Annotated in this window: 112 protein-coding genes and 2 tRNA genes (2 of these 114 cut by a window edge); 44 read left to right on the forward strand and 70 right to left on the reverse strand. The window is 70.3% G+C overall.

Going from position 1 to position 112053, the window contains the following annotated elements:
- Positions 1-1535, reverse strand: the 5' portion of a protein-coding gene (locus ASD56_RS16195) for a carboxyl transferase domain-containing protein (RefSeq protein ID WP_055965156.1). Its footprint begins 70 nt before the window's first position; the window shows 1535 of its 1605 coding nt (coding positions 1-1535); the start codon lies at positions 1533-1535; its stop codon lies beyond the left edge, outside the window.
- A gap of 119 nt (positions 1536-1654) precedes the next feature.
- On the opposite strand from ASD56_RS16195, the gene ASD56_RS10215 reads away from it, so the two are divergent.
- The gene (locus ASD56_RS10215; RefSeq protein ID WP_055965159.1) at positions 1655-2251 is read left to right on the forward strand and encodes an SACE_7040 family transcriptional regulator; all 597 of its coding nucleotides are present in this window, start codon (positions 1655-1657) and stop codon (positions 2249-2251) included.
- 65 nt (positions 2252-2316) lie between these two features.
- Here the strand turns inward: ASD56_RS10215 and ASD56_RS10220 are convergent, their stop codons facing one another.
- Genes ASD56_RS10220 through pdhA form a run of 3 tightly spaced genes read right to left on the reverse strand, consistent with a single transcriptional unit; the run spans position 2317 to position 5839 of the window.
- Positions 2317-3696 (reverse strand): dihydrolipoamide acetyltransferase family protein, encoded by a 1380-nt coding sequence (locus ASD56_RS10220; RefSeq protein WP_055965162.1) that lies wholly within the window; start codon positions 3694-3696, stop codon positions 2317-2319.
- The gene (locus ASD56_RS10225; RefSeq protein WP_055965164.1) at positions 3696-4706 is read right to left on the reverse strand and encodes an alpha-ketoacid dehydrogenase subunit beta; all 1011 of its coding nucleotides are present in this window, start codon (positions 4704-4706) and stop codon (positions 3696-3698) included. The genes ASD56_RS10220 and ASD56_RS10225 overlap by 1 nt, the downstream gene beginning before the upstream one ends.
- Positions 4703-5839 (reverse strand): pyruvate dehydrogenase (acetyl-transferring) E1 component subunit alpha, encoded by a 1137-nt coding sequence (gene pdhA / locus ASD56_RS10230; RefSeq protein WP_082541411.1) that lies wholly within the window; start codon positions 5837-5839, stop codon positions 4703-4705. The genes ASD56_RS10225 and pdhA overlap by 4 nt, the downstream gene beginning before the upstream one ends.
- 165 nt (positions 5840-6004) lie before the next feature.
- Between pdhA and ASD56_RS10235 the strand changes: the two genes are divergently transcribed.
- Positions 6005-6478, forward strand: coding sequence for an Lrp/AsnC family transcriptional regulator (locus ASD56_RS10235; protein ID WP_055965166.1), 474 nt, complete (start codon positions 6005-6007; stop codon positions 6476-6478).
- 4 nt (positions 6479-6482) lie between these two features.
- On the opposite strand, the gene ASD56_RS10240 is transcribed toward ASD56_RS10235, so the two are convergent.
- Positions 6483-7478: a DMT family transporter gene (locus tag ASD56_RS10240; RefSeq protein WP_055965171.1), complete on the reverse strand. Its 996-nt coding sequence runs from the start codon at positions 7476-7478 to the stop codon at positions 6483-6485.
- Between the two features lie 74 nt (positions 7479-7552).
- Between ASD56_RS10240 and ASD56_RS10245 the strand changes: the two genes are divergently transcribed.
- Positions 7553-8107, forward strand: coding sequence for a CGNR zinc finger domain-containing protein (locus tag ASD56_RS10245; protein ID WP_055965174.1), 555 nt, complete (start codon positions 7553-7555; stop codon positions 8105-8107).
- On the opposite strand, the gene ASD56_RS10250 is transcribed toward ASD56_RS10245, so the two are convergent.
- Positions 8067-8966 (reverse strand): alpha/beta fold hydrolase, encoded by a 900-nt coding sequence (locus ASD56_RS10250; protein ID WP_055965177.1) that lies wholly within the window; start codon positions 8964-8966, stop codon positions 8067-8069. The two genes, ASD56_RS10245 and ASD56_RS10250, sit on opposite strands and share 41 nt — an antisense overlap.
- A gap of 74 nt (positions 8967-9040) precedes the next feature.
- Here ASD56_RS10250 and ASD56_RS10255 point away from each other — a divergent pair, with 74 nt between their 5' ends.
- Positions 9041-9772, forward strand: coding sequence for an exonuclease domain-containing protein (locus ASD56_RS10255; RefSeq protein WP_235565646.1), 732 nt, complete (start codon positions 9041-9043; stop codon positions 9770-9772).
- A gap of 69 nt (positions 9773-9841) precedes the next feature.
- On the opposite strand, the gene ASD56_RS10260 is transcribed toward ASD56_RS10255, so the two are convergent.
- The 3 genes from ASD56_RS10260 to glgA all read right to left on the reverse strand — a co-directional run bounded on the left by ASD56_RS10260 (position 9842) and on the right by glgA (position 12207).
- Positions 9842-10093 carry a type B 50S ribosomal protein L31 gene (locus ASD56_RS10260; protein ID WP_055965180.1) on the reverse strand — a complete coding sequence of 84 codons (252 nt, stop codon included), beginning with the start codon at positions 10091-10093 and terminating at the stop codon, positions 9842-9844.
- A gap of 124 nt (positions 10094-10217) precedes the next feature.
- A complete protein-coding gene (locus ASD56_RS10265; RefSeq protein ID WP_055965184.1) occupies positions 10218-11003 on the reverse strand; it encodes an ABC transporter ATP-binding protein in 786 nt (261 codons plus the stop codon).
- Positions 11004-11013: 10 nt separating this feature from the next.
- Positions 11014-12207: a glycogen synthase gene (gene glgA, locus ASD56_RS10270; RefSeq protein ID WP_055965186.1), complete on the reverse strand. Its 1194-nt coding sequence runs from the start codon at positions 12205-12207 to the stop codon at positions 11014-11016.
- 77 nt (positions 12208-12284) lie between these two features.
- On the opposite strand from glgA, the gene ASD56_RS10275 reads away from it, so the two are divergent.
- The 3 genes from ASD56_RS10275 to ASD56_RS10285 are packed head-to-tail and all read left to right on the forward strand — an operon-like array spanning position 12285 to position 14947.
- On the forward strand, positions 12285-13529 hold the full coding sequence (locus tag ASD56_RS10275) for a glucose-1-phosphate adenylyltransferase (RefSeq protein ID WP_055965189.1): 1245 nt from the start codon (positions 12285-12287) through the stop codon (positions 13527-13529).
- A 44-nt stretch (positions 13530-13573) separates the two neighbouring features.
- Positions 13574-14215, forward strand: a complete 642-nt coding sequence (gene serB / locus ASD56_RS10280) for a phosphoserine phosphatase SerB (RefSeq protein ID WP_055965192.1) — start codon at positions 13574-13576, stop codon at positions 14213-14215.
- A 39-nt stretch (positions 14216-14254) separates the two neighbouring features.
- On the forward strand, positions 14255-14947 hold the full coding sequence (locus ASD56_RS10285; protein WP_055965195.1) for an alpha/beta fold hydrolase: 693 nt from the start codon (positions 14255-14257) through the stop codon (positions 14945-14947).
- Positions 14948-14978: 31 nt separating this feature from the next.
- Here ASD56_RS10285 and fabG read toward each other — a convergent pair whose 3' ends face one another.
- The gene (fabG, locus tag ASD56_RS10290; RefSeq protein ID WP_055965198.1) at positions 14979-15689 is read right to left on the reverse strand and encodes a 3-oxoacyl-ACP reductase FabG; all 711 of its coding nucleotides are present in this window, start codon (positions 15687-15689) and stop codon (positions 14979-14981) included.
- A 113-nt stretch (positions 15690-15802) separates the two neighbouring features.
- Here fabG and ASD56_RS10295 point away from each other — a divergent pair, with 113 nt between their 5' ends.
- The 4 genes from ASD56_RS10295 (at position 15803) to ASD56_RS10310 (ending at position 18156) form a co-directional block, all read left to right on the forward strand.
- On the forward strand, positions 15803-16501 hold the full coding sequence (locus tag ASD56_RS10295; protein WP_055965202.1) for a DUF4190 domain-containing protein: 699 nt from the start codon (positions 15803-15805) through the stop codon (positions 16499-16501).
- 127 nt (positions 16502-16628) lie between these two features.
- Positions 16629-17009, forward strand: a complete 381-nt coding sequence (locus ASD56_RS10300) for a DUF3099 domain-containing protein (protein ID WP_055965205.1) — start codon at positions 16629-16631, stop codon at positions 17007-17009.
- Positions 17006-17251, forward strand: a complete 246-nt coding sequence (locus ASD56_RS10305; RefSeq protein WP_055965207.1) for a hypothetical protein — start codon at positions 17006-17008, stop codon at positions 17249-17251. Before ASD56_RS10300 ends, ASD56_RS10305 begins: the two co-directional genes overlap by 4 nt.
- A gap of 20 nt (positions 17252-17271) precedes the next feature.
- Positions 17272-18156: an SURF1 family cytochrome oxidase biogenesis protein gene (locus ASD56_RS10310; protein WP_055965882.1), complete on the forward strand. Its 885-nt coding sequence runs from the start codon at positions 17272-17274 to the stop codon at positions 18154-18156.
- Here ASD56_RS10310 and ASD56_RS10315 read toward each other — a convergent pair.
- The 13 genes from ASD56_RS10315 to sufB form a co-directional block, all read right to left on the reverse strand.
- The gene (locus tag ASD56_RS10315) at positions 18143-19741 is read right to left on the reverse strand and encodes an ABC-F family ATP-binding cassette domain-containing protein (RefSeq protein WP_055965210.1); all 1599 of its coding nucleotides are present in this window, start codon (positions 19739-19741) and stop codon (positions 18143-18145) included. The genes ASD56_RS10310 and ASD56_RS10315 overlap by 14 nt on opposite strands.
- A 175-nt stretch (positions 19742-19916) precedes the next feature.
- Positions 19917-20954 (reverse strand): ABC transporter substrate-binding protein, encoded by a 1038-nt coding sequence (locus ASD56_RS10320; protein WP_055965213.1) that lies wholly within the window; start codon positions 20952-20954, stop codon positions 19917-19919.
- A gap of 22 nt (positions 20955-20976) precedes the next feature.
- Positions 20977-21798 (reverse strand): ABC transporter ATP-binding protein, encoded by an 822-nt coding sequence (locus tag ASD56_RS10325; RefSeq protein ID WP_055965216.1) that lies wholly within the window; start codon positions 21796-21798, stop codon positions 20977-20979.
- The gene (locus ASD56_RS10330; RefSeq protein ID WP_055965219.1) at positions 21795-22814 is read right to left on the reverse strand and encodes a FecCD family ABC transporter permease; all 1020 of its coding nucleotides are present in this window, start codon (positions 22812-22814) and stop codon (positions 21795-21797) included. Before ASD56_RS10330 ends, ASD56_RS10325 begins: the two co-directional genes overlap by 4 nt.
- Entirely contained in the window at positions 22811-23821 is a 1011-nt protein-coding gene (locus ASD56_RS10335; RefSeq protein ID WP_055965222.1) for a FecCD family ABC transporter permease, read from the reverse strand. Before ASD56_RS10335 ends, ASD56_RS10330 begins: the two co-directional genes overlap by 4 nt.
- A complete protein-coding gene (locus tag ASD56_RS10340; protein WP_055965225.1) occupies positions 23818-24762 on the reverse strand; it encodes a siderophore-interacting protein in 945 nt (314 codons plus the stop codon). The genes ASD56_RS10335 and ASD56_RS10340 overlap by 4 nt, the downstream gene beginning before the upstream one ends.
- 60 nt (positions 24763-24822) lie before the next feature.
- Positions 24823-26190 carry an MFS transporter gene (locus tag ASD56_RS10345; protein WP_055965228.1) on the reverse strand — a complete coding sequence of 456 codons (1368 nt, stop codon included), beginning with the start codon at positions 26188-26190 and terminating at the stop codon, positions 24823-24825.
- Positions 26190-27344: a MalY/PatB family protein gene (locus ASD56_RS10350; protein ID WP_157535950.1), complete on the reverse strand. Its 1155-nt coding sequence runs from the start codon at positions 27342-27344 to the stop codon at positions 26190-26192. The genes ASD56_RS10345 and ASD56_RS10350 overlap by 1 nt, the downstream gene beginning before the upstream one ends.
- Positions 27345-27419: 75 nt before the next feature.
- Positions 27420-27749, reverse strand: coding sequence for a metal-sulfur cluster assembly factor (locus tag ASD56_RS10355; protein WP_055965231.1), 330 nt, complete (start codon positions 27747-27749; stop codon positions 27420-27422).
- Positions 27750-27759: 10 nt separating this feature from the next.
- Entirely contained in the window at positions 27760-28554 is a 795-nt protein-coding gene (gene sufC / locus ASD56_RS10360; RefSeq protein WP_055965234.1) for a Fe-S cluster assembly ATPase SufC, read from the reverse strand.
- A 48-nt stretch (positions 28555-28602) separates the two neighbouring features.
- The gene (locus ASD56_RS10365) at positions 28603-28932 is read right to left on the reverse strand and encodes a non-heme iron oxygenase ferredoxin subunit (protein ID WP_055965237.1); all 330 of its coding nucleotides are present in this window, start codon (positions 28930-28932) and stop codon (positions 28603-28605) included.
- Positions 28929-30116: a Fe-S cluster assembly protein SufD gene (gene sufD / locus ASD56_RS10370; RefSeq protein WP_055965240.1), complete on the reverse strand. Its 1188-nt coding sequence runs from the start codon at positions 30114-30116 to the stop codon at positions 28929-28931. The genes ASD56_RS10365 and sufD overlap by 4 nt, the downstream gene beginning before the upstream one ends.
- Positions 30116-31534, reverse strand: coding sequence for a Fe-S cluster assembly protein SufB (sufB, locus tag ASD56_RS10375; protein ID WP_055965243.1), 1419 nt, complete (start codon positions 31532-31534; stop codon positions 30116-30118). Before sufB ends, sufD begins: the two co-directional genes overlap by 1 nt.
- Before the next feature lie 270 nt (positions 31535-31804).
- Here sufB and ASD56_RS10380 point away from each other — a divergent pair, with 270 nt between their 5' ends.
- Positions 31805-32761, forward strand: a complete 957-nt coding sequence (locus ASD56_RS10380) for a COX15/CtaA family protein (RefSeq protein WP_055965246.1) — start codon at positions 31805-31807, stop codon at positions 32759-32761.
- Between the two features lie 25 nt (positions 32762-32786).
- On the opposite strand, the gene ASD56_RS10385 is transcribed toward ASD56_RS10380, so the two are convergent.
- On the reverse strand, positions 32787-33833 hold the full coding sequence (locus ASD56_RS10385; RefSeq protein ID WP_055965249.1) for a DMT family transporter: 1047 nt from the start codon (positions 33831-33833) through the stop codon (positions 32787-32789).
- A gap of 115 nt (positions 33834-33948) precedes the next feature.
- On the opposite strand from ASD56_RS10385, the gene ASD56_RS10390 reads away from it, so the two are divergent.
- On the forward strand, positions 33949-34866 hold the full coding sequence (locus tag ASD56_RS10390) for an alpha/beta fold hydrolase (protein WP_055965252.1): 918 nt from the start codon (positions 33949-33951) through the stop codon (positions 34864-34866).
- A 14-nt stretch (positions 34867-34880) separates the two neighbouring features.
- On the opposite strand, the gene ASD56_RS10395 is transcribed toward ASD56_RS10390, so the two are convergent.
- Together ASD56_RS10395 and ASD56_RS10400 are read right to left on the reverse strand one after the other, a co-directional pair.
- Positions 34881-35423 carry a gamma carbonic anhydrase family protein gene (locus tag ASD56_RS10395; RefSeq protein ID WP_055965255.1) on the reverse strand — a complete coding sequence of 181 codons (543 nt, stop codon included), beginning with the start codon at positions 35421-35423 and terminating at the stop codon, positions 34881-34883.
- Positions 35424-35447: 24 nt separating this feature from the next.
- Positions 35448-37592 carry an acyltransferase family protein gene (locus tag ASD56_RS10400; protein ID WP_055965258.1) on the reverse strand — a complete coding sequence of 715 codons (2145 nt, stop codon included), beginning with the start codon at positions 37590-37592 and terminating at the stop codon, positions 35448-35450.
- 169 nt (positions 37593-37761) lie between these two features.
- Between ASD56_RS10400 and ASD56_RS10405 the strand changes: the two genes are divergently transcribed.
- Positions 37762-38247, forward strand: a complete 486-nt coding sequence (locus tag ASD56_RS10405) for a Dps family protein (RefSeq protein WP_055965261.1) — start codon at positions 37762-37764, stop codon at positions 38245-38247.
- Between the two features lie 71 nt (positions 38248-38318).
- Here ASD56_RS10405 and ASD56_RS10410 read toward each other — a convergent pair whose 3' ends face one another.
- The 8 genes from ASD56_RS10410 to ASD56_RS10445 all read right to left on the reverse strand — a co-directional run bounded on the left by ASD56_RS10410 (position 38319) and on the right by ASD56_RS10445 (position 47008).
- Positions 38319-38981, reverse strand: coding sequence for a response regulator transcription factor (locus ASD56_RS10410; RefSeq protein WP_055965887.1), 663 nt, complete (start codon positions 38979-38981; stop codon positions 38319-38321).
- Positions 38982-39004: 23 nt separating this feature from the next.
- A complete protein-coding gene (locus ASD56_RS10415; RefSeq protein WP_055965264.1) occupies positions 39005-40384 on the reverse strand; it encodes a sensor histidine kinase in 1380 nt (459 codons plus the stop codon).
- Positions 40365-41924 (reverse strand): multicopper oxidase family protein, encoded by a 1560-nt coding sequence (locus tag ASD56_RS10420; RefSeq protein ID WP_055965267.1) that lies wholly within the window; start codon positions 41922-41924, stop codon positions 40365-40367. The genes ASD56_RS10415 and ASD56_RS10420 overlap by 20 nt, the downstream gene beginning before the upstream one ends.
- A gap of 87 nt (positions 41925-42011) precedes the next feature.
- A complete protein-coding gene (locus tag ASD56_RS10425; RefSeq protein ID WP_055965271.1) occupies positions 42012-43514 on the reverse strand; it encodes an amidohydrolase in 1503 nt (500 codons plus the stop codon).
- Complete coding sequence (locus ASD56_RS10430; RefSeq protein WP_055965274.1) at positions 43511-44149, reverse strand: FMN-binding negative transcriptional regulator; 639 nt, start codon at positions 44147-44149, stop codon at positions 43511-43513. Before ASD56_RS10430 ends, ASD56_RS10425 begins: the two co-directional genes overlap by 4 nt.
- Positions 44150-44187: 38 nt before the next feature.
- On the reverse strand, positions 44188-45192 hold the full coding sequence (locus ASD56_RS10435; RefSeq protein ID WP_055965277.1) for an Fpg/Nei family DNA glycosylase: 1005 nt from the start codon (positions 45190-45192) through the stop codon (positions 44188-44190).
- Positions 45193-45199: 7 nt separating this feature from the next.
- Positions 45200-45745 carry a ribose-5-phosphate isomerase gene (locus ASD56_RS10440; protein ID WP_055965279.1) on the reverse strand — a complete coding sequence of 182 codons (546 nt, stop codon included), beginning with the start codon at positions 45743-45745 and terminating at the stop codon, positions 45200-45202.
- A gap of 54 nt (positions 45746-45799) precedes the next feature.
- A complete protein-coding gene (locus tag ASD56_RS10445; RefSeq protein ID WP_055965282.1) occupies positions 45800-47008 on the reverse strand; it encodes a ferrochelatase in 1209 nt (402 codons plus the stop codon).
- A gap of 166 nt (positions 47009-47174) precedes the next feature.
- Between ASD56_RS10445 and pepN the strand changes: the two genes are divergently transcribed.
- The 8 genes from pepN to ASD56_RS10485 all read left to right on the forward strand — a co-directional run bounded on the left by pepN (position 47175) and on the right by ASD56_RS10485 (position 56857).
- Positions 47175-49721 (forward strand): aminopeptidase N, encoded by a 2547-nt coding sequence (gene pepN / locus ASD56_RS10450; protein WP_055965285.1) that lies wholly within the window; start codon positions 47175-47177, stop codon positions 49719-49721.
- A gap of 98 nt (positions 49722-49819) precedes the next feature.
- Positions 49820-50728, forward strand: coding sequence for an ABC transporter ATP-binding protein (locus tag ASD56_RS10455; RefSeq protein WP_055965288.1), 909 nt, complete (start codon positions 49820-49822; stop codon positions 50726-50728).
- Complete coding sequence (locus ASD56_RS10460) at positions 50728-51585, forward strand: ABC transporter permease (RefSeq protein WP_055965291.1); 858 nt, start codon at positions 50728-50730, stop codon at positions 51583-51585. The genes ASD56_RS10455 and ASD56_RS10460 overlap by 1 nt, the downstream gene beginning before the upstream one ends.
- 9 nt (positions 51586-51594) lie before the next feature.
- Positions 51595-52848: a sensor histidine kinase gene (locus ASD56_RS10465; RefSeq protein WP_235565648.1), complete on the forward strand. Its 1254-nt coding sequence runs from the start codon at positions 51595-51597 to the stop codon at positions 52846-52848.
- The gene (locus ASD56_RS10470; RefSeq protein WP_055965292.1) at positions 52841-53515 is read left to right on the forward strand and encodes a response regulator; all 675 of its coding nucleotides are present in this window, start codon (positions 52841-52843) and stop codon (positions 53513-53515) included. Before ASD56_RS10465 ends, ASD56_RS10470 begins: the two co-directional genes overlap by 8 nt.
- Before the next feature lie 23 nt (positions 53516-53538).
- Positions 53539-54630 (forward strand): mechanosensitive ion channel family protein, encoded by a 1092-nt coding sequence (locus ASD56_RS10475; protein ID WP_055965296.1) that lies wholly within the window; start codon positions 53539-53541, stop codon positions 54628-54630.
- 5 nt (positions 54631-54635) lie between these two features.
- A complete protein-coding gene (locus tag ASD56_RS10480; RefSeq protein ID WP_055965890.1) occupies positions 54636-55142 on the forward strand; it encodes a globin in 507 nt (168 codons plus the stop codon).
- Positions 55143-55186: 44 nt separating this feature from the next.
- Positions 55187-56857 (forward strand): FAD-binding dehydrogenase, encoded by a 1671-nt coding sequence (locus tag ASD56_RS10485; RefSeq protein ID WP_055965299.1) that lies wholly within the window; start codon positions 55187-55189, stop codon positions 56855-56857.
- Between the two features lie 17 nt (positions 56858-56874).
- Here the strand turns inward: ASD56_RS10485 and ASD56_RS10490 are convergent, their stop codons facing one another.
- The gene (locus ASD56_RS10490) at positions 56875-57552 is read right to left on the reverse strand and encodes a hypothetical protein (protein WP_055965302.1); all 678 of its coding nucleotides are present in this window, start codon (positions 57550-57552) and stop codon (positions 56875-56877) included.
- A gap of 103 nt (positions 57553-57655) precedes the next feature.
- Between ASD56_RS10490 and ASD56_RS10495 the strand changes: the two genes are divergently transcribed.
- Positions 57656-58516, forward strand: coding sequence for an acyl-CoA thioesterase (locus ASD56_RS10495; protein ID WP_055965892.1), 861 nt, complete (start codon positions 57656-57658; stop codon positions 58514-58516).
- A 20-nt stretch (positions 58517-58536) separates the two neighbouring features.
- On the opposite strand, the gene ASD56_RS10500 is transcribed toward ASD56_RS10495, so the two are convergent.
- The 4 genes from ASD56_RS10500 to ssb all read right to left on the reverse strand — a co-directional run bounded on the left by ASD56_RS10500 (position 58537) and on the right by ssb (position 61927).
- Positions 58537-59046 carry an acyl-CoA thioesterase gene (locus ASD56_RS10500; RefSeq protein WP_055965305.1) on the reverse strand — a complete coding sequence of 170 codons (510 nt, stop codon included), beginning with the start codon at positions 59044-59046 and terminating at the stop codon, positions 58537-58539.
- Entirely contained in the window at positions 59039-60718 is a 1680-nt protein-coding gene (gene ettA, locus ASD56_RS10505) for an energy-dependent translational throttle protein EttA (RefSeq protein ID WP_055965308.1), read from the reverse strand. The genes ASD56_RS10500 and ettA overlap by 8 nt, the downstream gene beginning before the upstream one ends.
- An 84-nt stretch (positions 60719-60802) precedes the next feature.
- Positions 60803-61336, reverse strand: coding sequence for a DUF6993 domain-containing protein (locus tag ASD56_RS16385; RefSeq protein ID WP_235565649.1), 534 nt, complete (start codon positions 61334-61336; stop codon positions 60803-60805).
- Positions 61337-61378: 42 nt separating this feature from the next.
- Complete coding sequence (gene ssb / locus ASD56_RS10515; RefSeq protein WP_082541438.1) at positions 61379-61927, reverse strand: single-stranded DNA-binding protein; 549 nt, start codon at positions 61925-61927, stop codon at positions 61379-61381.
- Between the two features lie 214 nt (positions 61928-62141).
- On the opposite strand from ssb, the gene ASD56_RS10520 reads away from it, so the two are divergent.
- Positions 62142-62402, forward strand: coding sequence for a hypothetical protein (locus ASD56_RS10520; protein ID WP_055965314.1), 261 nt, complete (start codon positions 62142-62144; stop codon positions 62400-62402).
- A 3-nt stretch (positions 62403-62405) separates the two neighbouring features.
- On the opposite strand, the gene yczR is transcribed toward ASD56_RS10520, so the two are convergent.
- Positions 62406-63833 carry a MocR-like transcription factor YczR gene (yczR, locus tag ASD56_RS10525; RefSeq protein WP_055965317.1) on the reverse strand — a complete coding sequence of 476 codons (1428 nt, stop codon included), beginning with the start codon at positions 63831-63833 and terminating at the stop codon, positions 62406-62408.
- A 62-nt stretch (positions 63834-63895) separates the two neighbouring features.
- Between yczR and yczE the strand changes: the two genes are divergently transcribed.
- Positions 63896-64552, forward strand: a complete 657-nt coding sequence (yczE, locus tag ASD56_RS10530) for a membrane protein YczE (protein WP_055965320.1) — start codon at positions 63896-63898, stop codon at positions 64550-64552.
- Between the two features lie 19 nt (positions 64553-64571).
- Here the strand turns inward: yczE and ASD56_RS10535 are convergent, their stop codons facing one another.
- Entirely contained in the window at positions 64572-64784 is a 213-nt protein-coding gene (locus tag ASD56_RS10535) for a hypothetical protein (protein ID WP_055965323.1), read from the reverse strand.
- A gap of 106 nt (positions 64785-64890) precedes the next feature.
- On the opposite strand from ASD56_RS10535, the gene ASD56_RS10540 reads away from it, so the two are divergent.
- The 6 genes from ASD56_RS10540 (at position 64891) to ASD56_RS10565 (ending at position 66957) form a co-directional block, all read left to right on the forward strand.
- Positions 64891-64963, forward strand: a tRNA-Arg gene (locus tag ASD56_RS10540).
- A gap of 64 nt (positions 64964-65027) precedes the next feature.
- Positions 65028-65654 carry an oligoribonuclease gene (gene orn, locus ASD56_RS10545; protein WP_055965326.1) on the forward strand — a complete coding sequence of 209 codons (627 nt, stop codon included), beginning with the start codon at positions 65028-65030 and terminating at the stop codon, positions 65652-65654.
- Between the two features lie 37 nt (positions 65655-65691).
- Positions 65692-65767: transfer RNA gene (locus ASD56_RS10550), tRNA-His, on the forward strand.
- Positions 65768-65828: 61 nt separating this feature from the next.
- Positions 65829-66179: a metallopeptidase family protein gene (locus ASD56_RS10555; RefSeq protein WP_055965897.1), complete on the forward strand. Its 351-nt coding sequence runs from the start codon at positions 65829-65831 to the stop codon at positions 66177-66179.
- Positions 66176-66475, forward strand: coding sequence for an ATP-dependent Clp protease adapter ClpS (clpS, locus tag ASD56_RS10560; protein WP_442922399.1), 300 nt, complete (start codon positions 66176-66178; stop codon positions 66473-66475). Before ASD56_RS10555 ends, clpS begins: the two co-directional genes overlap by 4 nt.
- Positions 66472-66957, forward strand: coding sequence for a DUF2017 family protein (locus tag ASD56_RS10565; RefSeq protein ID WP_055965329.1), 486 nt, complete (start codon positions 66472-66474; stop codon positions 66955-66957). Before clpS ends, ASD56_RS10565 begins: the two co-directional genes overlap by 4 nt.
- Positions 66958-66964: 7 nt before the next feature.
- On the opposite strand, the gene ASD56_RS10570 is transcribed toward ASD56_RS10565, so the two are convergent.
- The 6 genes from ASD56_RS10570 to gatC all read right to left on the reverse strand — a co-directional run bounded on the left by ASD56_RS10570 (position 66965) and on the right by gatC (position 72529).
- A complete protein-coding gene (locus ASD56_RS10570; RefSeq protein ID WP_235565651.1) occupies positions 66965-67459 on the reverse strand; it encodes a hypothetical protein in 495 nt (164 codons plus the stop codon).
- A gap of 73 nt (positions 67460-67532) precedes the next feature.
- Positions 67533-67853, reverse strand: coding sequence for a hypothetical protein (locus tag ASD56_RS16495; protein ID WP_055965336.1), 321 nt, complete (start codon positions 67851-67853; stop codon positions 67533-67535).
- 32 nt (positions 67854-67885) lie between these two features.
- Positions 67886-69151, reverse strand: a complete 1266-nt coding sequence (dinB, locus tag ASD56_RS10580) for a DNA polymerase IV (protein ID WP_055965339.1) — start codon at positions 69149-69151, stop codon at positions 67886-67888.
- Between the two features lie 41 nt (positions 69152-69192).
- Positions 69193-70710, reverse strand: coding sequence for an Asp-tRNA(Asn)/Glu-tRNA(Gln) amidotransferase subunit GatB (gatB, locus tag ASD56_RS10585; RefSeq protein ID WP_055965341.1), 1518 nt, complete (start codon positions 70708-70710; stop codon positions 69193-69195).
- Complete coding sequence (gene gatA, locus ASD56_RS10590) at positions 70710-72221, reverse strand: Asp-tRNA(Asn)/Glu-tRNA(Gln) amidotransferase subunit GatA (RefSeq protein WP_055965343.1); 1512 nt, start codon at positions 72219-72221, stop codon at positions 70710-70712. The genes gatB and gatA overlap by 1 nt, the downstream gene beginning before the upstream one ends.
- Before the next feature lie 8 nt (positions 72222-72229).
- Entirely contained in the window at positions 72230-72529 is a 300-nt protein-coding gene (gene gatC / locus ASD56_RS10595; RefSeq protein ID WP_055965346.1) for an Asp-tRNA(Asn)/Glu-tRNA(Gln) amidotransferase subunit GatC, read from the reverse strand.
- Between the two features lie 68 nt (positions 72530-72597).
- Here gatC and ASD56_RS10600 point away from each other — a divergent pair, with 68 nt between their 5' ends.
- On the forward strand, positions 72598-74298 hold the full coding sequence (locus ASD56_RS10600) for a long-chain-fatty-acid--CoA ligase (RefSeq protein WP_055965349.1): 1701 nt from the start codon (positions 72598-72600) through the stop codon (positions 74296-74298).
- On the opposite strand, the gene ASD56_RS10605 is transcribed toward ASD56_RS10600, so the two are convergent.
- The 5 genes from ASD56_RS10605 to ASD56_RS10625 form a co-directional block, all read right to left on the reverse strand.
- Positions 74282-75082, reverse strand: a complete 801-nt coding sequence (locus ASD56_RS10605; protein WP_055965352.1) for an SDR family NAD(P)-dependent oxidoreductase — start codon at positions 75080-75082, stop codon at positions 74282-74284. The two genes, ASD56_RS10600 and ASD56_RS10605, sit on opposite strands and share 17 nt — an antisense overlap.
- A complete protein-coding gene (locus tag ASD56_RS10610; protein WP_055965354.1) occupies positions 75079-75390 on the reverse strand; it encodes a YciI family protein in 312 nt (103 codons plus the stop codon). The genes ASD56_RS10605 and ASD56_RS10610 overlap by 4 nt, the downstream gene beginning before the upstream one ends.
- 6 nt (positions 75391-75396) lie before the next feature.
- The gene (gene ligA, locus ASD56_RS10615; RefSeq protein ID WP_055965901.1) at positions 75397-77661 is read right to left on the reverse strand and encodes an NAD-dependent DNA ligase LigA; all 2265 of its coding nucleotides are present in this window, start codon (positions 77659-77661) and stop codon (positions 75397-75399) included.
- A 79-nt stretch (positions 77662-77740) separates the two neighbouring features.
- On the reverse strand, positions 77741-78838 hold the full coding sequence (gene mnmA / locus ASD56_RS10620; protein WP_082541414.1) for a tRNA 2-thiouridine(34) synthase MnmA: 1098 nt from the start codon (positions 78836-78838) through the stop codon (positions 77741-77743).
- Positions 78839-78847: 9 nt separating this feature from the next.
- Positions 78848-80035, reverse strand: a complete 1188-nt coding sequence (locus ASD56_RS10625; protein WP_055965358.1) for a cysteine desulfurase family protein — start codon at positions 80033-80035, stop codon at positions 78848-78850.
- Between the two features lie 113 nt (positions 80036-80148).
- Here ASD56_RS10625 and glgX (ASD56_RS10630) point away from each other — a divergent pair, with 113 nt between their 5' ends.
- Genes glgX (ASD56_RS10630) through glgB form a run of 3 tightly spaced genes read left to right on the forward strand, consistent with a single transcriptional unit; the run spans position 80149 to position 86542 of the window.
- Positions 80149-82224, forward strand: a complete 2076-nt coding sequence (glgX, locus tag ASD56_RS10630) for a glycogen debranching protein GlgX (RefSeq protein ID WP_055965362.1) — start codon at positions 80149-80151, stop codon at positions 82222-82224.
- A 59-nt stretch (positions 82225-82283) separates the two neighbouring features.
- Complete coding sequence (locus tag ASD56_RS10635) at positions 82284-84368, forward strand: alpha-1,4-glucan--maltose-1-phosphate maltosyltransferase (protein ID WP_200947504.1); 2085 nt, start codon at positions 82284-82286, stop codon at positions 84366-84368.
- Entirely contained in the window at positions 84365-86542 is a 2178-nt protein-coding gene (gene glgB, locus ASD56_RS10640) for a 1,4-alpha-glucan branching protein GlgB (protein ID WP_055965365.1), read from the forward strand. The genes ASD56_RS10635 and glgB overlap by 4 nt, the downstream gene beginning before the upstream one ends.
- Before the next feature lie 29 nt (positions 86543-86571).
- Here glgB and ASD56_RS10645 read toward each other — a convergent pair whose 3' ends face one another.
- Together ASD56_RS10645 and ASD56_RS10650 are read right to left on the reverse strand one after the other, a co-directional pair.
- Complete coding sequence (locus ASD56_RS10645; protein WP_055965368.1) at positions 86572-87510, reverse strand: tetratricopeptide repeat protein; 939 nt, start codon at positions 87508-87510, stop codon at positions 86572-86574.
- Positions 87507-89366: a hypothetical protein gene (locus tag ASD56_RS10650; RefSeq protein ID WP_055965907.1), complete on the reverse strand. Its 1860-nt coding sequence runs from the start codon at positions 89364-89366 to the stop codon at positions 87507-87509. Before ASD56_RS10650 ends, ASD56_RS10645 begins: the two co-directional genes overlap by 4 nt.
- A gap of 178 nt (positions 89367-89544) precedes the next feature.
- On the opposite strand from ASD56_RS10650, the gene ASD56_RS10655 reads away from it, so the two are divergent.
- A complete protein-coding gene (locus tag ASD56_RS10655) occupies positions 89545-90612 on the forward strand; it encodes an AI-2E family transporter (RefSeq protein WP_055965371.1) in 1068 nt (355 codons plus the stop codon).
- A 15-nt stretch (positions 90613-90627) separates the two neighbouring features.
- On the opposite strand, the gene ASD56_RS10660 is transcribed toward ASD56_RS10655, so the two are convergent.
- The 9 genes from ASD56_RS10660 to rpsB form a co-directional block, all read right to left on the reverse strand.
- Positions 90628-91356 carry an alpha/beta hydrolase gene (locus tag ASD56_RS10660; RefSeq protein WP_055965910.1) on the reverse strand — a complete coding sequence of 243 codons (729 nt, stop codon included), beginning with the start codon at positions 91354-91356 and terminating at the stop codon, positions 90628-90630.
- 26 nt (positions 91357-91382) lie between these two features.
- Positions 91383-91667 carry a hypothetical protein gene (locus ASD56_RS10665; RefSeq protein WP_055965374.1) on the reverse strand — a complete coding sequence of 95 codons (285 nt, stop codon included), beginning with the start codon at positions 91665-91667 and terminating at the stop codon, positions 91383-91385.
- A gap of 5 nt (positions 91668-91672) precedes the next feature.
- Complete coding sequence (locus tag ASD56_RS10670; RefSeq protein ID WP_055965378.1) at positions 91673-92407, reverse strand: hypothetical protein; 735 nt, start codon at positions 92405-92407, stop codon at positions 91673-91675.
- Between the two features lie 58 nt (positions 92408-92465).
- Complete coding sequence (locus ASD56_RS10675; RefSeq protein WP_055965383.1) at positions 92466-93029, reverse strand: DivIVA domain-containing protein; 564 nt, start codon at positions 93027-93029, stop codon at positions 92466-92468.
- Positions 93026-94075, reverse strand: coding sequence for a phosphatidate cytidylyltransferase (locus ASD56_RS10680; RefSeq protein ID WP_055965386.1), 1050 nt, complete (start codon positions 94073-94075; stop codon positions 93026-93028). The genes ASD56_RS10675 and ASD56_RS10680 overlap by 4 nt, the downstream gene beginning before the upstream one ends.
- A gap of 6 nt (positions 94076-94081) precedes the next feature.
- Positions 94082-94636, reverse strand: a complete 555-nt coding sequence (gene frr, locus ASD56_RS10685) for a ribosome recycling factor (RefSeq protein WP_055965389.1) — start codon at positions 94634-94636, stop codon at positions 94082-94084.
- A 50-nt stretch (positions 94637-94686) separates the two neighbouring features.
- Positions 94687-95406: a UMP kinase gene (gene pyrH / locus ASD56_RS10690; protein WP_055965392.1), complete on the reverse strand. Its 720-nt coding sequence runs from the start codon at positions 95404-95406 to the stop codon at positions 94687-94689.
- Positions 95407-95489: 83 nt separating this feature from the next.
- Positions 95490-96317 carry a translation elongation factor Ts gene (tsf, locus tag ASD56_RS10695; protein WP_055965395.1) on the reverse strand — a complete coding sequence of 276 codons (828 nt, stop codon included), beginning with the start codon at positions 96315-96317 and terminating at the stop codon, positions 95490-95492.
- Positions 96318-96425: 108 nt separating this feature from the next.
- Entirely contained in the window at positions 96426-97334 is a 909-nt protein-coding gene (gene rpsB, locus ASD56_RS10700; protein ID WP_055965397.1) for a 30S ribosomal protein S2, read from the reverse strand.
- Between the two features lie 305 nt (positions 97335-97639).
- Between rpsB and ASD56_RS10705 the strand changes: the two genes are divergently transcribed.
- Positions 97640-98188 carry a murein hydrolase activator EnvC family protein gene (locus tag ASD56_RS10705; protein ID WP_055965400.1) on the forward strand — a complete coding sequence of 183 codons (549 nt, stop codon included), beginning with the start codon at positions 97640-97642 and terminating at the stop codon, positions 98186-98188.
- Positions 98189-98192: 4 nt separating this feature from the next.
- On the opposite strand, the gene ASD56_RS10710 is transcribed toward ASD56_RS10705, so the two are convergent.
- The gene (locus ASD56_RS10710) at positions 98193-99104 is read right to left on the reverse strand and encodes a tyrosine-type recombinase/integrase (protein ID WP_055965403.1); all 912 of its coding nucleotides are present in this window, start codon (positions 99102-99104) and stop codon (positions 98193-98195) included.
- A gap of 159 nt (positions 99105-99263) precedes the next feature.
- Between ASD56_RS10710 and ASD56_RS10715 the strand changes: the two genes are divergently transcribed.
- From ASD56_RS10715 to dprA, 3 genes are read left to right on the forward strand one after another with little or no spacing between them, the layout of a single operon-like run.
- Positions 99264-99632: a YraN family protein gene (locus ASD56_RS10715; protein ID WP_055965406.1), complete on the forward strand. Its 369-nt coding sequence runs from the start codon at positions 99264-99266 to the stop codon at positions 99630-99632.
- Positions 99629-101155 carry a YifB family Mg chelatase-like AAA ATPase gene (locus ASD56_RS10720; protein WP_055965409.1) on the forward strand — a complete coding sequence of 509 codons (1527 nt, stop codon included), beginning with the start codon at positions 99629-99631 and terminating at the stop codon, positions 101153-101155. The genes ASD56_RS10715 and ASD56_RS10720 overlap by 4 nt, the downstream gene beginning before the upstream one ends.
- The gene (gene dprA / locus ASD56_RS10725; RefSeq protein ID WP_055965412.1) at positions 101152-102342 is read left to right on the forward strand and encodes a DNA-processing protein DprA; all 1191 of its coding nucleotides are present in this window, start codon (positions 101152-101154) and stop codon (positions 102340-102342) included. Before ASD56_RS10720 ends, dprA begins: the two co-directional genes overlap by 4 nt.
- Before the next feature lie 19 nt (positions 102343-102361).
- Here dprA and ASD56_RS10730 read toward each other — a convergent pair whose 3' ends face one another.
- The 5 genes from ASD56_RS10730 to ASD56_RS10750 all read right to left on the reverse strand — a co-directional run bounded on the left by ASD56_RS10730 (position 102362) and on the right by ASD56_RS10750 (position 105357).
- Entirely contained in the window at positions 102362-102685 is a 324-nt protein-coding gene (locus ASD56_RS10730) for a DUF2469 family protein (RefSeq protein ID WP_055965415.1), read from the reverse strand.
- A gap of 62 nt (positions 102686-102747) precedes the next feature.
- Entirely contained in the window at positions 102748-103407 is a 660-nt protein-coding gene (locus ASD56_RS10735; RefSeq protein ID WP_055965418.1) for a ribonuclease HII, read from the reverse strand.
- Entirely contained in the window at positions 103404-104186 is a 783-nt protein-coding gene (lepB, locus tag ASD56_RS10740; RefSeq protein ID WP_055965420.1) for a signal peptidase I, read from the reverse strand. The genes ASD56_RS10735 and lepB overlap by 4 nt, the downstream gene beginning before the upstream one ends.
- A gap of 159 nt (positions 104187-104345) precedes the next feature.
- Complete coding sequence (rplS, locus tag ASD56_RS10745) at positions 104346-104693, reverse strand: 50S ribosomal protein L19 (protein WP_055965424.1); 348 nt, start codon at positions 104691-104693, stop codon at positions 104346-104348.
- Positions 104694-104862: 169 nt separating this feature from the next.
- Entirely contained in the window at positions 104863-105357 is a 495-nt protein-coding gene (locus tag ASD56_RS10750) for a hypothetical protein (RefSeq protein ID WP_055965426.1), read from the reverse strand.
- A 116-nt stretch (positions 105358-105473) separates the two neighbouring features.
- On the opposite strand from ASD56_RS10750, the gene map reads away from it, so the two are divergent.
- The gene (gene map, locus ASD56_RS10755; protein WP_055965429.1) at positions 105474-106256 is read left to right on the forward strand and encodes a type I methionyl aminopeptidase; all 783 of its coding nucleotides are present in this window, start codon (positions 105474-105476) and stop codon (positions 106254-106256) included.
- 2 nt (positions 106257-106258) lie between these two features.
- On the opposite strand, the gene glgX (ASD56_RS10760) is transcribed toward map, so the two are convergent.
- A complete protein-coding gene (gene glgX / locus ASD56_RS10760; protein ID WP_055965432.1) occupies positions 106259-108469 on the reverse strand; it encodes a glycogen debranching protein GlgX in 2211 nt (736 codons plus the stop codon).
- Positions 108470-108745: 276 nt separating this feature from the next.
- Here glgX (ASD56_RS10760) and nirB point away from each other — a divergent pair, with 276 nt between their 5' ends.
- The 3 genes in view from nirB to cobA are tightly spaced (each overlapping or abutting the next) and all read left to right on the forward strand, a layout consistent with a single transcriptional unit that may run on beyond the window.
- Entirely contained in the window at positions 108746-111325 is a 2580-nt protein-coding gene (gene nirB, locus ASD56_RS10765) for a nitrite reductase large subunit NirB (protein WP_055965912.1), read from the forward strand.
- A complete protein-coding gene (gene nirD, locus ASD56_RS10770; protein ID WP_055965435.1) occupies positions 111322-111723 on the forward strand; it encodes a nitrite reductase small subunit NirD in 402 nt (133 codons plus the stop codon). The genes nirB and nirD overlap by 4 nt, the downstream gene beginning before the upstream one ends.
- A protein-coding gene (gene cobA / locus ASD56_RS10775) for a uroporphyrinogen-III C-methyltransferase (protein ID WP_055965438.1) crosses the window boundary here: on the forward strand, positions 111720-112053 show its start. The gene runs 899 nt beyond the window's last position; 334 of the gene's 1233 nt are visible here — the first part of the coding sequence; its start codon is at positions 111720-111722; its stop codon lies beyond the right edge, outside the window. Before nirD ends, cobA begins: the two co-directional genes overlap by 4 nt.

Here is a 112053-nt window from a genome sequence, read left to right on the forward strand (position 1 = left end):
AGCAGATCGCGAGTGTCCATCGGGTCGACGACGCCGTCGTCCCAGAGCCGGGCGGTGGCGTAGTAGGGGCTCCCCTGCTCCTCGTACTGCGCGCGGATCGGGGCCTCGAAGTCGGTCTGCGCCTGTGCCGGCCACTCTTCGCCGCGCGCCTCGAGCTGGTCGCGCTTGACCGTCGACAGCACCGAAGCCGCCTGCGGACCGCCCATGACCGAGATGCGGCTGGCGGGCCACGTCCACAGGAAGCGCGGCGAGTACGCCCGCCCGCACATGGAGTAGTTGCCGGCTCCGAAGGATCCGCCGATGACGACGGTGAGCTTGGGCACGCGCGTCGTCGCGACGGCCGTGACCATCTTGGCGCCGTCCTTCGCGATCCCGCCGGCCTCGGCATCCCGGCCCACCATGAAGCCGGAGATGTTCTGCAGGAACAGCAGCGGCGTTCCGCGCTGGTCGCACAGCTCGATGAAGTGCGCACCCTTCTGGGCCGACTCGCTGAAGAGCACGCCGTTGTTGGCGACGATGCCCACCGGGTGGCCGTGGATGTGCGCGAACCCCGTGACGAGGGTCTCGCCGTACTCGCGCTTGAACTCGTGGAACTCGCTGCCGTCGACGAGCCGCGCGATCACCTCGCGCACGTCGTAGGGCTGATTCACGTCGACCGGCACGACACCGTACAGATCGGCAGGGTCGACCGCGGGCGCGATGCCGGGCCGCACGTCCCACGCGGGCTCTGCGGGCAGCGGCAGCGTGGCGACGATGTCGCGCACGATCTCGAGCGCGTGCTCGTCGTCCTCGGCGAGGTGGTCCACGACGCCGGATCGCTTGGCGTGGAGCTCTCCCCCGCCGAGCTCCTCGGCGGTCACCACCTCGCCGATGGCGGCTTTCACGAGGGGCGGGCCGCCCAGGAAGATCGTGCCCTGGTTGCGCACGATGACCGTCTCGTCACTCATCGCCGGCACGTAGGCACCGCCGGCGGTGCACGAGCCGAGGACGGCGGCGATCTGCGGAATGCCCGCCGCCGACAGCCGCGCCTGGTTGAAGAAGATGCGGCCGAAATGGTCGCGATCCGGGAACACCTCGTCCTGCATGGGCAGGAACGCGCCGCCGGAGTCCACGAGGTAGACGCAGGGCAGCCGGTTCTCGAACGCGATCTCCTGCGCGCGCAGGTGCTTCTTCACGGTGAGTGGATAGTAGGTGCCGCCTTTGACGGTGGCGTCGTTGCAGACCACCATCACCTGGCGCCCGTGGACGAGCCCGATGCCCGCGATCACGCCTGCGGCCGGGGCATCCCCGCCGTAGAGACCCTCTGCCGCCAGCGGCGCGACTTCGATGAACGGGCTGCCTTCGTCGAGCAGCCGCTCGACGCGCTCACGAGGAAGGAGCTTGCCGCGGGCGACGTGCCGGGCGCGCGACGCCTCGGGGCCGCCCTGCGCGACGGCGGSGAGCCGGTCGCGCAGCGCGGCGGCCAGCTCGGCCTGCGCGGCGGCGGTGCGGGTGAAGGACTCGTCATGGACGACGGCGGTCGTCAGCGCGCTCATGTCGTTTCCACCAGGTGCATCTCCATTGACGTCACGATCGGATCACGTCTGTTGTCCAGACACGCCGCGATTGGTTAGTGTTCACTAACTGGAGTCCAGGTTAGCGAGGATTAACTGAGATGACAAGCGGTGTCACCGAGCGCGATCGTGCCAAAGCCGATCGCCAGGCGGCGATCCTCCAGGAAGCGGCACGACTGTTCGCGGAACGTGGATTCAGCGGCGTGAGCCTGGAAGACCTGGGCGGTGCGGTCGGGATCAGCGGACCTGCGCTGTACCGCCACTTCGCCAACAAGCAGGCTCTCCTCGGCGCGATCCTCGTCGGAGTGAGCGAGCGCCTGCTGGCCGGGGGTCGCCGCGTGGTCGAGCAGGGCGGTACGCCCGCCGACCGGCTTCGTTCGCTCATCGACTTCCACGTCGACTTCGCCCTCGAGGAGTCCGACGTCATCCGCGTGCAGGACCGCGACCTCGCCAGCCTCAGCGACGAGGACCGGCACGGCGTCCGTCGCCTCCAGCGCGAGTACGTGGAGGTGTGGATCGCGATCCTCGCGGAGCTCCACCCCGACCGGACGCCGGACGACCTGCGCGTGCGCGCGCACTCCTGCTTCGGACTGATCAACTCCACGCCGTACAGCGTGCGGGCGCTGCGCGAGCGTCCCGCCGACGGCCAGGTGCGCGGCATCCTCGGGTCGATGGCGTTCGCCGCTCTGACCGCCTGAGGACAGCGAACGACGAGAGGGGGCGGATCCCGGATCCGCCCCCTCTCGTCGACGTGTGCGCGGACTCAGCGCAGCAGCATCGCCCGTCCCGGCTCACGCAGCACATCGGCCACCTCGACCAGGAAGCGCGACCCCTGCTCGCCGTCGACGAGCCGGTGATCGAACGACAGCGCGAGCGTCATGACGTCGCGCAGCGCGATCTCGCCGCGGTGCTCCCACGGCTGCCGGCGCACGGCGCCGAGGGCCAGGATGCCGGCCTCCCCCGGGTTGAGGATCGGCGTGCCCGCATCGACCCCGAAGACCCCGACGTTCGTGATCGAGAACGTGCCGCCCATCATCTCGGCGGGCGACGTCTTGCCGGCGCGCGCGGTCTCGGCGAGGGACCGGATCGCGTCCGCGAGCTCGACCAGCGTGAGGTCCTGGGCGTCGCGGATGTTCGGGACGACCAGGCCGCGTCCGGTCGCCGCGGCGATGCCGAGGTTGACGTAGTGGTGCTCGACGATCTCGCCGGCCGCCTCGTCCCACTTCGAGTTGAGCCCGGGGTGGCGGGCAAGGGCCAGGCAGACGGCCTTCGCAGCGACCGCCATGACGCCGATCTTGTGGTCCTGCAGCGATCGATCCACCTTGAGCGACGCGATGAGCTCGGTCGTGGCCGTGACGTCGACGGTGACGAACGTGGTCACATGCGGCGCGGTGAAGGCGCTGCGGACCATCGCCTCGGCGGTGTGCTTGCGGACGCCACGGATGGGAGTGCGCGTGGTCCGCTCCCCCGTGACGGCCGGCACATGGGTCGGGACCGTCTCGCGCTCGGGAGCGACGGGCTGCGCGGTCATCGGCGCCCCGACTCGTTCGACGTACGCCTCGACGTCGGACCGCGTGATCAGCCCGCCCGCACCGGTTCCGTCGACCAGCGCCAGGTCGACGCCGTGCTGCCTGGCGAACAGCCGCACCGGGGGCGTGGACCGGGGCCGTTCGAGAGGGCGATCCATCTCGACATGGTGGATCGCGTCGTGCGGCGCGGCTTCGAGCACCGCCGTGTCGCTGGCCATCGGGCGCCCTGCGGCGGCACGGGTGCGACGCTGCGGTCGCGCGTTGCCGCGCGGGGCGGCGCCGTAGCCGACGAGGTTGGGCTCCGCCTTGAGGGGCTCCTCGGCAGCCGCCTCTGCGGGACGTCCGGCCGGGGCGGGCGCGGGAGTGTCGTCACCGCCGGTGTCGAACGAGATGAGGACCGATCCGACCTCGACGACGTCGCCGGCGGCCGCGTGCAGCGCCGTGATCGTGCCGGCGTACGGCGACGGCAGCTCGACGACGGCCTTGGCCGTCTCGACCTCGGCGATGGTCTGGTTCAGCGTGACCGTGTCGCCGACGGCGACCGACCACTGCACCAGCTCGGCCTCGGGCAGTCCTTCGCCGAGATCGGGGAGCGTGAAGTCGTGGACGGCCATCAGAGCTCGACCCCGGTGAGCGAGTTCGGTCGGTCCATCACGCGGTCCACCGCGTCGAGGATCCGGTCCAGATCGGGCAGGTGGTGCTTCTCGAGCTTCGCGGGCGGGTACGGGATGTCATGCCCCGTGACGCGCTGCGGCGCCGACTCGAGGTAGTTGAAGCAGCGCTCGGTGACGCTCGCGATCAGCTCGGCTCCGACGCCGGCCTCGCGGGCCGCCTCGTGCGTCACCACGACGCGTCCGGTCTTGCGGACGGATGCGGTGACGGTGCGGTAGTCCACCGGGGAGATCGAACGCAGGTCGATGACCTCGATGGACACACCGTCGTCCTCGGCGGCGGTCGCGGCATCCAGCGCCGTCATCACCTGCGAGCCGTAGGTCAGCAGCGTGACGTCACTGCCCTCGCGGGCCACCCGCGCCAGGCCCATGGGCGGCGCGTCGGCGAGATCGACGTCGAGGTCGACCTCGCCCTTGGAGTGGTACAGGCGCTTGGGCTCGAAGAACACGACCGGGTCGTCCGACGCGATCGCCTGGCGGAGCATGACGTAGGCGTCCTGTGGGTTCGACACCGCGATGACCCGCAGCCCCGACGTGTGCACGAAGTAGGCCTCGGGCGACTCCGAGTGGTGCTCGGCCGCGCCGACGCCGCCGGCCCACGGGATGCGGATCGTGATCGGCATCTTCACGTTTCCGCGGGTGCGGTAGTGGAGCTTCGCGACCTGGCACACGATCTGATCGAAGGCCGGGTAGACGAAGCCGTCGAACTGGATCTCGACGACCGGGCGGTAGCCGCGGAACGCGAGGCCGACGGCCGTGCCCATGATCCCCGCTTCGGCCAGGGGCGTGTCGATCACGCGCTGCCCGCCGAACTGATCGAGCAGCCCGTCTGTGATGCGGAACACCCCGCCGAGCTTGCCGATGTCCTCGCCCATGATGAGGACCTTGGGGTCGTCGGCCATCGCGCGGCGGAGTCCTTCGTTGATGGCCTTGGCCATCGTGAGCTGCGTCATCGTGCCGCCTCCTCGGAGTCGGTGCCGAAGCCGTCGAGGTAGGCGCCGAACCAGGCGCGCTGCTCCTCAAGTCCCGAGTGGGGCTCTGCGTAGACGTGGTCGAGCACCCCGATGGGCTCGCGGCTCGTCGCGCCGAGCGCGGCGGCGCGCACGGCGGCGCCGAGCTCGTCGGCGTCCGCGGCGACGGCGGCGGCGAAGTCGTCGTCGAAGGCGTCCTCGTTGCGCAGCAGCGCCTCGACGCGGTTGATGGGGTCTCGGCCCTTCCAGCGCTCGACCTCGTCCTTGTCGCGGTAGCGGGTGGGGTCGTCCGAGGTGGTGTGCGGCCCCATCCGGTACGTGACGGCCTCAATGAAGGCGGGGCCGTTGCCCTTGCGGGCGTTGTCGAGGGCCCAGCGCATCGCGGCGAGGCAGGCGAGGACGTCGTTGCCGTCCACGCGCATACTCGGGATGCCGAAGCCCGGTGCGCGGCCGGCGATCGGGAACTTCGCCTGGACCGTGACGGGCTCGGAGATCGCCCACTGGTTGTTCGTGCACACGAACACGACCGGCGCGCGGAACGACGAGGCGAAGATCATGGCTTCGTTGACGTCGCCCTGGCTGGTGGCGCCGTCGCCGAAGTACGCGGCGGACGCCTGGTCGGTCCCGTCGCGCTGGATGCCCATCGCATAGCCCACCGCGTGGAGCGCCTGGGCGCCGATGATGATCTGGGGCGTCGCCGTGTTGATGTCGTAGGGGTTGTACGTCGAGTGCTCCTCGCCGCGCCAGGCCAGGACGAAGTCGGCGGGCTTGGCGCCGCGCACGAAGTTCACCCCGATCTCGCGGTAGCTCGGGAATGCGAAGTCGTCGGAGCGGAAGGCGCGGGCGGTGCCCACCTGGACGCCTTCCTGGCCCTGGCACGGCGCCCAGAGGCCCAGCTGGCCCTGGCGCTGCAGTGCGACTCCCTCGGTGTCGATGCGTCGCACCAGCACCATGTCGCGATAGAGGCTCCGGAGCGCCGATGCATCGACGTCCTTCACCCACTGCTCGAGCTCGGGGTCGACCACGCGCTGCCCGTCAGGGGTCAGCAGCCGTGCGACGTCATCGGTGTCTGTCGCAAGATCGGCGGTGGGGGTCAGGGTGTGCGTCATCGTCATCACTCCTCGGTGCAACCCTCCCTCGTGAGGAGAGGCGTCGTGGCTACCGGCATCTTCGCCGACACCTCAACGGTACGTCGGTGTCGCACCTCGCTCAAGCATGCGCGATCGGCTTGAGCATGTTGACAACCAACAGGCCGAATGGCCGTGCTAACCTTGCGCACTATGAGCGCCCTCGATCACGTCGACCTCGAGCTGCTGGCAGCCCTGTCGGCAGACCCTCGCGCCACGGTCGTCGCTCTCGCGGAGCGGCTCGGCCTCTCGCGCAACACCGTTCAGGCCCGCATGGCGCGTCTGGAGCGCTCCGGCGTCTTCCTGTCGTACGAGCGCGCCATCTCATCGTCGTCGCTGGGCTACCCGATCGAGGCGTTCATCAGCGTCATCGTGCGGCAGGCAGAGCTGCCGCGAATCACCGCCGATCTCTCGCGCGTGCCCGAGATCGTGCAGGCGCACGGACTCTCCGGTCAGGTCGATCTGCTGGTCCGTGTCGCCTGCCGCGATACCCAGCACCTGTTCGACACGGATGCCCGCATCCTCGCGATCGAGGGCGTCGAGCGCACCGAGACGTCGCTCGTGATGGGCGAGGTCATCCCCCACCGCGTGATGCCGCTCATGGAGCTGGCCCGGCGCGACTCCTGAGCCGCTACGGCAGCGGAACGGCAGGCGCCGGGATCGAAGGCGTCGGTGCCCTCCGCAGATCGTCGAGCTTGACCAGGACGACGCCGGCGAGGATCAGCGCGCCACCGGCGAACTGGATGGGTGCCGGCACCTCGGCGAGGAAGATCCACGCGAAGCCGAGCGCAAACAGCACCTCGGACAGCCCGACGAACGACGCGACCCGGGCTCCGACGCGCGGCACGGCCATCACGCCGAGCGCGTAGCCGAGGGTCGTCGCCACGCCGGCCACCCACAGGAGCGGCACGAACCACGGCACCTCGACGCCGGCGAGCACCACCGAGACGGCGGGCGCGTGGAACGGCATGATGCCGACCAGGCACAGCACGCCCATCATCGCCGCGCCCGCCAGCAGGCCGCCGGCGGCCAGCGCGAGCGGCGGAAGATCGTCGCCGGCGCGCTCGGAGATCACGAAGTAGACGCAGACGCAGACCGCGGCGGCGAGGGCCAGGAGCGTTCCGATCAGATCGAACGACGCTCCGGAGATGTCGACGACCAGCACCAGGCCCACGACCGCGACGCCCGAGCCCCACAGCACGAGAGCGGAGGGCTTGCGCCGCGTTCGCAGCCACACGAACGCCACGAGCATGACCGGCGCGAGGTACTGGATGAGGAGCGCGATGGCGACCGGCATCCGCTGCATCGCCGAGAAGAAGAAGAGCTGGCACCCGAGCACCGGCATCAGGGCGAACCCGAGCAGAAGCCGCCAGTGACGCTTCAGGAACGACGGCTGCCGCCGGATCGCGGCGAAGAACGCAGGAGAGAGGATGAGTCCTGCGACGCCCATGCGCACGAGCAGCGCCGCGCCAAGCGACCAGCCGCTCTCGAGCAGCGGCTTGATGAACGGCCCGCTCGAGGAGAACGCGAGCGCGGAGGCCACGGCCATGACGAGGCCCGTGCTGCGCATGCGGCTGGATGCCGTGAGCGGGGCGAACGTCGGGATCGACGCGGTCGAAGCGGTCATGGGAGGCATCCGGCTGTCAGGAGTGAAGTGCGTTTACACTGGTGACGGTATCGAATCGCCTGTCAGGAGTCAACATGGTCTTCATTCATGACACCAAACGCACGCTCATGATGGTGGTCGACCTCGTGAACACGCTTCCCAGCTTCGACGACGACGACACCCTGCAGACGCCCGACGACCTGGCTCGCTTCCTGGAGACCAACCCCTACACGGGCACGATCCGGCACGACGCGGAAGAGCTCGAGTCCGTCCGTGAGCTCCGCGCGCGCCTGCGCGAGCTGTGGGCGGTCGACCGCGTCGGCGCGGTCCCCATCGTCAACGACATGCTCGCCGACGGCCGGGCACTCCCCCGGCTCGTGATCCACGACGAGTACGACTGGCACATCCATGCGACGTCGGACGACTCCCCGCTGGCGACGCGCATGATGGTCGAGGCGGCCATGGCGTTCGTCGACGTCATCCGCGCGGACGAATACGACCGCATCCGCGTGTGCGCCGCCGACGACTGCGAGTCCGTCTACATCGACTACTCGAAGAACGGCTCGAAGCGCTACTGCGACACCGGCAACTGCGGCAACCGCATGAACGTCATCGCGTACCGGGCGCGGAAGGCACGAGAAAGCGCCTGATCGCGTCGGCTGCCGCGGCGGGCGTCTCGTAGTGGATCAGGTGTCCCACGTCGTCGATCTCGACGAGCTCGGCTGACGGGAAGAGGGTCGCGAGGTGCCGCTCCGCCTCGATCGGCGTGATGTCGTCGCGCACTGCCGCCACCAGAAGCGTCGGCTGCGCGATGCGGGGGGCGAACGCGCGGACGTCGTTCGAGACAGACGCCACGAACGCGTCGTGCAGGACATCGCGGTCGGCGAACCGTGAGAAGTAGGTGTCGTGCTGGTCGTGGATGAAACGACGGAGGTACGGATCCTTCGTCTTCGCCATCGACTCGCTCATCACCCGCACGATCAGCCCGTTGCGCAGCAGGGCCTCACCGAGGGCTTCGGGCAGACGCGCGCCCGCCCAGTAGTAGAACACCGCCAGCCGCGTGAGCACCCCCTTCGGCCCTTCCAGCGCGGGAGCGCCGATCGGGTTGACGAGGACCACCCGCGGGGTTTCGAGCCCGCCGGCGACGGCGGCCGATACGACGATGGACCCGAAGGAGTGGCCGAGGATCACGGCGCCCGGGGCGACCGCGGCCACGAAGTCCCGCAGCCAGTGCGCATAGGCGTTGATGTCGTGGCGGACTCCGGGCAGCGGCGGCGTCTCGCCGAAGCCGGGCAGGTCGGGTGAAATGACGCGGATGCCGGGAAGATGTGCAACGACCGGCTCGAGGCCGTGGTGCTCACCGCGGAAGCCGTGCACGGCGACCACGGTGACCGCCGCGTCCGCCGGTCCGTAGACCCAATAGGCGGTGCGCCCGCCGAGCACGTCGACCTCGAGGCGCGCGACCGGGATCTCGTCGAGCAGAGGCGCATACGGGTTGGGGACGGTCACGCCCCGAGTCTACGAGGGTCGACCTGCGGAGCGCCTCGACGCCGATGTCGCAGGCCGCGCATACCGTGAGCGACATGAACCCGCCCCGCTCCGAGATGCTCTCGCTGTTCGAGACTCCGGAATGGCTGCGGATCGTCGGCGTCTTCGACCTCGAGACGACCGGCGTGGATGTCACGACCGACCGCATCGTCACCGCGCACGTCGGACTGCTGGACGCCTCCGGTGCCGTCGTCCGCGCCCGCGACTGGCTGGCCGACCCGGGCGTCGAGATCCCGGAGGGCGCGGCCGCGATCCACGGCATCTCCACCGAGCACGCACGAGCTCATGGGCGGGATGCCGCGGCCGTCGTCGCCGAGGTGGTGCAGGCGCTGCGCGCTCTGCTCGACGCGGGCATCCCGGTCGTCGCGTACAACGCCCCCTACGACTTCTCGCTGCTCAAGAACGAGGCTCTGCGCCACGGCATCGACCCGATCGCCGCGCCGTTCCCGGTGATCGACCCGCTCGTCGTCGACAAGGCCTACGACCGCTGGCGGCGCGGCAAGCGCACGCTCTCGGTCGTCGCGGAGCACTACGCCGTCCGGCTGGACGGCGCGCACGAGGCGGCCGCAGACGCCGTGGCGGCAGGGCGCGTCGCTCAAGCGCTCGCCGAGCGGTTCGCACCCTGGCTCCCCCCGACCGCGCACGAGCTGCACACCCGCCAGATCGCGTGGGCGCGGGCTCAGGCGGAGAGCCTCACGGAGTACTTCATCCAGATCGGACGGATCGAGCCGCACGACCGCCTCGACGGCAGCTGGCCGATCCGCTGATCCCCCACCGCTCCGCCGGGGAGAAACGGCGAAGGCCCCGCCGGAGCGGGGCCTTCACGGTGCGGCTGCTTACTTGGAGCCGAAGTTCTTGAAGCGCTGGTTGAACTTCTCGACGCGACCGGCCGAGTCCATGATGCGCTGCTTGCCCGTGTAGAACGGGTGCGAAGCGGACGAGATCTCGACGTCGATGACGGGGTACTCGACGCCGTCGAGCTCGATGGTCTTGTCGCTGGTCACCGTGGAGCGGGTGAGGAAGGTCTCGCCCGAGCCGAGGTCGCGGAACACGACCGCCTGGTAGTCGGGGTGGATGTCAGTCTGCATGAGAAGTCCTTTGAGGAGTGGTGCCCTGGATTTTGCCAGGGCGGTCAAAGTCTGCGGTGCGAGCGCACCAAAGGTCGATCTTACCAGCCTCTGGCCCGTAGCGGGAATCGAGGACCGGCGGAGGTCAGTGGGCGGCGCGAGCCGCGTACCGGCCGGCGTCGTGCGTCAGGTGGATGGGCGCTCCGAACGCCTCGGTGAGACTCTCGGCCGTGAGCGCCTCGCCGATGGGACCTGCCGTGACGACACCGCCGTCTGCGAGCAGCATCACGTGGGTGAAGCCGATCGGGATCTCCTCGACATGGTGGGTCACCATGATCATGGCCGGCGTCGTCGGCGCCTGCGCGTAGCCGCCCAGCAGCGTGAGCAGCTCCTCGCGGGCGCCGAGGTCGAGGCTCGCGGTCGGCTCGTCGAGCAAAAGCAGCTCCGGATCGGTCATGACGGCGCGCGCGATCTGCACGCGCTTCTGCTCGCCGTCGCTGAGCGTGCCGAAGGTGCGGTCGGCGAGGTGGTCGAGCTTCCATTCCGCCAGCACGCGCAGGGCACGGCGCTCGTCCAGATCTTCGTAGTCCTCGCGCCAGCGCCCGAGCACCGAGTACGCGGCCGTGAGCACGACGTTGAGCACGGTCTCCTCCGGCGGCATGCGGCGGGCCATCGCGGACGAGGCGAAGCCGATGCGCGGACGAAGCTCGAACACATCGGTGCGGCCCAGCTGCTCCCCCAGGATCGAGACGGTCCCCGATGTCGGGTGCATCAGCGTGTCGGCGAGCTGGAGCACGGTGGTCTTGCCCGCCCCGTTCGGACCGAGGATCACCCAGCGCTCGTCGTCGTTCACGGTCCAGTCGAGGTGATCGACGATGTTCCGGGAGTTTCGGCGGACGACGACGTCGGAGAACTCGAGCACCTGCGGCATGCGGTCAAGCCTATCGGCCGCGAGCGGCGACCTCCGCGTACAGCGCGGCCGTCTGATCGGCGATGCTCTGCCAGCTGAACTCCGTCGTCGCCCGCTCGCGGCCCGCTGCGCCATAGGCGCGCGCCTGCTCGGGATCCGACACCACCTCGGTGAGCACCCGCGCCAGGTCGGCCACGTACTGCTCCGGGTCGGTGGGGGTGCCGGTGCCGTCCTGCACCTGGTCGATGGGGACCAGCCGGCCGGTGACGCCGTCGACGACCACTTCGGGGATGCCGCCCGTGGCGGTTCCGACCACGGCTGCGCCGCACGCCATCGCCTCGAGGTTCACGATGCCGAGCGGCTCGTACACGGACGGGCAGACGAAGGTGGTCGCAGCCGTCAGCACCGTGCACAGCTCGTGGCGCGACAGCATCCGGTCGATCCACACGACGCCCTCGCGGGTCTGCTGCAGCCCGCGGACCAGGCCCTCGACCTCCGCCATGATCTGCGGCGTGTCCGGGGCCCCGGCGCACAGGACGACTTGCACGTCCGGCGGAAGCAGCTCGGCGGCGCGGAGGAAGTACGGGAGGCCCTTCTGCCGCGTGATGCGGCCCACGAACACGACCGAGGGGCGGGAGGGATCGATGCCCAGTGTCGCGAGCAGGTCCGGATCCTCGACCGGATGCCACGCGTCCACGTCGATGCCGTTGTAGATCACGCGGACCCTGTCGGGATCCAGCGCCGGGTAGCTGCGCAGGATGTCGGCGCGCATGCCGCCGCTGACGGCCACCACGGCCGCGGCGCCCTCGTACGCGGTGCGCTCGATCCAGCTCGACACGGCGTAGCCGCCGCCGAGCTGCTCGGCCTTCCAGGGCCGCAGCGGCTCGAGGCTGTGTGCCGTCACGATGTGCGGGATGCCGTGCAGCAGGGACGCCAGGTGCCCGGCGAAGTTCGCGTACCAGGTGTGGCTGTGGACGACGTCGGCGCCCGCGACATCGGTCACCATGGCCAGGTCCGTCCCCAGCGTCTGCACTGCGGCATTCGCCTCGCTCAGCTCGGCGGGCACCGCGTACGACGTCGTGCCGGCCTCATCGCGCTCGGCGCCGAACGCGCGCACCCGTACGTCGAGCGAATCGCGCAGCGCGCCGACGAGCTCGGTGACGTGCACACCCGCGCCGCCGTAGATCTCGGGCGGGTATTCCTTGGTGATGATGTCGACGCGCATGGCACGAAACCTAGTGCATGACGCTTCCCGCGTGTAGCCGCTACCCGCACCGGAGCTCGGGGCCTAGGGTGGGTCCCATGCCCGCCGCCCCCAAGGTTTTCGGAATCATCCTCGCCGGAGGCGAGGGCAAGCGCCTCATGCCCCTGACGGCGGACCGGGCCAAGCCCGCGGTGCCGTTCGGAGGGCAGTACCGGCTCATCGACTTCGCCATCTCGAACCTCATAAATTCGGGTCTGCGACAGGTCGTGGTGCTCACCCAGTACAAGTCCCACAGCCTCGACCGGCACATCTCGCAGACCTGGCGCATGTCCGCGCTCCTCGACTCGTACGTCACCTCCGTGCCGGCGCAGCAGCGACTGGGCAAGCGATGGTTCTCCGGTTCCGCCGATGCGATCCTGCAGAGTCTCAACCTCATCAACGACGAGCAGCCCGACATCGTGATCGTCATCGGCGCCGATCACGTCTACCGCATGGACTTCCGTCAGATGCTGGCCGATCACATCGAGTCGGGCGCGCGGGCGACGGTGGCAGGCATCCGTCAGCCGATCGCCCTGGCGAACCAGTTCGGCGTGATCGACGTCGACAAGGACGACCCGACGCGCATCAGCGAGTTCCTCGAGAAGCCGCAGAACCCGACGGGGCTGGCCGACTCGCCCGGCGAGGTGCTCGCCTCGATGGGCAACTACATCTTCGACACCGACGCGCTCATCGAGGCCGTCGAGGCCGACGGCGAGCTGCCGACCTCGAACCACGACATGGGCGGCGACATCGTGCCCTATTTCGTGGGCCGCGGCGAGGCGGGCGTGTACGACATGAACCGCAACGACGTGCCGGGATCGACCGACCGCGACCGCTACTACTGGCGTGACGTCGGAACCATCGACTCGTTCTTCGACGCGCATCGCGACCTCATCTCGACGCTGCCGATCTTCAACCTGTACAACATGAACTGGCCGATCCACTCTCAGGCGGTCAACTCTCCCCCGGCCAAGTTCGTGCGCGACTCCGTCGGGCGCATCGGCAACTCGATCGACTCGATCGTGTCGCTGGGCTCCGTGCTTTCAGGGACGCACCTCGAACGCAGCGTGGTGGGCCCCTGGACCCTCGCCGGCGGCGGGTCGACGATCACCGACTCGGTCCTGTTCGATCACGTGCACGTCGGAGCCGGCGCCCGCATCCACCGCGCCATCCTCGACAAGAACGTGGTCCTCGCCGACGGTGCCACGATCGGCGTCGACCGCGAACGCGACCTCGCACGCGGATTCACCGTCACCGACAGCGGGATCACGGTGGTCGGCAAGGGCATCCACGTCGAACGATGACCGTCGGTTGGGGATGCCGCATCCCCCGCCGCTAGCGTGGAGGCATGCCCGCCCCCGCCGCCCGTTTCCTCGTCGTGCTCGACGCCGACTCCACGCTGATCCGCAACGAGGTCATCGAGCTCCTCGCGGATGAGGCGGGTCGCGGCGCCGAGGTGGCGGCGGCCACCGAGGCCGCGATGCGCGGCGAGGTCGACTTCGCGACGAGCCTGCGCTCCCGCGTGGGCAAGCTCGCCGGCGTTCCGGTGGACTCGTTCGGGCGCGTGCTCGGGCGGATCGAGCCGACGCCCGGGGTGCAGGCTCTCATCGCGGCGGTGCACGAGCGTGGCGGAGCGGTGGGTGTCGTCTCCGGCGGCTTCCACGAGATCCTCGACGCGGTCGCGCCGGGGCTGGGCGTCGACGTCTGGCGTGCGAACCGGCTGGCGACCGCCAACGGCGTGCTCACCGGCGAGGTCGACGGCGCGATCGTGGACGCGGACGCGAAGGCGGATGCCGTGCGCGAATGGGCGGCCGAGCGAGGGGTCCCGCTGGCGCGCACGATCGCGATCGGCGACGGTGCCAACGACCTGCGGATGATGGAGGTCGCCGGCCTCGGCGTGGCCTTCAACGCGAAGCCGGCGGTGCGGGCTCAGGCGGACGTCGTGGTCGGCCCGGTCGATCTCGCGGAAGTGATCGCGCTGCTGCCCTGAGCCGGTGCGGATGTCGCAGGGGCTCGGTAGCGTCGGAGCATGGACATCATCCTCGTTCCCGGTCTCTGGTTGGACGCCTCTTCGTGGGATCCGGTGATTCCGGCTCTACGTGACGCCGGGCACACGCCGAAGCCGCTCACGATGCCGGGGGTGGGCGGATCGGCTTCCGAAACCGCCGACATCGGCATCCAGGACTGGGTGGACGCCGTGGTGGCCGAGATCGACGCCGCGGACGGGACGGTCGTGCTCGTGGGTCACAGCGGCGGCGGGAACGTCGTCTGGGGTGCGGCAGAGGCGCGTGCCGGCCGGGTGGCACGGGTGATCTTCGTCGACACGGTGCCGCCGCCGGACGGCCGCGAGATCTCGGAGTTCGAGGTCGTCGACGGCGTCGTCCCGTTCCCGGGGTGGGAGACCTTCGACGAGCCCGATGTGGCCGACATCGACGCGGCCATGCGCGCGGAGTGGACGCCGCGGACGCAGTCGGTCCCGGCACGGGTGCCGACCGACGGCATCCGGCTCGCCGGGACCGCCCGGCACGCCGTTCCCGTGACGATCCTCTCGGGCGCGATGGACGACGCGGAGTTCCGGGAGTCGATCGCGCAGTGGGGACCGTGGGGCGAGGAGTTCGACGCGATCACGGATGCCGAGGTGGTGCATCTGCGCTCGGGCCATTGGCCGCAGATCTCGAAGCCGGACGAACTGGCTCAGGCCCTCGTGGACGCGATCCGCTGAGCCCCCGCCCTCATCCGGTGACCTGCGTGGGTCAGTGGCCCATCCCGAGGCCGCCGTCGACCGGGATGACCGCGCCCGAGATGTAGGCGGCGTCGTCGGAGGCCATCCACGTGACCACGCCGGCGACCTCATCCGCCGTGGCGAAGCGGCCCGCGGGGATGTTCTTCTTGTACTCGGCCTGCGTCTCGTCGGGCAGCGCGGCGGTCATGTCGGTCTCGATGAAGCCCGGGGCGACGACGTTGGCGGTGATCCCCCGTGCACCGAGCTCGCGGGTCAGCGAGCGGGCGAAGCCGACCAGACCGCTCTTGGAGGCGGCGTAGTTGATCTGGCCGGCCGAGCCGTAGAGACCGACGACGCTCGAGATCAGGATGACGCGTCCCCACCGCGCGCGCAGCATCCCTTTGGACGCGCGCTTGACGACACGGAACGCGCCGCCGAGGTTCGTCGCCACGACACTGTCGAAGTCGTCCTCGCTCATCCGCAGCAGCAGCGTGTCCTTGGTGACACCTGCATTCGCCACGACGATCTCGACCGGACCGAGCGTGTTCTCCACCTCGGTGAAGGCGGCGTCGACGGCCGCGGCATCCGTCACATCCGCACGCACGGTCAGCGTTCCCTCAGGTCCTTCCCCGGAGCGGGCGGTCACCGCCACCCGGTAGCCCTGCGCGACGAAGCGCTCTGCGATGGCGCGGCCGATGCCGCGGTTTCCGCCGGTGACGAGGACGACGCGATCGCTGGACATGGTGGTGCTCCCGGAAGTGTGAGGCGGATCCGGTCCAGCCTACCGGCGCGGCGTTTGACACCCTGCGCCGTGCGCTGGGACGCTGGTGCGACTCCTCGAGAAAGGCCCTCCCCGTGAGCGACACCTCCCCCACGCCCCCGACGCCCGAAGACGCCGCCGATTCGCAGCCCACCGAACCGCAGCCCGGTCTCGACGCGCAGCCCACCGAACCGCAGCAGCCCGCGCCCGCCTACGAGGCGCCGCCCGCGCCGCCGGCACCTCCCGCGTATGACGCTCCGCCCGCGTACGAAGCGCCGGCGGCCTACGCCGCTCCCGCGTACGAGGCTCCGCCGGCCTACGGCGCCGCCGCCGCGCCGCAGGCACCGCCGGCCTACGGCGCACCGCCGGCCCAGGAGACTCCGGCCTACGGTGCAGCGCCCTCCTACGGTGCAGCGCCCTCGTACGGTGCGGCGCCCGGCTACGGGGCCGCTCCCGCGTACGGCGACACCGCGGCCTACGGCGGCGCGGCGTACGCAGGCGCTCCGGCCTACGGCTACGGCGCGCCGGCCAAGACGAACGTGCTCGCGATCGTCTCCCTGGTCTCCTCGCTCGTGGGCCTCTTCATCATCCCGATCCTCGGGTCGATCGTCGGCGTCATCACCGGCCACATGGCGCTGGGCCAGCTCAAGAAGAGCGGCGAACAGGGCCGCGGAATGGCGCTCGGCGGCACGATCGTCGGCTGGGTCGGCCTCGGCCTGTGGATCCTCGGGACGATCGCGTTCATCCTCTTCTTCGTCGCCATCGCGGCGGCCTCGAACAGTTACACCTACTGACCGGCATCGATCGGCTGGATGCGGCCCCTTCGAGCTCCTCACGAGGATCCCGAAGGGGTCGTGCCTTATCGGGCTCCGCCCCAAACCCCGGCTAGCCGACGCGCGCCAGGCGTAGTCTTGAAGGACCGTGAACAGTTCGAGCAAGGCACAGTCGGCCACGTCGCTTCCCAAGGCGCCGCGGGACGATGCCGGCGCCCGTTCTGCCCGGTATCTCGCCATGATGGCGGTGCGCATCGCGTGCTTCATCCTCATGGTCGTCATCACCCCGTACGGCTGGTACACGTGGGTGCTCGGCGCTGCTGCGATCGTGCTGCCCTACATCGCCGTCGTGTTCGCCAACGTGGGCCAGGAGGCGCGGCGCAACAGGCGTGAGGACCCCGAGCGCGCGCTCCCGGCGGCAGGGGCGCCTGCCGCGTCCGCCGCGCAGCCCCCGGTCATCCGCATCGACGAGTCGCGCGCTCTCGGTGAGGCGCCCGGCGAGGACACCGGCCGGGACGGCGCCGCGTGAACCCGGCCGACGACGAGCTCGTCGCCGCGCCGGCCACGTGCTCGCGAGCCGGTTGCCGCGCACCGGCGAAGTGGCGAATCGACTGGCGCAATCCCCGGATCCACACGGCGGACCGGGTGAAGACCTGGGTGGCGTGCGACGAGCACGTGGGCTATCTCCGCGAATTCCTGGCCGCCCGCGAGTTCCCCGTCGTCGTCGAACCGCTGACCGTGACGCCTGCCACACCGGGAGGACTCCCGTGACCGCCCGCCGTGAGGTCAGCATGCAGAACCTGCCTCGCGCCGGCCGGTGGGCGATCTACATCGCGCTGGCGGTCACGTTCGCGATCGCCTGCGCGTTCCTGTCGATGTGGCAGTTCACGCGCAACGAGGACAGGTCGGCCCAGCTCGCCCTGGTCGAGGCGAACTACGACGCGCCCGCGGTCCCGCTCGCCGAGCTGATCCCCGACGGCGGCGCGCTGGACCCCGAGGACCAATGGCGCCAGGTGGTGCTCGTGGGCGAGTACGTCACCGACGACCAGCTGCTCGTGCGCAATCGACCGCACGGCGGAACGTCCGCGTTCGAGGTGCTGGTGCCGTTCCGGCTCGAGGACGGGCGCGTGCTGCTGATCGATCGCGGTTGGGTTCCGCCGGGCGAGGACGGCCCCGACCCTGAGGCGGTACCCGAGCCGCCCTCGGGCGAGGTCACTGTGATCGCCCGCCTCAAGCCCGGAGAGCAGGTGCCGGCCTCGGGACGATCCGCTCCCGAGGGGCAGGTGCCGACCATCAACCTGCCGCTCGTCGCCGACTCCGTGTCGGACCAGACGGGTGAGGCCCTCGAGCGCAGCGCGTACGGCGTCCTGGTGTCGGAAGACCCCGCGCCGAGCAACCTGCCCTCGGCGTTGGAGTCGCCCTCGGAGGATCCCGGTCCGCATCTTTCGTATGCGATCCAGTGGATCCTGTTCGCCGCGATGGGGTTCATCTTCATCGGCTACGTGATCCGCACGGAGCGGGCGCACCGCCGCGAGGAGGAGACCGTCGCTGACGGCGGCCCCGACGACGCGGGTGCCGTGAAGGCGGCGCCGAGTCGTCGCCGCCGCGACCGCGACGCGGAGGACGAAGACGCCCTCGCGGACGCAGCCGAGCCGGGCGCGGTCAGGCGAGGGTGATCAGGTCCGCGTAATCGCGGCCCCAGATGTCCTCGACGCCGTCCGGCAGGATCAGGACGCGCTCCGGATTGAGCGCCTCGACGGCTCCTTCGTCGTGCGAGACGAGCACGACCGCTCCCTCGTAGTGCGAGAGGGCTCCGAGGATCTCCTCGCGCGACGCCGGGTCGAGGTTGTTGGTGGGCTCGTCGAGCAGCAGCATGTTGGCGCTGGAGACCACGAGCGTCGCCAGGGAGAGCCGGGTCTTCTCACCGCCGGAGAGCACGCCGGCGGGCTTGAGGACGTCGTCTCCGGTGAACAGGAACGAGCCGAGCACCTTGCGCGCCTCGGTGGCGGTGATGTCGGGAGCCGCGGACATCATGTTCTCGAGCACCGAGCGCGAGACGTCGAGGTTCTCGTGCTCCTGGGCGTAGTACCCGATCTTCAGGCCGTGACCGGGTTCGAGCTGCCCGGTGTCGGGCTGGTCGACGCCGGCGAGGATGCGCAGCAGCGTGGTCTTACCGGCACCGTTGAAGCCGAGGATCACGACCTTCGACCCGCGGTCGATCGCGAGGTCGACGTCCGTGAAGATCTCGAGGGAGCCGTACGACTTCGACAGACCGGATGCCATGAGCGGGGTCTTGCCGCAGGGCGCGGGCTTCGGGAACCGCAGCTTCGCCACGCGCTCGTCCTGACGGACGTCGTCGAGACCGGAGAGCATCTTCTCGGCGCGGGCGACCATCTGGTGCGCCGCCGCGGCCTTCGACGCCTTCGCACCGAAGCGGGCGGCCTGCAGCTGCAGCTGGGTGGCCTTCTTCTCGACGCCGGCGCGCTCCTTCTTGCGGCGCTCCTCGTCCGCCACGCGCTGACGCAGGTAGTTCTTCCAGTTCATGTTGTAGACGTCGATGACCTGGCGGTTGGCGTCGAGGTAGAACACGCGGTTCACCGTCTCGCCGACGAGCTCCACGTCGTGGCTGATCACGATCAGCCCGCCCTTGTAGTTCTTGAGGAACTCGCGCAGCCACACGACGCTGTCGGCGTCGAGGTGGTTCGTCGGCTCGTCGAGGATCATCGAGTCGGCATCCGAGAACAGGATGCGGGCGAGCTCGATACGACGGCGCTGACCGCCGGAGAGCGTGCTGAGCGGCTGATCGAGCAGCCGGTCCGGCAGCGAGAGATTGTGCGAGATCGTTGCCGCCTCGGCCTCAGCGGTGTAGCCGCCGAGCGCCTCGAACCGCTCGGTCAGGAACGCGTAGCGCTTCATCGCCTTGGTGGCGACCTTCTCATCGGGGTCGCCCATCGCGGAGGCGGCGTCCTGCATCTCGATCGCGAGGCTGCCCAGCCCGCGCGCATCGAGGATGCGGGTGCGGGCGAGCATCTCGGGGTCGCCGGAGCGGGGGTCCTGCGGCAGGTAGCCGAGTTCGCCGATGCGCTCCACCTTGCCGTCGGCGGGGAGCAGGTCGCCGGCGAGCACCTTCGTCAGCGTCGTCTTGCCGGCGCCGTTGCGGCCGACGAGGCCGACCTTGTCGCCGGCGGAGACGCGGAACGACACGTCGGACATGAGCACGCGGGCGCCCACGCGGATCTGGAGGTCGTGCACGGCGAGCACAGCGAAACGTCCGTTCCGTCGGTGGATGGGGAATTGGCCGAACGGCCAGCCCCCCAGTATAGAGAGCCGCTCCATGTGCGGCGGCCGTGAGTCGCCACGGCGCGGCGGCTGCGGCATCCGGAATGCGAAGGAGCCCCGGCCGAAGGGCCGGGGCTCCCGCCTTACCTGAGAGCGATCAGCCCTTGGCGACCGCGGTGGCGGTGGCGAGCTGGTCGACCATGTCCTGGAGGATCCACGGCAGCGTCAGCGCGGTCGGCGAGATCGCGGCGACGTTCTCCTCGTCGACGATCGCGCCCACGGCACCGGCCGCGACGGCCGGGATGAGGCGCGTGCGGTCCGACGTGAGGAACGTCTCGAGCGCCTCCTCGGTCTCGACCTGGGTGAAGATCACCTCGGCGTCGATCTGGTCGAGGTTCTCGCTCGAGACCGTGGTGTAGAAGGTCGACTCACCGGTGTCCAGAGCCGTGACCGACTCGGACGTGACGAAGCCGAGGTCCTCGAGGATCTCGACGCGCGGGTCGTCGGGCAGGTAGAGGTAGAACGTGTCGACGTCGTCCGCCGCGTACGCGATGGTCGTGCCCTCGAACTCGGGGTGCGCAGCCGCAGCCTCGGACACCTGGGCGTCGAGATCGGCGAGCAGCGACTCCGCCTCATCGGACAGGCCCAGCGCCTTGCCCGTGTCGGTGATGACGTCGCGCCACGGCGTCGACCACACCGCCTGCTCGGGCGCCACCACGGGGATGCCGGCCGCCGTCACGGCGTCGTACTCCTCCTGGGTGAGGCCCGAGTACGGCGCGATGAGCACGTCGGGGTCGGCGGCGAGGAGCTCCTCGACCGACAGCTCGAACGCCGCGTTGTCGAGGAGCACGGGCTCTCCGTCGCCGAGGTCGGCGATGGCCTCTTCGACCCACGGCGTGATGCGGTTGTCGCCGCCGCCGTACTCGGAGGAGGCGATGGCGACCGGCACGACCCCGAGGGCGAGGACGGCGTCCGTCGCGCCCCAGCCCCACGTCGCGATGCGCTCGGGAGCCTCTTCGATCGTGGTCTCGCCGTACATGTGCTCGAACGTGACGGGGAAGGCACCGGTCGCGGCGGTGGTGTCGCCGTCGCCGGACGTGTCGGAGGCGGCGGTGCCGGCGCAGCCGGAGAGCACCAGTCCACCGGCGACCGTGAGCACGGCCAGCGCGCTCAGGCGGGAGGTGAAAGCGGACATTCGGGTGTTCCTTTCGGTGGGGTCAGGCCTCGTCCGCCGCGGCATGGGCGCCGCCGGGAACGGGAATGACGAGAGGGGTAGAGGTGAGCGGATCGGGGATGACGAGGGCATCGAGGTCGAACGCCTGCGACACGACCTCTCGCGTGAGCACGTCGGCGGGCGCCCCGTGGGCGACGACGCGACCGCCGCTCATCACGACGAGGTCGTCGGCGTAGCGGGCGGCGAGATTCAGCTCGTGGAGCACGACGACGATCGTGGTGCCGTCGGTCCGGTTGAGGGTCCGGAGCAGGTCCAGCACCTCGATCTGGTGGCTGAGGTCGAGGAAGGTCGTCGGCTCGTCCAGCAGCAGCACGCGAGGCTCCTGAGCGAGGGCCATCGCGATCCAGACGCGCTGGCGCTGGCCGCCCGACAGGTCGCCGACGGGCCGGTCGGCCAGTGCGCCCACGCCGGTCTTGGCCATCGCGTCGTCCACGCGCGCGGTGTCGGCCGCGCTCCATCGCTGGAACACGCCGCGGTGCGGATGCCGGCCTCGCGACACGAGCTCGGCGACCGTCAGCCCGTCGGGCGCGGTCGGATGCTGCGGCAGCAGGCCGACCGTCTGTGCGAAGCGGCGGCGCGGGATGGTGGAGATGTCGGTGTCGTCGAGCTCGACGACACCTCCGAGCGGGTCATTGACGCGCGCCAGGACGCTCAGCAGCGTCGACTTCCCGCAGGCGTTGGCGCCGATGATCATGGTCATCTTGCCGGGGGCGAAGTCCAGATCGAGGTCCTCGATGACGCGGCGGCCCGGGTACCCGGCGGCCAGGCCTCGGGCGCGCAGGCGCGGTGCGGAGACGGTGGTCACAGCTGTCGTCCTTTCGACGTCGCGAGAACCCACAGGAGGAAGACCGCGCCGATGGCGCCCGTGACGACGCCGACGGGCACCGAGTAGCCCGGGATCGCGAACTGCGCGATCAGGTCGGCCGCGCCGAGGAGCGCGGCGCCGACGGCGGCGCTGGTGCCGACGCCGATCGCGCCGTGGCCGAGGAGCGGCCGCGCGATCGCCGGCGCGCAGAGGGCGATGAACGCGATCGGCCCGACGAAGGCACAGGTCACGGCGGTCAGCATGACCGCGGTGACGACCACGACGACCCGGACCGTCGAGGCCCGCACACCGAGCGAGGCGGCGGTCGGCGCGCCCATCTGCGTGAGCGGCAGCCAGCGAGCCCCGGCGACGACGGCGGGAAGAGTGAGGGAGATCACGATCGCCACCGTCGCCACGTTCCACCACGGCGTCGAAGCCAGGCTCCCGGTGAGCCAGATGAGCGCCGACTGGGCGAGCTCGACCTGCGCCTTGACCATCAGGTAGTTCGTCACGGCGATGCACAGGAAGGCGACCCCGACGCCCGCGAGGATCAGGCGGTAGCCGCCGTCGGCGCGATGACGCCCGGCCAGGAGGAGGAACGCCGCCACCAGGATGCCGCCGCCGAACGCCGCGACGGCGAGCAGCGGGCCGCTGATGCCGAGGATCAGGATGGCGAACACCGCCGTCATGCCGCTTCCGGCGCTGATGCCCAGCAGGTCGGGACTGGCCAGCGAGTTGCGCAGCAGCGCCTGGAGCAGCGCGCCCGCCGCCCCGAGCGCCAGGCCGGTCAGGAGCGCCATCGCCAGCCGCGGGGCCCGCACCTGGAACACCACGTAGGACTGCGCGCGGTCTCCCCCGCCCCAGAGCGTGCGCCACAGGTCGGCCGGAGATATCGCGTAGTCGCCCAGTGAGAGAGACAGCACGGCGACGACGAGGACCGCGAACAGCACGCCGGCGATGACGGCGACGCGACGCCGCGCGACGCGGCGGCGGATCTCGACCACGGAGGAGGTCACAGGGTCACCCGCCCCGGCTTGAGCACGAGCGAGATGAGCACCGGAGCGCCGACGAAGGCGACGACGAGCCCGGCCTGCAGCTCACCCGGCAGCGCGATCACCCGCCCGAGGACGTCGGCCGCCAGCAGCACGATCGCGCCGGCGGGCGCGCCGATGGCGAGCAGCCAGCGGTAGTCGCCGCCGATGATCGCGCGAAGCGCGTGGGGCACGAGAAGACCCAGGAAGACGATCGGCCCCGCGATCGATGTCGCCCCGCCGCACAGGAGCACCGTGGCCACGATGCCCAGCGCGCGTGTGCGGGCGACACTGTGACCGAGGCCGGTCGCGGTCTCGTCGCCGAGCGCCATGAGGTCCAGGCCCCGGGCGGACAGCAGCGCGATCACGGCGCCGACGACGATCGGCACGACGACGACCGCGACCACGTCGAGGCCGCGCGAGGTCAGCCCGCCCACCTGCCAGTACCGGAACACGTCGAAGGCCGTGATCGAGGTGGTGAGGATGAGCGTCGAGACGGCGGTCAGACCCGCCGTCACCGCCGCGCCGGTCAGCGCGAGCTTCGCAGGGCTGGTGCCGTCGGCACCGCGCGTTCCGATGACGGCGACGACCACCGATGCCACGGCCGCGCCTCCGAAGGCGAACCAGACCCACCCGGAGGGGGTGGTGATCCCCCACAGCGTGATCGCCGCGAGCACGGCGACCGAGGCCCCGGCGTTCACCCCGAGAAGGCCGGGATCGGCGAGCGGATTGCGGGTGAGCCCCTGCATGAGCGTCCCGGCGAGGGCGAGCGCCGCTCCGGCCAGCACGCCGATGACGGTGCGGGGCACGCGCTGCGTGAGGATCACGCTGTGGTCGGCGATCGACAGGTCCGGCCGCCACAGGGCCTCGAGGACGACGATCGGCGAGACCGGCCGCGCGCCCACCATCAGGCTCACGACGATCATGACCAGCAGAAGTGCGAGCGCGACGAACAGCAGCGTTCGTCCGCGACGGTCGCGGGCGGTCGTCATTCCTGACGCTCGGCCTGGCCGAGTCGCCAATAGCCCATGAAGGCGACGCGCTTGCGGTCGACTCCACAGCCCTGCACGAGGTGCCGGCGTAGGCCTTTGACCATCGCCGCCTCGCCCGCGATCCAGGCGTAGAACTCGCCTTCCGAGTCCTCGGGGCTGTCCCACAGCAGCTCCTGGTCGACGTCGATGTCGGCCAGCTCCTGACGCCGGGGCGCCGCAGCGCGGGCGAGCACGGAGCCCGAACGGGCCGTCCAGTCCGTGACGGCCGCCGTGAGCGCGTCGCCGTGAGCGGCGTCGCCGCGCACGTGCCAGCTCACGCGGAAGCTCGCGGGAAGATTCAGCTCCAGCCGATCGGCGTCGGTGGGCACCTCGATGAACGCATCCACCTCGTACGAGGCATCCAGCGATTCCAGGATGCCGCTGATCGCGGGCACGGCGGTCTCGTCCCCTGCGAGTACCACGCGACGGGCGGTGCCCGGGTGCCAGTCCAGCCCGGAACGGAAGTGCTCGCTGCGCTGGTCGGGGCCGACGACCACGATCTGGTGGCCGATCGAGGCCTGCTCGGCCCAGGCGCCGGCCGGGCCCGGGTCGTGGTGCAGCACGAAGTCGACCCACAGGCGGCGGGACGCCGGGTCGATCCGCCGGACGGTGTACGTGCGCAGCGGGCTGCGGACCGACAGCGGGAGCGCGCGCCACGCCGTGTACCAGTCGCCCGCGTCGGCCGACTCGCCGTCGTGCTGGCCGATGTCGCTGAGCGAGCCGTCGCCGGCGGGAAGGATCAGCTTGATGCGCTGGTCGAGACCGGCCGTCCCGAAGTGCTCGAAGTCGGGTCCCGTGAACGCCACCCGGATGAAGTGGGGCGAAAGCCGCTGCACGTCGACCACGGTCGCGGCGTAGGGGCGGTACGCGGGGCGGGTGGAGACGGCAGCAGCGGAAGACACGCAGTTAGGCTAGCCTTACCTGCCTTCGGGCTCAAATCGAGTGGTCACGACGGCGCTCTGTTACGACGTTCGCGCCTCGTGGGCGTGCCCCAGCCGCAGTCCCGGCACGAGGGCCAGCAGCGCGAGCGCGAGTGCCATGGCGAAGACGGCGGTGAAGGCGGACCCTGTGGTCACGAGCGCCGTGAACACCAGGCCCATGGCGGCGATCGTGGTCGCCGATCCGATGGCCTCCGAGATCGACAGCGCCGAGGAGTTGAAGCCCTGGTTCTGCGGCGTCGAGTAGGCGAGGGTCAGGACCGTCAGGCGCGGGTACATGAGGCCCATGCCGCCGCCGGCCAGCGCCCATCCCGCGATCAGGAACACGGGCGACAACGACCAGACAGCCGCGATCGCGGCGGCCGCCGTCGCCAGGGCGAGCAGTGCGACCCCGATGAGCGAGATCCGCGTGTTCCCGAGACTGTCGCCGATCCGACCCTGCACGTCGGAGGCGGCGGCCCAGGCGATCGCCGCGCTCGTCAGGCCCAGCCCCGCCCAGGTCGGCGAGAACCCGTACTCGTCGATCAGCAGATACGGGACGTAGATCTCCGCACCGAACAGGGCCCCGGCGATGAGGCCGCGCATGAGCACGACGCTCGGCAGCCCGCGCACCGCACGCAGCGTTCCTCGCGGCAGCAACGGTCGCGCCGCGAGAGCGATCACCACAGCGGATGCCGCGACCGCGACCCACGCGAAGGCGCCGAGTCCGCCGGCGAGGCTGAGCGTGAGCGCGCCGACGGCGACGGCGACCGCGCACAGCAGGCGCCGCACCACCGGAGCCGTCGACGGCTCGTCGGTGCCGAGCGTCCTGCCGAGGAGCCGGGTCAGCACGAGCAGGAAGGCGACCACCGTCAGTCCCGCGACGCCGAGGAACACCCACCGCCAGTGCAGGTACTCGGTCACTGCGCCGGCCAGGAACGGGCCGATGAGCGAGGGGATCACCCAGGCCGCCGAGAACGCCGCGAAGACCCGGCCGTGCAGTGCGGCGGGGTACACCCGCGCGACGACGACGTACAGCGCGACGGTCTGCGCGCCGGTGCCGAGGCCCTGCACGAGCCGTCCGGCGACGAGCACCGGCATGGATCCCGCGAACCCGGCGATCACCAGCCCGACGACGAACAGCGCCACCGCCGTCGTCAGAGGTGGCAGCACTCCCCCGCGGTCGCACCACGCGCCGGCGGCGACCATGCCGATCACGCTCGTGGCGAGGGTGCCGGCGAATGCGACGGCGTAGAGGGCTTCGCCGTCGAGATCGGCGCTCACGATCGGCATCACCGTGGTCACCGCGAGCGACTGCATCGCGGCGAGGAAGATGAGCGCGACGGCGCCGACCGTCACCCAGACGTACTGCGCCTGCCAGACGCCGTTTCCGGTGTCTGTGCGGGAGCTCATCAGTTCAGGCTACCCACCCGTCGCACGGCCTCGGCGAGCACCTCGGGAGAGCAGCCGAAGTTGATGCGCACGTGTCCGCGTCCCTCTTCTCCGAAGAGCGGGCCGAAGTGCAGCGCGACCTTCGCCTCGCGCAGGATCTTCCTGGCGGGACTGTCGCCCCAGCCGAGGTCGCTGAGATCCACCCACGCCAGGAACCCGGCATCCGGAATGCGATAGCGGGCGCCGGGAACGTGCTCGGCGAGCAGATCCGCGAGGAGGGTGCGATTCGCGTCCAAGGCGGCGAGCTGGGCGTCCAGCCAGGCATCGCTCTCCGGCGAGAACGCCGCGACGGCCGCGATCGCCCCGAAGAGCCCGGTGCGCCATTCCACCTCGTCCGGCAGCGACCGCACGATCGCGTCCGTGGCGTCGTCGGCGGTCACCATGAGCGCGCACTTGAGCCCCGCCAGGTTGAAGGCCTTGCTGGCGCTGACCACGGCGTAGCCGACCTGCGCCGCCACAGGGGACGCATCGAGGAAGGGGGTGAAGCGCACGCCGTGATGGGCGAGCGGAGCGTGGATCTCGTCGCTGATGACGACGGCGCCGTGACGCGCGGCCACGTCGGCGAGAGCTGCCAGAGTCTCGCGCGAGTGGACGGTGCCCGTCGGGTTGTGCGGGTTGCACAGCAGCACGGCACGCGCGCCATCGACGAGCGCAGCTTCGATGCCGGCGAGGTCGAGCTGCCATCCGGTGCCGGTGTCCGTCAGCGGCACCCTCTCGACGACGGCACCGGCCTCGGGGATGCACTCGAAGAACGGCGGGTAGACGGGTGTGGTCACCACGACGCGGTCGCCGGGCACCGTCACCCTGCGGAGGATCTCGACGACGGCCATCATCACGTCGCACGTGGTCCGCACCCGCTTCGGGTCGACGGTCCAGCCGAACCGGCGCGCGGCGAAGCCGGCGTAGGCGTCGGCGACGCCCGGATCCGGCGGGGTGTAGCCGGTGTCCCCGAGACCGACGGCGCGCGTCAGCGCAGCCGTGATGGCCGGCGCTGCCGGGAAGTCCGTCTCGGCGACGAACAGGGGCAGCACGTCTTCGTCGTAGCGACGCCACTTCGTGCTGGAGCGCTGCCTGAGCTGCTCGATCGGGAGTGCTTGAAGGGGGATCACGCTCACCCGACGAGCCTAACGATCCGGCCTCCGTCGGCCGCGGCGGGTGTCACCGAACGTCACGCGGACCGACGGGGCAGGTCAGATCGCGAAGCCGAGCGCCCGCATCATGTCGCGTCCGTCGTCGGTGATCCGCTCGGGACCCCACGGCGGCATCCACACCCAGTTGATGCGGAAGCGGTCCACCACGTCGTCGAGGGCCTGAGCGGTCTGCTCCTCGAGCACGTCGGTCAGCGGGCAGCCGGCCGACGTCAGCGTCATGTGGATGACCAGAGCGTCGTTCTCGTCGTCCCACCCGAGGTCGTAGATGAGGCCGAGGTCGACGACGTTGATCCCCAGTTCGGGGTCCATGACGTCCTTGAGAGCCTCGGTGACCTCGTCGAACTTCTCGGGTGTGAGCGTTGCGGTCATGGAAGCGATTCTATGCTTCGCTGACCACGGGCGCGTCGGCCGGCTCTTCCTCGCCCGTGGGGAGGTAGCGGTCGTAGCCCTCGTCCTCGAGGCGGTCGGCGAGCTCGGGGCCGCCCTCTTCGACGATGCGCCCGCCGACCATCACGTGGACGTAGTCCGGGCGGATGTAGCGGAGGATGCGCGTGTAGTGCGTGATCAGCAGCACGCCGAGGTTGGTCTGCTCCTTGGCGCGGTTCACGCCCTCCGACACGATCTTGAGCGCGTCGACGTCGAGGCCGGAGTCGGTCTCGTCGAGGACCGCGATCTGCGGCTTGAGGAGTTCGAGCTGGAGGATCTCGTGGCGCTTCTTCTCGCCACCCGAGAAGCCCTCGTTGACGTTGCGCTGTGCGAACTTCGGGTCCATGCGCAGCGCCTTCATCGACTGCTTCACGTCCTTGGTCCAGTTGCGGATCGAGGGCGCTTCGCCGTCGATCGCGGTCTTGGCCGTGCGGAGGAAGTTCGTCACGGTGACGCCGGGGATCTCGACGGGGTACTGCATGGCGAGGAAGAGTCCCGCGCGAGCGCGCTCGTCCACGGACATCGCGAGGACGTCCTCACCGTCGAGCGTGATGGTGCCGCTCGTGACGGTGTACTTCGGGTGACCGGCGATCGTGTACGCGAGCGTCGACTTGCCCGAGCCGTTCGGGCCCATGATCGCGTGGGTCTGGCCCGTGCTGATCGTGAGCGTCACGCCGTTGAGGATGGGGGTGGTTCCGGCATCCGTCTCGACCGTCACGTGGAGGTCGCGGATCTCGAGGACAGACATTCAGACTTCTTCTTTCATCATGCGTGGGGAAGCGGTGAGGGTCGCGGACTACGCGACGGCCTTCTTGACCGCGGGATCGATGAGCACGTCGTCGCCGTCGATGACGACCTCGAACACGGGCACGGGCTCGTAGGCGGGCAGGTTCAGCGGCTTGCCGGTGATCAGTGAGAAGGCCGAGCCGTGGGCCCAGCACTCCAGCGTGTCGCCGTCGACGAACCCCTCGGCGAGCGAGATGTCGCCGTGGGTGCAGACGTCGCCGATGGCGTGGACTTCTCCGGACGAGTCGAGCACGACCGCCATGGCGACGCCGTCGACCTCGACGCGGATGGCCGCGTCCTGCTCCAGCTCACTGAGGGCGCACACACGCTGCGCGGTCATCGGCCGACCTCCCGGGCGAGTTCTTCTTCGATTGCGGCGAACAGTTCGGTCTCGAGGTCGGGAACCCCGATCTTCTGGACGATCTCGGCGAGGAAGCCCAGAACCACGAGTCGGCGGGCTTCGTCTTCGCGGATGCCGCGTGCCTGCAGGTAGAACAGCTGCTCGTCGTCGAAGCGACCGGTCGCGCTGGCGTGGCCGGCCCCGCGGATGTCGCCGGTCTCGATCTCCAGGTTCGGGATCGACTCGGCGCGCGCGCCGTCGGTGAGCACCAGGTTGCGGTTGGCCTCGTACGAGTCGGTGCCGACGGCGTCGGGGCCGATCAGCACGTCGCCGATCCAGACGCTGCGCGCGGCAGCGCCCTGGAGCGCGCCCTTGTAGAGGACGTCCCCGGTGGTCTCGGCGCCCTTGTGGTGCAGGTACACCTGGCTCTCGAGGTGCTGGCCGGCGTCGGAGTAGCTGAGGCCGTACAGTTCGGCGCGGGATCCGGTGCCGGCGAGCTCGACACTGGGGTTCACGCGCACCACGCCGCCGCCGAAGCTGACGACGATGTGACGCAGGGTCGCGTCGCGTTCGACCCGTGCCTGGTGGGATGCCGCGTGGACGGCGTCGTCGTCCCACGTCTGCACGGTGATGACCTCGAGGTGGGCGCCGTCGCGGACGATGATCTCGACGTTCTGGGCGTGGCTCGCGGTTCCGCTGTGGCGGAAGACCACCGTCGCGTGCGAATTCGGCAGCGCCTCGATCACCACGTGCGCATGGGCGACGCCGCCGGTGCCCCGGAGGTCCACCACGACGGGCTCTGAGTACTCGGCGCCCGCGGGGATGCGCAGCAGCGGAGCCTCGGTCTCCTGCTTCCACGCGATCGCGCTGATCAGGTCCTCGGGCTGGAACACCTCGCCGCGGGGCGCGTCGCCGTGGCCCAGTCGCTCCTGGACGAGCCCCTCGGGAGCGCGGACGTCGACCTGGATGACGCCGTGAGGGCCGGCCTCGTCGGCGAAGAGCTGCTTCAGACGGTCGACGGGGGTGTGCTTCCAGTTGACCTCGCGGCCGGTCGGGGCCTCGAAATCAGAAGGGTCGAACGAGCGGGGCCGCTCGTCGCGGGTCTGGACCGGCACGAACGCACCGGCGCCATCGGTGTGGCCCTTCGCACCGGGAACGGTGGGGGCCTGGGTGACGGAACTCACTAGCCGACGGATCCTTCCATGCCCATCTCAATGAGCTTGTTGAGTTCGAGTGCGTACTCCATCGGCAGCTCCCGGGCGATCGGCTCGATGAAGCCGCGGACGATCATCGCCATCGCCTCGTCTTCGGGCATGCCGCGGGACTGCAGATAGAAGAGCTGTTCTTCGCTGACCTTCGACACCGTGGCCTCGTGGCCCAGCTGCACGTCGTCGACGCGGATGTCGATGGCCGGATAGGTGTCCGAGCGCGAGATCGAGTCGACGAGCAGGGCGTCGCAGCGCACCGTGTTGGCCGAGTGGTGCGCATTGGCGTCCACGCGGACCTCGCCGCGGTAGCCCGCTCGGCCGCCACCGCGCGCGATCGACTTCGAGACGATCGAGGACTGCGTGTACGGCGCCATGTGGATCATCTTCGCGCCGGCGTCCTGGTGCTGGCCGGGGCCGGCGAACGCGACGGACAGGGTCTCGCCCTTGGCGTGCTCGCCCATCAGGAAGATCGAGGGGTACTTCATCGTCACCTTGGAGCCGATGTTGCCGTCGATCCACTCCATGGTGGCGCCCTCGTGGGCGACGGCGCGCTTCGTGACGAGGTTGTAGACGTTGTTCGACCAGTTCTGGATCGTCGTGTAGCGCACGCGTGCATTCTTCTTCACGATGATCTCGACGACGGCCGAGTGGAGCGAGTCGCTCTTGTAGATCGGGGCGGTGCAGCCCTCGATGTAGTGCACGTACGAGCCCTCGTCGGCGATGATGAGCGTCCGCTCGAACTGGCCCATGTTCTCGGTGTTGATGCGGAAGTACGCCTGCAGCGGGATCTCGACGTGCACGCCGGGCGGCACGTAGACGAACGAGCCGCCCGACCACACCGCCGTGTTCAGCGCGGCGAACTTGTTGTCGCCGGCGGGGATGACGGTGCCGAAGTACTCCTCGAAGAACTCCGGGTGCTCGCGCAGCGCCGTGTCGGTGTCCATGAAGATGACACCCTGCGCCTCGAGCTGCTCGTTGATCTGGTGGTACACGACCTCGGACTCGTACTGCGCCGCGACGCCGGAGACCAAGCGCTGACGCTCGGCCTCGGGGATGCCCAGGCGCTCGTAGGTGTTGCGGATGTCCTCGGGGAGTTCCTCCCACGTGCCCGCCTGCTTCTCGGTCGAGCGCACGAAGTACTTGATGTTGTCGAAGTCGATCTCCGACAGGTCGGCGCCCCAGGTGGGCATCGGCTTGCGGCCGAAGAGCTGATAGCCCTTCAGCCGGGTCTTCAGCATCCATTCCGGCTCGCTCTTGAGAGCGGAGATTCCGCGCACGACGTTCTCGTTGATGCCGCGCTGCGCGACAGCGCCCGCGGCGTCGGTGTCGTGCCACCCGAACTCGTAGACGCCCAGGCTCTCAAGCTCGGGGCGGTCGATCAGCACATCAGACATCGTCTTGTTCTCCTCCGGGCTCTGGCGGTGTCATCCGCCCCGGCAGTCCGGCACCTTCGGTGGAGTTACCGAAGGGGGATGCCGCTCGTGGGCCCTCTCATTCGGCGCTGCCATCGCGCCTAGACTGTCGGAGGTACGCCGCGCTCAAATCCAACGGTTCTGTGCGCGTGTGACCGACCCCTCGATTCTACAGGTTCCGTCCCGGCACCGGGCTCCGCGTGTCATCGCACGCCGCTCGCGCGGAACCGGCCCCAGGAGGCGACCCGCAGCATGTCCGTGCAACCCACGACCACGACCCCTGTCTGGCAGCGCTTCTGGAACTGGCTGCCCACGACGATCGATCGCCGCGTCGTCGGTATGGCCTGGGCGACGCTCGTCGTGCAGATCGGCATCGTCGGGACCGGCGGCCTCGTCCGCCTGACGGGATCCGGTCTCGGCTGCCCGACCTGGCCGCAGTGCACGCCCGGCTCGTTCGTGAACACCCCCGAGATGGGGATCCACGGCGTCATCGAGTTCGGCAACCGCCTGCTGACCTTCGTCCTGGTGGCGGTCGCCATCCTGATGTTCCTGTTCGTCGTCCGCATGCGCCGCGAGCGGGGCGATCTGTTCTGGCTCTCCCTGGCGATCGGGCTCTACGTGCCCCTGCAGGCGATCATCGGGGGCATCACGGTGCTCACGAACCTCAACCCGTACGTGGTCGGACTGCACTACTTCGCGTCGGTGCTCCTCGTCGCCCTGTCGGCCGTCCTCGTCGCGCGGGTCTATGCGACGCCGGGTCCCCGTGTCGCGGCAGTGCCGCGCTGGTACGCGCTGACGACGCACGTCACGAGTGCCTTCGTGCTGCTCACGGTCGTCGTGGGGATCCTGGTCACGGGCTCGGGGCCGCACGCGGGCGACCACGGAGCGGCGCGCAACGGCCTGAACGCGGAGTTCATGCAGCACGTGCACTCGTGGCCGGCCTACATCACGTTCGCCCTGACGATCGTGCTCGTGGCCGGAGCGCTCCGCACTCCCCCGGCACTGCGTCTGCGGCTGTGGACCGGACTGCTGCTGGCCGTCGAGCTGCTCCAGATCGCCGTCGGCCTGTGGCAGGCGAACACCGGTCTGCCGATCGGGCTGGTGAACATCCACATGGTCCTGGCCGTCGTGCTTGTCGCGGCGATGACCGCCGTCGAGATGAACATCACGGCCCGGGCGCGGGTCGTCGAGCGCACGCCGGTCGGGTAGCAGACCGCGAAAGCTCCCGCTCCGGTCAGTGCCGGTGCCGGTGGTGCGCGTCGGGATAGTGCTCGTGTGCGTGCGTCTGCTCCTCGTGCACGTGCTCATGGCGATGCGCTGCTCCGGCGACGACGACCATGCCCGCCGGGTGATCGTGCTGATGGTGCGCGTCGTGCGTGTGCCAGTGGTCGTGGTGGAGCGGCTCGTGCGTGTGCTCGTGGTGGTGGCGCTCCGTCAGGTGCAGCCAGACGCCCACCGCCATCAGCGCGGCGGCGATCAGCAGCGGCCAGGTCAGCGGCTCCCCCATCACGACGGCGATGAGCGCGCCGAAGAACGGGGCGATCGAGAAGTACGCACCTGCACGCGCCGTTCCGATGTGCCGCATGCCGTAGATGAACAGCGCGAGCGAGACACCGTAGGCGAAGAAGCCGACGATCATCGCTCCGCCGATCGCCCACGGGCCGGGGATCGCGGCGCCCAGCGCGAACGCCAGCGCGAGATTCACCGGACCGGCGACCGCGCCCTTGACCGCGGCGAGCCATGTCGCGTCGATCAGGGCCACCTTCCGGGTGAGGTTGTTGTCGAGCCCCCAGCACAGGCACGCCGCGAGGACGGCGAGGGACGGCCAGAGGGATCCGAACTGCGCTCCGGATGAGGCGCTCAGCACGACCGCTCCCGCCACGATGGCCAGCATCCCCAGCGCGATGCGCCGATCGACGTTCTCGCGGAAGACCACCCACGCGAGGACGGCGGTGAACACCGCCTCGGCATTGAGCAGCAGCGACGCCCCCGTCGCGGGCATGTTCGCCAGGCCCAGCATGAGCAGGACCGGCGCGACCATCCCGCCGAAGAAGACCGCTCCGACCAGCGGCGCGATCTCCCGCCGGGCGACGCGCACGCGCGGAGCCCGCCGCACCGTGCGCCAGAGGAGGAGGCCCAGCCCCGACCCCGTGTAGAGCAGGCCGGCCAGCAGCCAGGGGCTCACCTCGCCGAGGAGCGCCTTGGCGAACGGCGTGCCGGCGCCGAAGAGCACCGCCGAGGCCAAGGCGGCCTGCACGCCGGTGTGTCGAAGACTCCGCATCCGTCCAGTATCGCCCGGCACCCGGGATGAATTCACCCGCGTCGCACCTACCTTCGCCGTCCGCAGGGGTGCAGAATTCGGCTTGGAACCACCCGATCACCACCGAGGAGCACCGATGAGCGCGCGGAGAGTCCCGGCCGGAGAACCGCAGCCCCGCAAGCTGCCCCGCCGTCCGGCGTCGAGCCTCGCCGAGAAGTGGACCCGGATCGACGGCGTCGACGTCTTCTACCGGGAGTCCCCGACGCCTCCCGCCGACGCCCGGGTGATGGCGCACGTGCACGGCTTCGGGCTCTCGGGCCGCTATCTTCTGCCGACCGCCGAGCGACTGGCCGATGACTTCCACACCTTCGTGCCCGATCTGCCGGGGTTCGGGCGCAGCGGCAAGCGCCGCGACATGCTCGACATCCCCGACCTCGCCCACGCGACGGCCGACTTCTTCGACGACCGGGGCGTGGAACGCGCCACCCTGGTGGGCAACTCGATGGGATGCCCCGTCATCATCGAGTTCGCGCACCACTACCCTGAGCGGATCGACCGTGCGGTGCTCGTCTCCCCCGCCGGAGGCCTGTACAACCAACCGCTGCGGCGGGCCATCCAGCAGCTGGCGATGGACACTCCTCGGGAGCCCACCCGCATGGCCAAGGTCGCGGTGCCCGACTACGTCCGGTTCGGCGTCCCCAGCACCATGCGCCTGTTCAAGGCGCTGACCCAGTACCCGACGCTGCAGCGCCTGCTGGAGATGCGCATCCCGACCCTCGTCGTCCTGGGCGAGCGGGACCCCCTTCTCCCCCACTCCCAGCGCATCGACGAGGTCGCGAGCCAGACCGACAGTCACGTGCTCGTGGTGCTGCTCGAGGGCGCGGCGCACGCGATCAACTTCAGCCATCCCGACCAGCTCGCACACGTGATCAAGCTGTTCATGAACGACCGGCCGATCGAGAACGATCCCCAGTGGCCCGGGCATGTGCGCCTGTACGAGGTACACCGCGGCAAGCACCACCCCCGTCCGAGTTCCGGCGGCCCCGCGGACTGACGATCCGAGGCCGGTCAGGGCCGAAGCGGCTCCGCGGTCCGGTGGGCGTCGAGGTGCGCGCGGTAGATCTGGGCGTTGCGCAGCAGACCGGCACGCTCTTCGGCGGTGAGCTCGCGCCGCACCTTCGCCGGGACGCCGGCCACGAGGGAGCCGGCGGGGACGATCGTGCCCTCGAGGACCACGGCGCCGGCGGCGATGAGGCATCCGTCACCGATCACCGCGCCAGACAGCACGACGCTGCCCATGCCGATGAGCGACCCGTCGCCGATCGTGCAGCCGTGCACGACGGCGTTGTGGCCGACCGAGACGTCCCGGCCGATCACGACCGGGTGCGCCGAGTCGACGTGCACCGAGACGTTGTCCTGCAGGTTGCTGCCGGCGCCGACGCTGATGCGATCGCTGTCCCCGCGCAGCACGGCGTTGTACCAGACGCTGGCACCCTCCTCGAGGGTCACCGCGCCGATGATGCGGGCACCGGCCGCGATGAACGCGGACGGGTGGATCTCGGGCACATGGCCCGACACGGCGAGGACGGCGGCGTCATCCGAGATGGTCATGCCAACGACCCTATGCCGCGGAGGTCAGCCGCCGCTGGCGGCGAGCCGCTCGCGGATCGCGGCCGAGTACCAGGGCGCCAGCGTGTCGGCGAACGAGACCGTGAGGTGATCCTGATCGCGATAGACGTTGGCTCCGCCGACCACCGGCGCGCACGTGTCGGGTCCGCAGAAGACCTCGGTGAAGTCGAGCAGCGTGACGCCGTCGCGCTCTGCAGCGGCATCCCGGAGCGGGTCGTCCTCCACCAGGACCTCGGAGCGCACTCCATCGCACTCCGCGACATCCCGGGTGCGCAGGCACTTGTTCGGGTCGGTCTCCCAGACCGGGTTGTCGACGACGGTGATCACCGGGATGCCGCGGTCGAGCATCTCGTCCCACGCATCGACATACCCGGCGACGGCCGCATCGTGCGTCGAGTCGTACCCGGCCGACGAGTACGGCGTGGTCGCAATGGCGGCCGTGAACACGGCGTCGAGGTCGGCATCCGCCAGAGCGGAGGTGACGCGGTCGCGCCACTCGGTGCAGGCCGCGCCGAACGCCCCGGGCGTCGCGAGCGGGGTGGTGTTCCACGGGCAGGCGCCCTTGAACCACGTGACAAGCTGCCAGCCCTCCTCGTCTGCCATCCGCTGGAACGTCGACAGCAGCTGGTAGGCGTGGCTGTCCCCGATCAGGGCGACACGGGGCGCGTCGGGATCGTCGGAACCGAACGTGCACGAGACCGGCCGCGCGTCGTTGAGCTGGACGAAGCACTGCTCGTCGAGCGGACGGTCCACTCCCGCGAATCCGGGTGCAGGGAGGATCGTGTCGCCGAAGTCGGTGCCCGCGCAGGCCTCATCGAGGACGGATGCCGCACCGAAGCACTCCGGCGGGTTCTCGCGCAGCTCTTCCACTCCGCGCACGCCTGCGGCGTACGCCGGCGCGTTGACCACCCAGGCGGTGCCGGCGACCGCGGCCACCACGAGCATCGCCGCCAGGGAGCTCCACAGCGTCACCCGCGCCGGCCGCGATGTCAGGGCCTTCCAGCTGCGGGCAGGGTCCTCCACGAACCGCTTCGTGAGCCAGGCCAGGACGAAGCACAGCAGGAGCAGCGCGACACGGTGGTAGATCGTGAGGCCCCAGAACGGGACCGACGGCGCGATGATGATGAGCGGCCAGTGCCAGAGGTACAGCGAATACGAGATGTCGCCGACGAACTGCGCCGGACGCAGTGACAGGATCCGGGTGGGGTACCACCACGACGCGGTGTTCGACGCGGCGATGACGGCCGCGGCCCCCAGCGTCGGCAGCAGCGCCATGTAGCCGGGAAACGGCGTCTGCGAGTCGAACCGGAAGATCACGAAGACGAGGACGGCGATGCCGCCCCAGCCGAGCACGAAGCTCGCGAGCGCGTTGCGCACGCGCAGCATCGGGATCAGGGCCACCATCGCACCGAGGCCGAACTGCCACATGCGCCCGAATGTCACGAAGTACGCCGGCGCGGGATCGGTGATCGTGAGGGCCACGCAGAAGACGAACGACACGACCGACACGATCGCGAGGGTGGCGATGACCGCGCGACGTCGTGCGCCGCGGAACCACTTCACCCCCACCCACGCGGCCAACAGCATGAGCAGCGGCCACATGACGTAGAACTGCTCCTCGAGCGACAGTGACCAGTAGTGCTGGACCGTCGTCGGGTCGCCGCCGTGGTTGAGGTAGTCGGCGGAGTTGAGAGCCAGGTACCAGTTCTCGACGTAGAACGTGGAGGCGAGGATCTCACGCACCTCGTTCGGCAGCGCCGACGTCGGCGTGAGGTACGGCGACATCGCGACGACCGCGCAGAAGAGCAGGACGAGCAGTGATGCGGGCAGCAGGCGTCGTGCGCGCCGGGCCCAGAACTGGCCGAGCCGCACGGTGCCCGTGGCGGTCAGTTCGCGCATCAGGTGTCCGGTGATCAGGAAGCCGGAGATGACGAAGAAGATGTCGACGCCGATGTAGCCGCCCGGGAATCGGCCCGGCCAGAAGTGATACAGCACCACGGCGAGCACCGCGATCGCACGCAGCCCCTGCACGTGCGGAAGGAACCGCGACGGCTCGGCGTGCTCGGGCGAGCGGTCGAGCGGTTCGCTGGTGACCGTGGCGGCGGGCCGGCGCAGATGCTGCGGTCCGAGGTCGTGATCGGCGGAAGGCACCCCTCGACGTTAGTCGAGGTCACCGGAGGAACCGCGCCGACGAGGCGGTCTCGACGCCCGGTTAGCCGAGCCTTGTCTTGCTTGCGGAATGCCACGGGCTGAGTAGCGTTGCTCCCACCGGAGGACGCGCGCTGATGGAAGCGCCCCTCCCGACGAGGAGACAAGAGCCATGACGAAGACGAACACCACCCCCGCCACGGCCGCCGACCCGACTGTGGCCGCCGCGAGCGCCCAGTTCCTCACCCCCGTCGTGCTGGGGCTTCAGGGCCTCGCCGTGAACGGGAAGCAGGCCCACTGGAACGTTCGCGGCGCGAACTTCATCGCGATCCACGAACTGCTCGACACCCTGGTCGCCAATGCTCAGGCCGGCGCCGACCAGGCCGCCGAGCGGATCGTCGCGCTGGGCCTTCCGATCGACGCGCGCGTCGGCACGATCGCCGAGAAGACCAAGGCGACCGCGGTGCCTGCCGGCTTCACGCAGTGGGAGGCGCTCATCCGCAACGTCATCGCCGACATGGACGCCGTGATCGTCGACACGCAGGCCGCGATCGACGGGCTCGACGAGTTCGACCTCACCAGCCAGGACATCGCCATCGGCATCAAGGAGCAGCTCGAGAAGGACCGCTGGTTCCTCTTCGCGCACCTCGCCGAGTGATCGCTCTCGGTCGCTGAGCGAGCGAAGCACGAACGGAACGCCCTGTGCCTCGGCCGGGGCGTTCCGTCGTCTCACCCGGGCTGCAGGAAGGCGAGGACCGCCAGCACGCGCCGGTGCTCGGTGCCCGACTCCTCCAGCCTGAGCTTGCCGAAGATCGAGCTGATGTTCTTCTCGACGGCGCCGACGCCGATGAACAGTCGCTGGGCGATGCTCGCATTGCTGCGGCCCTCGGCCATAAGTGTGAGGACGTCGCGCTCGCGCGGGGTGAGCGTCGACAGCGGATCCGGCCGTGACGCGAGCAGTCCCTGCACCACGAGCGGGTCCAGCACGGTGCCCCGCTCCCGGACGCGGCGCACGGCGTCGGTGAACTCGTCCAGCGACGTCACCCGATCCTTCAGCAGGTAACCGACTCCGCCGTCGCCGCCGGCGAGCAGCTCCCGGGCGTACACGCCTTCGACGTACTGGCTGAGGACGAGGATGCCCACGTGCGGCAGCTCGGCGCGCAGCGTGAGCGCGGCGCGGATGCCCTCGTCGCGGAATGCCGGCGGCAGGCGCACGTCGAGGATCGCGACATCCGCGCGCGCATCGCGCACGCGCGCGACGATGTCCTCGGCATCCCCCCATGCCCCTGCCGTGACGTACCCGGCCTCGTCGAACAGCCGTACCAGCCCTTCGCGCAGCAGCACCGAGTCCTCGACGAGGACCACCCGCACGGCCAGCTCGCTCTGGTTCATGGCCTCAGCATATTCAGCGGTCATCACGCGATCGGGGTCAGCGGCACGTGTGCACCCACGGAGGTGGGCCCGCCGGCCGGGCTGTCGACGACGAGCATGCCGCGCAGGCCGGCGACGCGGTCGCGGAGCCCCTCGAGCCCGTGGCCCAGGGCATAGGCCGCGCCGCCGCGGCCGTTGTCGACCACCCAGACGTCGAGCATCGACGGCACGCCGCTCAGGGACGGCCGCAGCGACGCCTTGAGCGTCACGGCCGTCGCGCCGGAGTGCTTGATGACGTTGGTGAACAGCTCGGCGACGACGAAGTAGACGGTCCGCGCGACTTCGGGGCTGGTGACGGCGTCGATCGCGGGATCGATCTCGGTGTTGACGACGATCGGCGTGCCCGCCGCGACGGCCGCGAGGGCGGCGGCGAGACCGCGATCCTGCAGCAGGGGCGGGGCGACGCCGCTCGACAGGGCCCGCAGCTCGTCGAGCGCGGCCTTGGCGTGGCCCCGGGCCTCGCGCGCGAGTTCGGCCGCGGCATCCGCGTCTCCCGCCTCCGCACGGCGCTCGAGAGCCGCCAGGTCCAGCTGCAGCCGCACCAGTCGCTGCTGCGGTCCGTCGTGGATGTCGCGCTCGAGCCGCCGCAGGGCGACGTCCTCGGCGTGCACGGCCGCGCCGCGGGCTGCGGCTTCGGCGCGGACCTCGGCGGCGAGGTCGTCGGAGCGCCAGCGGCCGAGCATGCCCGTCGCGATCGCGTGGTGGCCCAGGGCGAGCGCGCCGAGGACCCACGGCATCGTGAAGGTGAACACGATCCCCGCCAGCAGATACAGCACGACCTCGACGCCCCAGCCGTCCCAGCCGCCGAACAGCCACGGCAGGTAGTCGGCCACGAAGTGGCCCCACTCGCCGCCGTCCCCGCGCGGGATGAAGGCCCCCCAGATCCAGTAGGTGAGGCCGCCGAGCCCCACGCTGAGCCAGACGGTCGTGATCGCGAACGAGATCGTGCTGATGACGGGGTTCACGATCATGCCGTGCACAAGGTAGATCCAGTAGTGCGCGTTGCGGAGCGGGCGGGTCAGGGTCATCCAGAATCCGCCGGTGCCCGGCTTGTCGCGGTTCCACTCGGGCTCCGCGATGCGCGGCAGCGACGTGAGCTGCAGCATCCCGCGGTCGGCCAGCCCGAAGCCGCGCGCGATGATCAGGGTGCCGACCACGATCGGCAGTCCGATGACGATCGCGAGGAGTCCCACGCCCGTCCAGAACAGCGCGGCGAGCACGCTCACCGACACCATCGCGAGCACGAAGACGGCGAGGAGGTAGACGGCACGCCCGGGCGTGCGCACCCACTCCCGTCCGTATCCGGTCCAGAAGCCGTCGGTGGTCGCGGGCGCCGCGACGGCGTCAGTGGTCATGGTGGTCATCGCTGTCTCCCTCGGGACGCTTCAGGTCGGGCTCTTGGCCCGGCTCGACGACCAGGAACTGTCCCATCATGCCCTGGTCCTCGTGCCACAGCAGGTGGCAGTGGTACATGTACGGCGTCGTCGCGTCGGCGTAGTCCTCGAACCGCACCAGCAGCCGGTACTCGCGGTTCCACTCGAGCGCGATGGTGTCCTTCCAGCCCGACAGGCGCGCAGGCGGATCTGCGCCGTCGACGCTCAGCACCCGGAACTGGGTGTCGTGCACGTGGAAGGAGTGCGGCAGCGGGTTCTCGTTGCGCACGGTCCAGATCTCGCTGGTGTCGACCGTCGCGGTGAAGTCCGCGCGCCCGAGGTCCATCTCGCGGTCGTTGATCTCGTGCCCCGACATGACGAAGGAGCGCTCGGTCACGGCATCCGCCGCATCCGGAGCGGGCAGATCGACGAGTGTCCGCGGAAGCTCGGGTGAAGAGGCGAGGGATGCCGCGGCCCGCAGCTCGAGCACGTCGAAGGCCGCGCCTCCGGCGTGCAGGGCGGGATCGGGCGCCTGCGATCGCAGGACGACACGCTCCCCCGGCGTGAGGGCCACGACGATCTCGGCGCGCTCGCCGGGCGACAGCGGCACGCTCGAGGCCGTGACCGGCTCGGAGAGGAGTCCGCCGTCGGAGCCGATGAGCGCGAACTCGCGACCATCGGCGAAGGTGAAGTCGTACATGCGGGCGCTCGACCCGTTGAGCAGTCGCAGGCGGACCAGTTCGGTCGACGCCTCGAAGTACGGGGCCACCGTGCCGTTGACCAGGATCGTCTCGCCCAGCACGCCGTCGAACTGCATGCCCAGTCCGCCGGAGAAGGCGCCGTCCGGACCGAACGAGCGGTCCTGGACGATCACGGGGATGTCGTCGATGCCGTAGTCACGAGGAAGGTCGAGCGCCGCCTCGACCTCGTCCTGCACGATGAACATGCCGGCCAGACCGGCGTCGACCTGCTCGCGGGTCTCGCCGTGAAGGTGCGGGTGGTACCAGAGCGACGCCGCCGGCTGGTCGATGAGCCACTCCGGGTGCCACGTGGTTCCGGGCGCGATGGGCGAGTGCGGACCTCCGTCCATGGCCGCCGGCACGTGCATGCCGTGCCAATGGACCGTCGTGGTCTCGGCCAGGGAGTTCGCGATGTCGACCCGAACGCGTTCGCCGCGTTCGGCCATCAGGGTCGGTCCCAGGTACGAGCCGTTGTACCCGAGTGTCGGCGTATCGCCCTGGGAGACGAAGCGCGTGCTGTCCTGGCGGGCCTCGAGTTCGTACACCCGCACGCCACCCTCGAGTCGCGACGGCGCGATCTCGGGGATGAGCAGCGGCTGATCGAACGAGACGCTGCCGGCCTGCGGCGGCGTCGGACGCCCGCTGTTGGTCGCGAACCAGATCGCCGCCGCGGCGATGAGCAGGACGACGACCAGCGGGATCGCGATCAGCACGGCGACGAGGCCGCGGCGCCGGCGGCGAGGCGCGACGGCAGGCGGCGGAGGGAGCGGCGAGGGCAGGGCTGTGACCATGCCTCCAGCCTCGCCAGCGGCGGCCCGCAGCGGCACCCGACTCCCACCCCGAAGCGCAGGGGGGCTGGCCCCCGCACTCCTGCGGGCCTACCCCAGGTGGGTGAGCCGGCCGGCGAGCAGCGTCGCGCCGACCGTCATGCCGCGGAGCTGCTCGGCCGTCGCCGCGAGCGGATCTCCGGTGCAGAGGGCCAGGTCCGCGCGAGCGCCGGGCTCGATGCGGTCGGCATCGGCCGACCCGCCGTGCGTGGATGCCGCCAGCGCGGTGGCAGCGGGGATGCTCTGCGCTCCCTGCCAGGGCTCACGACCGTCGCGCGTGCGGAAGACGGCCGCTGCCATCGCCGCCCACGGGTCCAGCGGCGCCACCGGCGCGTCCGACCCGAAGAGCAGGTTCGCACCCGAGTCGGCGAGGGACCGCAGCGGGTAGGGCTGCGCGGTCTGCTCCGCCCAGATCGCGTCCGTCATGTCGCGGTCGTCGATCGCGTGCTCGGGTTGCACGCTCGCGCCCACGCCCAGCCGGGCGAAACGCGGGATGTCGGCGTGCGCGACGAGCTGCGCGTGCTCGATCGTTCCCCATGCCCCGGTGGCCGCGAACGCGTCGAGCGCGTGCGAGTTGGCGACGTCGCCGATCGCGTGGATCGCCGAGGCGATGCCGGCGCCCGTGGCGCGCGTCATGAGGTCGATCAGGGTCGCGACATCGACGGTCAGCAGGCCGTGGTTGTGCGGATCACCGGGATACGGGCGCGAGGTCGCCGCCGTGCGCGTGCCCAGCGAGCCGTCGGTGATGACCTTCAACGAGCCGACGCGGGCGAGATCGGATGCCGCGCCCCGCGCCGCATCGCCGGTCTGCAGCCCCTCGGCGATCGCCCGGTCGAGGAACTCGGGGTAGATCCCGAACTCCACGCGCAGCGTGTCGAAGCCCGCGGCGATGCGCCGGGCCCAGGCATCCTCGTTCCACGCCATGTCGAGATCGACGATGCCGACGATGCCGCGGGCCGCGGCATCCCGTGCCATCGACGCGACCAGCGGATCGGCCACCGAGGCGTCCACGGCGTTGAGCCGCCGCGAGATCTCGAACGCGGGCTCCTCGCGCAGGATGCCGGTGCCGTCGGGCTCGAAGCCTTCCCGGCGCAGGGCAGCGGAGTTCAGCCACACGCTGTGCACATCGGCGTTGACGAGGTAGGTCGGCACCTCGCCGGTCGCGGCGTCGAGGACTGCCAGCGAGGGCGCATCGGACCACAAGGCGTCGCGGAAGCCCGCGCCGACCCGCCGCCCGTCCGGCAGAACCGGCGCCCGCGCCATGAGCGCGGCGGCATGCGCGGCGGAGCTCGCGACGCCGAGTGATTCGCGCTGCGCCGCCAGAGCCCACTGCACGACGTGGACATGGTGATCCCACAGACCGGGAATGAGCCACGCACCGCCGGCATCGAGCACCCGGCCGCGTCGAGGCAGCGCGCCCGCGGGGGCGATGTCGACGATGAAGCCTTCGCCGAGGTGGATGTCGACGGGCTCGTCGAGGAAGGGATCGGTCCGGTCGGCGCCAGTGAGGCGCGCGTTCGCGATGACGTCCGGCGCGTCGCCGACGGCCGTCATCGAGCGGCCTTGCGGGCGTCGAGCGCGCGTTGCATCTCGGATGCCAGCCGGGGATCCACGTACCCGCCGCCTGCCTGGAGTTCGGCGATGATCGTCTCGATCACCTCGTCGGGCTTGTTCTGGCTGAGCTTGCGCTTGGCCACCACTCGAGTCGGCGTCAGGCGGAAGCCGACCGTTCCCTTCTCGAGCTTCGTGACGAATGCCGGGTCGTTCGGAAGCTCCCACAGCAGCCTGGGCTGCGGCATCCCGCCTTCGAACCGTGCCACGAGCCGTTCGAGCACCACGAGGTTCTCCTCCGGCGTGAGGATCTCCGGCACTCCGCTCAGGTGCGCGGAGACGAAGTTCCAGGTGGGCACCGCCTGCACATCGCCGTACCAGCCGGGCGAGACGTAGCCGTGCGGGCCCTGCACCACGATCAGCAGCTCGCGCGCGCCCAGCCCGTGGATGAAGTCGTCGGGCTTGCCCACGTGACCGACGATGGTCAGGTCGTCGCGATCCTCGTCGAGCAGGACGGCGTAGTGCGAGGCCACGAGCCCGTCCTCGGTCTGGCTCACGAGGGTGACCCAGGGGTTCGCGTCGATGAGCCTCCGCAGCTCGGTGACGTCGGTCATCGCGAAACTCGGGTTCTGGCGCATGGATCCAGCCTAGGACGGACGCACAGTCCCGGCAGCGATCACGCCTGGCAGCGCGGGCACCAGTAGAGCTTGCGGGTCGCGACCTCTTCGACCACGATCTCCGTGCCGCACACGCGGCACGGCAGACCGGCGCGGTGATAGACCCAGTGGCGGTCGTCACGGCTCGCCATCGCCCGCCGGTACGCCTCGGGGTCCAGGTCGTCCATCGTCATCATCTGGCCGGTCTCGACGCCGATGGCCAGCAGCCGCACCCAGTCCCGCCAGAGGTCGCGGACGACCTCCTCGCGCACCTCCCGGCCAGGAGTGTGCGGGTTCTGGCGTGCGCGATACAGCAGCTCCGCGCGGTAGACGTTGCCGATGCCGCTGACCACTGTCTGATCCATCAGCAGCAGCCCGATCGAGGTCGGCTTGCGCCGCACGACGGACACGAACCGCTCCTCGCCCTCGGCGACATCGTCGACCAGCGGGTCGGGGCCGAGCTTCGCGATGGTCGCGGCGACCTCGTCCGGCGTCCTCAGCTCGCATGCCGTCGGCCCGCGCAGGTCGGCCGCCGTGCTCTCCGTGAGCAGGCGGAGCCGCACCTGGCCGACGACGGGCGGCGGCCACTGCTCATCGTCCCCGCCCAGGCCCGTGGTCTGCTCCGACATCCGGACGTGCACGCGCGCGCGCCGTGGTGCCCCGATCGACGTCAGGGAGTTCTCTCCCGCATCGTCGAACACCGGGCCGTCCGTGTCGACCACAGCGCCGCGCTGATTGGTCTGACCCAGCCGGCCGTTCGCCGCGGCGATGGTCGGATCCACCATGATCTCGCCGGCGAAGTCCCACGCGCCGTACATCCCCAGGTGCACGCGCAGCCAGAGATCGTCGTCGAACTCGAGGAACATCTGCTTGCCGACCGCACGGACCGCGGTGGCCGTGCGCGCGTCGATCGCCGCCGCTCCCTCGGCGAAACGGCCCTGCGGGCTGGACGCCGAGACCACGCGGCCGACGATGTTGCGATCGAACTGCCGGGCGATGCGGTGGACGGAGTGGCCCTCGGGCATCGTGCGGTCAGCCCGCCTCGGGATCGAACGAGCTGTCGTCGGCGTCGAGCACATCAGGCTGACCGCGCTCGGCGCGAGGGTCGGGCTCGAGCGAGCCGTCCGTCTCGTACGCGGCCAGCTGGGCGATGCGCCGGGCGTGCCGCTCCTCGCCCGAGAAGGGCGTCGCGATGAACCGGTCGATGAACGTGACGGCCTCGTCGAAGGTGTGCTGGCGGGCGCCGATCGCGATCACGTTCGCGTCGTTGTGCTCGCGGGCGAGCTCTGCGGTCGCGATGCTCCACGCGAGCGCCGCGCGGACGCCGAGAACTTTGTTCGCGGCGATCTGCTCGCCGTTGCCGGAGCCGCCGAACACGACACCCAGCGCCTCGATTCCCGCTTCCTGGTCACGGACCACGGCCTGCGCCGCCCGGATGCAGAACGACGGGTAGTCGTCGAGCGCGTCGTACTCGACGGGACCGTGATCGACCACGTCGTGCCCCGCCGCGGCGAGGTGGTGCTGCAGCTGGGTGGAGAACTCGAGGCCGGCGTGATCGGTCGCGATGTGGATGCGCATGGGCTCAATCCTAGGGAGCGGAGGCAGGGCGCCTCGTGCAGATTGCGGGTGGGGTCAGGGGGCGATGCCCGCGGCGGCGGGCTTGAACCCGGCACGGACGTTCTCGCAGCAGGCGGGCCGGCACACGTCGAACCACGGGCCGAGATCGGTCGCATGCGGGCGGTCGCCGGCGCGCGTGCCGTTCAGTCGCTCCTCGACGAGGTCGACCAGGCCCGAGACGAACACCGGATCCACGCCGGGGGTCGGGGTGCGGACCGAACGAAGCCCCGCCTCGGCGGCGGCATCCGTCGCCTCGGTGTCGAGGTCCCACAGCACCTCCATGTGGTCGCTCATGAAGCCGAGCGGCACGATGGCCACCGCGGCGACGCCGGCTGCGGGAAGCTCGGCGATCACGTCGTTCACGTCGGGCTCCAGCCACGGCTGGCTCGGCGGACCGGACCGGGACTGGTAGACGAGCTCCCAGCCCACCCGGGCGGCAGCGGGGATCTCGGCGGCGACCGCCGACATCACGACCTCCGCGACGGCGAGGTGCTGGGCGGCGTAGGCACCGCCGGGGCCGAAATCCCGATCGCGCGGACCCGAGCGCTCGGCATCCGCCGTCGGAATGCTGTGCGTCGAGAACAGAACCCGCACCGCCTCGGGCGGGAGGCCGTCGGCCAGGAAGCCTCCGACCGCGTCGCGCACTCCGTCGATGAAGGGCTGCACGAACCCGGGGTGGTCGAAGAACTGACGCACCTTGTCGATCGTGACGGTCCCACCCAGGCCGGTGGCCTCGAGCACGCGCGCGATGTCCTCGCGGTACTGCCGGCAGCTCGAGAACGACGAATAGGCGCTGGTCGCGAGCGCGAGGAGATTCGCATGACCGGATGCCGCGGCATCCTGCACCGCCTCCTCGAGGTACGGCGCCCAGTTGCGGTTGCCCCAGTACACCGGCAGCGCGATCCCCCGGGCGGCGAGTTCGGCTTCGAGCGCCGCCTTGAGGGCGCGATTCTGCGCGTTGATGGGGCTGATGCCGTCGAAGTGGCGGTAGTGGTGCGCCACCTCCTCGAGGCGTTCGTCGGGGATGCCGCGTCCGCGCGTGACGTTGCGCAGGAAGGGGATGACGTCGTCCTGGCCCTCGGGCCCGCCGAATCCGGCGAGGAGGATGCCGTCGTACGCGACCGGCACCTCCACATGGGCGGGACCGGATGCCGCTGCCGGCGACGCGAAGAGCACCGGGCTCTCGGCATCGGCGGGCACGGCCTGGTTCTGCGCTTCCGACATCACCTCTCCATCCTTTCATCGCTCCCGAGAGAGTCGGCGCGCGCGACCGGCCCGATCCTCCACAGGCGTGCTGGTACGGCGACCGCTGGAATAGGCTGGGACGGTTGCCGCCGGCGCCAGCAGCGCCTCCCCGCGGCATCCCACCCTCACCCACGGGAGCATTGCAGTGCCTGGAGAGAACCTCACCCGGATCGAGGCGCAAGAGCGCCGCGCGATCGTCGCCACCCACTCGTACGAGGTCGCCCTCGATCTGACCCAGGGCCCCGAGGTCTTCACCTCGCGCACGGTCGTGCGCTTCTCGGGCACCGCGGGCGCCGACACGTTCATCGACCTCATCGCCCGCGAGGTCCGTGAGATCACGCTGAACGGCCGGTCCATCGATCCGGCCACCGCTTTCGCGGATTCGCGCATCGCGCTGTCGGGCCTCGAGGCCGAGAACGAGCTGGTCGTCGACGCCGACTGCCTCTACACGAACACCGGTGAGGGTCTGCACCGCTTCGTCGACCCCGTCGACGGCGAGGTCTACCTCTACTCCCAGTTCGAGGTGCCCGACTCGCGCCGCATGTTCGCGGTGTTCGAGCAGCCCGACCTGAAGGCGACGTTCCAGTTCACCGTCACGGCACCCGAGCCGTGGAAGGTCGTCTCCAACTCCCCCACGCCCGAGCCGAAGAAGCACGGCGACGGCGGCGCGACCTGGTCGTTCGAGGCGACGCCGCGCATCTCCTCGTACATCACGGCGCTCATCGCCGGCCCCTACGAGGCCACGTTCTCCGAGCTCACCAGCTCGTCGGGACGCGTCGTGCCGCTGGGCGTCTACGGCCGCAAGAGCCTCTGGCAGCACCTCGACTCGGACTACATCTTCGACAAGACCCGCCAGGGCTTCGCGTACTTCGAGGAGAAGTTCGACTACGCGTACCCGTTCGCCAAGTACGACCAGCTCTTCGTCCCCGAGTTCAACGCGGGCGCGATGGAGAACGCGGGCGCCGTCACGTTCACCGAGGCCTACGTCTTCCGCTCGAAGGTGACCGACGCCGTCAAGGAGCGCCGCGTCGTCACGATCCTGCACGAGCTCGCGCACATGTGGTTCGGCGACCTCGTCACGATGACCTGGTGGAACGACCTCTGGCTCAACGAGTCGTTCGCCGAGTGGGCGTCGACCATCGCCACCGCCGAGGCCACCGAGTGGACCGAGGCGTGGACGACCTTCAACGCCATGGAGAAGACCTGGGCCTACCGTCAGGACCAGCTTCCCTCCACCCACCCCGTCGTCGCCACGATCAACGACCTCGAGGACGTCCAGGTCAACTTCGACGGCATCACGTACGCCAAGGGCGGCTCGGTCCTCAAGCAGCTCGCGGCGTGGGTGGGCATCGAGCAGTTCTTCGCCGGTGTCGCCGCGTACTTCAAGAAGAACGAGTGGGGCAACACCGAGCTGGTCGACCTGCTCAGCGAGCTCGAGAAGACGAGCGGGCGCGAGCTGGGAACCTGGTCGAAGAAGTGGCTCGAGACCGCGGGCGTGAACACCCTCTCCCCCGAGATCGTCACCGACGTCGACGGCGCCATCACGCGCTTCGCGATCGTCCAGACGGCACCGGCCGACTACCCGACCATCCGGCCCCACCGCCTGGGCGTCGGCTTCTACAACGTCGAGGACGGCGCGCTCGTGCGCGTGCACCACGTCGAGCTCGACGTGGACGGCGACCTCACCGAGGTGCCCGAGCTCAAGGGCCGCAAGCGCCCCGACCTCGTGCTCCTCAACGACGAGGACCTGGCGTACGCGAAGATCCGCCTCGACGACCGCTCGCTGCAGACCGCGATCGATCACCTCGGCAAGATCAGCGACCCGCTCGCCCGGTCGCTGGTGTGGGGTGCCGCGTGGGACCAGACGCGCGATGCCGAGGCATCCGCTTCGGACTACGTCGATCTCGTGCTGCGCAACATCGGCTCGGAGACCGAGTCGACCACGGTCCGCACCACGCTGGCCCAGCTGCAGCTCGCGGCGAACGCCTACGTCGCGCCCGAGAAGCGCTCCGCCACCCGTGAGAAGGTCGCCGACGCGCTGTGGGCGCTCGCCCAGTCCGCCGAGGCGGGCAGCGACAGCCAGCTCCAGTTCGTGACGGCGTTCGCCGGCGCGGCTGCGACCGGCGCCCAGGTCGAGAAGGTGCGGCAGGTCCGCGACGGCGAGGTGTCGTTCGAGGGACTCGAGATCGACACCGACCTCTCGTGGCAGCTGCTCGTCGCACTCGCCGCGGGCGGCGTGGTGACGGTGGCCGACATCGACGAGGCGCTGGCCGCCGACAACACGGCGAAGGGCGGCGAGTTCGCGGCGCAGGCGAAGGCCGCGCTGCCGACGGCCGAGGCCAAGGCCGCTGCCTGGGCCTCGCTGGTCGACAGCGACGACCTGCCGAACACGATCGTGCGCACGACGGCACTCGGCTTCGTGCACCCCGCGAGCGTCGACCTGCTCGGCGACTTCGTGGCGCCGTACTTCGAGATGCTCCTGCCGGTGTGGGAGTCGCGCAGCTACAAGATCGCGGAGTACCTGATCTTCGGCCTCTACCCCGCCCCGCTCGCGAACGTCGCCCTGCGCGACGCCACCCGCGCGTGGCTCGAGGCGAACGCGAACGCAGCTCCCGCGCTGCGACGTCTGGTCGCCGAGAACCTGGCCGGGGTCGAGCGCGCGCTCGCCGTCCAGGACCGCGACGCCCAGTAGCACAGCAGCGGCGGTGGTACTCAGGTACCACGCGCCGAACGACAAGACCCCCCTTGCGGCCGACGCGGCCCGAGGGGGGTCTTGCGTAGCGTCGAAGCATGATCGTCGCAGAGAATCTGAGCAAGAGCTTCGGAGCCAAGCACGCCGTCCAGGATGTGAGCTTCACCGTCCATCCCGGCCGTGTCACGGGCTTCCTCGGCCCCAACGGCGCCGGGAAGTCCACCACCATGAGGATGATCGTGGGGCTGGACAAGCCCACGAGCGGTCGCGTGAGCGTCGACGGGCGGGACTACCGCAGTCTGCGCTCACCCCTCACCGAGGTCGGCGTGCTGCTGGACGCCAAGGCCGTCCACACCGGCCGCAGCGCGCGGAACCACCTGCGGGCCATGGCCGCCACCCACGGCATCCCCCAGCAGCGCGTGGACGAGGTGATCGACATCACCGGCCTGAGCTCGGTGGCGCGCAAGCGCGCCGGCGGCTTCTCGCTGGGCATGGGCCAGCGGCTCGGGATCGCCGCCGCCCTCCTCGGCGACCCGCAGACCCTGATCCTCGACGAGCCCGTCAACGGCCTCGACCCCGAGGGCGTCCTCTGGGTCCGCCGCTTCGTCCGGCACGTCGCATCCGAGGGCAAGACCGTGCTGCTCTCGAGCCACCTGATGAGCGAGATGGCACTGACCGCCGACCACATCATCGTGCTCGGGCGCGGGCGGGTCCTCGCCGACGCGCCCGTCGACGAGCTCGTCCGCCAATGGACTCGGGCCACCGTGCGCATCCGCACGCCGCGCGCCGTCGAGCTCGCGCGCCTGGTCGCAGGCGACGGCGTCGTCGTGACGCACGTGGCGGAGGGCGTGATGGATGTCGAGGGCTCCCCTGCCGAGAAGATCGGCGACCTCGCCCTGGCGAACGGCATCGCACTGCACGAGCTGACCCCCACTTCCGGAACCCTCGAGGACGCATACCTCGGACTCACCGGCGACGACGTCGAGTACAAGACGAAGGACATCTGATGACCACCACGATCGCTCCCGCCCCCGTCCCGGCGCGCGCAGCACGGACCGCCTCTCCATACCGGCTCTCGTTCGCACACGTGGTCCACTCCGAGTGGATCAAGTTCACCAGCCTCCGTTCGACCTGGTGGTCCATCGGGCTCGTCGCGGTCGTGTCGATCGGGCTCAGCCTGCTCATGGCATGGGCGTTCGCGAGCTTCGAGGGCGAGATGCCGCCGATGTCCATCGCAGAGTCGAACGCGCAGGCGGTGCAGGTCATCGTGTTCAGCACGGTCCTGACGCAGCTGCTCGCGGTGATCCTCGGAACCATCACGGTGACCGGCGAGTACTCCACCGGAATGATCCGCTCGACGCTGACCGCCGCACCCGGCCGCACGGCGCCGCTGTTCGCGAAGGCCCTCGTCGTCGCCGTCACGATGTTCGTCACGAGTGCCGTGGTGTTCGCGATCGCCGCGGCCGTGTCGGGACCACTGCTCCCGACCGGCGCCCTCGATCTGAGCCACGCCGACAGCTCGCTCATGCCACTGCTGGGGGCTGCGCTGTACCTTGCGCTCATCGCCGCTGCCGGAGTCGGCATCGGCTTCATCATCCGCAACGGCCCGGGTGCGCTGGCCGTCGGCATCGGCCTCGTCTTCGTCGCACCGATCCTCGTGCTCTTCTTCCCGCGGCTGGACTCGTTCGAGTGGATCCACGACGCGGCCGGCTACCTGCCGTCCAACGCGGGTCAGTCGCTCTTCATGGGTTCGCCGATGACCGGTGACGCACTCGACACCGTACCGGCGCTGCTGACGCTCGCCGCCTGGACCATCGCAGCCATCGTCGGAGGCCTCGCGGTCCTGAAAACCCGCGACGCGTAGAGTCGACCGGTGGCCGCAGCGCACGACGTCGTCCTCGGCCGGGGAGCATCCCCGGCCGAGGACGACCTGCGTCTGCCGAGGCCACCCGGCGTGTTCCGCCGGTTCTGGGCGCGGCATCCGCGCTGGGCGGATGCCCTGCTCGCGATCCTCTGCCTGCTGCTCACCCTGGCCGGCGTCGTGGCCGCGGCCTACGATCCACGCACCCCGGGACTGCTCGCGTCGGGCGCAGCACTGAGCCTGCTCACCTGCGTCGCCCTGCTGTGGCGACGCAGGTGGCCGATCGCGGTGTTCGCCATCACCCTCGTACCGGCACTGATCCTCGCTCCTGCACTGTCGGGAAGCGTCATGGGTCCCGCACCGGTCATCGCTCTCTACTCGGTCGCCGTCTATCGCTCCTCACGCGCAGCGATGTGGTCACTCGGCGCGGCCGCGGGCGCCCTGGCCCTCGTGACCTTCGTGTGGACGGTGGTCGGCGATGCATCCGCGAATGCCGTCGGCACGGTCATCGGCACCGGGCTCTTCCTGGCGATCGGCGCCCTCATCGGGGTCAACGTCGGCAACCGCAAGCGCTACGTCGCAGCGCTGATCGACCGCTCCCGGCAGCTCGCGGTCGAGCGTGACCAGCAGGCTCGCCTGGCCGCGGCGGACGAGCGCACGCGCATCGCGCGCGAGATGCACGACATCGTCTCGCACTCGCTCACCGTGATCGTCGCACTGGCCGAGGGTGCGAACGCCACGCCCGACCCGGACCGCTCCCGCGAGGCCAGCCGCGCGGTCGCGACGACCGCCCGCGAGGCTCTCGCAGAGATGCGCGTCATGCTCGGGGTGCTCCGGGACACCCCCTCCGAGGGTGACGCTGCTCCCACCGAGCCGCTCCTCGACACATCGCTGCACGACGTGATCGGCGCCGCCCGCGCCGCGGGATTCCCCGTCACGCTGTCGGTGAGCGGTGACACCGAGGTGTCCGCTCCCCACAGCCTCGCCGTCCTTCGGATCGTGCAGGAGGCCATCACGAACGCCATGCGCTACTCCCGCGACGCCACGTTCATCCGCGTCGTGACCGAGTACTCGGGCGCCGGCGTACGGATCGTCGTGGACAACGACGGCGCCCGGCCCGACGTCGAATCGGCGGGCGCCGGCTGGGGCCTCCGGGGGCTGCAGGAGCGCGCCGGCCACCTGGGCGGCACGTTGACCGCGGGCCTCGTGGCGCCGGGCCGGTGGCGTCTCACGGCGGAGCTGCCGACGGGAGCCGCCGATGCCTGAACGCATCAAGGTCCTGCTCGTGGACGATCAGCAGCTCATCCGGCTGGGATTCCGGCTCGTGCTGGAGGCGGAACCCGACCTGGAGGTCGTCGGCGAAGGAGCCGACGGAGCCGAGGCCGTGGACGCGGTGCGGCGACTTCGCCCCGACGTGGTGCTGATGGACGTCCGGATGCCGCGCATGGACGGCCTGGAAGCGACACGGCGCATCGTCGCCGAGCATCCGTCGGTGCGCATCGTCGTGCTCACGACGTTCGATCTCGACGAGTACGCCTTCACGGCGCTGCGCGCGGGCGCGAGCGGATTCCTGCTGAAGGACGCGCACCCCCACGAGCTGATCGGGGCGATCCGCGCGGCGCACGCCGGCGACGCGACCCTCTCGCCTCGTGTCACCCGGCGGATGCTCGAGATGTTCGGCACGCGCCTCCCGGAGGCGGCATCGCCTCCCACCGTCGTCGACGAGCTCACCGAGCGTGAGCGTGAGGTGTTCCTCGCCATCGCGCGCGGCCGCTCGAACAGCGAGATCGCCGACGATCTCTTCCTCAGCGAGTCGACGGTGAAGACCCATGTCGGCCGCGTGCTGGCCAAGCTCGGAGCGCGCGACAGGGTGCACGCGGTCATCCTCGCGCACCGCCTCGGGATGGTGCCGCCGGACTCAGCGTCCGCATGACCGGGCTCGTTAGGATCGAGGCGATGATCACCTACCCGCTCGACACGACGACCGCCCCGCCGCCGACCCTCTGGGAAGAGGTGCTGAGGGTGCTCACCCAGGTCGGCTGGAACGTCCTCTCGGTCGCGGGGATCATCATCGGCGCCTTCATCGTGGTGTGGATCCTCCGCATCGTGATCCGCCGGGTCGTGGCGCGCATCGTGAACGGCGCGAAGTCCAAGGCGAACGTCGTCGACACCCAGGCGCTCGACCGCTCTCCGCTCGCCTCTGTCCGCCTGGTGCAGCGCACGCGGACCCTGGGATCGATCCTGCAGAACATCGTCGGCGTCTCGGTGGTCGTCGTCGCCCTGATGCTGATCGTCTACGTCCTCGCGCCCAACGCGCTCGGCTCGCTCACGCTGCTGAGCGCGGCGATCGGCGCGGGCCTCGGCTTCGGCGCGCAGAACATCGTCAAGGATGTGCTCAACGGCATCTTCATCGTCGCCGAGGACCAGGTCGGCATCGGCGACGTCGTCGACCTCGGGCTGGCGTCGGGCATCGTCGAGTACGTGAGCGTCCGCGTGACGCACGTGCGCGACGTCAATGGCACCCTCTGGTACGTCCGCAACGGCGAGATCCTCCGCATCGGCAATCTCTCGCAGGGATGGTCGCGCGTCATCCTCGACGTGGCGGTCCCGGTCGACGCCGACATCGACGAGGTGGAGCAGGTCATGCTCGAGACAGCCAAGGGCCTCGCGAAGGACCCGAAGTGGCGCACCCGGATCCTCGAGCATCCCGAGGTCTGGGGACTCGAGTCGATCTCCGGTGACGCACTCGTCATCCGACTCGTGATGAAGACGCGCTCCAACGCGAAGGACGATGTCGCGCGGGAGCTGCGCGTTCGGCTCAAGCGTGCGACATCCGACGCCGGCATCGCGCTGCCCTCGCTCACCACCGTCATGCCCACCGGCATCGAAGGCGCCCAGCGCGGGCGTGGCGCCAACCCTCCCAAGACCAAGCCGACAGCCATCACGCCCGGATCCGAGGCCGCCTCGCGGCCGCTGTGGCGGCCGAAGCGCACCGGCAAGACGGTTCCGCCCGCCGGCTCCGGCGACGACTCGAAGGGCACCCTGTGAGCGGCGTGCCGCCCCTCAGCTTCTACGACGAGATCGGCGGCCACGACGCGTTCGTCCGTCTCGTCGACGCGTTCTACCGCGGCGTCGCCGACGACGAGGTGCTGCGACCGATGTACCCCGAGGAGGACCTCGGTCCCGCCAAGGAGCGCCTCACGCTCTTCCTCGAGCAGTACTGGGGCGGGCCGACGACGTACAGCGACGAGCGGGGCCACCCTCGGCTGCGCATGCGCCACGCGCCCTTCCACGTGAACCCCGACGCCCGCGACCGCTGGCTCGCGCACATGCGCACCGCGGTCGACGAGCTCGGCCTGTCGCCCCTGCACGAGGCGACGCTGTGGGACTACCTGCAGCGGGCCGCGCACGCCATGGTCAACACGTTCGAGCCGAGCGGCATCGGGCCGGCGGCCGGCGGCCGCGACGCCGCGACCGGTCCCGGCACAGCATCCGCGGGCACGCCCCGCTCGCATCTCCCCGTCACTGCGGAGCCCCCGCGCGGCGGCGACCTCCGCTGACCCAGCCCCACCCGACAGCAGCCACACCCGACACAGGAGTCGACATGCCCGCAGCCGCCGCCACCCACACCGCCGACGTCCTCGTGATCGGCTGGGGTCTCGCCGGGCTCGTCGCGGCGAGCGAAGCCGTCGCCGGCGGCAAGCGCGTGATCATCGTCGACCAGGAGCCGCGCTCGAACCTCGGCGGGCAGGCCTGGTGGTCCTTCGGTGGGCTGTTCTTCGTGGACTCGCCCGAACAGCGGCGCATGGGCATCAAGGACTCGCTCGAGCTCGCACGCCAGGACTGGTTCGGCACGGCCGGCTTCGACCGCGAGGAGGACGCCTGGCCGCGGCGCTGGGCGGAGGCGTACCTCCAGTTCGCCCACCACGAGAAGCGGGCGTGGCTCCGCGAGAAGGGCGTGGGCTTCTTCCCCGTCGTCGGATGGGCCGAGCGTGGCGGGTACACGGCCACCGGACCCGGCAACTCCGTTCCGCGGTTCCACATCACCTGGGGCACCGGACCGGGGATCGTCGCGCCGTTCCAGGCGGCCGTCGAGGCCGCCGAGGGCCAGGGGCGCGTCACGGTGCTGCCACGCCATCGTGTCACCGGCCTGACGATGTCCGGCGGCGCCGTCGTCGGCGCGGAGGGCGACATCCTCGCGCCGTCCGGTGCCGCGCGCGGCAGCGCCTCGTCCCGCGAGGTCGTCGGCTCCTTCGCCATCACCGCGGGAGCCACGATCGTCTCCTCCGGCGGAATCGGAGGCAACCACGAGCTGGTGCGCCGTTGGTGGCCGGAGCGACTGGGCACCGCCCCGAAGACGATGGTGACCGGCGTGCCGGCCTACGTCGACGGCTCCATGCAGATCGTGTCCGAGGCGGCCGGCGCCAATCTCATCAACGGCGACCGGATGTGGCACTACGTCGAGGGCATCCAGAACTGGGATCCGGTGTGGCCGGATCACGGCATCCGCATTCTTCCCGGTCCGTCCTCCGTCTGGCTCGACGCCACCGGTCACCGGCTGCCCGTGCCGCTGTTCCCCGGCTTCGACACGCTGGGCACGCTCGCGCACCTCCGTGCGACCGGGCACGACCACTCGTGGTTCGTGCTGTCCCAGCAGATCATCGAGAAGGAGTTCACGCTCTCCGGCAGCGAGCAGAACCCCGACCTGACCGGCAAGGACGTGCGGCTGCTCGCCAAGACCCGCCTCGGCAAGGGGGCCGGCGGGCCCGTCCAGGCGTTCATGGACAAGGGCGTGGACTTCGTCGTCCGAGACTCGCTGGACGACCTGATCGCCGGCATGAAGGCACTGCCTGGCGGCGACGTGCTCGACGGTGACCGGGTGCGCTTCGAGATCGAGGCGCGCGACCGCGAGATCGACAACGACTTCACGAAGGACGCCCAGATCGCGATGCTCCGCTCGGCGCGGGCGTACCGCGGCGACAAACTCATCCGCACCGCGAACCCGCATCGCATTCTCGACCCGAAGTCGGGGCCGCTGATCGCAGTGAAGCTGCACGTCCTCACGCGGAAGTCGCTCGGCGGCATCGAGACGGACCTGTCCAGCCGCGCACTCGGCGCGACCGGCGAGCCGATCCCCGGTCTGTACGCCGCGGGCGAGGCCAGCGGGTTCGGCGGCGGCGGCGTGCACGGATACCGCGCCCTCGAGGGGACCTTCGTGGGCGGATGTCTCTTTTCAGGGCGCGCGGCGGGCCGCGCGGCGGCGGCCCAGGTCTGAACCGGACCCGCGATCGCTCAGCGGTCGGCCGCGCCCGTCCGTCGCACCGCGGTCAGGCCCATCGCCACGGGGCCGCGTACGAGCACGTGGCCGCGCTGCAGGCTCAGCCGCGTCCAGGGTCCGCTCGCGAAGACCCGGGCCGTCTCGGCGCCGCTGATGAAGCCCATGGTCAATGCGGCGAAAGCGGCTCCGAGCGGCAGGCCGCCCAGCTCGTCGTCGAGCGCGCCCCAGACCGAGGAGCGGACCACGCGGACGACGTCTTCACCGGCATCCGTCGGCACAGCCTCGGCCACGCGCGCGATCCCGCCCTGCGCCTTCGCAGCGAGCAGAGCGACGTCGATGCCCTCGCGCGCGGTCCAGCCGCTGCGTGGCGGCGTGATCCCGGCCCAGGCCGGCGCGAGAGCCGTGTCGGGGAGCTGCAGAGCGGTGGGATCGTCGTCGACGGCGGCAAGAGCGGATGCCTCGACCACCAGATCGCACACCAGCTCGGGATCGGCGGCCAGCGTGCGGATCGCCAGCACGGTGGGCGTCGCGTCACCCATGCCGCGCGGTGCCAGCGGGGCGGCGGTCATGACGAGCACTCCCCCGGTGGCCTGCAGGCGGACGGCCTCGTCGGTCAGCCGGTGAGCCCTGCTCGCGAAGGTGAGGGCATCGGCGGCGGAGTCGGCATCGGCGAGGATCAGGCGGGGAGGCATCGCCCCTAAGCTACCAAGCGGAACGACGGGCGGCTCCCGGCCCCCGGAGAGGAGACCCGTGGAACACGCCGAGTGGGAGCCCGACCCGGATCCGGTCGCCTCGATGCTTTCGGTGCTCGACCTTGCGGGGTCCGACGCCCGGACCAACGAGGACATCTTCACGGGCACCTCGCAGTCCATGCCCCTGGGCCGCATCTACGGCGGGCAGGTCCTCGCGCAGTCGATCGTCGCGGCATGCCGGACTCTTCCCGACGGGCGGAACGTGCACTCGATGCACGGGTACTTCCTGCGCCCGGGCGACTCAGCCAAGGGGCTGACGTTCTCGGTCGACCGCATCCACGACGGACGCTCGTTCTCGACCCGCCGCACGCAGGCCTTCCAGGACGGCGTGCCGATCTTCTCGATGATCGCCTCGTTCCAGGATGAGGACCCGGGCATCGAGCACCAGACCCCCATGCCGACGGGGGTGCCCGGCCCCGACGAGCTGCCCGACGTCGAGTCTCATCTGCAGGGCCTGCACCCGATGTCCAAGCGACTCTTCACCGATCGGCCCGTCGATCTGCGTCACGTCCCGTCGCCCATCTACCTGACCGTCGAGGGCGAGCGGATGCCGAGCCAGGCGGTCTGGATGAAGGTCAGGCGGCCGATCCCGGACTCCCCCGACATCCACCGCGCGGCACTCGCCTACCTCAGCGACCTCACGATCCAGGAGTCGATCCTGCGCGCGCACGGCGTCCCCTGGGCGACTCGCGGCCTGAAGGTCGCGAGCCTCGATCACGCGATGTGGTGGCATCGCTTCGGCCGCGTGGACGAGTGGATGCTGTACGTACAGGAGTCGCCGAGCGCGCGGGGCGGCAGGGGCCTGGCAACCGGCCGGGTCTACTCGCACGACGGCGTGCTCATGGCGAGCGTCGCGCAGGAGATCATGGTGCGGGTGCCCGAGGGCGCGGGCGACGGGGCCTGAACCCGGGTTTCAGCGCTCGGTCAGCGCCGGTGCGCGTAGTCGATCGTGTCGCCGACGTAGGGCGCCCACGCGGCGCGCTCCTCGGCGGACAACCGCAGCGGACGCCCGGTCGCGGCATCCACCTTCACGACCACGGTCGTCGCGCGGGCGTACACCGTCTGAGCACCGCCTGCCGCCGTCTCGATGGGGCTGCAGACTTCGTAGCACACCTCGATGCTCGAGCCGCCGAGTTTGCCGAACCACATCTGCACGTCCAGCGGATCGCGCTGGTACGGCACCGGCGCGAGATACTCGATCTCCTGCCGGGCGATGAGGGTGAGCACGCCGCTGTGGATGCTCGATTCGAGCACGGCGGTGTCCGGCGCGGTCTCCCCCGCGCCGGGCAGCCAGAATGCGCGCACGCGCGCCTCTTCGAGCAGCTTCAGCATCGAGGTGTTGTTGACGTGGTTGAACGCGTCGAGGTCTCCCCACCGCAGATGGATGGGGAGGTGGAGGCGCCCGCCGCCGGCGACCGGCCGGTCGTCAGTCACGCGTGAGCTTGCGGTACGCCGAGCGGTGCGGCTTGGCGGCGTCAGGACCGAGGCGCTCGATCTTGTTCTGCTCGTACGCCTCGAAGTTGCCCTCGTACCAGTACCACTGGTCGGGGTTCTCGTCGGTGCCCTCGTACGCGAGGATGTGCGTCGCGATGCGGTCGAGGAACCACCGGTCGTGGGTGATCACGACGGCGCAGCCGGGGAACTCCAGCAGGGCGTTCTCGAGCGACTGGAGCGTCTCGACGTCCAGGTCGTTCGTCGGCTCGTCGAGGAGCAGCAGGTTGCCGCCCTCCTTGAGCGTCAGAGCGAGGTTCAGGCGGTTGCGCTCACCACCGGAGAGCACACCGGCCTTCTTCTGCTGGTCGGGGCCCTTGAAGCCGAACTTCGAGACGTAGGCGCGCGAGGGGATCTCGACCTTGCCGACGGTGATGATGTCGAGCCCGTCGGACACGACCTCCCACAGCGTCTTGTTCGGGTCGATATTGGCTCGAGACTGGTCGACGTAGCTGATCTTGACCGTCTCACCGACCTTGAGCACGCCGCCGTCGAGCGGCTCCAGGCCGACGATGGTCTTGAACAGCGTCGTCTTTCCCACGCCGTTCGGGCCGATGACGCCGACGATCCCGTTGGGGGGCAGGCTGAAGGACAGGCCGTCGATGAGCGAGCGCCCGTCGAAGCCCTTCTGGAGCTTCTTGGCCTCGATGACGACGCCGCCCAGCCGCGGGCCCGGCGGGATCGAGATCTCGTCGAAGTCCAGCTTCCTCGTGCGGTCCGCTTCGGCGGCCATCTCCTCGTAGCGTGCGAGTCGCGCCTTGGACTTGACCTGGCGGCCCTTGGCGTTGGAGCGGACCCACTCGAGCTCGTCGGCGAGGCGCTTGGCGAGCTTGGCGTCCTTCTTGCCCTGGACGGCCAGACGCTCGGCCTTCTTCTCGAGGTAGGTCGAGTAGTTGCCCTCGTAGCCGATCAGACGTCCGCGGTCGACCTCGGCGATCCACTCGGCGACGTTGTCGAGGAAGTACCGGTCGTGGGTGATCGCGATCACAGCGCCGGTGTACTTCTGGAGGTGCTGCTCGAGCCAGAGCACGCTCTCGGCGTCGAGGTGGTTCGTCGGCTCGTCGAGCAGCAGCAGGTCCGGCTTCTGCAGCAGGAGCTTCGCGAGCGCGACGCGTCGGCGCTCACCGCCCGAGAGGTTGGTGACATCGGCATCGCCCGGGGGCGTGCGCAGGGCGTCCATGGCCTGCTCGAGCTGCGAGTCGAGGTCCCACGCATCCGCGGCGTCGATCTCCTCCTGGAGCGTCCCCATCTCGGCGAGCAGCGCGTCGAAATCGGCGTCGGGATCGGCCATGAGGCCGGAGATCTCGTTGAAGCGATCGAGCTTCGGCTTGATCGCGACGCCGTCCTGGATGTTCTCCAGCACCGTCTTGGTCTCGTCGAGCTCGGGCTCCTGCATGAGGATGCCGACGGTGAACCCGGGGCTGAGCTTCGCCTCGCCGTTGGACGGCGTGTCGAGTCCCGCCATGATCTTGAGGATCGTCGACTTGCCGGCGCCGTTGGGGCCGACCATGCCGATCTTCGCGCCAGGCAGGAACGCCATGGTCACGTCGTCGAGGATCAGCTTCTCGCCCACTGCCTTGCGGGCACGGACCATCGAGTAGATGTATTCAGCCATGTTTCGAACGTTCTCCTAGCGCTACCGACGTCAACGTCCCAGCCTACCGGGCGCGCGGCATCCCGTTCCGCGGCGCGAAGCGCGTCACCAGTCGATCGGGCGCGTCTGCCCGATGAGGCAAGAGCCCTCGGTGAGAACCGGGACGACCACGGTGACGGGTTCGCCGGTCGCCGGCCCCACCTGCCCGATCAGGCACTCCTCGCCCCACCGCACGGAGAACTGGATGCTCTCCGCGGGGTTGCCGACGGTCGAGGTGTCGTTCGTCACCTGCATCGCCGTCTTGTCGAACCCGGCTGCGGCCAGCGCGTCGACATAGGCACGGCCGGCCGCGCGGTCCGCCGAGGCCCACACCGCCGCGGTGACGGCGGCGAACACGGGCAGATTGTCGGCCGCGGTGCCGTCTGCGACGAGCGCGGCCGGAGGAGCATCGGGCGCCGGCGTGGCGCCGGGCGTGGGGGTCACCGTCGTGCCGTCGGACGTCGGGGTGGGCCCGGGCGTGGCTTCCGGGTCGGCCGGTGTGCACCCTGTGGCCGTGAGCATCGTGGCCACGGCAAGCGTTGCGACAGCGACGGGAAGGAAGCGCCGGAGCCGCGCGGATCGCTCGGGGTGTCGTGCCACGGGGAGAGTCTAGGGCGTCCACCCCGAGCGTCCGCCGGGAGCTCAGTACGGCGTTTCGGCCGCGGCGAGCTCGAACTCGCGGGCTTCTGCGCCGGCGACCGGCCAGTCCCCCGATGAGCCGTCGGCCACGCCCGGCGCAGCCCACTCGTCGTCGCCGGGCTCACCGACGTCGCCCCGGGCCGGCTCCTCCGCAGACGCCTGTGAGCCCGACGCGTCGTTCCGATCGGATGACGGGCGGGCGGCCTTGGTGAAGGTCGACGTGCCCCACAGCAGGTCGTGGCCGATCGCTTCGGCGTCGATCTCGACGTCGGTTCCGCGCTTCGTGCCGTTGTCCCAGTCGCGCACACGCAGACGGCCGGACAGGACGACGCGGTCTCCCTTGCTGAGCGACTGGAACGCGTGATCGGCCAGGCTCCGATAGGCCGAGACGGTGTAGAAGTTGGTGCCGCTGTCGATCCAGGCTCCCGTTGCGCGGTCGTACCGGCGCTGCCCGCTCGCGAGCCGGAACGTGGTGATCGCGACACCGGCCGGTGTGCGCTTGTGTTCGGGCGGCGTCGCCACGTTCCCGGTGATGGAGATGGTGTCGTTCATGTCGGAGTCCTCTCTCGGACCGAGGTCCATCCCCGGTCCCGCCGGCGCCCGAGTGCCCGTCGAGCGCCGGCGGTCGCACCAGGTTGCCTTTCCTGCGTCTGCGATGCCGGGCGTGCCGATATCTCTGGGGACGGTGCGGCGCCGGCCGCCGCTGTGGAGGAACCGACTCGATGTCGGAGGTCGCACATATGTTCGAACGCGGAAGGAGCAGTCCATGCCTCACACCGACCAGCAGCAGTCCGACATCCCCACCCCGACCCCGGCCAGGCCCGTCCGGCTCGCCGGGGCCGCGCCGTCCCTGTGGCGTGTGATCGACGCCAGCGGACGGGTCATCGGCCACGTGCAGGCGCGGGCCCAGGCGGACGGCGTGCGCTTCCGCGCGCGGCGGTTCCGCGTAGCCACCCGCGCGTTCATGGATCTCGGCGAGTTCTGGTCGGTCGACGACGCGATCGACTGCCTGCGATTCGTCCGGTGATGCTCAGATCACGGACTCGAACTGCTCGATGATCGACACGGGCGCCCCCGCCCGTACCGAGCGCCACGACTCCGCCAGCAGCGACACCGCACGGACCAGGTCCTCCGGTGGGGCGGTGAACGGCACGCGGATGTGCCGGTCGTGCCCGCCGTCCACAGAGAAGCGCGGGCCGGCCGAGAGCAGAACGCCGCGGGCGCGCACATCCATCACGAGGGCAGAGCTCAGTGCGGCGTCGAGCTCCACCCACAGCGAGACTCCGCCGTGCACGCGCGGGACCCGCCACTCCGGCAGCGATTCGGCCAGGGCCCCGACGAGGGCGTCGCGCCCCGAGCGGAGCAGCTCCGACCGCTGCCCAGCGATGCGGGGAAAGTTCTCGAGGAGTGCAGCGGCGACGGCCTGCTCGAACTCGGGCGTGCCGAGGTCGTGTGCGGGTCGGGCGGCGACCAGGCGCCGGATGACGTCGGCGTCGGCGCGGATCCAGCCGACCCTCAATCCTCCCCAGACGGTCTTGCCCAGTGACCCGATGCGCACGACCGTCCCCGGATCGCCTTCGGCGAAGCCGGCGGGCACGGGATGCGGCCGGTCGATGTCGAGTTCGGCCGTGGTCTCGTCGAGCACGAGCACGGAGCCTGCTCGCTCGCCCGCCCGCAGGAACGTCCCGCGTTCGCGCGCCGTCATCGTGCGGCCGGTCGGATTCTGGAAGTCCGGCATCAGGTAGGCCATCGCCGGCAGCGTGCGGTCGAACGCCTGCTCGGCGCGGTCGAGATCCCAGCCGTCGTCCGTGTTCACCGGCACGCCGATGAGGCGAGCCCCCGCACGTCGCAGCGCGTCGACCGCGTGCGGATACGTGGGCGTCTCCACGAGGACGCGATCACCGCGTCCGAGCAGCACCGAGGCGAGAAGGTGGATGGCGCTCTGCGCGCCGGTCGTGACGAGCACCTCTCCGGCGGTCGTGGGCACGCCTCGCGATTCGTAGTGACGGGCGATCGCCTCGCGCAGCTGACGTCGCCCGAGAACGTCATATCCGGCGCGTGCGACGAGCGCTGCAGCGCCCGCCGCGACCTCGCTCATGACGCCGGCAAGACCCGGCCACGCCGGCGGGCTCGCCTGCTGGAGGTCGATCGTCCCCTCTGCGGCCGCGGCACGACCCGGGTCGTGGCGTGCGAGGGCGAGGGTCACGCTGCCCGACCCCCGCAGGCTCGCGATGTGCCCGCTCTCTCGCAGGCTTCGGTAGGCCGCGGCAACGGTGCTGCGGCTCAGCTGCAGCGAGGCCGCCAGTTCGCGCTCGGCCGGCAGGGTGGTGCGCGGCGCGAGCCGATTGTCCAGGCAGAGCAGGCGGATGCCGTCGGCCAGCGCCTCGTAGGCGGGTTCGCGCGTGCGCCACCCGCCGAGGGAGGAGGCAAGCGCGCGTGCTGAGATCCGGGAGTCCACGGTGCCACCGTATCGCGATTGGACTGGCGCATCGATGCCAATTTTGAGATTGGATAGAGCCCATGACTCGTCGCGTGATCCAACTGCTGGTCGGACTGTTCCTCTACGGTTTCGGCTGCGCGATGACGATCGAGGCCGGACTCGGCGTCGACCCCTGGACGGTCCTGGCCGAGGGCATCTCCCTTCGCACCGGAATCGGGATCGGCTGGGTCACGAACATCCTCGGCTTCTTCGTCCTGCTGCTGTGGATCCCGCTGCGCCAGAAGCCCGGCGTCGGCACCATCGCGAACATCGCCCTCGTGGGCACCAGCATGCAGTTCGCCCTCTGGGTCCTGCCGACCGCCGTGGGGCCGGTCGCGCAGTTCGCCGAGCTCCTGGGCGGGATCGTCGTCGTGGCGATCGCATCCGGCCTCTACATCGGAGCGCACTTCGGGCCCGGACCGCGCGATGGGCTCATGACGGGCATGCACGCCCGCCTGGGCTGGCCGATCTGGACGTGCCGCGCGCTCGTCGAGCTCTCGGTCCTCGGCATCGGCTGGCTTCTCGGGGGCACGGTCGGCATCGGGACGGTGCTGTTCGCGTTCCTCATCGGCCCGCTGGTGCACGTGGCGCTGCCGTTGCTCGACACACGCCGCCCCCGCACCGCCGCAGTCGCGCCGGATCAGCCGGCCGGTCACGACCGGAAGGAGCCGGCGCCGGGCGACGCCGCCCGGCGCTGACCCGGACCGCAGCCTGGCGTCAGTGCTCGCGGAACTGCGGCCAATCGCTGCCGGGGGTCATCCGCGAATGCAGTGCGCTCTTGGCCACTTCCATCGTCGGATACGTTCCGGCCGTGGTGTCGGCACCGGCCATCGTGACCGTGTAGCCGTCCTCGTCCTTGCGTATGCTCCCGACGACCCCCGAGGGCCCGTAGGCCACCCACAGGGTGTGATGCGTCTCCGTGGTGCTCATGGAAGAACTCCTTTCGATGCGTCTCGGGCCGACGCTACGCCGTGACGGTGCGATGCGCCACCGTTCGACCTGGCGTGGCGGGAACCGATACTCTGGCATCACCTTTCCCTCCGTAGCTCAGGGGACAGAGCGAGCGGTTTCTACCCGCAAGGTCGGGGGTTCGAATCCTCCCGGAGGGGCTGTTCGTGCTCGCCTTCACGGCGCTGGGCGCTGGGCGTCGGGGCCTGTCAATAGGATGGAGCCATGGTGGGGGCTATGGAGAACGACCGGCTTGTCTGGATCGACTGCGAGATGACGGGGCTCGACCTCGCCGTCGACGAACTCGTCGAGATCGCCATCGTCGTGACCGATTTCGATCTGAGACCGCTTCACCCGGGCTTCCAGGTGGTCATCAAGCCGGACGCCTCGGCGCTGGCGAACATGAGCGAGTTCGTCACCAAGATGCACGAGAAGTCGGGTCTGATCGATGAGATCCCCCACGGCGTGAGCCTGGCGGATGCCGAGTTCCAGTCGCTCGAGTACATCCAGCGTTTCGTCCCCCTCGAGGGCAAGGCCCCACTGGCGGGGAACACCATCGGCACCGACCGTATGTTCCTGGCCAAGTACATGCCGCGGGTGGACCACTGGCTCCACTACCGCAACGTCGACGTGTCGAGCATCAAGGAGCTCTCCCGGCGCTGGTACCCGCGTGCCTACATCCATGCGCCCGCGAAGGACGGCGGCCACCGGGCGCTGGCCGACATCCTCGAATCGATCCGCGAACTGGCCTACTACCGCCAGGCCGTCTTCGTACCCGAGCCGGGTCCGACCAGTGACGGAGCACGCGCGGCGGCGGCCTCGGCGGTGTCGCAGTTCGCCCCAGAGATGTGAGAGAATCTTCTGGTTGCCCGCTCAGGCGGGAGACATGGTGGGTATAGCTCAGTTGGTAGAGCGCGGCCTTGTGGTGGCCGATGTCGCGGGTTCGAGCCCCGTTACTCACCCCAAGCACAGCGCCCCGCATTCGCGGGGACGCGGGCATCGCACGCAGGCGTCGATCGAGGCATCATGATGGAGATGGATGCCGAGACGTTCGAGCAGCTCGTCATCGACGAGCTCGATCTCCTCCCCGACGACATGGTCGACGGGCTCGACAACATCGTGTTCGTCGTCGAGGACCGGCCCGAGGACGGCAGCCTTGACCTGCTCGGCCTCTACGACGGCTGGGCTCTGACCGAACGGGATCGCTACGGGGTCGGAGAGCTTCCCGACCGCATCATCGTCTACCGCGAGTCGCACCTGGCGGTATGCGAGAGCCTCGACGAGCTCAGGGACGAGCTCCACACGACGCTCGTCCACGAGATCGCACACTTCTACGGCATCGACGACGACCGCCTCCACGAGCTGGGGTGGGCATGATGGTGGTCGCCCTGCCCGATCTGGACCAAGACGTCGAGCTCCGCGAGGGAGCCGATCCGGACCTTCCCTGGCAGACGGTGGTGTGGGACGACCCGGTCAACCTCATGAGCTACGTCACCCACGTCTTCCGCGAGTACTTCGGATTTCCGCGGGAGCGCGCGGAGGCGCTGATGCTGGCCGTCCACCACGAGGGCCACGCCGTCGTCGCGGAGGGCGCCCGGGAGCAGATGGAGCTCCACACCCGCGCGATGCACGACTACGGGCTCTGGGCGACGGTGCGACGGGCGCCGACATGAACCGCGAGGTCGTCCTCGAGATCACGCGCCTCGAGGCTGCGCATCTCGCGGGGCTCGCCGGGCAGTTCGCCGAGCTCGTCGACGATGCCGCGTCCGGCGATGACCCGGCGATCGACCGTCTCGTGCCCGCCGCGTACGAGGACTCCGACGCCGCGCAGGAGTTCCGCGACCTGACCGAGCGCGAGCTCCTCGGACGCCGTGCCGACGACGCGGCCCTCGTCCTCGCCTCGCTCGAACCCGCCGCACGGCTCCCCGACGATCCGGAGGAGTCGTTGCTCCTCGAAAAGGTCGAGCTGCGCCTGGACGCGGACGTCGCTCAGGCGTGGCTGCGCACGCTCGCGGCAGTCCGCCTGGTCCTCGCCACACGCCTCGGGATCACCGAGACCGACGACCACGATCCCGCGGACGCCCGTTTCGGGATCTACGACTGGCTGGGCTACCGGCTCGACGGACTGGTCTCGGCACTCGACACCGACGACTGAGGCGCGCTCAGGGAACCACGAACGCGTGGGTGGCCTGGAGGACGGGCTGGTCTCGGGCGACGTGCTGGTCCTCCTGTCGTGCCCAGCGATCCCAATGCGGCCGGTACGTCTCGCCGTCACGGGCGAGCGCACGCTGCCGGCGCGATGCGGCGGGCGAGTCGAGCCAGACCCGTACATCTCCGAGGCCCTGCGTCGCCGGGGTCAGCAGTCCCGACCCTTCCACCACCAGGGGAAGCGACGGATCCACCGCATGAGCCTCCGCCGGCGCCGACTCCTCCCAGTCCCAGCGCTGCCACACCCCCATCAGGCCCCGGGCGTGCGGGACGAGGATCTGCTCACGCGCGAGTCCGACGCCGCCGTCCAGGCCGTCCCACCCGGGATACAGCGAGTCGAGCGCAACAAGCTGCACCCGGCCGGCGAGCGGCCAGCGTGCGATCAGCATGCGAGCGAGGGAGGACTTTCCCGCACCGCTGCGGCCGTCGATGAGAACGACCGGATTCACCGCTCCGAGGTCCGTGATCGCACCGATGACTCTCGACGCAGCGGCGTCGAGAGCGAGTGCGACCGGATCGGAGCTACTTCTTGAGCGCTCGGATGACACGGCTGAGCGCGCGACCGGCGAAGAAGACGAAGGGGATCGCGACGGCGACGAGAGAGACCAGGTTCGGCTCGAACCGGAGGTCGTCGCCCTTGCGGATGTACGCGCCGAGCGGCACCGTCCAGCCGCCGCCTCCACCGCCGCCATTCCCGGCCTCATCGGAGCCGCCGCCGAAGCCGGACCACGTGATCGCGACGGGGATCAGGCGGACGCCGTCGACATCCTGCTGCTCACCGTAGGCGCTCGTCACGCCGAAGGATGCGGACTGCTTGCCGAGCTCGAGTGCGATGTTGGGCATGGCTCCACGCTACCCGCCATGCGCGCCCGCTGTCAGCCCTGATCGAGCTTGGGTGGCGGCGGGCTCGACGGGATCGACCCGCCACCTCGCGAACGGCCGAGCAGCGTCGCGCGCGTCACCGCGCCGCGACCGAACTTGGCGGCCGCTCCGTCGAGGGCGTCCTCGATGCGGCGCCACTCCCGGTCGTCGTCCCACAGTGCCAGCGGCGCAGAGCCGGTCTCACGCAGCTTCTCGGCGCGCACGCCGATCAGCCGGACCGGAAGCCGGCGCTCGAGCGAGGCGAACAGCTCGTGCGCGGCATCCCCGATCCGCTGTCCGACCGCGGTGGGCTCGGGAAGCGTCTGCGACCGTGAGACGGTGGTGAAGTCGGCGAATCGCACCTTGATCGCGATGGTGGTGGCCTCCCACCCGCCCGCGCGAAGGCGCGCGCCGACGCGGTCCGCGAGACGCCGCAGCTCCGAACGCAGGATCGCAGGGTCAGTGATGTCCTCGTGGAACGTCTCTTCGTGGCCGACGCTCTTCTCGACCCGGTGGGTGTCGACCTGTCGGGGATCCACCCCGCGCGCGAGATGCCAGACACGCTCCCCCATCGCCGGCCCGAGCGCACGGTCGAGCACCTCGCGCGGGATGTCGAGAACGTCGGCGACGGTGTGGATGCCGCGTCCCTCGAGTGCCTCGGACGCCTTGGGCCCGACGCCCCAGAGCGCGCGGACCGACCGTGGAGCCAGGAAGGCGGCGGTGTCGGCCTCGGCGACGATCAGCAGCCCGTCAGGCTTGCTGATGGTCGACGCCATCTTCGCGACGTGCTTCGTCGCGGCGACGCCGATGCTGCACGGCAGCCCGGTCTCGGCCAGGACGCGCGCTCGCAGATCACGGGCGATGACACCGGGACTCCCCCACAGCCGCCGCACCCCGCGCACATCGAGGAAGGCCTCGTCGATCGACAGCGGCTCGACCAGCGGGGTGACGTCACGGAAGATGCGCATCACCTGCCCGGAGAGCTCGAGGTAGCGGTCGAAGTGCGGCAGCACGACGATGGCGGCCGGGCACAGCCTCAGCGCCTGCCCGACCGGCATGGCCGAGCGCACGCCGAACCGGCGAGCCTCGTACGACGCGCTCGAGACGACCGACCTGCTCTCGGGCGCGCCGATGATGATCGGCTTCCCGCGAAGCGACGGATCATCGAGCTGCTCGACCGACGCGTAGAACGCGTCCATGTCGACATGCAGGATGCCGGCGCCGGTGTCGTCCGCGCCGTCGGCGGAGACGATGCGTCCCGTGCCGTCGCCGCGTCCCATGATCCGATTCTGCCTGCAGCCTCCGACGTCGGCGGGTCGGGTCAGGACGCCGAGGCGCGCTCCAGCACGAGCTCGCGCACGCGTGCCGCGTCGGCCTGGCCCTTCATGGCCTTCATGACGGCGCCGATGACGGCGCCGGCGGCCTGCACCTTGCCGTCGCGGATCTTGGCGAGGACGTCCGGCTGCGAAGCGAGCGCCTCGTCGATCGCGGCGATCAGGGCACCGTCATCCGAGACGACGGCCAGTCCGCGGGCGTCCACGACCTGCTGCGGCGTTCCTTCGCCCGCGACGACTCCCTCGAGCACCTGGCGCGCGAGCTTGTCGTTGAGCGCACCGGAGTCGACGAGACCCTGCAGCGCGGCGACGTCCGCCGGGGTCGCGAGGTCGGACGCCTCACGGCCCTGCACATTCGCGATGCGGGTCAGCTCGCCCGTCCACCACTTGCGTGCGGCCGCGGGTGCGGCGCCGGCGGCCACGGTCGCCTCGACCTCGGCGAGGAGGCCGCCGTTGACGACGTCCTGGAACTCGAGGTCGGTGAACCCCCAGCCGGCCTTGAGCCGCCGACGGCGTTCCGCCGGGGGCTCCGGAAGGGCGGCGCGCAGCTCTTCGATGAGGTCGAGAGCAGGCGCGACGGGCAGGAGGTCGGGCTCGGGGAAGTAGCGGTAGTCGTCGGCATCGGACTTCGGACGGCCCGGCGACGTGGTGCCGGTGTCCTCGTGCCAGTGACGGGTCTCCTGGATGATCGTGCCGCCGGCAGCGAGGATGGCCGCCTGACGCTGGATCTCGTAGCGCACCGCGCGCTCGACCGACCGCATCGAGTTCACGTTCTTCGTCTCGGTGCGCGTGCCGAGCTTCTCCTGGCCGCGCGGGCGCAGCGAGACGTTCGCATCGCAGCGGAGGTTGCCCCGCTCCATGCGCGCTTCGGAGATGCCGAGCGAGAGCACGATGTCGCGGATCGTCTGCACGTACGCCTTGGCGATCTCGGGCGCACGGTGCTCGGCGCCGAAGATGGGCTTCGTCACGATCTCCACCAGCGGCACGCCGGCGCGGTTGTAGTCGACGAGCGAGTACTCGGCGCCCTGGATGCGACCGGTCGAGCCGCCGACGTGCGTCAGCTTGCCTGCATCCTCTTCCATGTGGGCCCGCTCGATCGGCACCGTAACGATCGATCCGTCCGAGAGCTCCACGTCGACGGAACCCTCGAAGGCGATCGGCTCGTCGTACTGCGAGATCTGGTAGTTCTTCCCGAGGTCCGGGTAGAAGTAGTTCTTCCGGGCGAACCGGCTGGAGGGCGCGATCGAGCAGCCGAGGGCGAGCCCGAGGCTGATCGAGAACTTCACGGCTTCGGCGTTGACCGTCGGAAGCGAGCCCGGCAGTCCCATGTCGACCGGGGCGACCAGTGTGTTCGGCGCGGCGTCGTGGTTGTCCGAGTGCGCCGGGTTTGCGGCGCCGGAGAACATCTTCGTCTTGGTGTTGAGCTCGACGTGGACCTCGAATCCGAGCACCGGCTCGAACTGCTCGAGTGCCTTGTCGAAGTCCATCAGCTTGTCCTTGGCCATCAGCGTGCCCCTCCGAGGATCGGAGCGCGCTCGAGCAGCGGCGCACCCCACGAGTCGACCAGCACGGCTTCCAGCGCGGCGCCCACCCGGTACAGCCGAGCGTCCTGACGTGCGGGCGCGAGGAACTGGATGCCGACCGGCAGACCGTCCTCTTCGGCAAGACCCGACGGGATCGAGATGCCGGGCACTCCCGCGAGGTTCGCGGGGATCGTCGTGACGTCGTTGAGATACATCTGCATCGGATCGTCGATCTTCTCCCCCAGCTTGAACGCCGTGGTCGGCGCGGAGGGGGTCGCGATGACGTCGACGGAACCGAACGCGGTGTCGAAGTCCTGCTGGATGAGCGTGCGCACCTTCTGTGCCGAGCCGTAATAGGCGTCGTAGTAGCCGGCGGACAGCGCGTACGTGCCGAGGATGATGCGGCGCTTGACCTCGTCGCCGAAGCCCTGGTCGCGCGTCTTGGCCATCACGTCCTCGACGGTCCCGCCGGGCACGTCGACGCGCAGGCCGAAGCGCACCGAGTCGAACTTCGCAAGATTGCTGGATGCCTCGGCCGGGAGGATCAGGTAGTACGCGGCCACACCGTACTCGAAGTGGGGGGCGCTGACCTCGACGATCTCGGCGCCCTGCGCCTCCATCGCGGCCAGAGCCGCGCGGAACGACGAGGACACGCCCGGCTGGAAGCCGGCGTCCGGGAGCTCCTTGATGATGCCGACGCGAAGGCCCTTGAGCACATCGCCGCGGGCGCCCTCACGGGCGGCATCGGCGAAGGACGGCCACGCGTCCTGCAGCGACGTCGAGTCGTGCGGGTCGTGGCCGCCGATCACGTCGTGCAGCAGGCCGGCATCGAGCACCGTACGAGTGACCGGACCGACCTGGTCGAGGCTCGAGGCCAGCGCGATCGCGCCGTAGCGGCTGACGCCGCCGTACGTCGGCTTGAGGCCGACCGTCCCGGTGACGTGCGCCGGCTGGCGGATCGAGCCGCCGGTGTCGGAGCCCAGCGCCAGCGGCGCCTCGAAGGAGGCCACCGCGGCAGCCGAGCCGCCGCCGGAGCCGCCGGGGATCCGGTCGAGGTCCCACGGGTTGCGGGTCGGGCCGTAGGCCGAGTGCTCGGTGGAGGAGCCCATCGCGAACTCGTCCATGTTCGTCTTGCCCAGCGGCACCAGGCCGGCGGCACGGGAGCGCGCCACCACGGTGGCGTCGTAGGGCGACACGTACCCCTCGAGGATCTTCGATCCGCTCGTGGACGGCATGTCGGTGGTGACCAGGACGTCCTTGATCGCCAGCGGCACACCGGCGAGCGGGCCGAGCCGGTCGCCGGCCGCGCGGCGGCGGTCGATCTCGGCGGCGACGTCGAGGGCGTGATCGCTCACGTGAAGGAACGCGTGGACGTCGCCGTCGACGGCGGCGATGCGGTCCAGGTGGGCCTGCGTGGCCTCGACGCTGGAGACCTCGCCGGCGGTGAGCTTGTCTGCGAGCGCGGCGGCGCTCAGCTTCGTGAGATCGGTCACGGGGGTCCTTACTGCTCTTCGCCGAGGATGGCGGTCACTCGGAAGCGGCCGTCTGCGGTATCCGGCGCGTTCTGCAGCACCTGGGCGGGCGTCAGCTGATCGCCCACGACGTCGGGGCGGAAGATGTTCTCGAGCGGGATGGGGTGGCTCGTCGCCGTGACCTCGGGGGTGGCGACCTCCGACACCTTCGCGATGTTGTCGACGATCGCATCGAGCTGTCCCGTGAGGCGCTGCACCTCCTCGTCGCTCAGCTGGATGCGGGCGAGCACACCGAGGTGGCGCACGAGATCGGGGGTGATTTCAGACACCCGGACAGTTTAGTCGTACGCTTTTCGCCCGCCCGTGCCGGTGCGGATCACGGGCGTAGGCTGAACGCGTGACGACGTATGACCCGCCTCGCCCGTGGATCGCCAGCTACGCCGAGGGGGTGCCCGACGACCTCGAGCCCGTGAGCGGCTCGCTCATCGACATCGTCGCGGCCTCCGCCGCGGACTATCCGGACGCCCCGGCCCTGCAGTTCTTCGGCCGGACCACGTCGTACCGCGATCTGCAGGAGCAGATCGAGCGTGCGGCGGCCGGGCTGCGCGCACAGGGCGTCAAGGCCGGCGACCCCGTCGCGATCGTGCTTCCCAACTGCCCGCAGCACATCGTGGCGTTCTACGCGATCCTGCGCCTGGGCGCCGTGGTCATCGAGCACAACCCGCTCTACACCCCGCGTGAGCTCCGCAAGCAGTTCGAGGATCACGGCGCGAAGCACGCCATCGTGTGGTCGAAAGTCGTCGGCACCGTGCAGGAGTTCCCCGCAGACCTCGCGGTGACCTCGCTGGTGTCGGTCGACATCACGACGGCCATGCCGCTGCGGACCCGGCTCGCCCTGAGGCTGCCGATCAAGAAGGCCCGTGAGTCGCGTGCCGCGCTGACCGAGCGCGTGAGCGGCGCCATCTCGTGGAGCGACATCGTCCGCTTCGAACCTCTGCCCGCGACCCACCCAAGGCCGGCGACGGACGACCTGGCGCTCATCCAGTACACCAGCGGCACGACGGGGACGCCCAAGGGCGCGTCGCTCACGCATCGCAATCTCCTCTCCAACGCGGCCCAGGCCCGGGCGTGGGTGCCGTCGATCGTGCGCGGCGACGGCTGCGTCGTGTACGCCGTGCTCCCGATGTTCCATGCCTACGGGCTCACCCTGTGCCTGACCTTCGCGATGTCGATGGGCGCGCGCCTGGTGCTGTTCCCCCGGTTCGACCCGGACATGGTGCTCGAGGTCACCAAGAAGCACCCGGCGACCTTCCTCCCGCTGGTCCCCCCGATCGCGGACCGGCTGCTCAAGGCAGCGAGCGAGAAGGGCGTGTCGCTTGCCGGCACCCAGGTCGCGATCTCCGGCGCCATGGCGCTCCCGCACGAGCTCGTGGTGCCCTTCGAAGCGGCCTCGGGTGGTTTCCTCGTCGAGGGGTACGGCCTGAGCGAGTGCTCTCCGGTGCTGATGGCCAATCCGGTCGCCACAAGCCGCGTGCCGGGCACGGTGGGCCTCCCGCTGCCTGGGACCGAGTGCCGCGTCGTCGACCCCGACGAACCCACGCGGGACGTCCCGGCCGGCGAGAGGGGCGAACTCATCGTCCGCGGACCGCAGGTCTTCAGCGGGTACTACGGCAAGCCCGAGGAGACGGAGGCGGTCTTCACCGAGGGCTGGTACCGCACGGGCGACATCGTCACGATCGACGAGGCGGGCTTCGTGCGCATCGTCGACCGCATCAAGGAGCTCATCATCACGGGCGGCTTCAACGTCGCGCCGACCGAGGTCGAGAACGCTCTGCGCCAGCACCCGCTCGTCGAGGACGCCGCGGTGGTGGGCCTGCCGAGCGAGCACTCGGGTGAGGAGGTCGCGGCGGCCATCGTCGTCGCACCGGAATCCGACGTCGACGTCGAGGCGATCCGCGACTACGTGCGCGGCGTCCTCACGCCGTACAAGGTGCCCCGGAGCATCTTCATCGTCGACGAACTGCCGAAGTCCCTCATCGGGAAGGTGCTGCGCCGGCAGGTGCGCGACAGGCTGCTGGCGCTCACCTCGGGCGGGTGAGCGAGCCAGGGTCTCTCGTACGCTCCTCGGGATCGCCGCCGTGCGCGGCCCGCCCACCGTCCACGGGCACGACGGCACCGGTGACGAACGAAGCGCCGTCCGAGAGCAGGAACGACACGACCTTCGCGATCTCGGCCGCCTCGCCCACGCGTCCCAGGGGCTGGAGCGCGGCGATGGAGGCCTCGAACGCGCCGCGCTCGGCATCCGTGAGGTTCTGCAGGTGCTGGTCGTACCGCGGGGTGCGCACCGACCCCAGTGCGACGGCGTTGACGCGGATGCCGTGACCGCCGTAGTCGACGGCCAGCGACCGCGTGAGTCCTTCCAGTGCCGCCTTGGCGGTGGCATAGGCGAGGCTCCCGCGGACCGGTCTCAGCCCCTGGTGCGAGCTGACGTTGACGATCGCACCCGGCGTCCTCATCCGGAGGAACTCGTTCACCGCCGCCGCTGACCCGGCCACCGCGGGTTGGAGGTTGTGCGCGATCGCAGCGCTCGTGAGAGCACCGCCGGCCCGGTCCAGCCAGAGATCCTCGAAGACGGCGGAGTTGTTGACCCACCCCGCGAGAACGCCCAGCCGCCGCGCCGCCCGGACCGCGGCGTCGGCGACCTCCTCTTCTGCGGCGTCGCCCAGCACCTCGGCGAACGTGGCCGATTCGAGGCGCCCCGCGGTGCGGAGGTCCACCGCGACCACCGCCTCCTCACGCGAGAGCAGCTCGTCGACGATGGCTTCGCCGATTCCGCCGGCCGCGCCGGTGACGACCGTCACACGCCGCGGCGACGGAGTCATGCGCCGGCCAATCCGTCGCGAGCCACCGCCACCGCGTACGGGTGCAGCGACGCCGTGAACACGCCGGCGGCGACCGCCGGGTCGCCGGCCATCACCTCGTGCGCTGCCTCGGCGTCCGAGGCCTCGAAGATCGTGATCCCGAACGTGCCGACGTCTTCCTGCGTGCGGCCGGCGAGGATCAGGATGCCGCGTTCCTTCAGACCCAGCAGATAGGCGAAGTGCTCCCCGACGATGCGCTGCTCATCGGCGGTGGGATCGGCGACCATCCCGGGCCGCGCCGGCACGATCCGGTAGAGCCAGTGCGACATCGCAGTTCACCCCGCGTCGGCCGCTGCAGGACCGAGTGCCTCAGGCCCCTGGGTGACGAGGATGTGGAACTGGGCGGCATCCAGGATGCGCACGCCGAGCTCTTCCGCCTTGGCCAGCTTGGATCCCGCGCCCGGCCCGGCCGCGACGAAATCCGTCTTCTTCGAGACGCTGGAGGCCGCTTTGCCGCCGGCCTTGAGGATCGCCTCCTGGGCGCCCTCGCGGGAGTAGCCCTCGAGGCTGCCCGTGGCGACAACCGTGACGCCCTCGAGTACGCCGCCCTCGACGACGGCGGCGCCAGGTCCGGGGTGGCCCGGGGTCGTCAGCTGCGCACCTGCGGCCGCCCATCGGTCGACGATGTCGCGATGCCAGTCGATCTGGAACCACTCGGTGAGCGAGTCGGCGATGATCCCGCCGACACCCTCCACCGCTGCGAGCTCATCGCGCGAGGCCGCACGGATGGCATCGACCGAGCCGAACCACTGCGCGAGGGCTCGCGCCGCGACAGGGCCGACGTGGCGGACGTTCAGCGCCACCAGGAACCGCCACAGCTCCTTCGTCTTCGCCCGCTCGAGGTTCGCCAGGAGCTGCGTCGCCGACGCGGACAGGATCGCGCGCGCGTCGCCGTCGAACGGGCCGTCGGCGTCGAAGGCGGGATCGGTCTTCTTGCGCTGGCGCCGGAACGGCGACCGGGTGTCGGGTGTCCCGTCGTCGAGCAGCCGGGGAAGGCCGGTCTCGGCATCCCGCACCACCACGTCGATGGCGAACAGGTCTTCGGGGCGCAGCTCGAACAGCGCGGCCTCGGAGACCAGCGGCGGCACGTCGGGCCGCACCGGCTGGGTGAGAGCGGCCGCGGAGACCTCGCCGAGCCCCTCGATGTCGAGGGCTCCGCGGGAGCCGATGTGCTCGACGCGGCCGCGCACCTGCGCCGGGCAGGACCGCGCATTGGGGCAGCGCAGGTCGATGTCGCCCGCCTTCGCCGGAGCCAGCCGCGACCCGCACTCCGGGCAGTCGGCCGGCATGACGAAGGCGCGTTCGGTTCCGTCCCGCAGCTCGACGACCGGCCCGAGCACTTCGGGGATCACGTCGCCGGCCTTGCGCAGCACGACGGTGTCGCCGATCAGCACGCCCTTCGCCTTGACGACGTCCTGGTTGTGCAGGGTCGCCTGGCGCACGACCGAGCCCGCGACCTTGGCCGGCTCCATCACGGCGAACGGCGTGGCACGGCCGGTGCGGCCGACCGAGACGACGATGTCGAGGAGCTTGGTGTTCACCTGCTCGGGCGGGTACTTGTAGGCGATGGCCCAGCGCGGCGCGCGGCTGGTCGCGCCGAGCTCGTCGTGCAGCGCGAGCTCGTCCACCTTGACGACGATCCCGTCGATCTCGTGCTCGACGTCGTGACGGTGCTCGCCGTAGTGGCGGATGAATTCGTCGGCGCCCTGCGCCGAGTCGACGACACGGAAGTACGCGCTCGTCGGCAGGCCCCAGGACTTGAGCAGCTCGTAGATCTCGCTCTGCGACGACACCGGCGGGTCCTGCCACGCGCCGATGCCGTGCACGGTCATGCGCAGCCGCGACAGGCGCTCGTCCATCGCGCGCAGCTGCTTCTCGTTCTTGCCCTCGCTCTTCTGGCGGAGGGATCCGGATGCCGCGTTCCGCGGGTTCGCGAAGAGGCGGTCACCCTGCTCCTGCTGGAAGGCGTTCAGCGACTCGAAGTCCGCCACGTCGAAGAACACCTCGCCGCGCACCTCGACGAGCGCGGGGTGCCCGGTGCCGGCCAGGGTGTGCGGGATCCCAGCGAGCCGGCGGACGTTCTCGGTGACATCCTCGCCCACGCGCCCGTCGCCGCGCGTCGCCGCGGTGGTCAGCCGGCCCCGCTCGTAGCGCAATGACAGCGCGAGGCCGTCGATCTTGAGCTCGCACAGGTAGTGCACGGCGCGCCCGGCGTCGCGCTCCACCTTCGCGGCCCAGGCGAGGAATTCGTCGTCGCTGAAGACGTTGTCGAGGCTCAGCATGCGCTCGGCGTGCTCGACCGGCGCGAACAGCGAGCTCTCGGCGGCGCCCACGCTGAGCGTCGGCGAGTCCTGGCCCTGCAGCTCGGGATGGAGCCGCTCGAGAGCCTCGAGCCGGTGCATCCAGCCGTCGTAGGTGAAGTCGTCGACGATCTCGGTGTCGGCGCCGTAGTACGCGTCGCGTGCGCCGATGATGAGCTCGGTGAGGCGCGTCACCTCGCTCCGCGCTGCGTCGAGGCTCAGCGCCTCGAGCTCTGCGATGTTCTGCGCGTCGGGACGGGGGTCATCGATGTCGCGTGCCACCCGGCCAGTCTAGGGACGGCCGCCGACGTCCGCGGGGTCAGGCGGAGACGGGGACGGCCGACACGGTGCGGTCGATCGTGAACTGCCCGATCACCCGCGTGCCGTCGTAGAGCACCGCGGTCTGTCCGGGTGCGACGCCGTCGAAGGGAACGTCGGGGACGACCGTGATGCGGCCCTGCGCGAGGGTGGCCCGTGCCGGCACCGGCTCGGCATGTGCACGGATCTGCACGTGACACCCGAAGTCTCCCTCGGCCTGCGGGCGACCGGCCCACGAGTGCCGCTCCCCCGCGATCTCGGCGGTCGCCAGTGCCTCCTTGGGACCCACGACGACGGTGTTGCTCACCGGCCGCACCTCGAGCACGAACCGCGGCTTGCCGTCGGGCGCGGGCACCCCGAGCGAGAGTCCGCGACGCTGCCCCACCGTGAAGGCGTGCGCCCCCTCGTGGCTGCCCACGACCGCGCCGGTGCGGTCGACGACGTCGCCGTGAGCGGTGCCGACCTTCTCGGCCAGCCAGCCCCGGGTGTCGCCGTCCGGGATGAAGCAGATGTCGTGGCTGTCGGGCTTCTGGGCGACGGTCAGCCCGCGCTCTGCGGCCTCCGCTCGCACGACGGCCTTGGACGGCGTCGACCCGAGCGGGAAGTAGGTGTGGGCGAGCTGCTCGGCGTTGAGCACCCCGAGCACGTACGACTGGTCCTTGGCGGCATCCGATGCCCTGTGGAGTTCTCGGCCGTCGGGGCCGTCCACGAGCGTCGCGTAGTGGCCGGTGCACACCGCGTCGAAGCCGAGCTCGATCGCGCGCTCGAGCAGCGCGGCGAACTTGATCTTCTCGTTGCAGCGCATGCAGGGGTTCGGGGTACGGCCCGCCTGGTACTCGGCAATGAAGTCGTCGATGACGTCGTCGCGGAAGCGCTCCGAGAAGTCCCACACATAGAACGGGATGCCGAGACGGTCGGCGGCCCGCCGGGCGTCCATCGCGTCCTCGATCGTGCAGCAGCCGCGACTGCCCGTCCGCAGCGTTCCCCCGGCGCGGGAGAGCGCCAGATGGACGCCGACGACCTCGTGCCCCGCCTCGACGGCCCGCGCGGCCGCCACGGCGGAGTCGACGCCACCGCTCATGGCCGCAAGGATCCGCATGGGTCCAGTCTACGAGCGGGCGCCTGAGGGAGTCCCGGATGCCGCACGTGCGCGCGCCACGGCCCCCGGGAGCGCCGCGAGCACGGTGTCGATGTCGGCGGAGGTCGTGGTGCGCCCCAGGCTGAACCGCAGCACCTGGCGGGCCTCGGCATCCGTCCTGCCCATCGCCTGCACGACGTGCGACGGCTCGGGAATGCCCGCCTGGCACGCCGACCCGGTCGAGACGGCGATGCCTGCCTGATCGAGCAGGAACAGCAGCGTCTCGCCCGACGCACCGGAAAAGAGCACGTGCGCGTTGCCGGGCAGGCGATGCACCGGATCGCCGAGCAGCTCGGCATCGACGACAGTGCTCAGGATGCCGCGCACCAGCGCCGTGCGCAGAGCCTCCAGCCGTGCGGCCTCCGACTCCCGCTCGGCCTCGGACAGTTCGGCGGCCACGGCGAAAGCCACGGCACCCGCGACATCCGGCGTCCCGGCGCGAAGACCCCGCTGCTGACCGCCGCCGTGCAGGAGCGGCGCGAGCCGGGCGTGCCGCGACACCACCAGCGCTCCGACGCCCGCCGGCCCGCCCACCTTGTGCGCGGAGATGCTGAGGGCGCTGAGGCCGCCGGTCGACGTCGACCCGCCGCGCCACGTGCGGAACGAGACGGGGATATGACCGAAGGCCGACACCGCGTCCAGGTGCAGGGGCACCGCCTCCGCTGCGGCGGAAGCCGCGAGAGCGGCGGCGTCGTTGAGCGTGCCGACCTCATTGGCGGCCACCAGCGCGGTCGCGAACGCGGCACCGGGAAGGGCATCGGCGAACCGGTCCGGGGCGATGCGCCCGAGTCCGTCGAGCGCGACCGCCCGCACCTCGGCGCCTGCTGACGCATGGAGCCAGCCGACGGCGTCGAGGGTGGCGTGATGCTCCCCGTCGGGCAGCACGATCGCCTCGCGACCTGCCTCGCGCGCCGACCACAGGCCCTTCACGGCGAGGTTGATCGACTCGGTCCCGCCCGAGGTGAACACGACCTCCGGGGGGTCGCAGTCGATGATCGCGGCGAGTCTCTCGCGCGCTTCTTCGAGCAGCCGCCGGGCGGCCTGGCCGAAGGTGTGGATCGACGACGCGTTGCCCAACTCGTCACCGGCGCTCGCCCACGCGTCCCGGGATTCCGGGCGAAGCGGGGTCGTGGCGGCATGATCCAGGTAGATCGCCATCCTCGTCTCCTCATGCTTCGCGGGCTGCCGACAAGTCGTGCGCCCGAGTTCCGCACCCCTCGGGACTCGGTTCCGTAACGCCGCCGACTCCTGGCATAACTACTGTAGAGCGCATGCTCTCGCCGCAGCTCGCCCTATCGCCGGGTCTCCTCCGCGCCGATCTCGATCGGCTCGGGGTCACCGTCGGGCATGAATCTTCCACCCTGCGCGTGTGGTCCGGCGCCGCTGATGCGATGGAACTGGTCGTGTTCGACGACTCCGACCTCGACTGGGCGACCGACAGCGCCGCGCTCGCACCGGTCGGCGGCGGGGTCTGGGAGATCACCACGCCGCTGCTGCGTCCCGGCACGCGGTACGCCATCCGCGTGGACGGCCCCCACGGGCCGGGGAACACCTTCAACCGCAACACGCTGCTGATCGACCCCTACGCGCGCGGGCTCGACCGCGACGGCTTCGACGACTGGCGATCGGTCGTGGTCGACGGGTCGTTCGACTGGGGCGGCGTGGGCAAGCCGGCGGTGCCGATGGACCGCACGGTCATCTACGAGGGACACCTGAAGGGCCTGTCCAAACGGCATCCCGACGTCCCGCCCGCCCTGCACGGCACGTACGCCGGGCTGGCGCATCCGGCGATGATCGAGCATTTCCTGTCGCTCGGCGTCACCAGCATCGAACTGCTGCCCGTCCACGCCTTCGCGACCGAGCCGCGGCTGCTGCAGCACGGCCTCTCGAACTACTGGGGCTACAACACCCTCAACTTCTTCTCCCCGCACGCGCCGTATGCCACCGAGCAGGCCCGCCGCGAGGGGCCGGAGGCGGTACTCCGCGAGTTCAAGGGCATGGTGCGGCTGCTGCACGAGGCGGGGCTCGAGGTCATCCTCGACGTCGTCTACAACCACACGGCGGAGGAGGGCATCGGCGGCCCGCGATCGAGCCTGCGGGGCATCGACAACGCCGCGTACTACCGGCAGCAGGAGGACGGCGCCTACATCGACGTCACGGGCTGCGGCAACGCGGTGAACACGTCGACGGATGCCGCGGCCCGCCTGGTTCTGGACTCGCTGCGCTACTGGGCGAACGACGTGCAGATCGACGGCTTCCGCCTCGATCTCGCCGCGACGCTCGGTCGTGACGAGTCCCACGCGTTCACGCCCGATCATCCGCTGCTGCGGGCGATCATCGACGATCCCCAGCTGGCCGGCGTCAAGAAGATCGCCGAGCCGTGGGATGTCGGCATGGGCGGGTGGCAGACCGGCAACTTCGGCGACGGCTGGAGCGAGTGGAACGACCGCTACCGCGACCGCGTGCGCAACTTCTGGCTGAGCGACGTGGACTACGCGCGACGCGCCTCGACCGCGCCCGTCGGGATCGGCGGCCTCGCCACACGTCTGGCGGGTTCGTCGAACACCTTCAGCGCGGAACGCGGGCCGCTCGCGAGTGTCAACTTCGTCACGGCGCACGACGGCTTCACCCTGCGCGATCTCGTCTCCTACGACGTCAAGCACAACCTCGGCAACGGCGAGCAGAACCGTGACGGCGCCGACACCAATCGGTCGTTCAACCACGGCGCCGAGGGGCCCACCGACGATCTCGGCGTCCTCGCGACGCGGCGCCGGGCCATGCGCAATCTGCTCGGGACGCTCCTCCTCTCGGCGGGCATCCCCATGATCGCGGCGGGCGACGAGTACGGCCGATCGCAGCGCGGCAACAACAACGCCTACTGCCACGACTCGCCGCTGACATGGCTCTCCTGGCAGCACGCCGACTGGCAGCGCGACCTGTTCGCCCACGTGCAGCGACTGCTCGCCCTGCGCCGCGAGAACCCCGCGCTCCGACCGGTGCGCTTCGCGCGGCTGGGTGAGCACACGCCGTCGGCCTCGGTCATGGACTGGTACGACGAGCGCGGCGAGACGGTGACGAGCGACCGATGGGCCAATCCCGACCACCGCACGCTCCAGTACGTCGCGGCCTCGACCCCCGAGAACGAGGCCTTCAACCGGATCCTCCTCATCATCCACGGGGTGGAAGCGCCCACAGACGTCGTGCTGCCGACCATCGACGGAGTGTCGAGCTACGTGTCGCTGTGGTCGAGCGCCGACGAGAAGCCCGATGCCTCGCGGCCGCCCCTCCCGCCGGGGGCTGTCGTACCGGTGGCGGGAACGTCGATGCACCTGTTCCGGGCCGAGTGAGAGCGGAACAGGCCGTGCGGCGCCTGTCGCGCCCCCGGGCGTCGGGGTAGGTTCGAGACGTGGTCACGTCATCGCGCACCGCGCGCCCCCGCCCCTGGCGGAGCGCCTCCGCCATCCCTGTCCGAGACGCGCGAGAGTGGCAGCCCGAGCGGCTGACGGTCTCCCGCCGGATTCCGCTGGCCAAGCCCGGGCCCTCCGTCCCCTGGGGCGACTTCCAGCCCAAGGCGTACGCCGGCGAGGTCGTCCCTTTCCGCGTGACGTCGTTCCGCGAGGGACATGACCGGATCGGCGTCCAGGTGCGCCTCACCTCGCCGTCGGGCGATGTGTCGCTGCACCGGCTGCGCGCTCTCGAGGACGGCTTCGACACCTGGCGCACCGAGGTCGTCCTTCTCGAGGAGGGCGTGTGGACGTTCCGCTTCGAGTCGTTCGCGGACGAGTTCGCCACGTGGGAGCACGCCGCTGACCTGAAGATCGCCGCGGGGGTGGATGCCGCGGTGATGCGCGAACTGGGTGCGCTCCTGTTCGAGCGCTCGGCCACCGAGAAGTCCCGGCCCGCCGCGGAGCGGAAGGGACTCACGACGGCCGCGGCGACGCTCATGGATCCGTCCGTGAGCGACGCCGAGGCGCTCGTCGTCGTGCGCGATCCCGCGATCGCCGCGTACTTCCACGCTCGGCCGGCCATGGCGCTGACGACCGTGGGCGATGAGCTCGAGCTGCTCGTCGAGCGCGAGCGCGCCGGCTCCGGCGCCTGGTACGAGTTCTTCCCGCGGTCCGAAGGTGCGCGCCGCCTCAAGGACGGCCGGATCAAGAGCGGCAGCTTCCGCACTGCGGCCCGGCGGCTCCCCGCCGTCGCGGCGATGGGCTTCGACGTGCTGTACCTGCCGCCGATCCATCCGATCGGCCGGATCAACCGCAAGGGACGAAACAACACCCTCGATCCGGGCCCGGCCGACCCCGGCTCACCCTGGGCGATCGGCGCCGCCGAGGGCGGTCACGACGCCGTCCACCCGGATCTCGGCAGTCTCGCCGACTTCCGCGCCTTCGTCCGTGCCGCTCGCGCCGAGGGGATCGAAGTGGCCCTGGACTTCGCCCTGCAGGCGGCTCCCGACCACCCCTGGGTCGCCGAGCACCCGGAGTGGTTCACGACGCTGCCCGACGGGACCATCGCGTACGCCGAGAACCCGCCCAAGAAGTACCAGGACATCTATCCGATCAACTTCGACAACGATCCTGCAGGCATCTACGCCGAGGCGCTGCGCGTCGTCCGCCACTGGATCGCCCAGGGCGTCAGGATCTTCCGCGTCGACAACCCCCACACCAAGCCGCTGCAGTTCTGGGAGTGGCTGATCGCAGCAGTGAACGCCGAGCATCCGGACGTGGTGTTCCTCGCCGAGGCGTTCACGCGTCCGGCACCGCTGCAGAGCCTCGCCGGCGCCGGCTTCCAACAGAGCTACACGTACTTCACCTGGCGCAACACCAAGCTCGAGCTGGAGGAGTTCCTGACCGGTCTCGCCACCGAGACCGATGACTTCGTGCGCCCGAACCTCTTCGTCAACACTCCCGACATCCTCACCGAGTACCTCCAGTTCGGCGGAAGGCCGGCCTACGTCATCCGGGCGGCGATCGCCGCGACGGCGGCGCCGGTGTACGGCGTCTACGCGGGGTACGAGCTGTTCGAGAACGTGGCCCGCCCCGGGTCCGAGGAGAACATCGACAACGAGAAGTACGAGTACAAGGTGCGGGACTGGGAGGGCGCCGAGGCGCGGGGCGACTCCCTCGCACCGTTCCTGACCCGCCTCAACGAGATCCGCCGTGCCCACCCGGCGCTCGGTCAGCTGCGCAACCTGAGCATCCACTGGAGCGACGACGACGCCATTCTCGTCTACGTGAAGCACCTGGATGCCGCGCTGTCGCCGACCGGGCGCTCCGACACGATCATCGTGGTCGTCAACACGGATCCGCACTCGGTGCGCCAGACGATGGTGCACCTCGACACGCGACTGTGGGGCGTCGAGCCCGGCGATCCGTATGACGTCGAAGACCTGGTGACCGGGGCGCAGTGGACGTGGTCGGATCACAACTTCGTGATGCTGGACGCGTTCACCGAACCCGTCCACATCCTGCACGTGAAGGAGTCACGATGACGATCACGGACCAGGTTCTCGACGCCGTCGCGGCGGGCGCCCACCATGACCCGCACAGCGTGCTCGGCATCCATCCGTCCGCCGACGCGGAGGGCGGCACGGAGTGGACGATCCGTGCACGCCGGCCACTGGCCCGCAGCGTCACGGCCGTCTTCGTGGACGGCACCCGCGTTCCTCTCGAGCACGTGCGGGCCGGCGTGTGGGAGGGCACGCGCTCGGGCGCGCTCCGCGCCTACGAGCTGCACACGACCTACCCGGACGCCCCCGACTTCGTCGCCGACGATCCCTACCGGTTCGCACCGACGATCGGCGAGCTCGACCTGCACCTGATCGGCGAGGGCCGCCATGAGGAGCTGTGGCGCGTCCTCGGCGCGCACGTGCGCGAGATCGACGGCGCGCTCGGCACCGCCTTCACCGTCTGGGCCCCGAACGCACGCGCCGCGCGCGTGGTCGGCGAGTTCAACGGCTGGGACGGCCTCGGCCACTCCATGCGCTCGATGGGCGGCACCGGAGTGTGGGAGCTGTTCGTTCCGGGCGTCGGCGCGGGAGCGACCTACAAGTTCGAGCTGCTCAGCCGTCGCGGCGACTGGGTCGTCAAAGCGGATCCGATGGCGCGCTACGCCGAGGTGCCGCCGGCGACCGCCTCGGTGGTGGTGCAGTCCGCCTATCGCTGGCAGGACGACGAGTGGATGTCGCACCGCGCCCGCACCGCCGCACTGTCGCAGCCGATGTCGGTGTACGAGCTGCACTTCGGGTCCTGGCGCCCGGGGCTGTCGTATCGCGACGGCGCGGACCAGCTCATCGACTACGTCAGCGCGCAGGGATTCACGCACGTGGAGTTCCTGCCGCTCGCCGAGCACCCCTTCGGAGGATCGTGGGGCTACCAGGTCACCGGGTACTACTCCCCCACCAGCCGCTTCGGCCACCCGGACGATCTGCGGTATCTGATCGACCGCCTGCACCAGGCCGGCATCGGCGTGATCATGGACTGGGTTCCCGGCCACTTCCCGAAGGATGCCTTCGCCCTGGCACGCTTCGACGGCGAGGCGCTGTACGAGCACCCGGATCCGCGGCGCGGCGAGCACCGTGACTGGGGCACGTACATCTTCGACTACGGCCGCAACGAGGTGCGCAACTTCCTCGTCGCGAACGCGCTGTACTGGTTCGAGGAGTTCCACGTGGACGGCCTGCGCGTGGACGCCGTCGCGTCGATGCTGTACCTCGACTACTCGCGCGAGGACGGCGAGTGGGTCCCGAACGTCCACGGCGGTCGCGAGAACCTCGAGGCCATCCGCTTCCTGCAGGAGGTCAACGCGACGGCGTACAAGCGCTACCCCGGCATCGCGATGATCGCCGAGGAGTCCACCAGCTTCCCCGGCGTCACAGCCCCCACCGGCCACGCGGGCCTCGGCTTCGGCTTCAAGTGGAACATGGGCTGGATGAACGACTCGCTGCAGTACATCCAGCGGGACCCGATGTACCGCGCCCACCACGAGGGTGAGCTGTCCTTCTCGTTCGTCTACGCGTTCAGCGAGAACTACCTGCTTCCGATCAGTCACGACGAGGTCGTCCACGGCAAGGGCAGCCTGTTCGGCCGCATGCCGGGCGACCACTGGCAGAAGCTCGCCAACATGCGCGCGTTCCTGGCGTACATGTGGGGGCATCCCGGCAAGAAGCTGCTCTTCATGGGCCAGGAGTTCGGACAGCTCTCGGAGTGGTCCGAGGGACGCGCGCTGGACTGGTGGCTGCTCGATCAGCCCTCGCACGCGCAGCTCGGCGGCTTCGTCTCCAGCCTCAACGCCCTCTACCGCGAGCACTCCGCACTCTGGGCGCGTGACTCCGACGGGGCAGCGTTCACGCGGCTGGGCGCCCCGCAGTGGAACCCCAACGTGATCGCGTTCGCACGCCGTGACTGGCACGGCAACTCCGTCGCCGTCATCTGCAACTTCTCGGGCGTGCCCTTGACCTCGTTCGAGCTCGATCTGCCCGAGACAGGGGTCTGGCATGAGGTGCTCAACACCGACGCCGAGATCTACGGCGGGTCGGGCGTGGGCAATCTCGGCATGGTGCACGCCGGAGAGGGCGGGCGGGCGCACATGGTGCTTCCGCCGCTCGGCGTGCTGTGGCTGCGCCACGACCCCGAGGCCCACATCCCCTCGCCCACGAAGGGCTGAGGGGCGGCGGGCGGATCAGCCCGCCGAGATCAGAACAGCAGCGACGCGAGGCGTCCGCGCGCCTGCAGCACGCGCGGGTCGGCGTCGCCGACGAGCCCGAACAGCTCCAGGAGGCGCTCGCGCACGGGTGCGCGCTCATCGGCGGGAAGTGCGGCGAAGAGATCCAGCAGTCGCGCGAACGCGTCGTCGACGTGGCCGCCCGCGACGTCGAGGTCCGCCACGGCGAACTGCGCGGCGACATCGGTCGGCCCGGCCGCCGCGGCGGCACGGGCCTCCTGGAGGTCGAGGCCCTGAACGCGATCCAGCAGACGCACCTGTCCGAGCCCGGCCCGGGCATCCGCGTCGCGCGGGTTCTCGGCGATCGCGCGCTCGTAGGCGCGGATGGCCCGCGGATAGTCGCCGGCTTCGATGGCGTCGTACGCCTCGGCGTGCAGCGGGGGCAGCGGCGGCTCGGCGGGCGCTTCGGCGGGGAGGTCTCCGGCCACCGAGACGGTGCCCGTCACGCCGTTCTGCGCCGCGAGCTGCAGCAGCTGGGCGAAGACGTCGCGCACCTGCTGCTCGGGCACGGCGCCGGTGAACAGCGGCACCGGCTGTCCGGCGACGAGCGCGAGAACCATCGGGATCGACTGCGCCCGGAAGGCCTGCGCAAGCTGCGGGTTCGCGTCGACATCGACCTTCGCGAGGACGAGCCGGCCGCCGAGCTCCGTCACCACGGACTCGAGCACCGGGGTGAGCTGCTTGCACGGACCGCACCACTCGGCCCAGAGGTCGATGACGACCGGCACCGTGCGCGATAGCTCGAGGACCTCGGGGAAGGTCTCGTCGGTGACGTCCATCACGAGAGAGGGCACGACGCCGTTCGCGGCCGGCGCGTCGGCACCACCGGCGGGAGCCGCCGCGGGCCGGTTGCGCAGCGACGAGAGGTCGACGGCGCCGCGCAGGGCTGCGCCGGAGACGGAATCGGTCACGAGATCACCTTCGCGTCGAGGATGTCGGAGGAGTAGCCGAGGAGGCGGATCTTCTCCGTCGAGCCCTGCCCGGGAACGTAGAAGAAGACCTGATCGGTGAACGTCGTCGAGAAGCCCTTCGCGGACTGATCGGCCCCGGCGAGGGTCTTCACGGTCGGGTTGTTCTCGACCTTGATGACGGCGTCGGCGTTCGTCGGGGTGACGGTGTCGGTCTCGGTGATGTTGACCGCGACGATGGCGCCGCTCTCGACGGTCGCCAGAGCGAAGGGCGCATGCGTGCCGGCAGCGGACGAGAACGTCAGGGTGCCGGTCGAGGACGCGGTCTGGTTGAACTCGGCGAGCCGGCGCTCGCGGTCCGCGGCGATGCTCTCCCGCAGCTGGTCGCCTTCGGCCTCGAACAGTGCGTAGAACTCGCTCTCCGCACCCTTGTTGATGACGTCAGAGTAGGCGGCGGCGAGCTCTTCGGGAGCCATGATGAGGAACGGCGAGTCCGGCGCGACCTGGATCGCGCCGATGTAGACCGGCGCCAGGTCGGGCATCGGGGTGGAGGCCTCGAGGCTGGCAACATACGAGAGCTTGTACTGGGACCACGGGTCCTTCTGGGTCAGCACCATGATGCTGGAGGTCTTCGTGTCCTCGTCGTCGACCACGGCCATCACCGAGCGCGGCCAGGAGTCGTTCGCCTGGGGCAGCACGATCTTCAGCGGCTTGGTGTTGATGACCGGCGGCACGGCGTAGTCGGCGATCGCGCCGCGCAGCGTGTAGTTGGTCGAGCGCGCGGCCAGCGCGGCGCCGTCGAGGCGCGTTGCCGCGAGGTCCTTGTCCAGCGCCTCATCGGCATCGGCGACGGTGCCGGCGATGCGGGAGAGGATGCGCTCGGCCTGCGGCTTGGTGACGGCCGGCGCCTGCTGCCCCTCCGGGACGATGACGGTCGCGGAAGGAGTCGGGGTCGGGGTCGGACCGAAGTCCGGCCAGGCATCGGGCGTGCACCCGGTGAACAGGAGTGCCGAGACGGCCACGACGGGAAGGATGGCGAAGGCGCGACGCCCTCCGGTCACCGCTCGCCGGGTCGGAGTGGCGCTGATCACGCCTTTGTCGCCGCCGTCGACGGCGACATCGATCGGCTGGGTGGCTGTCAGGGGTAGGCCCTTGCGGCGCGGACCGCGCGAACGACGCGCGTGACGGATGCCGAGGATGTACAGGAACACGCCCACGGCGAGGATGATGCCCCCGCCCACCATGAGCGGACCCGCCCACGGGGTGGCGTTGATGATGGGCCACGAGAGCGAGACGTTCTGCGGTGCCGGCTCGGTGCCGTCGCTGGCCACGAGCACGCTCATCTCGGCGGGAAGCTGGAGCGGCGCGATGAGGATGTCGCTCTGCTGGAACTCGTCGAGCCACAGGTCGGACCCGACCGGAGAGCGGCCCGGAGCGGTCTCCTCAGCGTCCGCCGGGGCGTCGTCCGCCGGCGCGGCGGGGTCGGCCGCGGCGTCATCGGCGGCCGCGTCATCCGCGGGCTCCTCGGCGACGACCTCGGCCTCGACCAGCTCGGTCACGATCTCGCCCTCGCCGTTCAGGGTCGCCACGTTGTACTCGGAGTCGGCCAGCCACGCCTCGATGTCGGCCGTGCGGCCGTACGCGGCGAAGACGTCGCCTTCACCCTGCGCGCGCAGCGTCTGCGCACCCGGGTACTCGTTCAGCACGGCGCCCTCGATGAGGAGGTACGGAGCCTCCTGCTCGGCCGAGATCGCCGCCGTCTGCGTCTCGGGTCCCTGGAAGATCGTCCGCTGGGAGATGCCCGCGCCGATCATCACGGCGGCGAGCACGAAAGCCGCCACGGCCCACACGAAACGCACGGAATACACCTTTCACAGGCCCGACCGGATGGCCGGAGCCCTCTTCTCGACATTTCAGACTAGCGAAAGTGACCTGAAAGGCGCCCGGGAGGGCGTGATCACCGGCCTGGGCGTCCGCTATGCGTATCCTGACGGAACAGAGTTCGGCCGTCGGGCCGGTGAAGGTCGGGGAGGCCGCATGAAGGTGCACAATCCGTTCCGGGTGGCGTTCCTCGCCACTCTGGGCGTCGGCCTCGGGCTCGTGCTCATCAACAGCGTGCAGACTCTGTCGACGATCCTGCTCTACGTGGGGACGGCGCTGTTCCTCTCGCTCGGCCTGGACCCGATCGTGGCCTGGCTCGAGCGACGGAAGCTCCCCCGGTGGGCGGCAGTCCTCATCACGATCCTGGCGGTCCTCGCCGCCTTCGCCGGCATCATCCTTATGGTGATCCCGATCATCGTCCAGCAGATCGGACAGCTGGTCGTGGCGATCGAGGAGATCGTGAGCAGCGGCGCCTTCGACGATCCGGTCGGCGAGATCCAGAAGTGGCTGGGCGACGTCTTCCCCGCGCTCGACGTCGATGCGCTGTGGGGCTACATCGAGGACTGGTACGCGGGCCTCGACGTCGGCGCGATCGGCGGCGAGATCGGCAGCAGCATCATCGCAATCGGCGGCGCCATCCTCGCCGGGCTTGCGGGCGCCTTCATCGTGCTGATCCTGACGATCTACTTCACGGCGTCCACCCCGAGCCTCAAGCGCGCCGTCTACCAGCTCGTTCCGGCCTCGAAGCGCGCCCGGTTCATCGACCTGGGCGAGCAGATCACCGACTCGGTCGGCTACTACGTCATCGGGCAGCTCAGCCTCGGCGTGATCAACGGCGTACTCAGTGCGATCTTCCTCACGTTCATCCAGGCGCCGTTCCCCGCCGTGCTCGCCGTCATCGCGTTCTTCTTCTCGCTGATCCCGCTGGTCGGCACGCTCACCGGCTCGACCATCATCGTGCTGATCTGCCTCGGTCTGGGCTCCCCCACGACGGCGCTCGTCGCCGCGATCTACTACCTGATCTACATGCAGATCGAGGCGTACGTCATCTCGCCGCGCATCATGGGGCGCGCGGTCGCGGTGCCCGGAGCTGTCGTGGTGATCGCGGCACTCGCCGGCGGCGCGCTGCTCGGCCTGCTGGGCGCCCTGGTGGCGATCCCGGTGGCCGCCAGCATCCTGATCATCTACCGCCAGGTCGTGATCCCGCGGCAGAACGAGCGATGAGCGGATGCCGCGCCGTCAGGCGTCGGTACCGAGGGGGCCGTCCCACTCCAGCGGCAGCGGGAGCGCGTCCGGATTGACCGCCGCGACGATCTCCGTCAGCACGCGACGGGTCTGCGTCTCCCCCACCCACAGGTGCTTGCCACCCTCGACCGGGATCAGCACGGCGTCGGGAACGCTCGCGAAGCCCTGGGCCGCGGCATCCGGTCGCAGATAATCGTCGTACTCGGGGACGATGACCACCAGCCGGCGCGGGTCCCCGGCCCAGGCCGCCACCTCGTCGGGCGTCGCGCGGTGCAGCGGCGGGGAGAGCAGCACGGCCCCCTCGACGGCGTGATCCCGGCCGTACTTGAGCGCGAGCTCGGTGCCGAAGGACCAGCCGACCAGCCAGGGTCGCGGAAGGGCGCGCTCACGGACCAGGTCCATCGCGGCCGCGACGTCGAACGCCTCTGCACGACCGCCGTCGAAGGTCCCCTCGCTGGTGCCGCGCGGTGAGGTGGTGCCGCGCGTGTTGAAGCGCAGCACGGCGAGGTCGGCCAGCGCGGGCAGGCGCCCGGCGGCCTTGCGCAGGATGTGCGAGTCCATGAAGCCGCCGGCCGTCGGCAGCGGGTGCAATGTGACGAGGGTCGCCACGGGATCCCGGTCGGCGGGGAGGGCGAGTTCGCCCACGAGCGTGAGGCCGTCCAGCGTCTCGAGCTCGATCTGCTCCCGCCGCGCGGGCAGCAGCATCGGTCCGCGGATCTCCATGCCGACGACGTCCTTCCCTGCCGCCATCAGGCGACTTTCCAACAGTGCTGGTGCCAGTGACGGCGCGCCTCGAGGTCGGCGCGATCGCCGAGCACGCCGTCGGCGCGCCACGCCACGAGGTGGGCTGTTCCCTCGGCGATCGTGCGACCGCAACCGGGACAGATGTAGCTCTTGACCGCCTGCACGGCCGACACCGGCTGAACGGTCCACTCGACCCCGCGTCGCAGCTCGGTCCGCTTCCACCCGACCATGAGCTGCTCGAACGAGTCGTCGCCGCCGGATTCGGGGCGACGGCGGTTCGACCGCGGCATCGTCGTCAGTACCAGCCGACGCGCTGGGAGTGACCCCACGCGCCGCAGGGCGTGCCGTAGCGGCCCGAGATGTAGCCGAGGCCCCACGTGATCTGCGTGGCGGCGCTGGTCTCCCAGTCGGCGCCCGCGGTGGCCATCTTGCTTCCCGGGAGGGCCTGCGGGATGCCGTAGGCACCGCTGGAGCGGTTCAGCGCATTCACGCGCCAGCCCGACTCCTTGTTCCAGAGCGCGACAAGGCAAGCGAACTGGTCGTCGCCCCATCCGCGCGCGAGCACCATCTGGTACGCGATCGCCTGTGCGCTGCCCGGATCGGGCGTGACGAACGGCGGCTGCCAGCCCGACGAGCCGGTCGGCTTGGCCGTGACCGGCGGCGGGGGCGGGGGCTTCGGCTTCACGTAGACGGTGTAACCGCCGCGGTCCAGTGCCGGCGCCTCGGCGTCTTCCTCAGCCTCGGTCGCCGGAAGAGTCTGGATGTCGTCCACCGAGCTCGCGTAGAGCGAGATGGAGGTCGGCTCCTCGGCGTTCGCCTCCGTGAGGGCGATGCCGGCGGGGCCGACATACGCGGCCACGAAGCCCACGGCGGCGAAGGCCGCGAACACGCCCAGCACCCCGCGCCGGCGCGACCAGCGCACCGTGGCTGCGGGGGGATGACGGCGGGCGGAGACCGGTGCATCCGCGAGGGTCGACACGTCCTCGCGGCGCGCGCGCCGGGTCGGGATCAGCTCGTTTCCGGAAGTCACAGTGCCCCGAGTCTACCGATCGGTAGCTGGACGTGCCATCCGAGGCCGCGATCGCGGGTCAGGAAACGGCCAGCATGACCTCGACGACGGCGTCGAGGACGGCATCCACCTGCACTTCTCGGTAACCGCCGCGCTGCATGCGGAACGCGACAGAGCGCACCTGCTCGATGCTCACGGACTCCCCCGTCTCGAGGAAGCGGGAGAGCTTGTCGGCGACCAGATCGACCTCGTCGATGCGGTACCCGTACCGGAGCGACGAGACGCGATCGAACCGGCGCCCGCGTGGGCGCGAGAGCCGGTCGAGGATCTCCTGCGCCGTCTCGCGGGTGTGTCCCACCCACTCGCTGGCCGCTCCCCGCACGAGGGCGGCCTCGCGCTCGCGCGCGGCGAAGGCGTCCTCGATGCGGCCGAGCGCGGCATCCACCGATGCGATGGCGTAGCCGTGCTTCACGAGTGGGAACGCGGCGCGGCGCACATCGGCGGCGGTCAGCGGCTCTCCGCCGGCTTCGAACGCCGTGCGGGCACGTCGGAGGAACTCGTCGACCGCCGGCTTGGCGTAGCCCTTCTCACGGCCGCGAGCCTCGGGGAACGCCGGCGCGGCCTGCGCGGACTCTGTCGTCATGATGCCACCAGGGGGGTGAAGAGGTAGAACAGCGCGAGGGCAGCGGCGGTCGACGGGAGGATCGAGTCGAGCCGGTCGAGCACCCCGCCGTGACCGGGAAGCCACGAGCTCATGTCCTTTATGCCGAGGTCGCGCTTGATCATGGATTCGCCGAGGTCGCCGGCGGTCGCCGTCCCCAGGATCACCAGGCCGAAGACGGCGCCCATCCACCAATCAAGGCCGAGCAGGAACAGCGCGAGGAGCACGCCGACGATCACGGCGGCCAGCACCGCGCCGCCGAAGCCCTCCCAGGTCTTCTTGGGGCTGATACGAGGCGCCATCGGGTGGCGGCCGAACGCGACGCCCGCGGCATATGCCCCGGTGTCGGACGCGACGGCCACGGCGATGAAGGCCAGCACCCACCACTCACCGCCCTCCTGCACCAGCAGCACGACGCACAGGCTCGCCAGGAACGGCACGTAGAGCTGGATGAAGCCGGTGATGAGCACGTCGCCGAGGACCGCGCCGTAGGTGCGCCCGTCACGAGAGGCCATCTGCGCGACCAGGCGCCACACGACGACGAAGGCGATCGCGACGAAGACCACGACCCAGTGCAGCCACAGGTCGAAGAAGTAGGCCGAGACCACGATCACGGCTCCCGAGATGAGCTGCGGGACGAGGTCGATGCGCCGTCCGGATGCCGTGAGCGCGCGGGAGAACTCGAACACTCCCATGCCCACCGCCGCCAGCGCGAAGACGAGGAACAGCCACTTGAAGAAGATCAGCGACGCGATGAGGATCGCTCCCGCGGCGAGCCCGATGAGGGTGGCGACGATCAGGTCGCGACCGGTCCGCGCCTTGATGCGCTCGTTGGCCTCCTCGAACTCCGCTCGCGCGTGAGCGACCTGGCTCTCGAACTCGGAGCGGGCGGCCCTGATGTGCGACTGGAGCGCAGGCGACTCGGCGGGGACGGGTGCGCGTCGCGCGTCCGCGGCATCGCGCCGCGTCAAAGGGACCTCGGGGACGGGCTGCCCGTCCCCGGGCGGTTCGCCGGATGCGTCGGTCATGTGACCTCAGACCTCGAGCAGCTCTGCCTCTTTGCGCTTGAGCGCCTCGTCGATCGCATCGACGTGCGCGCGCGTGAGGGCATCGAGCTCCTTCTCGGCACGGTTGAGCTCGTCCTCGCCGATGTCGCTCTTGAGCGCGTCGAGATCGTCCTTCGTCTTGCGACGGATGCCGCGCAGGTGCACCTTGTGGTCCTCGCCCTTGGAGCGCACGAGCTTGACGTACTCCTTGCGGCGCTCCTCGGTGAGCTCGGGCATCGTGATGCGCACGAGGTTGCCGTCGTTGGTGGGGTTCACGCCGAGGTTCGGGATGTCGCGGATCGCCTGCTCGATGGCCTTCAGCGCCGACTTGTCGTACGGCGTGATGATGAGCGACCGGGCCTCCGGGTTGTTGATGGAGGCGAGCTGCGCGAGAGGCGTCGGCGTGCCGTAGTAGTCCACCAGCACCTTCTGGAACAGCTGCGGGTTGGCACGCCCGGTGCGAACCGTCGCGAAGTCCTCCTTCGCAGCCTCGACGGCGCGGTCCATTCGCGCTCCGGCATCGGCCAAGACGTCCGCGATCACAGTGTCTCCTTCATCGGGATGGGCCTGCTCAGTCTACTCAGCGCGAGGGTTCAGGCCGTGACCAGCGTGCCGATGGATTCGCCGAGGAGAGCCCGCGTGACGTTGCCCGCCGGCTCCATGCCGAACACGCGCATGTCCATCTTGTTGTCCATGCACAGGCTGAACGCCGTCGAGTCGACGACCTTCAGACCCCGCTGGAGGGCGTCGAGGTAGGTGATCCGGTCGATCTTCGTCGCCGAGGCGTCCTTCTTCGGATCGGCGGTGTACACGCCGTCGACGCCGTTCTTGGCGACGAGCACCTCCTGCGCGTCGATCTCGAGGGCGCGCTGGGCGGCCACGGTGTCGGTGGAGAAGTAGGGCAGTCCTGCCCCGGCGCCGAAGATCACGACGCGCCCCTTCTCCATGTGCCGCTCGGCGCGGCGGGGAATGTACGGCTCGGCGACCTGGGTCATCGAGATGGCCGACTGCACACGGGTGGCGGCCCCGGCCTGCTCGAGGAAGTCCTGGAGGGCCAGCGCGTTCATGACGGTGCCGAGCATGCCCATGTAGTCGGCGCGACCGCGGTCCATCCCGCGCTGGCTCAGCTCGGCGCCGCGGAAGAAGTTGCCTCCTCCGACGACGACGGCGATCTCGACGCGGTCGACCGCCGCGGCGATCTCTCGGGCCATCTGGCTCACGACGTCGGGGTTGACGCCGAGCTGGCCCCCGCCGAACGCTTCGCCCGACAGCTTCAGGAGGACGCGGCGGCGCCCGGTGGTCTCAGTGATCACGACGATCCTCTCGTTGACGACAAACTATCGAAGGGCAGAGAAAAGGCCCGCATCGGATGTCCGATGCGGGCCTTCTCGAGCTGCTACGCGCCGACCTTGAAGCGGGCGAAGCCCGTGAGGGTCAGACCCGCGTCCTTGGCGACCTGCGCCACGGACAGCTTGTTGTCCTTGGCGTAGTCCTGGTCGAGCAGGGAGACCTGCTTGAAGAACGCGTTCACGCGGCCCTCGACGATCTTCGGCAGGGCGGCCTCGGGCTTGCCCTCGTTGCGCGAGATCTCGGTGACGATCTCGCGCTCCTTGTCGACGTCGGCCTCGGGGACCTCGTCGCGCGACAGGTAGGAGGGGTTCGCGAACGAGATGTGCTGCGCAAGGCTGCGAGCGGTCTCGGCGTCCTCGCCCGAGTAGGCCAGGACCACGCCGACCTGCGGGGGCAGATCCTTGCTGGTCTTGTGCAGGTAGATCTCGAAGTGGTCGCCCGAGAGGGTGCGCACGCGGCGGAGTTCGACCTTCTCGCCGATGATCGCGGCCTCGTCGTCGATCAGCTCGGCGACGGTCTGCGAGCCGGCGGGCGCCGCGAGGGCGGCCTCGACCGAGTCTGCGGCGACAGCGGCCGCGGCATCCGCGACCTTGTCGGCCAGCGCGATGAAGCGGTCGTTCTTGGCGACGAAGTCGGTCTCGCACGCGAGCTCGATCAGCGTGACCTTGCCGGCTTCCTCGCGAGCGGCCACGAGGCCCTCGCTGGTGGAACGGTCGGCGCGCTTGGCGTTGCCCTTCGCGCCCTTCAGGCGCAGGATCTCGACGGCCTTCTCGACGTCGCCGTCGGCCTCTTCGAGAGCCTTCTTCGTGTCGACCATGCCGGTGCCGAGCTGGTCGCGCAGCGCCTTGATGTCGGCGATCGTGAAGTTTGCCATGTGTGGCGGCTCCTTGATTGTGGTGAGGTGGGATGCCTCGGCGGGACCGCTCCGAGCGCTCAGGCTCGGTGCGATCCCGCCGAGGCGGAGTTCAAACGGACGGAGCCGTTACTTGGCTTCTGCCTCGACTGCGGCCGCTGCGGCAGCGGCCTCTTCGGCGACGGGCGCCTCCTCGGCGGCAGCCTCGTCGGCGACGACCTCGGCCTCGGCGGCGGGCTCGGCGACGACCTCGGCCTCAGCGGCGGCCTCGGCCGGAGCGCCCTGCTCGAGAAGCTCGCGCTCCCAGTCCGCGAGGGGCTCGGCGTCGGCCGACTCCTCGGTGGGCTGGTGGCGCTGGATGAGGCCCTCGGCGGCGGCGTCGGCGATGATGCGCGTGAGCAGGCTCACGGAGCGGATCGCGTCGTCGTTGCCGGGGATCGGGTACTGGAACTCGTCCGGGTCGGCGTTCGTGTCGAGGATGCCGATGACCGGGATGCCGAGCTTCGTCGCCTCGTTGACCGCGAGGTGCTCGCGCTTGGCGTCGATGACCCAGATGGCCGACGGGGTCTTCTGCAGGTTGCGGATACCACCGAGCGACTTGTGGAGCTTGTCCAGCTCGCGCTTCTTGATCAGCAGTTCCTTCTTGGTGAAGCCGCTGTTCGCAGGCGTCTCGTAGTCGAGCTCTTCGAGCTCCTTCATACGGGCGAGACGCTTCGAGATCGTCTGGAAGTTGGTGAGGAGGCCACCGAGCCAGCGCTGGTTCACGTAGGGCTGGCCGACGCGGGTCGCCTGCTCGGCGACGATCTCCTGGGCCTGCTTCTTGGTGCCGACGAAGAGGATGGTGCCGCCGTGGGCGACGGTCTCCTTGACGAACTCGTACGCCTTGTCGATGTACGTCAGCGACTGCTGCAGGTCGATGATGTGGATGCCCGAGCGCTCGGTGAGGATGAAGCGCTTGACTTTCGGGTTCCACCGGCGGGTCTGGTGCCCGAAGTGCACGCCGCTGTCGAGCAGCTGGCGAATGGTGACGACGGCCATGGCCGTTCTCCTGTTCTGGCGCTTGCGCGCCTCTTGCGGTTGTGTTTACGCCGGTGAAGTCCGGCGAGCCTGGTGCCCGGCACACGCCCGCTCGCAGATCATCTGCAAGACCGTTGGGAGTGGATGCCGCATCGCGAAGTCCGAAGACCTTCGCAGTGCTCTGGGCACGCGGAGTCACCCCGACGAGCGGGGTGCGGATCCAGTGTATCAGCAGCGCCTTCTCCCCTGCGCTTCCCGCCGGCCTCTCGTCCACCGATGCCGGGTCACCCGGCAGGTCGGGCCGCAGACCCTGCGAGCGTCGATGCATGCAGACGAACCCTGGCGCCGCCGTGCGTCGGTCCGGGGCTCCCGTCGCCCTGCTCGCGATCCTGCTGGTGAGCGCCGTGCTCGCCCCCGACGACCGTGCGCAGGGGGCCGGTGACCCGGACGCTCCGCCGCCCGCCGCCACCGCCTGGGCATGGCCGGTCGATTCAGCCCGCATCGTGCAGGCGTACGAGGCGCCCGCGCACCGCTACGGCCCGGGCCACCGCGGGATCGACCTCAGGTCTGGGACGGGCGACCTGCGCGTGTCGGCGCCCGCAGACGGCACGGTGGCGTTCGCCGGCGCGGTCGCCGGACGGGGCGTCCTCACCATCGACCACGGGGACGGCCTCGTGACGACGCTGGAGCCGGTCGACACCGCACTCGTGCCCGGCGCGGCCGTGGCGAAGGGGGCGGAGGTCGGCACCGTCGCGATCGGCGGGCACACCGCGATGGGAGCGCTGCACTTCGGGGTGCGGCGGCACGGCGAGTACATCAATCCGCTGCTGCTGGTGGGCGAGGTGCCGCGGGCAGTCTTGCTGCCCTGCTGCTGAACCGCTACGCCCGCGGGTGCGCGAGCCGGTAGCTGGCCGCGAGCCGCTCGCTCGACACATGGGTGTAGATCTGGGTGGTTCCGAGACTGGCGTGCCCGAGGATCTCCTGCACCGCCCGCAGGTCCGCACCGCCGTCGAGGAGGTGCGTGGCCGCCGAGTGCCGCAGCGCATGCGGACCGACGGACGCTCCGAGCTCGCTGCCGAGAGCCCGCGACACCACGTCGTACACCGCCCGGGATCCGAGCCGACCGCCGCGCGCGCCGAGGAACACCGCGGTCGTTCCACCGGTGCCCTCGTCGCTCCGCCGTGCCACGAGCGCGGGGCGGCCCCGGACCAGGTACGCGTCGAGCGCGCGGCCTGCGGCTCCGCCGAAGGGGACGGTCCGCTCCTTCGATCCCTTGCCCCACACCCGCGCAGTCCGGCGGTCACGGTCGAGGTCGCCGAGATCGAGACCGCACAGTTCGGACACGCGAACGGCCGCGCCGTAAAGGAACTCGAGCAGAGAATGGTCGCGGAGTGCGACCGGGTCTCCCGTCGCTGCCGCCGCGGCGTATTGGTCCAGAACCCCCGTGAGCGCGTCGGCGGTGGCCACCTTCGGAAGCGTCGTGCCCCGCTTAGGAGACACCATGCGCAGACTGGGATCCTGCTCGATCAGCCCCCGCTCCAGCGCCCAGGCGAAGAATCCGCGGGCAGACGAGGTGCGCCGGGCGATCGTCGACCGCGCATCGCCGCGCTGCGTCGCCTGCCACAGCCACTCGCGCAGGAGCTCGAGATCGACCTCGACGAGCGCGACGTCGCCGACCGACTCCGCAAGATCGGCCAGGTCCGCGCGATAGGCCCGAACCGTCGCCGGCGAGAGCCTGCGCACCTGCGCAAGATGCGTCGCATACGCCGCCGCGGCCTCGCCGATCCTCATGGGAACAGCTTGCCCCTCCTCGAACCGGTCGCTCCTGCGACGCTCCGCCGCGGGTCCACGGAGCACACCCCTTCCTCCCCAGCGACGTGATCGGGGCATCGGTGAACGGATGTCGTGTCCTGCGTCCGCGGCACGTCGCGACGGAGCCACGATTCCCCTATGGCAGAGAAGGACGCGCTCGGGCGCGACGGCGAGTCACGGGCCGCACGCTACTTCGAGGAGAACGGATTCGCCGTCCTCGCACGCAACTGGCGCTGCCGCAGCGGCGAGATCGACCTGGTCGTCGCGAGTGGCGACCACATCGTCGTCGTCGAGGTCAAGACGCGCCACGGCGAAGGGTTCGGGCATCCGTTCGAAGCCATCGATGCGCGCAAGCGCGCTCGCCTGTGGCGGCTCGCCGTCGCGTGGACGGCCGAGAACCGCGACGCGGTGCAGGGCCGGCGACTGCGCATCGACGCCATCGGCCTGACCGGGCCGGATCCGCGGACGGCGCGGCTCGAGCACATCGTCGATGTGGAGGTTCCATGAGCATCGCGCGCACGTGGGCCGTCGCGCTGGTCGGCGCCGAAGGCGAGCGCGTCGAGGTCGAGGCGGATCTGTCCAATCAGACGCCGGACTTCAAGATCATCGGGCTGCCCGACAAGGCGCTCGGCGAGGCCGTCCAGCGTGTCCACAACGCGTGCGCGAACAGCGGGATCCCGCTCCCGCGGCGACGGCTGACGGTGAATCTGTCGCCGGCGAGCCTGCCGAAGCAGGGCTCGGGATTCGACGTGGCGATCGCGATCGCCGCGCTCGCCACGGAACTGCCGATGGACGCCGCCTCCGTCGCGGCGACGGTGCACCTCGGGGAACTCGGGCTCGACGGTCGGCTCCGGCCGATCCCCGGCATCCTGCCCGCCGTCGTCGCAGCGGCCCGCGCCGGCCACACCCGGGTGGTCGTGCCCTGGGCGAACCAGGCCGAGGCTGCTCTCGTGGAAGGCATCGACGTGATCGGCGCCGTGAACCTCGCGCAGGTCGCCGCCGGGCACGGTGCGGATGTCGAGGTGCGCGACGAAGACCCCGTCGCCCTCCCCGCGGACGATTCGACTCCGCCGACGCCGCCCGATCTGGCGGACGTCATCGGTCAGCGCGAGGCCGTCGACGCCCTCATCGTCGCCGCCGCCGGCGGTCACCATCTGCTGATGTGCGGTCCGCCCGGCGCCGGCAAGACGATGCTGGCGCGCCGGCTGCCCGGCATCCTTCCCGACCTCGACCCCTCGGCTGCCCTCGCCAGCGCATCGATCCGCAGTCTGTCGGGCGCGCGCGTGACCGAGCTGTCGCTCATCCCTCCCTTCGAAGCTCCGCACCACAGCGCGAGCGTGGCGGCCCTGGTCGGCGGCGGGTCGCGCACGGTCCGGCCCGGCGCCATCGCACGAGCGACCGAGGGCGTGCTGTTCCTCGACGAGGCCGGCGAGTTCCAGGCGAGTGCCCTCGACGCGCTGCGTCAGCCGCTCGAGAACGGGTCGATCACCATCCATCGCTCGGGGGCGAGCGCCCAGTTCCCTGCCCGCTTCCAGCTGGTCCTCGCGACGAACCCCTGCCCGTGCGGTGACTACGGCATCCGCGGCGGAAAGTGCGCCTGTCCCCCGGCGGCGATCCGCCGTTACCTCGGGCGGCTCTCGGGGCCGCTCCTCGACCGCATCGACATCGAGCTGACGCTGGCCCGCGTCTCGGTGGCCCAGCGCGAGCTCGGGAGCGCGGCCACCACGACGGCGCAGGCGAGGGAGCGCGTGGCCGAGGCCCGCGCCCGCACCATGCGCCGACTCGCCGATACGCCCTGGCAGCTCAACGCGCAGGTGCCGGGCAGCTGGCTGCGCGAGGGTCCGAACGCGCCACCGCCCTCCGTGCGACGTCCTCTCGATGCAGCCCTCCATCGCGGGGCCCTCACTCTGCGCGGCTACGACCGGGTGCTGCGCGTGGCCTGGTCCCTCGCAGATCTCGGGGGTCATCCCCAGCTCAGCACAGACCACGTCGGCCGAGCCCTCTATCTCAAGAAGGGAATCGCGCTATGACGCGCATCGACCTCTCCGTTACAGCCGCCCGACGCGCCCTCGGATCACTGGTGAGCATGGACGAATCCGATGACGCGATCGTCGCGCGATACGCGAGTGCGGTGTGGTCCCACCTGGTGGAACCCGGCGACTCGGCCGCGGGGCGGCTGGTGGCCGGTCTCGGCGCCGTGCAGGCCCTGCGCGTGATCGCCGAGGCCGCGTGGACCGACGCCGTCGACCCCCGGGACATCGTCGAGGGTTGCAAGAGATGGCTGCCGCGCCTCGACCAGGAGGCGATCGCACTGGGTCTTCAACGAGCCGACCGAGCCGGGGTCGCCTTGATCACGCGAGCTGATCCCGCCTGGCCGCGCCAGCTCGACGATCTCGACGCACACGCGCCGCTCTGCCTCTGGGTGCGGGGCGATCCCGCGGTACTGCGCCGGCTGCAGCCGTCGGTCGCGATCGTCGGAGCCCGAGCCGCCACGTCCTACGGGGAGCACGTCGCCCTCGAACTGGCCGCCGACCTGGCGGGCGGCGGGATCCCGATCGTCTCCGGCGGCGCGTACGGGATCGACGGCGCCGCCCATCGCGCGACATTGCGGGCGGGTGGCGTGACCGTGGCGCTGTCGGCAGGCGGCGTGGACCGCGCGTATCCGGCCGGCAATGCCGACCTCCTCGATCGGGTCGCGGCCACCGGCGCCATCGTGAGCGAGGTGCCCTGCGGGTCGGCGCCGACGAAGTGGCGCTTCCTTCAGCGCAATCGACTGATCGCCGCGCTGTCCACGGCGACGGTCGTCGTCGAAGCCGGATGGCGCAGCGGTTCGCTCAACACGGCGGGGCACGCGGCGGCGCTGTCGCGACCCCTCGGCGCGGTTCCCGGTCCGATCACGTCCGCGGCCTCGGCGGGTACGCATCGGCTGCTGCGCGAGTACGGCGCGCAGTGCATCACGAGCGCGGCGGACATCCGGGATCTGCTCGGCCTGTCCGCCGGACCGGCGCTGGTCGCCGACACCTTCAACCCGCAGACGGACGACTCGACCCGCGTGCGGGATGCGCTCAGCGTGCGCGCCTGGAGATCATCGCCCGATATCGCCCGGCGCGCGGGAATGGCGACGGAGGACGTCGAGGCGATCCTCGGCCTGCTCGACCTCGACGGTGCGGTGACGCGCGGCGCGGCCGGCTGGCGCCTGGCCCCGAGTGCAAAATGAGCCGCCGCCGCGGGAGCGCTCAGGTGTCGAGTGACAGCTCTTCGGGCAGGTGGAAGTCCCGCCGCTGCAGCTCTTCGACGTTGACGTCCTTGAACGTCAGCACACGGACGGCCTTCACGAACCGGTCGGCGCGGTAGATGTCCCACACCCAGACGTCGGTCATCGAGATCTCGAAGTAGAAGTCGTGCTCGGTGTCCTTGCGCACGACGTTCACCTCGTTCGCGAGGTAGAACCGCCGCTCGGTCTCGATCACGTACTGGAACTGCGAAACGACGTCGCGGTACTCGCGGTACAGCGCGAGCTCGAGCTCACGGTCGTAGTCTTCGAAGACTTCGTCATCCATGGTGAGTCCATCCTATGGGCGCGAGGCGGCGCCGCGGTTCCCGGCTGACGGGATCGCGAGGTTCAGAAGAGGGTGGGCGCGTCCGCGATCGACCACGAGGCGCGGTGATGCGAGCTGATCCCGTGGGTGCGGATCGCTTCGCGGTGATCCGGGCTGGCGTAGCCCTTGTTGCGCGCCCAGTTGTAGGCGGGCAGCTCGTCGTGCAGCTCGGTCATGAGCGCGTCGCGCGCCACCTTGGCGATGACGGATGCCGCGGCCGCCGACGCGCAGTCGCGGTCGGCCTTGATGACCGGCGTCACCCGCAGCCCGGCCGCCCCGGCCGCGGAGATGTAGTCGTAATTCCCGTCGAGGATCACGATGGCGTCCTCGGGGACCACGCCGTGCGCCCGCAGATCGGCCAGGGCGCGGATGGCCGCGAGGCCGAGCGCGCGCATGATGCCGATCTCGTCGATCTCGACGGAGCTCGCCCAGCCGACCGCGCTGGCCGAGACCCAGGAGGAGGCCCGCGCTGCGACGCCCGCACGGTGATGCTCGGGCACGAGCTTGGAATCGCGCAGCCCCTGCGGGATGCGCCGCCGCGACCCCTTCGCGTCGATCACCGCGGCCCCGACGGCCACCGGGCCGGCCAGCGCGCCGCGGCCCACCTCGTCGCAGGCGATGACGATGGCATGCTCACGCAGGAGCCGGCGCTCGAGCGTCAGGCGGGGCTCCACCACGGTCATGGCGCGGGCTGCTCCTGCTCGACGTCGGGCACGCCCGAGAACACGTCGTGATGGAAGTCGAGCGCTCCGAACCGGTCGAACGGCCAGGTCACGAGGAAGGCCCGCCCGACGACGTTCTCGATCGGCACGAAGCCCTTGCCGGGCTGGTCGACGTTGTACCGCGAGTCCTTCGAGCGGTAGCGGTTGTCGCCGAGCACCCAGAGGCTGTCCTCCGGAACGACGACGTCGAAGGGATCGCCGGAGGCCGCCGACTCGCCGGTGGGGACCTTGATGTAGTCGGTCTCGTCTATCGGGACGCCGTTGACGGTGATCTGCCCGATCGCGTTGCAGCAGACCACGTGGTCGCCGGGCACGCCGATGATGCGCTTGACGAGGTGGTCGTCGCTGTCGGGAGCGGACAGCCCGACGAGGGCGAGAACCCAGTCGATCGCCTCGACCACGGGCGGACGCGCGGGCTCCGTGCTGGGCGGGAGCCAGCCGCCCGGGTCCTGGAAGACGACGATGTCGCCGCGGTCATACCCGCCGAAGTCCGGGGTGATCTCGTCGACGAGGATGCGGTCGTTGATGTGGAGGGTGTCCTCCATCGACCCGGAGGGGATGTAGAACGACCGCACCAGGAAGGTCTTCACCAGGAACGACACGAGCACCGCGATCAGGATGATCACGACGACGTCGCGGAGGAACGAGACCCACCCGCGCTGACGACGGCGGACCGTCGCGGCTGCGCCCGACCCCGAAGCGGGCGCCGGTTCGGCGGGGGCCGTCTTCTCGGTCGTCATGAGGATCCTTCACCGGCGCACCGCGAGTCGGAGGGCCTCAGTCAAGGTTCGCACATTCCGGCGGCGACGACGCGCCGCGACGGAAGATCCGCGCGTACTCCCGGTGGTGAACGACGAAGCCCCGGACCGCGAGGTCCGGGGCTTCGTGAAGAGGAGAACTCAGTTCTCGCGCTTCTCCTTGATCTTGGCCTTCTTGCCACGGAGGTTGCGCAGGTAGTAGAGCTTCGCGCGACGCACGTCACCGCGGGTGACGACCTCGATGTGGTCGATCACTGGGCTGTGCACGGGGAAGGTGCGCTCGACGCCCACCTGGAAGCTGATCTTGCGGACGCAGAACGTCTCGCGCACGCCGTCACCCTGGCGGCCGATGACGACGCCCTGGAACACCTGGATACGGGAGCGGTTGCCTTCGGTGATGTTCACGTGCACCTTGACGGTGTCGCCGGGGCCGAAGACGGGAATGTCGGAGCGCAGCGATGCTGCGTCGACGGAGTCGAGGATCTGCATGATCTTTTCTCTCTGCGGCCGCCACAGGTCGACCGCGGGAAGTAATGGAAAGGATGGTGTGTGCCCGAGGCCGGCGACGAGAAGCCGTCCGGCTGATTCCCCTGAGGCAGAACCTGGTCAGGGCACAAAGATCCATTCTGCCATGGATGCCGTGCCCGGCCAAAACGAATCAGGACGCGGTCGGCCGCTGATTCTCGCTGACGATGATCACCGGCTGCTCGGTCGCCCGGGGGCGTTCCTCGGCCGCAGGGATGTACGCCAGGCCTTCGGTCGTGTGCAGCACCAGTCGCGAAGGCTTGGCCTCGCTCCACAGCTCCCACAGCGCGAGCCAGAACATGCCGAGTCCGGCGATGACGGCGACCACGAGTGTCGGCACCCACCACGTCGGATTGAAGAAGCCGAGCGCGATCACGAGCCCGTGCCACAGCGTGAAGCCCGCGACATCCCACCACGACACCGCACGGTGTGCACGCACGGTCCCCCGCGCGCGGACCAGCAGCGTGAGCAGCAGCTGCCACAGGAAGACGCCCGGGATCGCGATGAAGAGGACCCAGAGGAACGCCCACCCGCCGGCGCCCGTCACGGCCCAGCCGACCAGGAGCCAGAGCGGCAGGAGGAACGCGGCCGGAATCATCCAGCCGAAGAATCCCCGTCGAAGCCACATGTCTTGAATGGTACGCCGGTGTGGGGCGCATGTGACCCCTGGTACATCGCCACGGGGCATCCTCACAGCCGCGAGGCCGGACGTCGGCCACAATGGAGAGGACGAGAGGAAGACGGATGATCGAGCTGCGCACACCGGCCGAGATCGAGGCGATGCGCCCGGCGGGGCGATTCGTCGCCGAGACGCTGGCGACGCTGCGCGACGAGACGAAGGTGGGGACCAACCTCCTCTCGATCGACCGGCGCGCACACGACCTGATCCGCCGGGCCGGAGCCGAGTCCTGCTACATCGACTACCACCCGTCGTTCGGCGCGAGCCCGTTCGGCAAGGTCATCTGCACCTCGGTCAACGACGCCGTCCTGCACGGGCTCCCGTTCGACTACGCGCTGCGCGATGGCGACCTCGTGTCGCTCGACTTCGCGGTCTCGGTCGACGGCTGGGTCGCCGACTCGGCGGTCTCGTTCGTCGTGGGCACGCCGCGCGACGAGGATCTCGCGATCATCGACACCACGCAGCGGGCATTGGATGCCGCGATCGCGGCCGCCTCGGTCGGAAATCGCATCGGCGACATCTCCGCCGCCATCGCAGCGGTCTCGCACGGCGACGGCTACGCGATCAACACCGACTTCGGAGGCCACGGCGTCGGTCGCATCATGCACGGCGACCCTCACATCCCCAACGACGGCAAGCCGGGACGCGGCTATCCGCTGCGTGCGGGGCTCGTCGTCGCCCTCGAGCCCTGGCTCCTCCAGACGACCGACCAGCTGGTCACCGACCCCGACGGGTGGACCCTGCGGTCAGCGGACGGGTCACGCGGTGCGCACTCCGAGCACACGGTCGCCATCACCGCGGACGGTCCGGTCGTGCTGACCGATCGCTCCTGGCTGGGCGTGGACTGACCTCAGCGCGTCATCTCCGCCTGCGGAGCATGTCCTGTCCGGCGCGCGCCGGCGAGAGTCGACAGCGAGGCCGCCACCGAGTGGTCGGTGGGCTCCGGCGCGTCGGCGTGCTCCCGCAGCACCACGAGCGCCTTGGCCTCCAGCCGCACGACGGACCCCGGTGCGAACACGTGGCTGTCGGCCCACACGCCTGCCGTGTCGATCACGACGTCCCAGTCGGGGCTGTGCTCAACCACGGGGATGTGGAAGTCGATGATGTCGTCACCGGCGTTGAAGAGCACGATGAAGTGACTGTCGCGGATCGGTTCGCCGCGGCGATCGCGCTCCTGGATGCCCGCGCCGTTGAGGAACACGCCGACAGCGCGTCCGAAGCCCGAGTCCCAGTCATCCGGCCGCATGAGGGTGCCGTCCGGCCGCAGCCAGGCGATGTCGGCCAGCGGCGCGCCCGCCTCCCGCGCGACCGGTCGCCCCTCGAAGAACCGGCGGCGGCGGAACGTCGGGTGCTCCCGGCGCAGCCGTGAGAGGGCGGCGGTGAATTCCAGGAGCGGACGGTCCGCGGCATCCCAATCCACCCACGTGGTCTCGTTGTCCTGGGCGTAGCCGTTGTTGTTGCCGCCCTGCGTGCGGCCGATCTCGTCGCCGTGGAGCAGCATCGGGACGCCCTGCGACAGCAGCAGCGTCGCGATGAAGTTGCGCTGCTGCCGCGCGCGCAGCGTCAGCACGGCCGGATCGTCGGTCGGTCCCTCGACCCCGAAGTTCGAGGACCGGTTGTCGTCGGCTCCGTCGCGCCCCTCCTCGCCGTTGGCCTCGTTGTGCTTCTCGGCGTACGAGACCAGGTCGCGCAGCGTGAAGCCGTCATGGGCGGTGACGAAGTTGACCGAGGCGACCGGCCGGCGTCCGGAGTGCTCGTACAGATCGGCCGAGCCCGTCAGGCGCGACGCGAACTCGCCAAGCGCCTGCGGCTCGCCGCGCCAGAAGTCCCGGACCGTGTCGCGGTACTTCCCGTTCCACTCCGTCCACTGCGGGGGGAAGTTGCCGACCTGATACCCGCCGGGCCCGACGTCCCACGGCTCGGCGATGAGCTTGACCTGCGAGACCACGGGGTCCTGCTGGACGAGATCGAAGAACGTCGCCAGACGGTCGACCTCGTAGAACTCGCGCGCCAGCGCCGAGGCGAGGTCGAAGCGGAAGCCGTCGACGTGCATCTCGAGGATCCAGTACCGCAGCGAGTCCATGATCAGCTGCAGAGAGTGCGGGTTGCGCACGTTCAGGCTGTTGCCGGTCCCGGTGTAGTCGGTGTACCGCCGCGGGTCGTCCTCGTCGAGCTTGTAGTACGCGGCGTTGTCGATCCCCCGCATCGAGAGCGTGGGACCGAGATCGTTGCCTTCCGCGGTGTGGTTGTAGACGACGTCGAGGATCACCTCGATGCCGGCGGCGTGCAGGGAGCGCACCATCCCCTTGAACTCCTGCACCTGCTCGCCGCGCCTGCCGGTCGCCGCATATGCGCTGTGCGGTGCGAAGAACGAGATGGTGTTGTAGCCCCAGTAGTTGGACAGCCCCTTCTCCTGGAGCACCGCGTCGTCGACGAACTGGTGCACCGGCATGAGTTCGATCGCGGTCACGCCGAGCTTCGACAGGTGCTCGATGATCGCCGGATGCGCGAGGGCGCTGTAGGTGCCGCGCATCTCGGGTGGGATCTCGGGATGCCGCTGCGTGAGCCCCCGCACGTGCGCCTCGTAGATCACGGTCTCCGAGTACGGGGTCCGCAGCCTGCGGTCGCCGGACCAGTCGAAGAACGGATTCACCACGACGCCCTTGACCATGTCGGCGGCCGAGTCGTCGTCGTTGCGGGAGTCCGGGTCGCCGAAGGTGTAGCCGTACACCGACTGTCCCCACGTGATCTCGCCGTCGACGGCCTTCGCGTACGGGTCGAGGAGGAGCTTGCTCGGATTGAAGCGGTGGCCGGAGGCAGGGTCCTGCGGGCCGTGCACGCGATAGCCGTAGCGCTGCCCGGGCTGGATGTTGGGCACGTAGGCGTGCCACACGTAGCCGTCGACCTCGTCGAGGTCCAGGCGCGTCTCGGTGCCGCGATCGTCGAAGAAGCAGAGCTCCACGCGGTCCGCCGCCTCGCTGAACAGCGCGAAGTTCGTGCCGCTGCCGTCGAAGGTCGCACCGAGCGGGTAGGCCGATCCGGGCCAGGAGTGAAGGGCCATCAAAGAATCGTATCGACCGCGCGGCGGCGCGGTCCGCGATCTCACATCGATCCCGGCCGTGCTGTGAGCGAAACGTTCGCCGGAGGTAACCGATCCCCGCCGCGCGGTGAAACACCGCGCTCCTAACGTGACGGGCACCGACAGTTCATCCGTCGATCAGGAGACGCCGTGACCGAGGCAGAACCCCGCAATCCCGCCACCGACCGCACTGCGGCCGTCAAGAACCGGAAACATGGCGCTGACTCGCCCGCAACATCTGCGGCGTACCGTGACGCCATGAGCACCACCCCGTCGCCCGGCACGCACGTCGTGGTCGTGGGTGCCGGCATGGTGGCGCACCGCTTCGTGGAGAGCCTGCTCAGTCGTGGTGACGAAGAGTGGCGCATCACCCTCATCGGCGACGAGAACCGCCATCCGTACGATCGCGTCGGGCTCACCGGCTTCTTCGGCGGCTCCACGCCCGACGATCTCACGCTCGAGCGGTCCGTCGTCGACGACGAGCGCGTGCGCTTCGTCCGGGGCGATGCGGTGGCCCGCATCGATCGCACGGCGCGACGCGTCACCACCCGCAGCGGGCTCAGCGTCGCCTACGACACGCTGGTGCTCGCCACCGGCTCGTACGCGGCACGCCTGTCCGTCGACGGGTTCGGGCTCGACGGCTGCTTCGTGTACCGCACCCTCGACGACGTGGAGAAGCTGCGCGCCTTCGTCGAGCAGCGCAGCCGCGAGCTCGGCCGCCCGCTCACCGGCACGGTGATCGGCGGAGGCCTGCTGGGGCTGGAAGCGGCCGGCGCCCTGCAGGGACTCGACGTCTCGTGCACGGTCGTGCAGTCCTCCGACCGCCTGATGTCGGCGCAGCTGGATCTGTCCGGCGGCAACGCGCTGCGGCGACTCATCGAGTCGCGCGGCATCCGGGTGCGCACGGGCACCAGCACCACCCGCCTCGACCCCGATCGCACCGGTCAGGTCACCGGCCTCGAGTTCCGCGACGGCAGCTATGAGCGCACCGACGTCGTGGTCTTCACCGTCGGCGTCCGGCCACGGGACGAGCTCGCGCGGGGCGCCGATCTGGCCGTCCACGAGCGTGGCGGCGTGCTCATCGACGACGGCTGCCAGACCTCGGACCCCCGGATCCTCGCCATCGGCGAGGTGGCGAACTTCGACGGCGCGTGCGTCGGCCTGGTCGCTCCCGGCTACGCCATGGCCGAGGTCGCGGCGACGCGGCTGCTCGGCGGAGAAGCCTCGTTCCCCGGATACGACCTGTCCACGAAGCTCAAGCTCTCCGGCGTGGACGTCGCGAGCTTCGGCGACGCGTTCGCCGAGACGCCCGGCGCGCTCGACGTCGTATACGCCGACCCGGTGGCCGGCGTCTACAAGAAGCTGGTGCTCTCGGACGATGCGAAGACGCTGCTCGGCGGCATCCTGGTGGGCGACGCCTCCGCCTACGGATCGCTCCGGCCGCTCGTCGGCGGGGCGCTGGGCGCCGACCCGGCCGCGTACCTGATGCCGGAGGGCGGCGTCGCCGCCCCGACCGGAGACCTGCCCGACGAGGCCCTGGTGTGCTCGTGCAACAGCGTGACGGCGGGCACGATCCGCAACGCCGTGCACGAAGAGGGCTGCGCCGACGTGACCGCGATCAAGTCGTGCACGAAGGCGGGCGCCGCCTGCGGCTCGTGCGTGATGATGATCAAGAAGATCGTCGGCACCGAGCTCGCCAAGTCCGGCGCGGCGCTCAGCAACGCGCTGTGCGAGCACTTCGACATGTCGCGCCGCCAGCTCTTCGACGCGGTGCGGGTATCGGGCCTCACCACCTTCAGCAGCGTCATCGAGCGATTCGGCTCCGGCCGCGGCTGCGACATCTGCAAGCCCGCCCTGGCCAGCATCCTGTCGACGCTCGTGGGCGCGCACGTGCTCGAGGGTGAGAACGCCACGCTGCAGGACACCAACGACCACGTCATGGCCAACCTCCAGAAGGACGGCAGCTACTCGGTCGTGCCGCGCATCCCCGGCGGCGAGATCACTCCTGAGGGACTCGTCGTCATCGGTCAGGTCGCCCAGGACTTCGGCCTGTACACCAAGATCACCGGCGGGCAGCGCATCGACATGTTCGGCGCCCGCCTCGAGCAGCTGCCCGACATCTGGAAGCGACTCGTGGATGCCGGATTCGAATCCGGCCACGCGTATGGCAAATCGCTGCGCACGGTGAAGTCGTGCGTCGGGTCGACGTGGTGCCGCTACGGCGTGCAGGACTCCGTGGGCATGGCCGTCCAGCTCGAGCTGCGCTACCGAGGGCTGCGCTCGCCGCACAAGATCAAGCTCGGCGTCTCGGGCTGCGCTCGGGAGTGCGCCGAGGCCCGCGGTAAGGACGTCGGCGTCATCGCGACCGAGGCCGGCTGGAACATGTACGTCGGCGGCAACGGCGGCTTCACTCCCCGCCACGCCGTGCTGCTGGCCGAAGGGCTCAGCGACGAGGAGCTGCTCACGGCGATCGACCGCTTCCTGATGTACTACATCTTCACGGCCGACCGGCTGCAGCGAACCGCCCCCTGGTTCGAGGACCTCGAGGGCGGGATCGACGGACTCCGGTCCGTGATCTTCGACGACAGCCTCGGCATCTGCGCCGACCTCGACGCCGCCATCGCCACCCACGTCGGCTCGTACGAGGACGAGTGGAAGGCCACCATCGAGGACCCCGAGAAGGTTCGCCGTTTCGCGTCGTTCGTGAACGCTCCGACCACGCCGGACCCGTCGCTGGCCTACACCGAGGAGCGCGGTCAGGCGCGTCCCGCCACCGACGCCGAGCGCCAGAGCGGCGGCGTCCTCATCGCCGGAACCATCCTGGAGGTGCGCCGATGACCCTCGTCGACCCGCAGACCATCGACAGCGCCGCCATCCCGGACGGATGGGTGCGCGTGTGCGCCGTGAGCGACCTCGAGGTCGAGCGCGGGCGCGCCGCGCTGCTCGGCGACACCCAGATCGCCCTGTTCCTGCTGCACAGCCCCGATGGCAAGACGGGCCGGGTGCACGCCGTGTCCAACTACGACCCCTACAGCCACGCGAACGTGATCTCGCGGGGAATCGTCGGGACGAAGCAGGATGCCCCGACGGTGGCCTCGCCCATGTACAAGCAGGTGTTCGACCTGCGCACCGGCGCCTGCCTGGACACGCAGGGCAAGGAGCCCGAGACGCTGACGGTCTGGCCGGTCGCGGTGAGCGACGGCGACGTGCTCGTCCGCTGGGAGGCGCCGCGATGACCACGGTGATGGGGATCTCGCTCGCAGGCCGATCCGTCGTCATGGTCGGCGGCGGCAGCGTCACGGCCCGGCGCCTCGAGCGCTTCCTCGCCGACGGCGCGGACGTCACCGTCATCGCGCCCGAGGTGTGCGCGGCCGTGCGCGATCTCGTGGACCGCCACGGGCTGACCTGGCTGGAGCGCCGCGTGCGCTCGAGCGACGTCGCCGGAGCCTGGCTGGTGCACACGGCGGCGGGAGATGCGCGCGTCGACGCCGATGTCGCCGCGGCGTGCGAACGCCGCCGCGTGCTGTGCGTCAATGCGTCCGACGGCGCTCACGGATCGGCACGGC

Origin of the sequence: Microbacterium sp. Root166 (genome assembly GCF_001427145.1) — a bacterium.
GTDB lineage: Bacteria > Actinomycetota > Actinomycetes > Actinomycetales > Microbacteriaceae > Microbacterium.

Bases quoted from the DNA above. Each gene is read 5' to 3' on its own strand.
- ASD56_RS10215 (WP_055965159.1), top strand. From the start codon at position 1,655: ATGACAAGCGGTGTCACCGAGCGCGATCGTGCCAAAGCCGATCGCCAG.
- ASD56_RS10220 (WP_055965162.1), bottom strand. From the start codon at position 3,696: ATGGCCGTCCACGACTTCACGCTCCCCGATCTCGGCGAAGGACTGCCC.
- ASD56_RS10225 (WP_055965164.1), bottom strand. From the start codon at position 4,706: ATGACGCAGCTCACGATGGCCAAGGCCATCAACGAAGGACTCCGCCGC.
- pdhA (WP_082541411.1), bottom strand. From the start codon at position 5,839: ATGACGATGACGCACACCCTGACCCCCACCGCCGATCTTGCGACAGAC.
- ASD56_RS10235 (WP_055965166.1), top strand. From the start codon at position 6,005: ATGAGCGCCCTCGATCACGTCGACCTCGAGCTGCTGGCAGCCCTGTCG.
- ASD56_RS10240 (WP_055965171.1), bottom strand. From the start codon at position 7,478: ATGACCGCTTCGACCGCGTCGATCCCGACGTTCGCCCCGCTCACGGCA.
- ASD56_RS10245 (WP_055965174.1), top strand. From the start codon at position 7,553: ATGGTCTTCATTCATGACACCAAACGCACGCTCATGATGGTGGTCGAC.
- ASD56_RS10255 (WP_235565646.1), top strand. From the start codon at position 9,041: ATGAACCCGCCCCGCTCCGAGATGCTCTCGCTGTTCGAGACTCCGGAA.
- ASD56_RS10260 (WP_055965180.1), bottom strand. From the start codon at position 10,093: ATGCAGACTGACATCCACCCCGACTACCAGGCGGTCGTGTTCCGCGAC.
- ASD56_RS10265 (WP_055965184.1), bottom strand. From the start codon at position 11,003: ATGCCGCAGGTGCTCGAGTTCTCCGACGTCGTCGTCCGCCGAAACTCC.
- glgA (WP_055965186.1), bottom strand. From the start codon at position 12,207: ATGCGCGTCGACATCATCACCAAGGAATACCCGCCCGAGATCTACGGC.
- ASD56_RS10275 (WP_055965189.1), top strand. From the start codon at position 12,285: ATGCCCGCCGCCCCCAAGGTTTTCGGAATCATCCTCGCCGGAGGCGAG.
- serB (WP_055965192.1), top strand. From the start codon at position 13,574: ATGCCCGCCCCCGCCGCCCGTTTCCTCGTCGTGCTCGACGCCGACTCC.
- ASD56_RS10285 (WP_055965195.1), top strand. From the start codon at position 14,255: ATGGACATCATCCTCGTTCCCGGTCTCTGGTTGGACGCCTCTTCGTGG.
- fabG (WP_055965198.1), bottom strand. From the start codon at position 15,689: ATGTCCAGCGATCGCGTCGTCCTCGTCACCGGCGGAAACCGCGGCATC.
- ASD56_RS10310 (WP_055965882.1), top strand. From the start codon at position 17,272: ATGCAGAACCTGCCTCGCGCCGGCCGGTGGGCGATCTACATCGCGCTG.
- ASD56_RS10320 (WP_055965213.1), bottom strand. From the start codon at position 20,954: ATGTCCGCTTTCACCTCCCGCCTGAGCGCGCTGGCCGTGCTCACGGTC.
- ASD56_RS10335 (WP_055965222.1), bottom strand. From the start codon at position 23,821: ATGACGACCGCCCGCGACCGTCGCGGACGAACGCTGCTGTTCGTCGCG.
- ASD56_RS10345 (WP_055965228.1), bottom strand. From the start codon at position 26,190: ATGAGCTCCCGCACAGACACCGGAAACGGCGTCTGGCAGGCGCAGTAC.
- ASD56_RS10355 (WP_055965231.1), bottom strand. From the start codon at position 27,749: ATGACCGCAACGCTCACACCCGAGAAGTTCGACGAGGTCACCGAGGCT.
- sufC (WP_055965234.1), bottom strand. From the start codon at position 28,554: ATGTCTGTCCTCGAGATCCGCGACCTCCACGTGACGGTCGAGACGGAT.
- ASD56_RS10365 (WP_055965237.1), bottom strand. From the start codon at position 28,932: ATGACCGCGCAGCGTGTGTGCGCCCTCAGTGAGCTGGAGCAGGACGCG.
- sufB (WP_055965243.1), bottom strand. From the start codon at position 31,534: ATGTCTGATGTGCTGATCGACCGCCCCGAGCTTGAGAGCCTGGGCGTC.
- ASD56_RS10380 (WP_055965246.1), top strand. From the start codon at position 31,805: ATGTCCGTGCAACCCACGACCACGACCCCTGTCTGGCAGCGCTTCTGG.
- ASD56_RS10385 (WP_055965249.1), bottom strand. From the start codon at position 33,833: ATGCGGAGTCTTCGACACACCGGCGTGCAGGCCGCCTTGGCCTCGGCG.
- ASD56_RS10390 (WP_055965252.1), top strand. From the start codon at position 33,949: ATGAGCGCGCGGAGAGTCCCGGCCGGAGAACCGCAGCCCCGCAAGCTG.
- ASD56_RS10395 (WP_055965255.1), bottom strand. From the start codon at position 35,423: ATGACCATCTCGGATGACGCCGCCGTCCTCGCCGTGTCGGGCCATGTG.
- ASD56_RS10405 (WP_055965261.1), top strand. From the start codon at position 37,762: ATGACGAAGACGAACACCACCCCCGCCACGGCCGCCGACCCGACTGTG.
- ASD56_RS10410 (WP_055965887.1), bottom strand. From the start codon at position 38,981: ATGAACCAGAGCGAGCTGGCCGTGCGGGTGGTCCTCGTCGAGGACTCG.
- ASD56_RS10415 (WP_055965264.1), bottom strand. From the start codon at position 40,384: ATGACCACCATGACCACTGACGCCGTCGCGGCGCCCGCGACCACCGAC.
- ASD56_RS10420 (WP_055965267.1), bottom strand. From the start codon at position 41,924: ATGGTCACAGCCCTGCCCTCGCCGCTCCCTCCGCCGCCTGCCGTCGCG.
- ASD56_RS10425 (WP_055965271.1), bottom strand. From the start codon at position 43,514: ATGACGGCCGTCGGCGACGCGCCGGACGTCATCGCGAACGCGCGCCTC.
- ASD56_RS10430 (WP_055965274.1), bottom strand. From the start codon at position 44,149: ATGCGCCAGAACCCGAGTTTCGCGATGACCGACGTCACCGAGCTGCGG.
- ASD56_RS10435 (WP_055965277.1), bottom strand. From the start codon at position 45,192: ATGCCCGAGGGCCACTCCGTCCACCGCATCGCCCGGCAGTTCGATCGC.
- ASD56_RS10440 (WP_055965279.1), bottom strand. From the start codon at position 45,745: ATGCGCATCCACATCGCGACCGATCACGCCGGCCTCGAGTTCTCCACC.
- ASD56_RS10445 (WP_055965282.1), bottom strand. From the start codon at position 47,008: ATGTCGGAAGCGCAGAACCAGGCCGTGCCCGCCGATGCCGAGAGCCCG.
- ASD56_RS10455 (WP_055965288.1), top strand. From the start codon at position 49,820: ATGATCGTCGCAGAGAATCTGAGCAAGAGCTTCGGAGCCAAGCACGCC.
- ASD56_RS10460 (WP_055965291.1), top strand. From the start codon at position 50,728: ATGACCACCACGATCGCTCCCGCCCCCGTCCCGGCGCGCGCAGCACGG.
- ASD56_RS10470 (WP_055965292.1), top strand. From the start codon at position 52,841: ATGCCTGAACGCATCAAGGTCCTGCTCGTGGACGATCAGCAGCTCATC.
- ASD56_RS10475 (WP_055965296.1), top strand. From the start codon at position 53,539: ATGATCACCTACCCGCTCGACACGACGACCGCCCCGCCGCCGACCCTC.
- ASD56_RS10485 (WP_055965299.1), top strand. From the start codon at position 55,187: ATGCCCGCAGCCGCCGCCACCCACACCGCCGACGTCCTCGTGATCGGC.
- ASD56_RS10490 (WP_055965302.1), bottom strand. From the start codon at position 57,552: ATGCCTCCCCGCCTGATCCTCGCCGATGCCGACTCCGCCGCCGATGCC.
- ASD56_RS10495 (WP_055965892.1), top strand. From the start codon at position 57,656: ATGCTTTCGGTGCTCGACCTTGCGGGGTCCGACGCCCGGACCAACGAG.
- ettA (WP_055965308.1), bottom strand. From the start codon at position 60,718: ATGGCTGAATACATCTACTCGATGGTCCGTGCCCGCAAGGCAGTGGGC.
- ssb (WP_082541438.1), bottom strand. From the start codon at position 61,927: ATGAACGACACCATCTCCATCACCGGGAACGTGGCGACGCCGCCCGAA.
- ASD56_RS10520 (WP_055965314.1), top strand. From the start codon at position 62,142: ATGCCTCACACCGACCAGCAGCAGTCCGACATCCCCACCCCGACCCCG.
- yczE (WP_055965320.1), top strand. From the start codon at position 63,896: ATGACTCGTCGCGTGATCCAACTGCTGGTCGGACTGTTCCTCTACGGT.
- ASD56_RS10535 (WP_055965323.1), bottom strand. From the start codon at position 64,784: ATGAGCACCACGGAGACGCATCACACCCTGTGGGTGGCCTACGGGCCC.
- orn (WP_055965326.1), top strand. From the start codon at position 65,028: ATGGTGGGGGCTATGGAGAACGACCGGCTTGTCTGGATCGACTGCGAG.
- ASD56_RS10555 (WP_055965897.1), top strand. From the start codon at position 65,829: ATGATGGAGATGGATGCCGAGACGTTCGAGCAGCTCGTCATCGACGAG.
- clpS (WP_442922399.1), top strand. From the start codon at position 66,176: ATGATGGTGGTCGCCCTGCCCGATCTGGACCAAGACGTCGAGCTCCGC.
- ASD56_RS10565 (WP_055965329.1), top strand. From the start codon at position 66,472: ATGAACCGCGAGGTCGTCCTCGAGATCACGCGCCTCGAGGCTGCGCAT.
- ASD56_RS16495 (WP_055965336.1), bottom strand. From the start codon at position 67,853: ATGCCCAACATCGCACTCGAGCTCGGCAAGCAGTCCGCATCCTTCGGC.
- dinB (WP_055965339.1), bottom strand. From the start codon at position 69,151: ATGGGACGCGGCGACGGCACGGGACGCATCGTCTCCGCCGACGGCGCG.
- gatB (WP_055965341.1), bottom strand. From the start codon at position 70,710: ATGGCCAAGGACAAGCTGATGGACTTCGACAAGGCACTCGAGCAGTTC.
- ASD56_RS10605 (WP_055965352.1), bottom strand. From the start codon at position 75,082: ATGACTCCGTCGCCGCGGCGTGTGACGGTCGTCACCGGCGCGGCCGGC.
- ASD56_RS10610 (WP_055965354.1), bottom strand. From the start codon at position 75,390: ATGTCGCACTGGCTCTACCGGATCGTGCCGGCGCGGCCCGGGATGGTC.
- mnmA (WP_082541414.1), bottom strand. From the start codon at position 78,838: ATGCGGATCCTTGCGGCCATGAGCGGTGGCGTCGACTCCGCCGTGGCG.
- ASD56_RS10625 (WP_055965358.1), bottom strand. From the start codon at position 80,035: ATGGCGATCTACCTGGATCATGCCGCCACGACCCCGCTTCGCCCGGAA.
- glgX (WP_055965362.1), top strand. From the start codon at position 80,149: ATGCTCTCGCCGCAGCTCGCCCTATCGCCGGGTCTCCTCCGCGCCGAT.
- glgB (WP_055965365.1), top strand. From the start codon at position 84,365: ATGACGATCACGGACCAGGTTCTCGACGCCGTCGCGGCGGGCGCCCAC.
- ASD56_RS10655 (WP_055965371.1), top strand. From the start codon at position 89,545: ATGAAGGTGCACAATCCGTTCCGGGTGGCGTTCCTCGCCACTCTGGGC.
- ASD56_RS10660 (WP_055965910.1), bottom strand. From the start codon at position 91,356: ATGGAGATCCGCGGACCGATGCTGCTGCCCGCGCGGCGGGAGCAGATC.
- ASD56_RS10665 (WP_055965374.1), bottom strand. From the start codon at position 91,667: ATGCCGCGGTCGAACCGCCGTCGCCCCGAATCCGGCGGCGACGACTCG.
- ASD56_RS10675 (WP_055965383.1), bottom strand. From the start codon at position 93,029: ATGACGACAGAGTCCGCGCAGGCCGCGCCGGCGTTCCCCGAGGCTCGC.
- ASD56_RS10680 (WP_055965386.1), bottom strand. From the start codon at position 94,075: ATGACCGACGCATCCGGCGAACCGCCCGGGGACGGGCAGCCCGTCCCC.
- tsf (WP_055965395.1), bottom strand. From the start codon at position 96,317: ATGGCAAACTTCACGATCGCCGACATCAAGGCGCTGCGCGACCAGCTC.
- rpsB (WP_055965397.1), bottom strand. From the start codon at position 97,334: ATGGCCGTCGTCACCATTCGCCAGCTGCTCGACAGCGGCGTGCACTTC.
- ASD56_RS10705 (WP_055965400.1), top strand. From the start codon at position 97,640: ATGCAGACGAACCCTGGCGCCGCCGTGCGTCGGTCCGGGGCTCCCGTC.
- ASD56_RS10710 (WP_055965403.1), bottom strand. From the start codon at position 99,104: ATGAGGATCGGCGAGGCCGCGGCGGCGTATGCGACGCATCTTGCGCAG.
- ASD56_RS10715 (WP_055965406.1), top strand. From the start codon at position 99,264: ATGGCAGAGAAGGACGCGCTCGGGCGCGACGGCGAGTCACGGGCCGCA.
- ASD56_RS10720 (WP_055965409.1), top strand. From the start codon at position 99,629: ATGAGCATCGCGCGCACGTGGGCCGTCGCGCTGGTCGGCGCCGAAGGC.
- dprA (WP_055965412.1), top strand. From the start codon at position 101,152: ATGACGCGCATCGACCTCTCCGTTACAGCCGCCCGACGCGCCCTCGGA.
- ASD56_RS10730 (WP_055965415.1), bottom strand. From the start codon at position 102,685: ATGGATGACGAAGTCTTCGAAGACTACGACCGTGAGCTCGAGCTCGCG.
- ASD56_RS10735 (WP_055965418.1), bottom strand. From the start codon at position 103,407: ATGACCGTGGTGGAGCCCCGCCTGACGCTCGAGCGCCGGCTCCTGCGT.
- lepB (WP_055965420.1), bottom strand. From the start codon at position 104,186: ATGACGACCGAGAAGACGGCCCCCGCCGAACCGGCGCCCGCTTCGGGG.
- rplS (WP_055965424.1), bottom strand. From the start codon at position 104,693: ATGCAGATCCTCGACTCCGTCGACGCAGCATCGCTGCGCTCCGACATT.
- ASD56_RS10750 (WP_055965426.1), bottom strand. From the start codon at position 105,357: ATGTGGCTTCGACGGGGATTCTTCGGCTGGATGATTCCGGCCGCGTTC.
- map (WP_055965429.1), top strand. From the start codon at position 105,474: ATGATCGAGCTGCGCACACCGGCCGAGATCGAGGCGATGCGCCCGGCG.
- glgX (WP_055965432.1), bottom strand. From the start codon at position 108,469: ATGGCCCTTCACTCCTGGCCCGGATCGGCCTACCCGCTCGGTGCGACC.
- nirB (WP_055965912.1), top strand. From the start codon at position 108,746: ATGAGCACCACCCCGTCGCCCGGCACGCACGTCGTGGTCGTGGGTGCC.
- nirD (WP_055965435.1), top strand. From the start codon at position 111,322: ATGACCCTCGTCGACCCGCAGACCATCGACAGCGCCGCCATCCCGGAC.